This is a genomic window from Paucisalibacillus algeriensis (assembly GCF_000577245.1).
GTDB lineage: Bacteria > Bacillota > Bacilli > Bacillales > Amphibacillaceae > Ornithinibacillus.
Genome location: NZ_CBYO010000007.1, coordinates 1 through 115,343 on the forward strand (window position 1 = coordinate 1; position 115,343 = coordinate 115,343).

The following is a 115,343-nucleotide window of genomic DNA, read 5'->3' on the forward strand; positions in this document are numbered from 1 at the left end:
AAGCACGCTAGCTTTTAGAATTTCTTTTAAAATAGAAAAAACAGGGTTGTTTTTTCTTACATACTGGTTGTTTTGTTCAGTTTTCAAGGAGCAAATTCTTTGTCGTTGTTTTAGCGACAAGAAATATCTTACCACACTAGCAAACTTAAAGTCAATCATTTTTTGAAGTTTTTTTTAATAAGTTTTAACTAGTTATTGCGGCAGAAATATAATATACCATGAATAAGTACCTACCGCAACACTTAAATATATCCAATTTTATCCATTACTATCATTAGTCCTTTTACCAATTATGAAGATACAATAATTTTAATGTATCTATAAGAATGCAAATAGCACTATGAACCCCTAACACTTCTGAGAAATCTACGATACATCTTTAGAACTTTTACCATAAAGTTTGAGGAGGTATTATATAGAATAAACTAAAATACTTCCTCAATATCTTCTAAATATATATCTATTTATCTTGATTTAAATGAACCCTGTCCTAAGATCCCAAACATATGAACATCGATTCTATATTATCTTCCTACCCAAAAATCGCTCCATCCTAACAACCGCTTCCTGCAACTGCTCAATCGAAGTAGCGTAAGAACACCTAACATACCCTTCCCCACTCGCACCAAACGCACTTCCAGGGACTACGGCAACTTTCTCTTCCTTCAGCAAATTCTCAGCGAACTCCTCAGAAGTAAGTCCTGTTTTCTTAATAGAAGGAAATACATAAAAAGCTCCACCAGGCATATGACAATCTAAGCCAATTCGGTTTAGGGATTGAACCAACAGATTTCTTCTACGCCAATAGCTTTTCTGCATTTTATCGACTTGCTCAGAACCATTCCGTAGTGCTTCAACCGCACCAAGTTGTAGCATATGTGGAGCACACATGGTTGTATGTTGGTATATTTTCAACATGACACTCGTTAACTCTTTTGGGGCCGCAATAAATCCTAGTCGCCAGCCCGTCATCGCAAAACCTTTCGAAAACCCGTTGATTAATATTGTACGTTCGAACATTTTCGGAAGTGATGCAAAGCTGGTAAACTCTTGATCATATGTTAATTCCGCATAAATCTCATCAGAGACAACAATTAAATCATGCTCTTCCACTACTTTTGCAATGGCAGTAAGTTCTTCCTTATTCAGACATGTACCAGTTGGATTGTTTGGTGAACAGAGTAAAATTGCCTTTGTTCTTTTTGTGACAGCTGCTTCTATTAATTCTGGTGTTACTTTAAATCCATTTTCTGCATAAGTTGCAATTGGAATTGGAATACCACCTGCCATCGAAACAAGCGAAGAATAGGCGACAAAAGCAGGTTCTATAATCAAGACCTCATCACCCGGATTTAATAAAGTTCGAAACGTTAAATCTAATGCCTGACTTGCTCCCACTGTAACGATTACTTCATTCTCTGGTTGATAGGAGACATGAAATCTTCTGGTAAGATACGCACTTATCTCCTCACGTAATTCTAGCAATCCCGCATTTGCTGTATAGGAGGTATACCCGTCACTTAATGCCTCGATGGAACGGTCACGAATATTCCATGGCGTAATAAAATCTGGTTCTCCTACTCCTAGGGAAATCACTCCCTCCATGCTAGCAGCAAGGTCGAAGAATTTTCTAATTCCAGATGGTTGTAATTCAAAAGCCCTTGTTGATATGTACTTGTGATAATCTCTACTCATGGAGTAATCACCATTCGACGGTCGTCATCTTTGTCACCTTCCATAATCACGCCATCATGCTTGTACTTTTTCAACATGAAGTGCGTGGTTGTGGAAACAACACTATCTATAGTAGATAACTTTTCGGAAATAAATAGCGCGATATCTTTCATTGATTTCCCTTCAACTGATACCGATAAATCATAGGTCCCTGACATTAAATATAAGGATTTCACTTCCGGATAACGATAGATTCTTTCAGCCACTTCATCAAAACCAACGCCACGCTTAGGAGTAACCTTAACATCCACCATCGCTACAATTGCTTCCTTACCTTCTATTTTGCTCCAGTCAATAAGCGTTGGATAACTAACAATAATTCCTTCTTGCTCTAATTTCTTAATATGGTCCTTTACCTCTTCCTCGTCCAATTGAAGTTGTTCTCCAATAGACTTTGTGGAGACTTGATGATTTTCTTCCAGTACTTCTAGAATATCTAGTTGTTCTTGTAAAAGCTTCATTGTATTTTCACCTTTCGATTGGAAAATTAACCTTCAGAAAATAGTATAATCTATAATTACACCCTCAACCATCTTTTCTTTGATTTCATTTATATTTTCTAAAACATAACCCATTCGACAAAATGCGATAAAAACCGTGAAGTGACAGGCACCACTAAACTCCTTCTACCGCTTCATTAGATAGTCGGTATATTATTTGATACAATATTACAAGTTAAGACATATAATGTGAATTTAAACGGCGCCGTTTTTTTGGTGTTGTTTATTGTAGAGGAGAATGACGATGGAAGTAATTAGAGTAAAAGATTATGATGCAATGAGTAAGGAAGCAGCTTCTTTCTTAGTAGAAAGAATAAATCGCCTTAAGAATCCGATATTGGGATTAGCTACTGGTTCCACACCTGAAGGACTTTATAAATGCCTTATCGAAGAGTATAAACAAGGTAACGTGTCATTTAAAGATGTAAAATCATTTAATTTGGATGAGTATGTTGGCTTAGAAAAAAATGACCCAAATAGCTATTACTATTTTATGAAGGATAAACTATTTGACCATGTGGATATTTCACTAGACCATGTTCGTGTTCCAAATGGTGTTGCTACTGATTTACAACAAGAATGTGTGGATCATGAAGAAGCTATTAAGGCTGCGGGTGGAATTGATGTACAGTTATTGGGTATTGGTGCAAATGGTCATATTGGATTCAATGAGCCTGGAACACCATTTACTAGTAAGACACAGGTGGTTGATCTAGAGGAATCAACGATTCAAGCAAATTCTAGATTCTTTAACTCCATTGAAGAAGTGCCAACACAAGCAGTCTCCATGGGGATTGAAACCATTATGAATAGTAAAGAAATTTTGTTACTTGCATCTGGTGCAAGTAAGGCAGGTGCTCTTGCAAAGTTAATCAATGGTGATGTGACAGAAGACGTTCCAGCATCTGTCTTGAAAAATCATCCAAATGTAACCGTGATTGTGGATGAAGCAGCATTTGCTGTAGTAGATGGGAAATAAGATTTCATATTAGCGCTCCGGCTGAGGCCAGGGCGCTTTTTTTATGGAATGATATACAACTGAATTGGAAAGCTAATAAGAAACTCCGTATTATCCTATTAAATTTTGTCAACAACTATTTTGCCAAATTACGATTAACATTCCATTGCTCCTATGGTAAAAAACTCCTACGATAATAGTAAGGATTTATTATAAATACTACATGTTGAAAGGGGTTTATTTTTATGGCTGAAAAAAATGGTTTACGTGCTAAGACACAGCGATTTGGTAGTTACTTAAGTGGAATGGTTATGCCAAATATCGCTGCATTTATTGCTTGGGGACTAATTACAGCGCTATTTATTCCAGATGGCTGGTGGCCAAATGAAAGTATTGCAACATTAGTTGACCCAACGATTAAATATTTACTTCCACTTTTAATTGCGTTTACAGGTGGACGAATGGTTTATGATTTACGTGGTGGTGTTGTTGGTGCCACTGCTGCAATGGGGGTAATTGTTGGGGCAGATGTTCCTATGTTCTTAGGTGCCATGATCATCGGTCCATTAGCTGGTTATTTAATGAAGAAAGTCGATCAATTATTCCAGCATCGAGTTCGTCAAGGATTTGAAATGCTTTATAACAACTTCTCTGCAGGTATTCTTGCTGCTATTCTGGCAATCTTCGGTTTATGGGGAATCGGACCAATTGTAGCAGGATTAACAAACTTACTTGCATCAGGTGTAGAAGTAATTGTTGGTGCTGGTTTATTACCACTAGCAAACATTATTGTTGAACCTGCCAAGATTTTATTCTTAAACAATGCGATTAATCATGGTATTTTAACACCACTTGGTTTAGAGCAAGCAGCAGAAGCTGGTAAATCCATTCTATTCCTAGTGGAAGCAAACCCTGGTCCTGGATTAGGTATCTTGCTTGCCTTTACAATCTTTGGAAGAGGTGCATCAAGAGCATCTGCACCAGGTGCGGCAATTATTCAGTTCTTTGGTGGGATTCATGAAATTTACTTCCCATATGTATTAATGAAACCAGCATTAATTTTAGCAGCAATCGCTGGTGGTGTGAGTGGTGTATTCACATTCCAAATCTTTGACGCTGGACTTGTAGCAGCATCATCACCAGGAAGTATTATCGCGGTATTAGCCATGACTGCAAAAGGTAGTTACGTTGGTGTAATCCTAGGTGTGGTTGTTGCAGCAGCTGTTTCCTTCATTGTTTCTGCAATTATCTTAAAATCAAGTAAAGCAGATGAAAAGGACTTATCAGAAGCAACTGGTAAAATGGAAGAAATGAAAGGAAAGAAAAGCTCTGTATCCGGAGTGTTAGCGAACAATACAACAGAAGCAAAAGAATCTGAAGTACCTGTAAAAAAAGAAGAGGATGTTCAGAAAATCATCTTCGCCTGTGATGCCGGAATGGGATCCAGTGCAATGGGAGCTTCTTTACTAAAGAACAAATTCAAGAAGGCTGAGATTGATATCTTTGTTACGAATAAAGCAATCAATGAAATTCCAAGTGATGCCGATATCGTTATCACTCACAAAGACTTAACCGATCGTGCAAAAGCAAAAATCTCCTCAGCAGAGCATATTTCAGTTGAGAACTTCTTAAATAGTCCAAAATACGATGAGTTAGTGAATCGTTTTAAAAACTAAAATTAAATAATCATGCAAGGGGGGTGAACAGGTTTGAATTTTTCAAGTCGAGAGCGAGAAATTATCACGTTTCTATTAAATGCGGAGAAAGACACTACCGCTAAAGCAATAGCAACAGAGCTAGGCGTTAGTATCCGAACGGTCCACCGTGATCTAAAAAGTATTGAGGGATTGCTTTCTCATTACAACTTAGAGTTAAAGAAAAAATCAGGTGTTGGCCTGCATATTAGTGGGAATGATGTTGATAGGGTTGCTTTTCAGCAGGTCATTTCCAATGTGAATATAGTTGACTTTTCACCAGAAGAAAGACGGACCATTATTCTAGCGACACTACTAGAAATGAATGAACCAATCAAACTGTTCACCCTTGCAAATGAATTAAAAGTAACCGAAGCAACAATCAGTCTTGATTTAGACCAGTTAGAACAGGAAGTATCCCTGTTTAATCTAACGCTCATTCGAAAAAGAGGCTACGGTGTTGAAATAGTAGGAAATGAAACGGATAAACGAGCGGCATTAAGTAATTTAATTGCCAAATATGTTGATCCGTTTGAATTTGTTTCGTTAATAAAAGAGAATATCCAGAAAGAAACTACCCATCAATTAAATGCGATTTCTAGTCGATTATTGGATTTCATTAATCCTGAAAGACTGAACATAATTGAAAAGGTAGTAGAAGATGCACGCGATGAATTACCATATGAGCTTGCGGATAGTGCTCATATTGGCCTCGTTGTTCATCTTGCTCTAGCTATAGAAAGGCTGCAAAAAGGAGAGACAATTAAGTTTGACCAAACCTTTTTACAGCAAATTGAAACAACAAAAGAATATGCGATTGCAAAAAAGATGATAGAAAAACTGGAAGGTAAGTTGCAGCAATCAATCCCAGAGGATGAAATTGGCTACATCACCATGCATCTTATGGGAGCAAAAGTACGAGTGGATCAGGACTATTTATTAGAAGAATCTAGCATTGACATTGCATTTCAAGCAAGATCTTTAATTCACTACGTAAGTATCGGTGTTGGTGTTGACCTTACAAACAACTCAAGCTTATTACATGATTTAGTCGCTCATTTAAAACCGGCAATCTACCGGTTACAGCAACATATGCGGATTGTAAACCCATTGCTTAAAAATATAAAAAATGATTATCAGGATTTATTCCAGCTAATTCAGGAAGGTGTACAGGAAACATTTCCAGATATGGAGTTCCCAGATGACGAAATAGGCTACCTTGTCTTACATTTTGCTTCCACCCTATTACATGATAGAAAATCCGATTTGCGAGCTTTGGTCATTTGTTCGACTGGAATTGGAACGGCAAAAATGCTCTCGACAAAACTCATACAAAAGGTACCAGAAGTGAAACAAGTTGATAATCGATCATTTTTTGATTTGAAGCATTTAGATCTTGATACATATGACCTCATTGTTTCAACTATTCCGCTTAATGGGTTCGAAGGAAAATATATTCAGACCTCCCCCATGTTAACAAATGATGAAATTCATCGAATAAGGAAAATGGTTAATCAAAAGAAGCTTACCTTCCATTCGAAAACGAACAACTTGCCTTTTACCAGTGCAAATACGGATAAGCGAGATATGATGACGGATTTGGAAACATTAGCGAATTACTCGCAGGCAGTATTAGACCTATTACGCTCCCTACATATTCAGAAAATGAAAGACAACCAAACACTAGAATCTATTTTACAAGAGGCTGCGTCGAGATTAGAGCAGGAAGAAAGAATCATTAATCGAAATAATATTATTAAAAAGTTGCAAGAGAGGGAAAAGCTAAGTGGACTAGGAATTCCTGGCACAACTGCTGCGCTATATCATACTCGGTCAAAGGATATTATCAAGCCGACATTTAGTGTCTATACTCTAGCATATCCATTAACGATACAAGGAATGGATAATGAAAGCATGACAATCAACACTATTTTATTGATGCTTGCCCCAGAAAAGGCACAGCAAGAAGTACTAGAAGTATTTAGCTTTCTTAGTAGCCTACTAATTCAAGATGAGAATAGCCTCAAGCTATTTTCTTCAGGTGACCAAGAAAAAGTGAAGTCCTATTTAACAGAGGAATATCGAAAATTTCTTTTAGAAAAAAATCTATTATAAGAGGAGTGCATCATGGTATGGCAAACGAAATTTTAAGTGTAAATAATATAAAGTTAAATCAATCATTTAGTGGGAAAGAAGAGGCGATTCGTTTTACCGGTCAGATTCTTGTTGATAACGGACATGTAGAAGCACCGTACGTAAAGAAAATGCTAGAAAGAGAAAATTTGACATCCACCTTCATGGGAAATAACGTCGCAATCCCCCACGGTACAGAGGATGCACGGGATCTCGTTCTAAAAACAGGTCTATCGGTCGTAACGGTACCTTCTGGCGTGGACTTTGGAGATGGAAATATTGTTAAAGTATTAATTGGAATTGCTGGAAAAGGTGACGACCACTTAGAGGTACTTTCCAATATTGCAATTGTACTTTCCGAAGAGGAAAATATCCAAAAAATAGTGAATGCCAGCTCAGAAAAAGAAATCATTCGCATTTTCGATGAGGTGAACTAAATGTTAGCAGTTCATTTCGGAGCAGGTAATATTGGCCGAGGCTTTATCGGCCTCTTATTATCCCAAGCAAACTATGAAACCATATTTGTCGATGTAAACGCAGCTATTGTTGATGAAATAAATCATAAACGGGAGTACAATGTTGTGCTAGCAGCGGAAGATAGTCAAATTGTAACCGTTAAAAATGTGTCCGCCATTAACAGTGTCGCCAACCCTGAGAAAGTAGTTGAAGCAATCTCCAAAGCAGACTTGATCACAACTGCGGTTGGCCCAAATATTCTCGCGATCATATCTGAACTTATCGCAAAAGGATTAAGTGAAAGAGCAAAAACAAACAAGAAACCCTTAAACCTTATTGCATGTGAAAATATGGTCGGTGGTAGTACCCTATTAAAAGAAAAAATCTATGGTCACATTTCCAATGAGGAGCATTCAGTATTCGATGAGCTATACGCCTTTCCAAATGCTGCCGTTGACCGAATTGTACCGAACCAAGTAAATGAAGATCCTTTAGAAGTGTCAGTCGAACCTTACTTTGAATGGGTGGTAGAGGAACCAGCATTCAAAGGGAAACCACCTAAGATAGACGGCGTAACTTATGTACGAGACTTAAAGCCTTATATTGAACGAAAATTATTTACCGTTAATACAGGTCACGCAGTACCCGCTTATGTAGGTCACCAATTAGGCTACAAAACCATTTATGAAGCCATGCATGATCAAAAGGTACAAGAAATTATCAAAGGGGCATTAGCCGAATCCGGCGAAGCAGTCATCCAAACATATGGCTTTGATCGAGAAGAACATCAATCATACATCGAAAAAATTATTGACAGATTCCAGAATCCATATATCTCAGACGAGGTAACACGAGTTGCCCGCGGTCCAATCCGCAAACTCGGAGCCAACGACCGTTTAATTCGTCCTGCAAGCATGTATATGGAAGTAACAGGTGGAAAAGAGCCTATTTATTTAGCTAAGACAATCGTTGCAGCCCTTAAGTTTGAAAATGAACAGGATGCTGAAGCAGTAAAATTGCAGCAAGTGATTGCTGAGCAGGGTGTTGAAGCAACACTTAAAAAAGTTTCAGGACTAGATACAGATAGTCCTTTAGTAAAGGTGATTTTGAGGGAGATTGGTTAGAATGACGCTTGGCAATCGAAAAGTGTGCACATATAATTAATTGCATTTTACTGGCCCAATTTACTTCAATATAACCCCCTATTGATTGATAATTCGTCGTATGAATTACCAATCAATAGGGGTGTTTTAGTTCAGAAATCTAAATTTTCAATGAAACTGCATGAGCTATCTCTTATGCTTCAATACTTCGTTCTCCATTTCCGCGCTAATCATTCTGAAACTCGCGCGGCATGTACAGGTTGATGCGGGAGACTAGAGCTTTTGTGCACTTTAATGTATACCTCGTGCGATTCTATACACCCTCCAATTAATTAGCTAACGGAGGATCGTCATACAATGTGAAAAAGTAAAGTATTTTTCACTGGTCTTGAACCAACTCTGTGTTTCATCCCAGAAGTTAGCATCTTCTGTTTCTTCGTCTATCATCCATTGCCCCTAGCACATCATCATCTTTTTTGTTCTTACGTCTATCATCCATTGCTCCTAGCACATCACCATTTCTTCTGCCCTTACGTCTATCATCCATTTCTCCCAGCACATCATCATCTTTTCTGTTCTTACGTCTATCATCCATTGCTCCTAGCACATCATTATTTCTTCTTTTTCTACATCTATTAGACCTCACTCCTAGCACATCATTATCTCTTCTATTCTTACGTCTATCATCCATCGCTCCTAACACATCACCATTTCTTCTGTCCTTGTGCCTATCATCCATTTCTCCCAGCACATCATCATCTTTTCTGTTCTTACGTCTATCATCCATTTCTCCTAGCACATCATTATTTCTTCTATTTCTACATCTGTTATTTCTTGTTCCTAGCACGTCACCGCCATTGTTTCTTCTTGTCATGATACCTCTTCCTCCTTTTCTATTTGCTTTTACCATATTCAATTTCTTGTAATATGAAACGATATTCATCACGACTTTAACGTCTATTTATTGATGGTATCGCCGTAAGTACTGGAATCTAAAGCACAAATACTGCACCTTTCTCAACGAAGAATAATCACCGTCTGCATACTTCCTCAAGGATTTTGTTAATTTAATCTTGATAATAGTTAGAAAATTGTATATAATCAACCTAAGGAAAATTGTACTACAATATTGTAGTTAAACATATAATATTGTAAACGCTTACTTTTACAAGGGGATGAGGTTATGGATGGTACGACTACATTAGGCTTTATATCGATATTGCCGCCACTAATAGCGATTGTTCTAGCTTTTTGGACGAGGGACACCATTTTTTCCTTAGCAATTGCTTGTGTGGTTGGGATACTTCTAGCCGGGGAAGGATTACTAGGTTTTCCAAACCTAATGAAAGAAGCATTAGGAAATGAGAGTTTTTCTTGGATTTTTCTATTAGAGATCTTTATTGGTATTTTAATTGCATTCTTCCAACGGACGGGTGCAATTGAAAGTTTTGCTAATTTAGTTGGGAAAAAACAAACATCTAGGAAAAGTATTGGAATAACTGCATGGTTTATGGGGCTATTTGTATTTTTTAGTGATTATTTTAGTCCTGTATTTGTAGGGTCCACCATGAGGAAAGTGACAGACAAGGTAAAAATATCTCGTGAAAAGCTTGCCTATATTTGTGATTCAACTTCCGCACCGGTCAGTGTTATTGTACCAATTACGGGTTGGGCTGTATTTATATCAGGGCTTTTAATTGGAATGGGACCAATTCAGAACGAAACACAGGCACTGGAAGTATTTACAAAGTCTATCCCATTTAATTTCTATGCCATTCTATCTGTATTATTAGTTGGTCTATTGGCCGCTGGATTCGTAAAAGACTTCGGACCAATGAGAAAGGCAGAGGAACGAGCGTTGAAGGAAGGAAAGCTCATACGTGATGGCTCTACACCTTTAATTTCCAAAGAGTTGACAAATATTAAACCATATTTCCAAGATCGACTTTTAAGTATCAAATGGAATTTCATTCTACCTGTCATAGTCATTATCACCATCGCGGTTGGTACATACATTGGTCTTGGCTCCGCAAAAACGATGGAGGCATTTTTAGCTGCGGTTATTCTATTAGGAATTGCCATGCGAATTCAAGGTATTCCGTTCAAAGATATTATGGAAACAGCCATGAGTGGTATAAAAGGAATCATGCCAGCCGTTATGATTTTAGCTTTTGCGTATACCATTAATTTACTGAGTGAAAAGATGGGGACTGCTACTTATTTAATTGAAGCAACAGAATCCTGGTTAAATCCAGGATTACTTCCTGCAATCACCTTTTTATTAGCTGCTATCATATCCTTCTCTACTGGTTCGTCTTGGGGAACATTCGGGATTATGATACCAATTGCTGTACCAATTGCGATTGGTTTTGCAGGTGGCGATATTAACACCGTTGTACTAGCAACTATTGCTGCCGTTGCAGGTGGTGGAGTCTTTGGTGATCATTGTTCTCCTTTATCGGATACCACTATTTTAGCTTCTACTGGAGCTGCAGTTGACCATATTGATCATGTTCGCACGCAAATACCATACGCTATTATTGTTGGAATCATTGGATTAGCAATCTACTTAATGTTAGGTCTATTAGGATCATAGTTTAGGAGGATATAAGATGAAAATTATTGTACTAGGTGGTTCGGGTTTACAGGGGCGTGCGGCTTTACTAGATTTAGGCAAAAGTCCTCATGTTTCCGAGATAGTATGTGCAGATGTTTCGTTTGAGGGGATTAAAAGTTTTCAAGACTATTTAAATATGGATATCCTAACTCTGCGAAAAACTGATGCCAAATCAATGGAAGATCTGGTAGCGCTTTTTAGTGAAGATGCTGATGTAATCATTGACTTGCTACCAAAGGGATTTAATGAAACTACTGCACTCGCCGCAATCGAAGCCGGGGTGCCTCTCGTCAATTGTTCGTATGCAAGTGGACTATCCAATACCGTATACGAGATGGCATTAGAAAAAGGGGTAACCATCATGCCAGAAGCAGGGCTTGACCCTGGAATTGATTTAGTATTATGTGGCTATGGTGTTAGCCAGTTAGACCAAGTAGATGATTTATTTTCCTATTGTGGAGGTATTCCAGCTAGTGATGCAATTGATAATCCACTAAACTATAAAATTTCTTGGAATTTTGATAGTACCCTAATGTCTTACCAACGTCCGGCATTGATGCTACGGGATAAAGATATTATTGATATTGCTGGGGAACATCAACATGATGAGGAGTGGATTCATCCTATTTCAGTTAACGGAATTGAAGGACTTGAAACGATTCCAAATGGGAATGCGATAAATTTTGCTAAACAATTAGGTATTGAAAATCAAGTTCAAAATACAGAGCGAAGAACAATTCGTTGGCAGGGGCACGCTAACTTTTGGAGAAATATGGTTGGGTTAGGATTTTTAGAGAAGAAGGCTATAGAAGGACTTCCTGGAGAAGTAACACCATACCAGTTTATGTTAAAACATCTAGAACCTCGACTTCAATACAAGGATCATGAAAAAGACCTAGTTTTAATGAAAAATATTATTAGAGGGAAGAAAGATGGGAAAGACATTGAAATCGTTTATGAAATGATCGATGAACGCGACATTGAAACAGGATTATTTGCCATGAACCGCACGGTGGGCTATACAGCAAGTATCGTGGCGCAAATGATTGGTAATCAAACCATAACAAAAAAAGGAGTACTTTCTCCAACCACGGATATTCCGTATGAATTGTTTATTGAAGAAATAGGAAAAAGGGGAATTATAATAGAAGAAAAGAAACGTCAATTAAATAATTCCCCCGCTTGATGAAACTTTTTAACTCTAGATTTATACTCATCTATTGTTCCAGTAATATGTTTTGCTAATAAAGATGAAAATAAAGCTTGGTTTTTTTCGACAAGATAGTTCACTAACATCTGATGCTCCTCAGGGCCTCGGGTGTCTTTTTTTTGATAAAAATGATCGTATAGTGCTAAGTAAATATGTGTTTGATTAATCATTTTTTCGGTGTTGTATTTTAAAAATCGATTGTTACAACCTTGAATTAATATAGAGTGGAACCTTATATTTATATGAATATAAGCTAGAAAATCTTTTTGCTGATGGCTAGTTTGTTCAGCCTTAATCAGTGCTTGTAATTCGGCAATCTCTTCTGCCGTAATCCATGCCATAATATTCGCAGTTGCCAGTCCTTCTAATTGTTGACGATGAATGAATGCCTCCGCGATCTCATCTACCGATGGATTAACCACTTGAGCACCTTTATTCGGCAGTATCGTAATAAATCCTTCATCCTCCAATTTAGCAAAAGCTTGACGTATTGGTGTTCGGCTAATGGATAACGATTCAGAAATATCATTTTCCACTAGTTTTTGACCGGGAGCGAGCTTTTGTTCATATATAGCATGCTTAATTGTTTGGTATACATGTTCCTTCATCGATTGCCTAGTCATAAATAGCCCCTCTAAAGAAAAAATATATTACTATAATTATAGATGAAACTTAGATAGAAATCATTAGGTAAAATTTACGAAGAATGGAAACGATTACGGTAATAAGATTATGTTTATGCTATCCAAGCAAAAATCGAGCAATAATTCTCTAGTCGATTTATGTATACTGTGAGAACTGTAGAACAATTTCACTTGTCCCTGTAACTGTTCATTCTTCCACACTACAAAAAGAGTAGACAACATGATCTACTCTCCTTCTCAAACTATAATTTTAGGTTTTATAATTGCTATTGACGATTAAAAATAAAACCTCCTTATTCAATAACCTGATAACTTCCATCTTCATCATGCACTTCCTCCCCAGTAAGCGGAGGGTTAAACACACAAACTAGGCGAAGGTCCGCAGTAGTTGCTCTAAGAAAATGTCTATCATTCTCGTTCAATGCATAAACTGTTCCTGGTGCAATTTGATATACTTCTCCAGTTTTATCTCCATTCTCATCAGCCAATTCTACTTCGCCTTCCCCTTCTATGCAGTAACAAGCTTCCAAATGATTTTTATACCAAATGTATGTTTCAGTTCCCTGTTTTACAAGCGTATCTGTCATCGAATATCCCATTCCATCTGATTTAATTAATAATCTTCTACTATTCCATGTTTCACCATGTACATCATGTTTTGTGTTAAACACTTCAGCAAGTTTTTTTACGATCATAAGACTCATCCACCTTTTATAATTTTAAGTTAATTTTGATTATAGACAATTTTACAACTTTAATTTATAATCTGCAACAAGAACATCTTTTTTATAAAACATCATTTCAAATAGTGAAACGAGGAGGAGATTTAGTTGGGCACAAACGCAATACTGATAACAGAATTAGTTATTTACTTTGCACTAATTTTTGGGGTTGGGCTGTACTTTGGTCGGAAGAAACTTGATCACGCTGACTTCTTACTTGGAGGTAAAAAGCTTCCCGGTTGGGCACTTGCTTTTTCAGAACGGGCAACTGGTGAATCATCTTGGCTATTACTAGGGTTTACTGGATTTGTATTCGTAAGTGGACTATCTGCTATATGGGTAATTGCCGGAATGGGACTTGGAATTATATTTTCATGGGTGTTCTTAGCGCGAAAATTTATGGAAGAAACGGACAAACATAAAGTACTAACCCTCCCAGACTATTTAGCTGTTCGCTTTCCAAGACACGGGAACAGAATTCGTTATATGGCGACTCTTTTAATTCTCGTATTCTTCACCTTCTACTTAGGTGCTCAATTAGCCGGGGTAGGAAAAACATTGCTTACTACTTTCAACATGCCTCCAATAGTCGGGATTCTACTATGTGCTTCAGCTATAATTGTAACCGCTTTCGTAGGTGGGTTTGTATCTGTTGTTTGGACAGATATGGTACAAAGTGTTCTTATGTTATTAGCTTTAGGGATTATTCCAATTCTTGCATTTATTCAAATTAGCACAAATGATATTTCTATAACTAGCGCGCTTCAAGAAGCAGGTAACGGTGTTGACTCATGGACAGGTGGAGTTACAGGATTTGCTTTTGCCCTCCTATTTTTCAATAACTTCACTTGGTTCTTTGGATATTTAGGAGGACAACCACAACTAAGTTCACGCTTCATGGCATTAAAAAACAAAAAAGAGGTAAAAACAGCAAGTATTACAGCAATCATTTGGATTTTCATTGCGTTCTTTGGTGCATTTTTAATTGGAATTACCGGTATCGCATTATATAATGCATCCGATTTTACTGATGTGGAAACATTATTCCCTACTATGATTTTAGACTTAACTCCACCATGGATTGCCGGAATTCTATTGTCTGGTATCCTTGCCGCAATGATCACCACTGCCAACTCACAAATAATGGTTATTGTTAGCTCCGTTAGTGAGGACATCATGCACAAAGGTTTAAAAATGAAATTAAAAGAAAGAGATTGGGTACGCGTTTCACGTATTGTCGTTGTTGGTGCTGGGCTATTAGGATTAACCATCGCCTTAACTTCCGAATCACTTGTATATAGTGTTGTAAGCTGGGCATGGGCTGGAGTTGGCGCTACATTATCACCAGCCATTCTACTAACATTTTTCTGGAAAAAATACTCTGGTGCAGGGGTGCTTGCAACCATCATATCAGGTTTAGTTGGAACACTTATATGGATAAACTCACCACTAGAAGAGATTATTAGTTCACGCTTTACCACATTTTTTATCGCAGCAGTATTCGGGATTGCTTTCAGTTTAATATATCCTGAAGTTAAGAAATCACAAGCTGATAACGAATTAATAGAAAGTGTAAATTAAGAGGGAAGACAAGATGCATCTAGATAATGAATTAACAAAGTTAGATATCCTAGGGCTACATGAGGCATATAAAAAAAGAAGCTTATCACCAGTTGATGTGACAGAATATGTATTTGAAAAAATTAATCAAAACCGTGATTTGAATTCTTTTATTACATTATGTGAAGAGAAGGCAACTTTGGAAGCAGCAAAAGCTGAGAAAAAGTTCATGAGTGGTGAATATACCAGTATTTTACTTGGAGTCCCAATTGGGTTAAAAGATTTAATAAATTTAAAAGGTGTCAGGACGACAATGGCATCCGGTGTTTTCCAGGATTTTATTCCTAGAAAAGATGCTGTGGTGGTAAGTAATTTAAAGTCATCCGGTTCCATCATCATAGGTAAACAAAACTTACATGAACTTGCTTACGGGACTACTGGGGACGATTCCTTCTATGGCCCAACAAAAAACCCATTTCATCTACAAAAAATAGCCGGTGGATCAAGCAGCGGTTCCGCCGCTTCTGTTGCAGCAGGATTATGTTGGGGATCAGTTGGAACAGACACAAGTGGTTCTATCCGGATTCCGGCATCTCTATGTGGTGTAGTGGGAATGAAGCCGACTTTTGGCAAATTGAATTTATGTGGAATTTACCCACTTAGTTACTCTATGGATCATGTTGGACCAATGACAAGAACGGTAATGGATAATGCTATATTATTTGATGGGTTATCAGGAATACTTGACGCTGAGAAATCTTTGTACAAAAGGCTGTTAAAAAGTGCCAATTATGATCTTAGTAATGTAAGAATCGGCATCCCTCTAACCAATTTTTATAATGACCTTGACTCGGAAGTTGATACAAAATTAAAAAAGACCATCCAATTATTTAAGGATTTAGGTGCTCAAGTGTTAGAAATCCAGCTGGATATTCCAGATTTAGACGAATTAATGGCAATCAGCAGTGCCATTGATCAAACTGAATCATACTTAATTAACCAGGATATCATTCATGATAAGGCTAACCTATTGGGAAAAGAAACCAGAAAAAGAATTTTACGTGGCTCAGAATATAAAGCATATGAATTATTGGCTGCTGAGAAAGTGAAGAAGGAAATAACAGAAAAGTTTATGGAGGTGTTTCGTAATATTGATATCCTACTCACCCCTACTGTCCCATTCCTTGCTACAGATATTGGGGTCGAAAGGACTTCGGTTAATGGGAAACAATACCAGGTTCGCCAAGGATTAATGAAGTTTACATTTCTATCTAATTATATTGGTTTACCTTCGCTCACCTTGCCTTGTGGAAAATCTGATAGTGGATTACCGATTGGGGCTCAGTTAATCGGGGGATGGAATCAGGAGGATTTGATATATCAGATTGCATATACAGTTGAAAGAGCACTTTGAGGTATTGGGATAGTTTCACCTTATTGGCGGAACGTCCTAATACATCATTAACCCGCAATGTAGTAAGGACCTAACTTTTACAAAGGTGTTATTAATATCAGAATTGTTTGAGGTACCTAAAACAATCTCCTATATTTTCTCATCTTTTGCAATTGGAATAATCATCGTACCCTCATTTTTACCACCTGGTCTCAAATTTAAAGTATGACCAAATGTAGTATTTTCAAACGTTACAGTGTTGTTAGTTTCTATCTCTAGACCGTTTTCATTATAAAACGAAAACATACTTGGACCAAAGTAATAATTGTTACTTTCGTGGTAGCTAATATTTTCTTCAATCACATCGAGAAGCACATAATCGTATTCTTCATTAAAACTTTCATCAGACGATACTTTCTATTCTAGAGTTACTTATCGTCAAAGAACGTTCATCAACAGGATTAAAATCAATAGTTGGTATGACGTATCCTAGTAAAACAATTTCTTTCGTATGAACCCATATAAATTTGTTCTTGGGTATCGCTGATTCACTTGAAGATAGTTTCTTATCCCGCTCAAATTGATACATGATAACCGTCCCCATAGCTATTAATAATACCAAAAAATCTTCCTAACTCAACTTGCGAGCTAAGAAGATTAAATAACATTTATCTATTCCTCAATATTTACCAACACAACATCATCACCATCCTGAACAGCGGTGTATTTCCAAACATAATCATTTGTTTCTTCTTCGCCACTCTCATAGATAACTTTGATTTCTTCATTAGTAGTGACAATCCAATTTTCCCCATCTTCTTCAATATTGGTAATGGAGACACTGATAACTTCTTGTGTCACACCATTATCATTTAATCGTGCTACCAAATCCTGTTGCATATCATCCAAAGCACTTCCATCCTTAATATACGGTCGAACTTTATCATAGTCATTCGAATTAATAGCTTCTACTAATTGGTACACGTATTCCTCCGTAACTTGACTAATGAGATCAGTGCTAACAGTATCCGTCTTAGACACAGTAGTCACATTGGATTGGTGTAGTTCCTTAGAACCCTCTAATGTTTTGGTAGCTTCAAAGTCGTCACTATACCATACTTCTTCACATGCATTAATAAGCCATGTTTTATTTTCCTTATCATAGTTTAATTCTATATAACAATGGTCAATTCTTTCCTCTGTTTCTGCCTTTTCACCAGAATCGTAAAAGTCCGCAGTAAAATAAAACTTCGCTGGTACTGTAGCACTTGTTTCATCATTGAAATAGAAATTATTAAAATCTATTTCTACTGAATCTAATTGCCCTGAGAACAATTCTTCATAATCACGATAATAATCGAAGTTTGATGTAAAAATATCTCCCAATCGATCAGTAATATTCGTAAACAATGCCACATCATAGGCTGCATGCGCCTTTACATAGTCTTCACCATACAAAAGAATAGAATCTGAAACCGAAGTAGTGATCTGCTCTGGTACCGAATTCACTTCGATTGAATGATAAGATTCTTCTAGTTTAATAGTATCATAATTAATTGTTCCCCATTCCGTCTCAATGACAGGCTTTACTTCTGTTGTGCCATCTAGGCTAACCGGTCCAAATCCCTCTATATAGAAGTCTTCGTTAAATGGCACCTGCTGATCATTAACCTCTATATAAGCATTTGTAATTGGTATATTCGTATAGTTATCAAGCTGCAGAAAAACATAATCTGCTTCTAGATTTATGTCATGGACGGAATAACCATTCACAAGTGAAATACTATCTTTGCTATCAACTTCTGTATAATCACCTTTGAAATTACTATCTATGTCATACACTCCTGGAGCAAATGGCCCATATACAACCATCAATCCATCTTGTTCACTAGGCTTATATTCTTTTCCATTAAATGTAACCTCAACACCTTCAAATGGAAAATATAATTCTATATATTGTGGTTCTAGACTAATACGATAACTATCAAATACTCCTAGCCATTTTCCATTCTTCTCTATGTCAAGGAGGGAATTGTACTCATAAAATTCCTTCGTAGTTTTAAAATCCAAATCTATGTATCCATAATCCTTATTATCTAGTAATACAACAGCTTTAGCCTCTTCTTCTGTAATAGATTTGTTTTCAACCAATACCAGTTTTTGTAGTTTCTCATAATCATCTTCTACTAAAGCATCGATAAATCGCTCCATAGTTTTTTCTGGAGAGGTGTAGGACTTACCCCATACAAAGAAACCTGAAGCCAATACTACTACGGCTGCCACAATGCCATAAATCACTTTCTGTTTCGTGGTAAGCTTTTTTCTCTCTTTCTGCTTGACATCTGTCTCGCTTCGAACAACCGGACTGTCTTGCTCTAGCGATGCACCACAATGTTTACAAAACTTTTTTGCAGATTCAGCAAGTTCCCCACCACACTCTTTGCAATACTTAACCATTCTCTACTCCCTCGCTTCAGATAAGTTATTATAAATTTGTAATATTTCTTCCAAATTATAATGTAATAATAATTATTTGTTAAGCCTTTATACCTATTTTTTTCTATAGTGCATCTAATTACCTAAAAACATTTACTATAACTAAGCAAAAAATCCTAATATTCTATTTCAAAAAATACTATAATTGACTATAATTGACTATAATTGTCATTGTAAGAAAAAAGTATCAATTCAAATTACCTAATAGGAGGGTAGAAAAAATTATTATCGTGATTGTCATTCATGGGGCTGGAAATATTTCTTCATAAATTTAAATGTCTTTATATCTATTACATACTTTTTACCCCTGAAACCAATCCAATTAGGTGGATATTAATATCCAGAGAATATTTATATGAGGAGAATACACATGTTAACTTGTTCAAACTGTGGTACAAAACAGAATACAGGAAAGTTCTGTGAGGAATGTGGTGGTGCGTTACAAATAGAGCAAGCATCAGCCACAATTGCAACATCTAATCAAACAAATGAAGCTACTCAAGGATCTCAACAAAGTGCAGCATCAACTGCAGTAAACTCAGCGCAAAGCTCTAAACAAACTCAAGAAACTGTTGAAGCGATCAAAGGGGGATTATCCCATTATTGGTCCTATCTACTAGAACTAATTAAAAATCCAACAACTGCTTTCCAAACAGGTAATAGTAACTTTGTGAATGGGCTAGTAACTATAATCTTATTTACTATTACATACTCCCTAAGCTTATATTGGTTAGCTAATTCATTTTATAAACAAGCATTTGGTGGATTTTTGGAAGAATCACTTCCTTTCTTTGCGATAAATGCTAGATTAGTATTCGGTATCCTAATCATGTTTGCTATCACGCTTGGAAGTGTTTTTGCGGTTACCAAGCTTGCTAAGCACCAAGATGGGTTTAAAACAGTATTGGCACAATTTAGTGGGCTTGTTGCTCCACTATTAGCAGTAAACTTAATTGCTATTATTGGTGGTTTAACATCATCTGTTGAATTAACAATTTATCCTTTAGTCCTTTCTAATATTTTAGCCTTTGTCATTATTCCTGTTCTATTTGTCTATGAAAAGTCTGCTCAGGTAAATAGTAAGGGACAAAAGGTATATCATAGCTTCTTAGTATTGCTCATGATTACTGTAGTGACTTATATCATAAGTAGCTCATTACTATCAGGCACATTAGAAGAATTAGAAGAAATAATGTATTACTTGTAATGGTTATAGAGGCAGGGGTATAGGTTTTTTTACCTTCCCTGTCTTTTTTTGATTGATGCCATAGGGACAGGTTTTCCGCATATTATTAGCCAATACCAAATACATATGCTATAGTAGCACTGTAAAATAGTCGCCAAATAAAATAACTAAGCAAGGGAGCTGGGATTGACCAGCTGAGAAAGGGCTACAGCCTTTGACCTTTTGAACCTGTTAGGGTAATGCCTGCGTAGGGAGCATTAGTAAGATGAATTAGCTATAGCTTAATGGACTTTTTTCCACATGGATTGAAAACATTTTCAATTCTATCGGTAAAATTGGTTCATTGTATGTAGTTATTCATGATGTTACTTAAAGTCGCTCCGCTTAGGCTGGGCGGCTTTTTTGCGTACTTTATAGATGAGGAGGTTCTTAGATTGGTAGAACAAAAATGGAAATTAAGGGATGTTGTTTTAATGGCCGTTCTTGGCACAGTATTTGCAGCAGTTTACTTAGGTGTTTTCTATTTAGGATTAGGCTTACAAACCGCATTAACCCCTTTTGGATTTGCACCATTTGGATTTGAAATTATTTATGGAGTTTGGTTTATGGCCGCGACGATTGCAGCTTACATCATCCGCAAACCCGGGGCAGCACTGATTACAGAAGTATTGGCTGCGGTCATTGAACTAATGATGGGAAATGCTGGTGGAGTAACGCTTCTTCTAGCGGGATTTATACAAGGTCTGGGCGTAGAACTTGGCTTTGCCTTATTCCGTTATAAAAGGTTTAACTTGTTTTCTATGACAGTCGCTGGCATATGTGCTGCGGTCTTTATCTTTATCTATGAACTGTTTTATTTGCAGTACTACCTTTTATCACCTGTTTTACTGACAGGTCAGTTAATGATTCGATTCTTAAGTGCTTTTATCTTTGCAGGGTTAATTAGCAAGCTTACCTGTGATGGTCTAACCAAAACAGGTGTATTAAAAAGTTATTCTATCGGTAGAGGTCGGGTTGAAATAGAAGTACTTCAAGACTAAGAGGAGGAGAATTTTTCATGAATACTATTAGAGTGGTACTAGATTGGTTTCCAAATACGAACCATACTGGGTTTTACATTGCCTTAAAAAAAGGATATTTCCAAGAAGCTGGGTTGGATGTAGAAATTTCTGGTGATGTCCATGGTGTCCTTGAAACACATGGAGCTAACATTGTGGTAGCTCCACAGATTTCCATCTTAGAAAAGATTGCAGAAGGTAAAACATTGACCGCAATTGCAACACTGACACAGAAAAATGATTCTGGCATTGTCTCATTAAAGGAAAGTGGGATCACATCACCAAAAATGTTAGAAGGTAAACGCCTAACACATTGGGAGCCTGAATGGTTCCATGGCATCATTGGAAATGCAGTGAAAAAAGATGGAGGAGATTATAGTAAAGTCAACTTAGTTCCAATGGATGTCGGGGATATTGTTAATACACTAGGCCATACAGCAGATGCTACATGGGTGTATGAAAACTGGGAAAATGAAGAATTGATTGAGGCTGGGAAAGAAATTAACTATTTCAACCTAGCAGATATCGATCCATTATTTGATTTCTGTGCGCCATGCCTTGGAGCAACCCACCAATTATTGCAAGAAAGACCAGATGATGTAGAAAACTTCCTTGCATGTCTGGACCGCGGCTATATCGAAGCTGCCCACCACCCGGAAGAAGCCATTATGTTTGTCAAAGAATATATGCCAAACGTATCCGATGACCTATTAATTCGTAGCCAAAAACACTTGGCAGGAATTCTCCTAGATAAAACTGGCCACTGGGGATATATGGCGCCAGAACGATGGAATCCGATGGCAGATTGGATGATTGAACAGGGCTTATACGATAAACGCCGCTCCACAGAATTCACCAATAAATACCTGCCGACTCTTGTGAAAAAATGAGTAAACTGGCATTTCAATCCGTCACTTTCAGCTTTTCTGAAAGTGGCAAAAGCAACATGATTCAAGATTTATCCATAACGTTTGATTCGGAAAGCATCACCGTTATAACAGGTCCCTCCGGCTGCGGGAAAAGCACGTTTCTAAATCTTGCAGGCGGAATATACCCACAAAATGCTGGCGTTCTTCATAGCGGACACATATCGGTAAATGGTCAAAATTTGGCGGAACTTGCACCCGATCAACGAGCCCCGATGATTGGGGTAATGTTCCAAAATCCCGACCTACAATTTTGTATGGATACGGTAGAAAATGAGCTTCTTTTTTGCTTAGGAAATGTTCAAACACCTCCAGAGAAGATGCCCAAAATTATTCAGGATGCTTTAGAATTTTGTGGTATTACGCACTTAAAAGATCGTAAATTACAATCCCTATCCGGAGGAGAAAAACAAAAGGCAATGCTTGCTTGTCTGGTAGCATTAGACCCAGAGTGGTTGTTGCTGGATGAGCCATTTGCTAATGTGGATGAAGATTCTAGTGCTGAATTGGTTGCCAAGATTGAAGAACTTCATCAAAAAGGAAAAGGTATCTTAGTGGTGGACCACCGCTTGGAATATTGGCTTCCAGTCTGTGATGAGATTTGCTTTTTGGAATCTAATAATGATATGAACATAACAAGATATAAAATGGAAGCTATTTCAGATGAAATGCTAATGGAAAAGGGAATTCTTCCGCCAAGTATCCCATATAAACAAAAAGGAGATGAATCTATTGTTAAGCCAGTAAATCCTATACTAGAAATAAAGAATCTAACTGTATTCCGTGGTAAGCAGCAAATACTGAATACTATCAACTATACATTTGAACGTAGCAAAGTTTATGCGCTACTTGGTACTAGCGGAAGTGGCAAGAGCACTCTTTTTGGAGCAATTAATCGACTATATAACTATCAGGGTAAGATTCTATTAAACGGAAATGATGTTAAAAAGCGAGTAATCCGGAAGACAGGTGCAATCGGGTTTGTAACGCAGAATCCTCAGGACCAGTTTGTCGCGAGTACCGTGTTAGAGGAAATCACTATCGGTCTTCATCGTACAAAATCGCTTTCCGAGACTGAACCAATTTTAAGGGGAATCGGGTTATGGGGATACCGTAACTTCTCCCCCTATATGCTTAGCCAAGGCCAACAAAGAAGACTTGGTGTTGCTTCCCTTATGGCCTATGACTGCCAAGTATTGATTTGTGATGAACCGACCTATGCACAGGATTGGAAAAACACGACCGCTATCATGGATTCCTTGGTGGAAGAAATGATGGAACGTGGGATGACTTTGATATTCTCCACCCATGATCGAAAGCTTGCCAATGATTATGCGGATGTCATCTTAACGTTGAAGGAGGGTGAACTAATTGAATGCTCTAAACCCAGTCTGTAAGCTAATTGGCATATTCGTACCTACGCTAATTCTAGCAGCAGTACATCATCCAATTCTCAATATTTCCGTGTTTGTTATTTGTCTGTTGCTCCTACTGATGTCTCGTGTACGGGTCAAATTGCTTTTACTCTTATTCTTGCCAATTATATTAGCTTCCATCGGGATGTTTTTCACTGGCTACCATTTCCAGGTGGAATCTGGTGCTCCCGTTAATGCGGATAACTGGCAGATGACGGGTTCTGCGGTGTGGAATGGGTTGACGTTATCAAGCAGGGTTCTGGTTTATGCTGGTCTTGGTCTCCTTTTTGCTCTAACAACCAACAAAATTGACTTGATCCGTTCCTTACAGCAGCAACTTCATCTTCCATCCATATTCGCCTATGGAATCTTAGCAGCGTGGAATATATTCCCGAATCTCATGGAAGAATATCGAAAAACTAGATTGGCTTTTCGTGCCAGGGGTGTTTATACCAGCCCGGTCTCCCCTACTTTGCTGAAACCAATGCTAGTAAAAGCAGTGCTTTGGTCTAATGCTTTGTCCATTGCGATGGAATCTAAAGGGTTTAACGGGAGTGTGAAGCGTACGGAGTTTTATGTAATAAGGGTTGGGTGGAAAGATTTGTTGTTCCCGGTTGTTACGATTGGTGGGATGGTGGTGTTTGTTTTTTAAACTCCATGGGGACGGTACCTTATCTCATTGAGCTAAAGAACCGTCCCCATGGCTTTTTCTTTGGCATATTAGTTTTTAATAGTGAGCTGAAGAAGCTGTCCCTATCCCAATAACACTTAGCGTATCCCTAGCAATCATCAACTCTTCATTGGTTGGGATAATATATACATCTACTTTCGATTGATCACTACGGATTTTCCGTTCCTTTGGTATCCGATATACTTCACCATCCGATAGACATACATATCGATAGCTAATTTACAGTTTTCATCGCCTTTTTCCATGCGGTCAATGATTTCCCGAACATCATGACTCACACCAGAAATTCCATATAGTCCGCTAAATTTATTCAACATCGAGTTTACCTCATCGATAGTTTTCTGTCTATATTTGCGAAATGCAAATAAAAGAATTTATCTTTTCAATTTAATCATAGCATAATTCCATGTGGATAATTGTTACTGGTTTGTGACCAAGAAAGACAAACGAGCCAAGGTACCTGTCCCCGTGGATCGTCCTCATTACTAAAACTACTATTATCTGGTATAATGATTAGAAGTTAGTATCTAGTGCTAAAAAGGTGGAGAATATATTGTTGAATAGAGAAGATCTAATTGCACCCGAAAATTATAATATTGTCATGGAATTTGAGAAATACGCACAAGAACCCAATCGAATTGCGGTTATTTGGGAAGATGAGCATGGTGAAAGAAGAGAAATTACCTATAAAAGACTAATTGAAAATGCCAATAGAATTGGCAATATTTTTTTAGAAAAGGGGCTTAAAAAAGGCGATAAACTACTCGTTATGCTGCCTCGCCTAATTGGTACCTACGAGGTATACATTGCGGCGTTAAAAACCGGAATTATTATTATTCCTAGTTCGGAAATGTTTAGAACAAAGGATTTACAGTACAGAATTTCGCATGGTGAAGTAAAGGCCGTCGTATGCCATTCCGATTTTAGTGAAGAATTTACAGGGATTGAGCAATATGATGAGCTTGTGAAGTTTACCGTTGGTGACTCTATCATTGGATGGAATCATTTAGATAGTTTAAAAGAATCTGCATCAAACCAGTTGGAAATCATTCCAACTTCCAGGGATGATCTTGCATTTTTACCATATACATCGGGTACAACGAGTAATCCAAAGGCTGTGATGCACACGCATGCTTGGGGCTTTGCCCATATGAGTTCTGCTCCTGCGCATTGGCTAGGAATTAAGGATGGCGATACGGTTTGGGCAACGGCAGCACCAGGCTGGCAGAAATGGGTATGGAGTCCATTTTTATCCGTATTAGGATCAGGTGCTACCGGTTTTGTTTATAGTGGCAAATTTGACCCTAAAAAATATCTATCATTAATTGAAACAAATAAGATAAATGTATTTTGTTGTACACCGACGGAATATCGCCTCATGGCGAAACTAGATAATCTACATGATTATGATTTATCTGCAGTCCACAGTGCAGTTTCCGCTGGTGAGCCGTTAAACCGTGAAGTCATCGATCAATTTGAAAAGTATTTTAATATTACGGTTAGAGACGGCTACGGTCAAACGGAAAATACATTGTTATTAGGATTCTTAAAAGGAATGAAAGTAAAACCAGGCTCGATGGGGAAACCTACTCCAGGAAACAACGTGCAATTAATTGACGAGGACGGAAAGCCTGTAGAAGTTGGAACTGTTGGCGATATTGCAATCCCACTTGATACACCTGCATTATTTAAAGGATATTACAATGACGAGGACCGTACTATGAAGACACGTCGTGGTAATTTCTATATAACTGGTGACCAAGCTTCATTAGATGAAGAAGGCTACTTCTGGTTTGAAGGTAGAAATGACGATATTATCGTAAGTTCTGGCTATACGATTGGGCCATTTGAAGTAGAAGATGCGTTGGTCAAGCATCCGGCAGTAAAAGAATGTGCCGTTATTGCTAGCCCTGACGAGATTCGTGGCAATGTGGTGAAAGCATACATTATATTACAGGATCATGTGGTGGATGCAGGGGATGAATTAGTAAAAGAACTGCAAAACCATGTGAAACAATCGACGGCACCATATAAATACCCAAGGAAAATTGAGTTCACCGATGAACTACCAAAGACATCATCAGGCAAAATCCGTCGAGTTGAACTTAGACAGCGTGAAAAGGAAAAATAAAAATAAGAAAAACTTCCATCTATCGAGGTAAATTCCTCTGATGATGGAAGTTTTTCTTATTAAGAATTTAGCAATAATTCAGCGTCAGCGAGTCAATTACATCTTACATCCTTTTATCTACAAAGTTATAGATTTCTTCAATATTCCTGAGTACTGCACAACTCCCTGAATATATCCATAAAATTCGAAAACAATAATCTTATGGAACTGCCATTACAGTTTGCGAAAAACGGAGGGAAGATCATGGTTAAAGACTCACATGCACCAAAGGAAAAAGGTAATAAAGCCAAAAGACCTGATGAGCAAAGACGTAATAAAGGTAGGTCTAATGCTAGAAATACAGAAAGTTAATTTACCATAAGTGTGGGGCAGTCCTTAAAATTTGGGCTGCCCCGTCATTTCAATTTACTATCCCATGAATTACTGAAACGATTTCTTGAGCATCATTAATTACCCTGGAACTACGTTACTGTATCCTATCACTTTGAAAATACAACAAATATAGTATTTACCTTCCCCATATTTCCCTCAAAATAAAATAACTTTCCCTCCCCCATACACTTCACACCAACACAACAGCAAGAAGTGACACCACAACAGAAACAACTGTCATAGCAATAAGCGGTCTCATTGCCTTATTCTTCACTTCTATCAGGCTTACACTCAACCCTAGGCCAACCATAGCTGCCGTTAAAAGCCATGTAGTAAGTGTATATACCCCTTCTAAAGTTTGGTCTGTAACAGGGATAACGTCACCGAGGATGAAGCTTCCAAATATACTCATTGCGATAAATCCTAGTAAAAAGTATGGGAATGCAATTTTTGTTTTGTCTTCAGCACCCTTACCAGCCTGCTTGCGTTTCATAAAATAAATCAAGATAAAACATAATGGCACAAGCAAGAATACACGGCCTAGTTTTGCCAAGAGCGCCATTGCCAGCGCATCCTGTCCTGCTGGTGCCGCTGCTAAAGCAACGTGTGCAAGTTCATGCAAGCTCATTCCAGACCAGATTCCATAATCCACTGCAGTAATTGGCAAAATAGGACGTATCAAGGTGTAGATAATCGAGAATACCGTACCCATCAAAGCTATAATCCCAACACCAATTGCCGTGTCGTCATCATTGGCTTTCACAATTGGAGCAACAGCTGCAATCGCTGCAGCACCACAGATCCCTGTTCCGACACCTAATAATAAAGAGATATTGGCATCAGCTTTGATTACTTTAGCAATCCAAACCATCAATAAGATAGCAACAATAATAATTATGGCATCTTTTAATAAAAGGCCTAATCCGTCACTTAATACAATCCCAATATTCAAACGGAGACCGTACAAAATAATGGCTAATCGTAGTAACTTTTTAGCAGAAAATGTTATTCCAGCTCGGAGAAACTCTGGGTATCCGAAGATTTGTCGGTAAATGATAGCAATAATAATGGCACATCCTAGCTGACCAACGTATGTAAGTCCCGGGATGAGGGAAACGACATACCCAACTCCCGCTAATAAAAAGGTGAATAATACTCCACCTATCCATAGTAACTTTTTACTTTCCTCTGGTTCATGTTGCACTCTTTCCTGTCCAACTCCCAAACCGCTCACCTCCATTGTAAAAACCATATCATACTCAACTGTTTCAAGAAAGATGTTTTATAATAGTAAATAGAGCACATAAGAGCGCTAAACCTTACAAATGACATTTCTTCCCATTCCAAATACATATTTAAATCTCAGAGAGGCATAATGATGATAATTCTAAATAGTAAGGTGATGAATATGGGAGATAATTTCAAACCAGGTGAAGTAGTTTACATTATTATTCGAAATCCTCATGCACAAGATGTTGCGCAGGTTCAGCAGGCTGCAGTAGTTGAAAATCCGGATAATCCTTCAGAGCTAGCATTATTTGCACATGAAACGTATTTTCCATTCTCTGAGGAATTTGCCGTATTTAAATCGGAGGATGAAGCAGAGATGGCATACAAGGAAGCATTTGGCACACCAGAGGAGTTTGATGAATTTTATGGTTAAACCATTTGTACCTCAATTAGTTTATGTAGAACCTCGTGCCTTGGATTACCCACTAGGTAAAGAACTTGTACATAAATTTGAGAATATGGGGATTGAGATCAGAGAAACGACCTCTCATAATCAAATACGAAATCTACCTGGTGAAAATCATTTTCAAAAATATCGGATTGCAAAATCAACGCTTGTGGTAGGGGTTAGAAAAACATTAAAATTTGATACATCCAAGCCTTCAGCAGAATACGCAATACCCTTTGCAACGGGATGCATGGGTCACTGCCATTACTGTTATTTACAAACCACCATGGGAAGTAAGCCATATATTCGAACCTATGTGAATGTGGAAGAAATATTTGATGCTGCAGAAGAATATATGAAAGAACGCTCACCCGAGATAACAAGGTTTGAAGCATCATGTACATCCGATATTGTTGGAGTCGATCACCTCACCCACACCCTCAAGAAAGCCATTGAGTATTTTGGGAAAACAGAACATGGAAGATTGCGATTCGTAACCAAATTTGCCCATGTGGATCATCTACTAGATGCCGAACATAATGGGAGAACCCGTTTTCGTTTTAGTGTGAATGATGACTATATTATTAAGTATTTTGAGCCCGGAACCTCTAGATTGAATGAAAGAATCGAAGCTGCCGTAAAAATAGCAGAAGCTGGCTATCCATTAGGGTTTATCATCGCTCCTATTTATTTACATGAAGGCTGGAAAGAAGGCTACCGGGAGATGGTAGAAAAGCTAGAAGCAGCACTCCCCAGCTTTGCTAAGAAGGATTTAACCTTTGAAATGATTCAGCACCGCTTTACAAAACCTGCCAAGCGAGTAATTCAAGAAAATTACCCCATGACGAAATTAGAGCTTGATGAGTCTAAACGTAAATGGAAATGGGGCAAATACGGCATTGGAAAATATGTTTATACAGATGATGAGCAAGAAAGTATTAAGGATACTATCGGGGGATACATTGATAAGCATTTTCCAGAAGCTAAGATTGAGTATTTTACATAAAGCAGGGACAGAGGGTCAGATTTACTGTCCCAAGAGCTATGTAAGCCCCCCCAATCTATGGGACAAGAGTTCTGACCCCACGTCCCGCCCATTACCTAATACGATCGATGACACTTTTGGATATGCCGGTTATTCTCGCTAGTTGTCTTATGCTTATTCCTTCTATTTCTTTTAGTTGCAGGAGCACTATGTTACGCTTGTCCTTATTCATTTGTTGTATTGCACTGCTATTTGGGATTCCTATACGAGTAAGAAACTCACGGACATCATCATCTGAATACTTAACGTTTACATCGTCATCTAAACATATATCGTCATTGGGTTCTTGGATAAACTGAATGAAAGTTTTTATAGCTTTGTGGCTATCAGAGGAAAACATGCGAAGTACATGATGAACATCAACTAATTTAGGACGATTAATATATTCATGTATACTTGTCCATCTATAATCAAATACATTGGAAACAATTTTTGCCTTAAGAGGATTTTGATGAATGTAGCGAAGAACTGATTGGAAATATTTATATGTATCTACACTCTCACGTCTGTATCTCCCTTGAAAAAGGTGACCTACTCTATCATATTTAGCATTATACCAGTACACATAGCTAGCGCTAATTCTTTGGATAGCCTTAGAAATTGACTCCTCCTTTTCTTGTACTAATAAATGAATATGATTATCCATCAAACAGTAACAAAACAACCTAAATTTACTTACTTTCTTGTAACGCTCTAAAGTCTCCAGTAGTCGTAACCTATCCTCATCATCCTCAAAAATCGTTTGCCTATTAATACCACGTAATATCACATGATAAACCCCCGTATATCCCTCTCTTCTACGCTCCCTTGGCATACTACCACCTCACTTGCGGGACAGAGGGTCAGATTTCTTGTCCTGCCGTCTCCCATTATATCTACAAAATACAATACATACTGTTTTATGTCATATCATATTAATTTAATTTCTAGGAAATCTATGTACTCCAAAATAGAACTACCTATAAGACAATAATAAATTTCTCAAGTGAACGGTGCATGTTAAATACAATTTTGATAATATTTGAAATAATTGGGACAGTGCTTCTGACCCTTTGTCCCGGTAATCCTATTTCTTTTCATCCAGAACATCCAATATAATCTCAATATGCAAAGCCGCCCATGCTTTCTCTCTAAAATGGGAAAGGGTACTTAACGTTAATAGAATCAGGTAAATGGAGATAAACACCACCGCCCAAAGCATACTACCATCCCTGAATAAGTAGTCTTGTACCTTATTTGAAAATAAAAATAAAAGCCAAGGAATCGATGTAACATATAGAGGAATTATTCCCGAACCATTTTGTTCCTTTATCATCCGATAATAGGCTAATTTTAATGTTTCTTCGTCTAGGGTTTCATAGAAAGATTTAATATCAGATACTTCTTTTAACTTCTTATTTGTACTCGTGTTAGGTAGTTTTTGTAACTCGAGATAAAGTTTATGTGCATCCCCTCGGAATGGCATTATTATTTCCCCCCTTATAAATTGCTCTTTTATTATCAGTATTAGCAATAGAATGTGGAATTAGACACAAGGGGTCAGACTAACTGTCCCAATTCCTCAGGCAGTGGGACAAGCTTTCTGACCCCATGTCCCTACTGACCCCATGTCCCTATAAAAATACTTGACGGATTTGCTTTGATAGAATAGATTGAAGTTAATTGAATATAGAAAATTTAGGTTGATTTGACAATCTTTATGTCAAATCATGAAAAGGGAAGTCCGGTGTGAATCCGGCGCGGTCCCGCCACTGTAAATGGGAGTTTTCTATTTATTATCCACTGTCTACTGATGGGAAGGAAATGGAAAGCGATGATCATGAGCCAGGAGACCTGCCTATTTTTTTCACCATTAAACCTACGAGGATAGGGAGGTGTGTTGATACTGAAGGCTTTGGTTATTGGTTACTTTTAATAATACATAGCACAGCTTAAAGACGCACATGACATCTCTCAAGTAGAGATGTCTTTTTTATTGTTCACGACCAATCTACAAGGAGGAAAGAAAATGAGGAAGTCATATAAACTAGTAAACTATTTAATTGTCATTCTAATGCTTGCTGCACCATTTTTCACACTAGGAACCAAAGTAGCAGCGGAGGAAAATCAAACAAAAACAACTAATACTGAGCAACAGAATACAATTGAGCATTCTATCATTATTTCAGAGGAAACGAATGAGATTCCGCTTCCATTGATAGATTTAGAAATTGAGGAAGGCGATACGGTATTAGACGCATTAATTAAGGCAACCGAGGAAAATCACATTTGGCTATCCTACCGTGGTCAAGGCGCAGGAGCATATGTAGAAGGGATTGATGATGTATTTGAATTTGACCGCGGGTCTGGAAGTGGTTGGATGTACAAGGTAAATGGAGTTTTCCCTAACCGAGGAGCTGGGGTAATTAAATTGGTACCAGGTGACCGAGTAGAATGGCTTTATACAACAAATCTTGGTCAAGATATTGGTGCTGAACTAAATCCATTTCGTGAAAACTTAGAACCTACTATTCTTGTTAACGGTTTTACAGATGGGGATACTGTAAAAGAAAAACACCTCTCCTTCACCATAGATGCAACTAGTTATTTTGGTACGCCATTAGTACCAATCGTTAAAGTCAATGAGCTTGAAATTTTTCCAACAGAAGAAAACCACTATAATGTAGCGTTACATGAAGGAAACAACACGATTTCCATTTACGCTGAAGATAAAGAAGGACGTCATGTTTCCCAATCCTATACAATCCAGTATGAAAAAGTTAAGGAACCCGCCCCAACACCAGGTGATAAAAATGAGGAAACAGACTTCGATCATGTGCAACTCACTGCTGCAATAGAAAATACAAGTGCCTTTATTCTCGAAAATGGTGTGGATAGTGAATGGGAAGCAATTGGACTGGCAACATCGGGTAAAGTGATACCGGAAAATTATTTAAGCGTTTTCCATGAAAATGTAGAAAACCAGATTATTAGTGGCCTAGAAAATGGGCGTATTAAGATTACCGACATCCAACGTATTGCAATAGCAGCAGTTGCGATTTGCTTAGACCCGAGGAATATTGACGGCATGAACTTATTGGAATTAATTTATAACAGCCCCGAGCGTCGTGGTGGATTCGATACCATGACATTTCAAGGAAATAACGGTCCGATTTTCGCATTAATTGCACTCGATACAAAAAATTTTCCTGTACCAGAAGATGCCAAATGGACACGACAAGCGTTAATCGATGAATTATTACGTACTCAAAATGATGATGGAAGCTGGTCGCTGAACGAAATGTTTGATACTCCGAGTGTGGATATTACAGGGATGGCACTAACTGGGCTAAGCCCGTATAAGGATCAACCAGCCGTTCGTGAGGCATTAGACCGAGCAGTAAACTGGCTATCCAGTGTTCAAACAGACAACGGCGGGTTTGATGGTGGCGATTTTGTAGGTGGAATTACCAGTGAAGCAACATCACAGGTGATTATCGGATTATCTGCGTACGGTATTGACCCAACTTCTCAAGCATTTACCAAGAACGGAAATAACATTATCTCTCACCTACTAGCATTTCAAAATCCAGATGGTGGTTTCAAACACACGATGGATTACGATTATTCCGATGCAATGGCAACAGAACAGGCTTTACAAGCACTCGTAGCCTATAACAACTTTCATAACGGAAAAGGTAGCCTGTACCACTTTGGCGAATTAGAAGAGGAATTGCCGGATGATAATGGAGATAACCCCGGCGAGGAGGAAAAGCCTGGAAATCAGGAAGATGAACAAGGAAAAGACGAAGAACCTAAAGATCAGGATGAGCAAGAAAAAGATGAAAACCATGGTGATAAAACTGACGACCTTGAAAAAGGCGGAAATAATACAGATGAAAAGGAACAACAAGGTAATCCTGAAAACAACAAAAATGATCAAAAGGATAAAGATTCACTAAAGGATAACGGGAAAGAAAGAACTGTTACAGATCAGGTATCAAATGAAATCGGCAAGAAACTACCAGATACTTCATCCAATTTCTATAACTTCATCCTTATCGGTGTTATGACCATGTTAGTTGGTGGTCTCTTATTAATCCTCCACTTCAGACAACTGCATAAAAAAGTTTCTTAAGAAAGGATGGTTCCATGTCAAATTGGTTGAAGCGCCTGTCACTAATCGTTTCCATTTTCTTGATACTAATCGTTGTCGGTTGTAGTTCATCGATCAATATGCCTTTATCTAAGGAAGAAGCTAGTCAGTTAGCATCATCCCAAGAAGAAGGGGCTAATCTCTCAACAGCTTTAGAACAAGAAGAGGCACCATTAGCTGACGATACAACCCCTTCAAAAAAGAATGATAATCTCATAGAGTCTGAAGTAATGGCAGATGACGCTTCAAATAAAGATGCAGAGGAAAGTAACACCTCTATGAAGCAGCACAATGAACCTTCTAATAATAAGGCAGAAACAAAGTCAAAGAAGGAAACAACGAAAGAGCAGCAAGCAGAGTCAACTAACGAAGCAAAAAGTTCTGAGAAGAAAACAGATAAAAACACATCCACAAAGAAGGAAAATAAACAAGATAACACCAAAAAAGAAAGCAATACTTCTTCTGAGAATAATAAAAGTGAGTCAGAACCAAATAACACAGAGACTGAATCAAATCCATTAAATACCATCGTTTACTCCATTGTCATATCGGAGTCAACCAATGAAATCCCGCTACCACCGACCGAGATGGAAATAGAAGAAGGCGATACGGTATTACAAGCATTAATCAACATCACAAAAGAAAAACGTATTCAAATGGATTACCGTGGTGGCCAAGGGGCGACAGCATATGTAGAAGGTATTGCCAATGTCTATGAGTTTGACCGTGGACAAGGTAGTGGCTGGATGTATCGGGTGAATGGAATTTTTCCAGACCGCGGGGCAGGTGTCGTGCCTCTATTACCAGGGGACCGCGTCGAATGGCTGTATACAACCAATTTAGGTGTAGATTTAGGAGCAGACCTAAAGCCTTTTCGTAGATAATAAGATTTTTAGGCGTATTGGACATAATAGAGAGCTGATGAAGTCGAGCTGGCTTGAGTAAAAGTAACTTGGGCTAAAGTGAAAACCGCTGGGAAAACTGACGGAGTGGCGCTAGTTTTTTCCCCATCCCCACTCCCTTCTACACCAAATTGCCTACTTAATAGCTTCCTAGAAAGATGGTGATGTTAGTGGAAAATGGATTTCGTAGCTTCCATCCTTATGTACAGATTTGCTATTACCTATTTATTGGTTCTTTACTCATGTATTTTAATCATCCAATATTTTTAACTACTGCTCTTATATTACTAATCTTTGTCAACCTATCACATGATAGTGGGAAAGCATTAAAGAAATGGATTGTAATACTAATCCTTATGAGTTTGATTATCATCCTATTAAATCCTTTCTTAGTTTCGCGGGGAACAACTATATTGTTCTATTTTCGTGGTAAACAAGTAACACTCGAAGCAATCATCTACGGAATAACAATGGCGCTGTTTATCGTAAACATTCTCATGATGTTTGTTTCCTTTAATGTAATATTAAATGGTAACCGATTTTTATACATATTTTCAAAGTTTCTTCCCCGTACAGCATTTTTAATCATGATGTCCATTCGCTTTGTACCTCTGTTTAAAAGAAGGTTAGACGAAATTAGCGATGTCCATCACATACGGGGAATGAGTATGGCGGTAGGAAGCATTAAAAATAGGATGAAAAATGGCATGTTACGATTGCAAATAGTCTTAACATGGTCGTTAGAGGAAGCAGTCCATACTGCCGATTCCATGAAGGCAAGAGGATATGGCTTAGGAAAGAAAACATCCTATATTCCATACTACATGAAAAAACAAGATTGGGCCTGGCTTGTGACATTATGCCTCCTCTTTGCCCTTTGTATTGCTGGCGGTACATTAGGCTATGGAAAATTAATCATCTATCCGAAGCTCGGTACTCTGCATTTCTTTTTGATCGATTGGATCGTATTCGGATGTATGATGATACTATTTTCATTCCCGTTATGGGTAGAAGGGAGAGAAAGATTAAGATGGAAATTTTGAAGATAAAAGACTTGTCATTTCAATATCCCGACACAAAAGAGTATGCACTTCATCAATTATCCATTTCGATCCATAGCGGGGAGTTTGTAGTCATCTGTGGGCCAAGTGGCTGTGGTAAATCCACATTACTCCGATTGATAAAAAAAGAGCTCTCCCCCTTTGGCGAACTATCTGGCGACATCATGTATGCAGGAAAGTCTCTTCATGATTGGGAGGAGCGCCTATTAATAGAAGATATTGGCTTCGTCTTTCAAGACCCGGAAAACCAAATAATCATGGAAGATGTATTACAGGAAATTGTTTTCGGGCTCGAAAATCTGGGATATTCCAATTTAGAAATGAGAAAGCGTGTTGCTGAGCTTGTACATACATTTGGGTATGAACAATTATTGCAGAAGAAGGTTTCCGAATTATCTGGTGGGCAAAAACAAATTCTTAACTTGCTCTCCGTTCTATTATTAAAACCAAAAGTTCTTTTACTGGATGAACCAACATCCCAACTGGATCCCATCGCTGCAAAGGACTTACTACTAATTTTAGAACGAATAAATAAAGAACTGGGCATTACTATTTTACTGGTAGAGCATCGCTTGGAAGAATTATTTGATTTAGCAGACCGTGTCATCATGATGGATGAAGGTATGATTGCCTATCATGGTGAACCGAGAGAAGTAATACACGCTATTCACAAACAAGCAGATCAACGTTTCCAAATATATCTACCATCTGTTTCACGCCTGTATTTAGATACTGAGGATTCAGTCTTCATGGAAAAAATCCCACTGAATGTGAAGCAATGTAAAACATGGATTTCAACCATACTGTTCCATCAAACTACCTATGATACCGCTCCAGAACAGAGTGAGACAAATGATGTACCTCCCGTCATGGAGCTAAAGGATATATATTTCCAATTTGCTAAAGATTTACCAATGATACTCCGAGACCTTAGCATAACGATTCATAAGGGTGATTTTTATGCTATTGTTGGTGGAAATGGTTCAGGAAAGACCACTTTATTAAAGATCTGCTTACATTTATTGAAGCCTCAACGTGGCAAGGTTACCGTTTTCGGGCAAACGTATCACAAGAAAAAAGCAGTCGAACACCATAAAAAAGTTAGTTATGTACCACAGAATCCCGTTACTTTTTTCATTCACGATTCTATTGAGAAAGAAATGCTTCATATTGCAAAGGAGCAAGAGTGTAGTGAAGTAGAAGCCAAAATAACGGAGCGATTACAACAGTTAGGAATTGAACATATCAGAAAAAGACATCCCTATGACTGTTCAGGTGGAGAACTTCAAAAAGCTGCCCTCGCCTGTATGTTAATGGAAGACCCAGAGATTATACTAATTGATGAACCAACAAAAGGACTTGATCCAGTTTCTAAATATCAGTTGGCAGCCATTCTCAAACGATTGCACCAAGAAGGGATTACCATTGTCATGGTGACACATGATTTAGAGTTTGCTGCTCACCATGCAACGAAATGTGCGATGATGTTTAATGGTCAAATTACCGCAGAAGCAACACCAGAAAAACTATTTAAAGGAAATTACTTTTATACCACTACGATGAATCGTGTGACGCAAAACAGTCAATATCCGGAAGTGCTAACCTTGGAGGAGGCAAAATCTTTATGGAAAAAAACAGAGCAATTCTCTTCCTAACGGTTATTGTTTTATTTATACTATTGTTGTTTTCATTTATCCTATTTCCACTTCAACATTATCTAGTATTAAGCGTGGCCATCATAGGCATGATATCATTACTTTTCTTTAAACGCTTTGAAAGGAAGAAAGTAAAAGCAAGAGAAATCGTGATACTAGCAATGCTTGCAGCCATTGCAGCGATTGCTCGTGTGCCTTTTGCAGGTTTACCAAGTATCCAACCAACCTCTTTTGTTATCATAACAGTTGGCCTAGTCTTCGGAGCAGAATCAGGTTTCCTAGTTGGAGCTGTTGCAGCGATTGTTTCCAATATATTCTTAGGCCAAGGCCCCTGGACACCATGGCAAATGTTTGCCTGGGGAACCATGGGACTCAGTGCAGGATTATTGCGACCATTACTAGGAAAAATCTGGATCCAGTGTATTTTCGGTTTTGTCTGGGGATTTCTCTTCGGATGGATCATGAATCTATGGATCATCGTTAGTAACATGGAGAATTTTTCATGGGAAGTCTTCATTGGCGTTTATGCCTCAAGCTTCTCCCACGACCTATCACACGCAATTTGCAACGTCATCTTCATCGCACTTTTTAGTAAACGTTGGGTAAAGATACTTGATCGATTTAAAAGGAAGTATGGTTTGTTAGGAGGGTCAGTCGGGGACGAAGGGTCAGTCTAACCGTCCCACTTCCTACGTCTGTGGGACAGTTAGACTGACATGGTAAATCAAAAAACCAATATTAGTAACATAGTATCTCACTGGAACGAGGTACCAGCCCTTGAGGTACATACTAGGCTACTTAACTGAGAGGATGAAAGTCTATGAACTACGATGTTATCATTATTGGGGCTGGATCAATGGGGATGGCAGCAGGATATTATTTATCCAAAAAAAATAAGCAAGTCTTATTAATAGACGCCTATGATCCTCCCCATTCAGAAGGATCCCATCATGGAGAAACACGAATTATTCGTCATGCATATGGAGAAGGAGAAAACTATGTGCCCATGGCCTTACGTGCACAAGAGCTATGGTTAGAATTAGAGCAAGAAGCGAATAAAACGTTATTCCACCAAACTGGTGTACTAAACATTGGGACAGAGGACTCTCCTTTTATACAAAATGTCATAAAAAGTGCTGAAAAACACGCTCTTGCTATTGAACAATTATCAGCCGAAGAAATAAATGAACGTTGGAACGGATATGACTTACCCAATGACTTAATAGGGTGTTTTGAGCCAAATTCTGGTGTTCTTATGAGTGAAGCATGTATCCAGGCATTTCGCGACCTCGCACTTCAAAATGGTTCAACACTATTAACACATACGAAAGTAAAAAACATGACAATTCATCAAGGTGAAGTTATTGTTACGACAGACTCACAAACGATACAAGGCAAAGAACTAATCATAACTGCAGGGAAAGGTACCAACAACATCCTTTCTTTACTCGGAGTAGAACTCCCATTACAACCTACTCGTAAGACTTTTTCATGGTTTCATTCGGATGAAGATATATACAATAAAAATGCATTTCCAGCTTGGTCTTACGATGTAAATGATCGTATATATTATGGATTTCCAAGTATAGACGGGGCTGGGGTAAAAGTAGGAAGGCATGATGGCGGCCACCCAACCTCACCCGAGGAAAAACTAAGGGTATTTGGTACATATCCTGAAGACTCACAAGATGTTGCACATATAACAAAAAAAATTATGTCTAGTGAAATGCCACTAAAAGAAGGTAAAGTATGCACCTACACCAATTCTCCTGATGGTAATTTTATCATTGACAAACTAAAAGAATTTCCTAACGTTACCGTAGCTTGCGGATTCTCAGGTCATGGATTTAAATTTAGTACAGTTGTAGGAGAAATATTAAGCCAAATGATAATAGATAGAAAGAGTAAATTGGATATAAAACAATTCAGAGTGGATAGATTTAGATAGGAACAAGGGGTCAGAAACCTTGTCCCCTCCCCCTGTTCCGCAATTTAAATATAATGTTGAAATAAGGTATCAAGAGATGATTTTTTTGTCCCTTTTATTTATCCTTCTTCGATTATATATATAGATAAAGTAAAAATAGAAACAGATAGAGATTAGGTTCTAGCTCCTTCGAAAAATACACCATGTATCAAGTGATAGGCATCAAAACCCCAGTCCCCTCAAAATCAAATTAAAAATAAATTCCTTTTAATTATTAATTTTAAAAATAATTTTTAAAATCCTTGCTATAATATTCCGAACCTATTAAAATAATACCTAGAAAGCGGTTACAATTTAATGCACCTGCTTTCATAAGAGCACTATAAAAAAGGGGAGGAATTATAATGAAGAAAAGGAAGCTCACTTTAGCCTTGGGTACTGGTTTAATAGCTTTGGGCTTAGCTGCTTGTGGTGATGAGGACGAGGGCACTTCAAAATCCGGAGAATCAGGAGAGCTTTCAGGAGAAGTAACCATGTGGACAGCTTCACTTTCCGGTGAACCATTTGATAGTTACTTTGCAGATCTTGAGGCTGAATTTGAGGAAATGCATCCTGATGTAGATGTTATTATTGAAGACATTCCTCAAAATGAAATACAACAAAAAGTTCTTACTTCACTTACTGGTGACGATGTTCCAGATGTAGTTAACCTAGCTCCTCGTTACATGATCAATATTGCAGAGCAAGGTGGTTTACTTGATTTAAATGATCTAGTTAGTGACGATGTCAAAAATTCATTCTTAGAAGGTCCATTTCAAGCAGGACATTACGATGATGGATTATATGCACTTCCATGGTACTTAACAACTACTGTTGCCTGGTATAACAGTAACCACTTTGAACAAGCGGGTATCACCGAAACACCTACTAACACACAGGAAGTGTATGATACTGCAAAAGCAATCACAGATTCAACAGGAAAGCCATCCTTCTATCAAATCATAAATGCAGGTGACACTGTCATCCAAAAAATGATTACGCTTGCAAATGGTGAATCAATTGTCGAAGAAGGTAAAACCGTTTTAGCTAATAATGAGGATATCTTAGAATTCTTTACACTAACCCAAAAAATGTATGAAGAAGGTATCATGCCACAAGAAAACGCGGAAGGTTCTTTCTCTACAGCCCAAGAACTATTTATGGCTGAAAACCTATCACTTGTGGAAACAGGCGTAACTTTCTTAGGTCCAATTGAATCAGGTTCACCTGATGTATACGCTGCATCAAAAGCTGCACAGCCGTTAAATGATCCAAATGCACCGATGAATGTAGCTGTCATGAACTTCTCTATTCCATCAAAATCAGATAATCCAGATGCAGCAGTTGCTTTAGCTGAATTTGTTACAAATGCAGAAAACCAATTAGAATTCGCAAAAGTAGCAGGAACTGTACTTCCTTCTACAACTGAATCACTTGAAGATGATTATTTCACCAATCCTGGTGATTCTCCAAAAGCACTCGGAATGTTAGAAGCTGCAAAATCACTTGAACGTTCAAAAGAACTGATTCCAGCACTTGAGAATGTTTCTGAACTTCATGAAATTGTGAAGAATGCATACGTGAAAAACCTACAAGGGGACCTTACTCCTGAAGAGGCCCTACAAGAAATCACGGATAAATGGGATGCATCTTTTGAAGAAGCAGGTCTAACACCAACATTCTAATAAAAAACCTTAGAGACTAGCATTTTTTGCTAGTCTCTATAATTCAGGAGGAATACCAATGAATAGACAGCCATTCTCCATTATAAAACGAAAATGGACGAAAAACTTGACTCCCTGGGTATTTTTACTGCCATCCATCTTAATATTAGGGATATTCCTAGTTATCCCTATTGTGGAAGCATTTCGCTGGAGTTTCTTAGATTATAAAATTATTGCGGACACTAGTGACTTTGTGGGCCTAGCGAATTTCAGGGAGATATTTTCTGATGAAATATTTTGGAAAGCTCTAGGTAATACCATTTTATATGTTGTCATTGTACTTCCATTAAATATTCTCTTGCCATTATTCTTAGCCGTTCTTGTTAATCAAAAGATTAGGGCAGTTGGGGCCTTTAGAGTTTTATACTATTTACCGGTTATCACACCGATTGTCGTAGGTGCATTAATGTGGAAAATGCTCTATTCCCAAGAAGGAGCCATTTCTAATATCCTAGTTTCACTTGGAATACTAGATGAATCTATGAACTTCCTTACGAACTCAAGTACTGCAATTGTTGCAGTTGCCTTCATAACCGTGTGGAAAGGTCTTGGGTATTATATGGTCATGTATCTAGCAAACTTACAGTCTATTTCAAGTCAATTATATGAGTCCGCCAGTATTGATGGCGCAAACGTCTTTCATAAATTCACAAAAATCACCATGCCAATGATGGTACCTTCGATGACATTGGTATCGGTATTAACGATTATTAATGGATTGAAAGTCTTTGAAGAGATTGCATTAACAACAAACGGAGGACCTGCAGGAGCCACAACAACACTCGTTATGTATATTTATGATAAATTTATCGATTTAGATGTCTCCATTGCATCAGCAGCAGGTTTAGTCTTATTAGTATTAGCTATTGTTGGTTCTCTCTTACAAATGAAGCTATCTAGCAAACGTGAAGACGACTTGAAGGCTTAAAAGGAGCTGAAAAAAATTGAATTCAAAGACTAAAACACAGAAAATATTGGTATATCTAATGATGATCACTATTTGTGTCATCACAGTTGGACCATTTCTATATACACTTTTTATCGCGTTAAAATCTGCAACACAAGGAATTTATGATGGTTTATTACCAACTAATCCAACACTATCAAATTTCATTGATGCATTTCATAAAACTGATTTTCTATTGTACTTATGGAATACTGTAATCGTTACAGGCATTGCTGTAGTATTTAACTTATTATTTAGTAGCATGGCTGGCTATGCACTTGCACGAATCGAATTTAAAGGTAGAAGTATCGTATTAACACTGATAATCGCAACTATGACAGTTCCTTTCCAACTATATATGGCACCACTTTTCCAAATAGCCGGGGAATTGGGTCTGCGAAATACCCATGTTGGGTTAGCCATCTTACAAATTTCCACCGCCTTTGGTATATATTTCATGCGCCAAGCATTTTTGAATGTACCAAAGGAATTAGAGGAATCTGCATACCTTGACGGTGCAAATCGGTTTGTTGTCTGGTGGAAGGTGGCAATGCCACTCGTTAAACCAACCGTCATTTCACTTGCCATTTATACCTTCACATTTACATGGGGAGATTATTTATGGCCACTTATCAATACTACAGATAGTAGCATGTATACAATTTCGATTGGTTTAGCACAAATGTCACAGAATTTTGATGGTGGTAATATGAAATTAATTAGTGCCGCTTCTATCCTAACAACTATCCCAAGCTTATTAGTATTCATTTGGCTACAAAAATACTTCATTTCTGGCCAAACAGATGGTGCTGTAAAGGGGTAATATAGACTGGTAGATAAGTATTTTATACTCCCAGTATGACAAACTAGAAACAAGCGAACTCACTAAGTAAGGAGATAAACCATGAGAAACTTTATCGCATTCGATATAGGGGGCACGTTAATTAAATACGGCGTTCTTGATGAGAATGGAGGAATTATTTATAAAAGTGAAACCCTAACCGATGCCCACCTGGGTGGCAAAGAGGTTATTCGTAAGGTAAAAGAAATTGGTGACAATCTATTAGCGAATCATGACATAAGTGGAATTTGTATTAGTACAGCTGGCCAAGTAGATTCACGAAAAGGCACAATTCTATATGCTTCCTCCCTTATTCCTGAATATACAGGAATGCCTGTAAAACAAGAGTTAGAAGAGTACTTCCAATTACCAGTAGCAGTAGAAAATGACGTGAATTGTGTTGGTCTGGCAGAATCATGGATAGGAAAAGGGAAAAACACCAAAAGTATGTTTTGTCTAACAATTGGAACTGGCATAGGTGGAAGCTATGTTATAGATAACAAGCTACACACTGGCCATAGTTTCAGTGGCGGAGAAATTGGTTACATCCCAATGGAAGGAATTCAATTTCAAGACCTTGCTTCTACTCGGAATTTAATTAAAAATGTAGCAAAACGAAAAGGGATTTCAGAAGAAGAAATTAATGGAAAGAAGATATTTGAATTAGCAATTACAGGTGATGAAATTTGTATAGAAGAAATTAACCGCCTTGTATATTATCTATCAAAAGGTATCGCTATTATCGCATATATGATGAATCCAGAAATGATAGTTATCGGTGGAGGAATCACCTATCAAAAAGAGTACTTATATCCAATTATTTTGGAACAGCTAAAGAAAGATTTGCTCCCAACTATTTTAGAAAAAACAAAAATAGAAATCGCTAGCAATCTTAATAACGCAGGCATGATCGGGGCGTTAAGGCATTTTTTACTCGAAGAATCCATACAACCATTTAATCGAATAACAACAATGATTGAATCGAAAAAACATAAATTGACCAAAGGTGAAAAGAATATTGCCGATTACATCATCATGAATCTGAGCGATGTACCAAACCACACCATTTCTGAGTTGGCAAAAAAAATCAATGTATCCGAATCGATGATAACAAGATTCTGTCAAAAACTTGAAATTGGTTCTTACAGCAAGTTAAAACTAATGGCAAAAGAGGCTATTATAGGCACAAGGCTTCATGACAAGAATGAAGTAACAAGCTTAGTAAAAACGAGAGATGAATATCTTACTGTCCTAAGTAAAATAGATACCTTAAATCTTGCAACGAATTTATCAAAACTAGGGAGTTTGCTATCCACTTCAAATAGAATTGTACTATATGCTTCCGAAGAATTGGAGTATATTACGAAACAATTAAAATATAAGCTTATGGAGTTTAAAATACCAGTTGAGGTCTTTACCAATCAATTTCAAATGGAGAGTTCCATTCACCTGTTGGATGAACACTCCGTAGTAATCGGAATCAGCAGCTCAGGTTTTAATCAACATATAATGAGATTATTTGATACCGCTAAAAAGCTTGGTTCTATCCTTATTGGAATTACTAGTCAACAAGATTCACCTATTTCTGAATGCGCGGATATGTCTTTCTTCGTCCCTGCTACAGAAGATGGTAGAAAGGATTCTGCCATAGAGATTTCTATTCTTTATCTAGTGGATGTAATTTTGAACGAATTACAAACTGAAAGCACTAATGTAATTAACCTATGATAATTGGAAATATTCGAATAGGAGACAAAACAGATGCGTATTATTTATCTTCCAATCGATGAACGACCTTGTAACACAATATATGTTGAACGAATAGCAGCCTCTACCTCTGATGTAGAACTGCTCTTACCTCCAACTGAGTTACTTGGAAACAAAAAGTCCCCAGCTGATACCGAACAAATATGGGAATGGATTTTAGAACAGGCACCATTGTCCGAAGCTTTGATTTTAAGTATTGACTTGTTGGTCTATGGAGGACTACTCCCTTCTCGCCTTCACTACCTGCCAGAGGAGACAGGTTTAAAGTGGATGGATCGAATGCGTATGTTTCATAAAAAGTTCCCAAACATTCGTATCTATGCATCCAATCTTATCATGCGGACGCCAAAATATAGTTCAAGTGACGAGGAACCTGACTACTATGAAGATTGGGGTAGAGAGATTTTCCTTAATGCCTTCCTCCAAGATAAAGGGCGACATATTGAATTAACTGAAGATGAAAAAAGAGAACTACAGCACATCAAACAGAATCTACCAAAACAATTTGTAGATGACTATGAATCTAGAAGAAAATTTAATAGAAACATAAATCTACAAGTGTTAGAACTAATTAATGAAGGCGTTATTAGTTTTCTAGTTATACCACAGGATGATAGTGCTGAGTATGGTTATACAGCACAGGATCAAAATATAATCGTTAAAAAAAGAGAACAGTTGCGTCTATTTCATCAAGTGCACATCTATCCTGGTGCAGACGAAGTAGGGGCTACTTTACTTGCTAGAGTATACAACGATTTTCATCAAAAATATCCAAAAATTTTTCCTATATGGAGCAGCACTTTAGGTGCACAACTCATTCCAATGTATGAAGACAGACCATTTGGCGAAAGTCTAAAAGCACATATTCTAGCTAGTGGTTGTCACGTTGCAGATTCTGCTGAAACTGCAGATATTATTCTTGCCTACAATACACCAGGACGTGTTATGCAAGAAGCATGGTACCAAGGTAAAAAAGATGTGACCTATTCTAGTTTCAGAAATCTTCTACTTTTTGTAGAGCAAATGAAGAGCTACTTAGACCGGGGAAAACATGTCATTGTCGCAGACTCTGCATATGCAAATGGCGGTGATGGAAACCTCATTACCTTATTGGATGAAGCAGGAATACTAGAACAACTTACCTCCTATAAAGGATGGAATACGAACTGCAATACGTTAGGTTCCACCATCGCTCAAGGTGTTCTAGGTTTAGATGGTCTTGAACAACAAATGAAAGAAAACATCATCTACCACATACTCGATGACTATTTCTATCAATCCGAGATTCGAATGAAAATGGTTGATGATTTCTTACCGGAGCATAATTTAACTTATTTTGATTTAAAAGATAAAGCAGATATCGTGAACCAGGAACGCGATCGTCGTCTATTAATCTGTTTTGAAGAAACACTGAAAAATAGTTTTCAACAGGTGAAGTTTGAAAACCTAGGTAGCTACGCTCCTTGGAATCGAATGTTTGAGCTTGGCATTGACCTAAAAGTGAAATTCAACTAATGAAGACAGGAGACAATAGTATGAGTACTTCAGATTTTCTATCAACCATTCAAGGAAAGCTAATTGTATCATGTCAAGCACTTGAGGATGAGCCACTTCATGGTTCAAGCCTAATGGCAAAGATGGCTGAAGCAGCAAAAGTCGGCGGTGCAAAGGCAATTCGGTGTAATACAGTAAGTGATGCAGTAGCTATCAAGAAACAGACAGGACTGCCAATTATCGCGATTATAAAACGTGATTACACTGATTCAGATATCTATATTACTCCAACATTAAAGGAAGTAAAAGAATTACTTGCTATTAATCCTGAAGTGATAGCCTTGGATGCCACCAACCGAAGAAGACCGAATGATGAGGGTTTAAAGGATATTGTTCATTATATTCATGAAAATAGTGACACACTTGTCATGGGTGATATCGCTACGTTACAAGATGCAGCATATGCCAATGATTGTCAGGTCGACATCCTCTCCTCCACCCTCTCTGGGTATACAGAGGAAACAGCACAGAAACATGGTCCTGACTTTGAACTGGTAAAAGAGTTAACAAGAAAATATAACATTCCTATTATTGCTGAAGGAAAACTGAACACCCCAGATGATGCTAAGAGGATGCTAGATTTGGGAGCTTGGTCTGTCGTAGTAGGTGGTGCCATTACAAGACCACAATTAATTACAAAATCCTTCGTTTCCGCTATTAAAGGAAAGGAGATATTCTAATGAAACATAAAACTGCTGACGTCATTATTATTGGCGGAGGTCTCGGTGGCTGTATGGCAGCACTATCTGTAGCAAAAAGTGGATTTTCAGTTATTTTGACAGAAGAAACGGATTGGATAGGGGGCCAGTTAACTAGCCAAGGAGTTCCACCAGATGAACATCCATGGATTGAAGAATTTGGTTGTACTTCTACCTACCGTGAATTTAGAAATAGAATTAGAGCTTACTATAAATCAAATTATCCTTTAAGAGAAGAAGCAAAAAATGACGCTATTCTCAATCCAGGTAATGGCTGGGTAAGTCGACTTTCTCATGAACCAAAGGTGGCATTACAAGTGTTAGAAGATATGTTAGCACCCTATGTAAACAGTGGAAGTATCCAGCTTCTATTGAACTATCTGCCAACCGCAGCAGAGGCTTCAGAGGATATGGTTCGATCCGTGACAGTGAGCCATACATCAAAAAATGAACAAATTATACTCTGCGGAACCTATTTTTTAGATGCTACGGAATGTGGGGATTTACTTCCACTTGCTGGGGTAGAATATGTCATTGGTGCTGAATCTAGGAAAGAAACGAATGAACCTCATGCATTGGAAGAGGCTAACCCTGAAGATGTTCAATCCATTACTCATGTATTCGCTGTTGATTATATAGATGGTAAGGATTTTACTATTCCAAAGCCTAAGCAATATGACTATTGGAAGACTTATATCCCAAGCTTTTCCAACCGGCCATTAATTAGCTGGCATGCAGTGAATTCAGCTGATACATCCACATTGAAAGAATTTACGCTATTTCCAAACAATCAGAATATCCCTTCCCTCTTTACCTATCGAAGGGTACTGGATACAACCATATTAGAAAATCCTATTTACCCAGGTGATATCTCACTAATTAATTGGCCACAGAATGATTATTTTCTTGGTTCTATTATAGATGTATCTGCGGAAGAAAGAAAAAAGCATTTAGAAGGTGCGAAACAATTAAGCCTATCCCTATTATATTGGTTGCAAACGGAAGCACCGAGACTAGATGGAGGGAAAGGTTTTCCAGGTCTACGATTACGTGGTGATGTCCTAGGAACAGAAGATGGCTTTGCAAAGTATCCTTATATTCGTGAATCTCGGAGAATTAAAGCGGTACAAACCATTAAAGAACAAGACGTAAGTAAAGAAGCACGTGGAAAAGAAGGAATCCGAACATTTTCAGATAGTGTCGGTGTCGGAAGTTATCATCTCGATTTACACCATACAACTAAAACAAATCGAACCTTTTATATTCCAAGTTACCCTTATGAAATTCCACTTGGAGCGCTAATACCAATCCGAATGAAGAATTTATTACCAGCTTGTAAGAATATCGGAACAACCCAGATCACTAATGGCTGCTACCGATTACATCCAACAGAATGGAATATTGGTGAATCTGTCGGTTACCTTACCACGTACGCTTTGAAACATAATATTGAACCAAGGGAAGTGCGGAAAAATCCGGAACACCTTACCGCTTTCCGAGAGCTCCTGAAGGATAATGGAATTCAATTACATTGGCCAGATTCGATGAAACTTTAAAGAGAAAGGATTTGGAATTCGTGGCTCTTATTAAACATGTTTTTCCTAGTCAAATACTAGAACGGGATTTCGAATACTATATTCTCTCTAGCCATACACCTACAGAGGAAACATATTTGCTATACGTACAAGATGGTCAAGACTACCTTGAGCTTGGGTCGATTGAATATACCTTTCAACGATTAATAGAAGCTAAACCAGAAATCGCAAATAAGCTTATTTTGGTCCTGATTCATCCAGGAGATTCAATGGCAAGATGGAATGCTTATCATCATAAAGGAAAGGACTTTAAACAGTACATTTCGTTTATGACGAAGGAGTTTATACCTAGCGTGGAGGAAAAATTAGAAAGTAAGATAACCAAACGGGGGCTTCTTGGAGATTCATTAGCGGCAAATATTTCGCTAAATATAGCCGTGGAAAACCCAGCAAACTGGACCCATCTATTACTCCAATCCGCTGCGGTGTCACCTACCGATGTACAACAAATAGAAAACACAGAACAGCTTAATTGGAATGTTCATCAAACGGTTGGACTAAAAGAAGATGAGTTTGTTTCTTTAATCACGAATGAACCGCTATATATCTTGACTAGAAATCGAATGTTACACCAGAAACTCATAGAAAAAAATGCTCGAGTTCATTATGCCGAAAAAGATTCAAAACATGAGTGGGTATTTTGGGAGAATGAATTGGTGAATGTGCTGGATTATTTTGTAAGTAATTAGGAAGGTAACACGATGTGACTTCTTTTTTAAGATTGTAGGATAAATGGATGGTCACCATGATAGCGGCCTAAACTTAGCACTGGAATTTACGTTAAACGACCTTTAATGGTTCTAACTACTATGTGATCTTTGTATTAAAAAGTGAATGCAATCTATTTAGGAAGTGTAAACTAAACTGTTTTAGCAAGAGACAGTACGGATTTTACTTCGCAGTCTAGTTTACACTCCCGTAATAGAGTAATTCTCTCTCCGATTAGCCTAGCTTTAGTTCATCAATTTTTCCTCAAAAATAGTTCTCCACAGGAGTGTCCCCTCATGATGGAATACAACACCACGATCCTGGAAGCCCAAAAGCAATATGTCAAAAAAACAGCGTTCAACCTTAGGTATGAAGCTTGCTTACATAACCTCTCCTGCTTTACTGGAAGAAAAGTGGCAGTTATTGACCAGAATAAGAATGACCTATAACAATTAAAGCTTCCTCAATATTGATTTGTTCCTTAAGCGATGTTTTTTACCCCTTAACAACATTATAAATATTAATCAATATCATAATCACGATTACAATATTAAATATCCGCTCTATCCTCCTACTTGTGAGTTTTTGCACAAATATACTTCCGATTAATCCCCCTATACTTCCGCCAAGAATCATATACCATATAATCGATAAATCATAGGAACCAAATCCGGTTGTAGTACCAACTAGGATTAATGAAGACAATTGGGAGAAAAAGATAATATAGATAGAATTGATACTTGCTTGCTTAGCATCCATCGAAAAGAAAAATATGAGTAACGCCATGTTTAAAGGCCCACCGCCAATACCAAGAAAGGCTGCGATTAACCCTAGCAACACACCCGCCAATAAAATACCCAGTTTATTTTTCATTTGATAAGTAACCATATTCTTTTGAAACTTTATATAAATAAAAATAATTAAGAGTAAAATCGCAAGTACACTAGCTTGAATTTTACCAATTAGTTGTTCTAAGCCAATCTCTAGGACAAAAAAGTTAAAAATCCACTTCCCTATAAAACCTCCAAGAATAGATCCAAAAGCAATAATAAATCCGTTTTTCCTATCAATTGCAACCTTAGATATTCTCAATTTAATAAGGGACACGGTAGCCATGGCCAGCACAGTCGCTGCAGACAATACCCCTATGGTTGGCAAGTCATAATCATTAAAAAAATCAAGCAGAGGTTTAATAATAATTCCTCCGCCTAATCCTGCCATTGACCCTACTACAGATGCTAGTAATGCAATTAGTAAATATAATAGTATAATAGTAATCATCTCCGGTTGTGTAAAACTTGGGGACGGTTGGTATGTTTCTCTACTATGGAGCACACTAACTGTCCCCTTTAGGTGTCATCTTTAAAATCTAATAATACGTGAAGCTACTACTTGTATTACGACAGATTTGTTCCATTGGAGGCAACTACTTTCTTCATCCAGTCAAAACTATCTTTTTTGATACGTTCTAAGGTTCCATTTCCTTCATTATCTTTGTCTATATAAACGAAGCCATACCTTTTCTTCATCTCTCCAGTACCTGCACTCACAATATCAAATGGTCCCCAATACGTATAGCCCAGGACCTCCACCCCATCTTCGATAGCACCGGCCATTGCTTGGATATGATCTCTAATATAATCAATTCGGTATGGGTCTTGTATACGTTTTTCCCCATTTTCCACTACTACTTCATCTGCTGCTCCAAGACCATTCTCCACAATAAATAGCTTTTTACCATAACGGTCGTAAAGCTTATTAAGAACAACTCGTAGACCAAGTGGATCAATTTGCCAGCCCCATGGTGTATTTCCAAGGAATGGGTTATCGATTCCTTTTATTCCTCCTGTATGGCCAGTAGTCATCATTCCATCTTTAATGGTAGTACTCCGGTAATAGCTTAGAGATACATAATCATTGGTATAGGATGAAATTAGGTTCAGATCTTCTTCTAGTATTTCTAACTGAGAAAATGTATTTCCTAGAAGCTTTTCTGCGTAATATGGGTATGCTCCATTCATCATCACATCAGCAAAGAAATAAGAGCGTTGTTCCAATTCAAGAGTCCTAAAGACATCTCGAGGATCACATGAATTAGGATAGATTCCACTAAAGGAAAGCATACATCCGATTTGTGAATCCGCAATAATCTCATGGCCCATCTTGACAGCTATTGCATTAGCAACAAACATATGATGTGCTGCTTGATATCTCATCCGTAAACTTTCCGCTTCATTCTCAGCTTTATCTTCTCGGATTGCAGCTGCTGCATAAGGCATAGTGTGCACATTATTAATCTCGTTAAAAACAATCCAATATTTCACTTTATCTCGATAGCGGTTAAATACCGTGCGGCAGTACTTTTCGAATAAAGGTATCAATTCACGACTTTCCCAGCCGTTATATTTCTGACTTAGATAGAGTGGTGTATCAAAATGAGAAATCGTTACAAGTGGAGTCATCCCATTGTTGATAATTTCATCTAATAACTGATCATAGAATTTAAGCCCCTCTTCATTTGGCTCTTCTTCCATACCGGTTGGATAAATCCTTGTCCATGCTATTGAAGTTCTAAAAACATTGAAATTCAATTCTTTCATATAAGCCAAATCTTCTTTAAAACGATGATAAAAATCAACCGCTCCATGACTTGGATAATAGACATCCTCTTCTACCGTATCAGTTGGTGTAGAATGAACCCCATTCGGAAGTACATCGATAATGCTCAGGCCTTTTCCCTTTTCACGATAAGCACCCTCACATTGATTCGCTGCAACAGCTCCACCCCACAGAAAGTTTTTTGGAAATGTCATGTTAATTCTCCTCCAGATTCCATTAAAGTTTTTCGGATATGAATGGTTAAATAAACAATTTCTTGATGACTAATGGTAATGTTATATTTTTCTTTTATATAATCGGCAATTTTATCACTACAATTTTTTTCCTTTGGATAAAGAGTCGAAACTTGCGTATAGAGATGGTCATTGGGATCGTCATCCGTCATCAGATTATGGATGAGACGATGACTGAAGGATTGCAAATGAATAATAAAGCGATTAAAGGAAATCTTTCTCACATCGAAATCAATCTGGAATGTATCTTTAACTATTCCCAAAATAGAATTTACAAAATACGATATTTCATTATCATTTTTTTGATAAGCATTATCTTTTTGCGCATTGATAAAATGGATCGCAATATTTCCGATTTCTTCATCAGGAATGGAAACTCCTGTTTTTTCCTTCATTAATTCAGTAGCAAATGCCCCAATATCATACTCTCGAATATTGAATTGCCTAATAACTGCATTATATAGATTAGGAATTACAATTCCAGATTGAATCCGCTTCACCGTTTGGGCAATATGGTCTGTCAAAGATAGATAGATATATTCCATCAAATTCATTTCGTATTTATCTATGGCATAATCGATAATCATTTTTGCCATTTCAAAATATTCCACATCAATCTCATTTGCCAGTTGGATAATATTTCTGGAAACGTCACGATTCTTGAGCACGAATGTTTTTTCAATATCTTTATCCCCGATTTTATGACCAATAGCTTTATTGAAACCGATCCCTTTACCCATGAGTACTACTTCATAGCCTTCCTTATCTACAGCCAAAAGTAGCGAATTATTTAATACTTTTATAACTTGCATACCATATCATCTCGCATATATTAGAGTCATACCAATATCCTTTAAATCAGCTTTATTATTTTCTTTAGGTGTAATTTCTGCAAAATCACCCGAATTAATAACTACAATTGCAGTAGATGTGTCATACCCAGCTTTTTTAATATTTTTGATATCAAAGGCTAATAGTTTGTCCCCTTTTTCTACTCGTTGACCTTCTTCAATAAACTTTTCAAAATGTTTTCCTTGTAATTCAACCGTATTAATTCCCACATGAATCATAAGTTCCACATTATTATCTAGTTTTATACCAATTGCATGTAAGGACGGGAATATTAACGAAATAACTCCTGAATCAGGTGCATAAACAACACCCTCTGTAGGCTTCACATAGATTCCTTTTCCAATAGATTCAGATGAAAACACTTCATCATTAATATCCTTAATATTAAATACCTCCCCTTTTATAGGTACATTCAAAGCTAGGTCTCCAACCATCTCTTGCTCCTTATTAGCATTGGTTTCCTCGGTTGGGGATCCTTCCACTTCATCTTTATAGCCAAAGAAGTATGTTAGGACTGCGGCACCAACAAATGAAATTAATAATCCAATAATAAACAGGATAAATAGTCTCATACCTGGTTCTGCATAGACTGCTAATGTCAGGACACCCTGATTTGCAAAGGTCGTACCATACGTACCTGCCCATCCAATAACGCCTCCACCAATAGCTCCACTAATGACTGCGAAGAGCATTGGCTTTTTGTATCGTAAGTTAACCCCATATATTGCCGGTTCAGTAATACCAAATAACGCTGTAATACTCGCGGATAACGAAATTGTTTTTAAACCTTTGTCTTTTGTTTTTAAGAATACACCTAATGCAGCTCCTGCTTGAGAAAGGTTAGCAGCAGTTGTAAAGGCAAATAGTGTTGTTCTTCCAGTTGTCGCAATATCATTTAAACCAATAGGTACAATTGCACGATGCGCCCCAAAAATAACAAAAATACACCACATTCCACCAATGAAAGCGCCACTTAATGCCGGCGAAAAGTCTATTAAACCTTTGTAACCCGCACTGATAACATTTCCTATATATATTCCAATAGGACCGAATAATAATAGAGTTGCAGGAATCATAATTAACATGGAAAAAGCAGGAACTACAATTAGCTTAATAGCCTCTGGAATATATTTTCTTAGAAACTTTTCTACATAAGATAATATTAATACCGCAATGATGATAGGAATTACAGATGAAGTATAGGTTGCTTTAGTAACTGTAAACCCTAGTAAGGTTACTGCCTCTTCTGAAGCTAACATCGATACGATACTTGGATAAACCAACGTTCCTCCAATAATCATACCTACATAAGGATTCGCTTTAAAGGTTTTTGCACTCGTATAACCTAGAATAACCGGCATAAAATAGAAAATTGCATCTGATGCAGCAAATAAGATCTGATACGTATCTGTTGCTTTAAAATCATAGTCAAAATATGAAGCACTTACTAGTGCGATAACGGCTAGAATCCCTTTAATCATCCCTGAACCTGCTAATGCAGGAATAATTGGGGTAAAGATGCTTGCAAAAGTCTGTATGGCTCTATTAAATAGACTTCCATCGGATTGCTTAGATGGAGCTGGTGTGGTTTCATCATCTAACTCTCCAACGATATCAATGACAGCATCATAGACATCATTTACCTTGTTTCCTACCACAACTTGAAATTGCCCAATACTTTCAATAACAGAAATGACTTCATCCTTCTTTTCTATCGTTTCTTTATCTGCTTTTGTTTTATCTTTTAAGACAAAACGCAATCTTGTAACACAATGTGACAGAGAAGATATATTCTCTTTCCCGCCAACTAACTGAACAATCTCTTCAGCTAACTTTTGATAGCTCATAAAAATTCTCCCTTTTATTAGTAGATTTCAATTATATACTCGGCCAAGTATTTTCCCTATAAAAACAAAAAAAGACCAAACCAAATAGAAAGTCAAAGAGACCTCTATTTAATCTGATCTTGCCCGCTTTACCGGTAACACGTCATTTAATAGAATTATATAATTTTCATATCTACATAATAAAATAAAAGCGCTATCATGTCAACACCCCAAGTCCCAGACCCTACGTCCCAACTTATCTATTCAATTATTTTGAAAATTAATATACACTGACAATATAGTATTTTACCAAAGGGGGAAGTTGGCTTGTCAAAGATTGCAATTATTTCAGATATTCATGGTAACTTAACTGCATTAAAGGCGGTCCTTGAGGATATTGAAAAACGTGGTGTGGACCAGATATTTTGTTTGGGAGATTTGGTCGGGAAGGGTCCACGTGGTTCAGAGTGTATTGAACTTGTTCGAATGCATTGCGACAAAGTCATTTATGGAAATTGGGATGTGTTTATCCGCGATGAGATTGATAATGAAGCTATTAATTGGATTCAGAATCGGTTAACAGATGAGGATTATAACTATTTGTCCTCCTTGCCTTTTTATATTGATTTTGAATTAAACGGGAAACTATGTCGTTGTTTTCATGCATCTCCGAGGAGCGTTTACGAGCGAATTGCACCGGAGTATCATCCAACAGAAAAGTGTTTATCCCTTTTTGAAAATAGCGAAGAAACCGATTCACTTCACTCTACTCGAACACCAGATATGATATTTTATGGAGATATACACCTGACTTGGTTAAGAACTTATGAAATTGGAATCCTTTGTAATGTAGGAAGTGTTGGTTTAGATGTCGTGGACGCTACATATGTGATTCTTGATGGCTCACATGGGGCAAATTCGATTAACTTTGTCAGAGTTCCTTATGATAGGGAGACAGAGCTTAGGGAAGCTAAGGAACTGGGAATGGTTGGTTATGAGGGATATTATAAAGAAATTATGTATGATCAATTTATGTGAAGTAAAGGGACTGTTCTTATGCTTCATTATAGATAAAATTAAAAGCTCTCTTTAGAAACAGGTTGGCACTTAGATTTATGAGTACCTTCAAAATATAATAAAAAGAAGGTACAATAAACAGATTATACCTGCAAATTGTGCCTTCTTTCTTACAATACCCGATTATCCCCGGTACCTATATCTGTGCCAATCTATTCTCGAATTCTCGAGAACTTTCAACAAATAACCTGGCTAGTTTCTCTAATTCGTCCCATTCTTCTAACTGTAATAAGGAAGAATTAACTAAAGACCCCCCAACACCAACTGCAATCGATCCTACTTCAAAGAAACTCTTAATATTTTTTAGTGAGATTCCACCCGTTGGCATGATTGGTATATCATTTAAAGGTCCCTTAATGTCTTTAATAAACTGTGAGCCGAGTGTATTAGCGGGGAACACCTTGATAATATCTGCTCCCCATTCGTAACCTCGATAGATCTCAGTTGGAGTAAATGCACCAGGGATCATTATTTTACCTTCTTTTTTTGTATATTCGATGGTTTCCCTATCTAATATTGGTGCAAATATAAAATCTGCTCCAGCTGCAATTGCTTCCTTTGCCTGCTGTTGTTCAACAACTGTTCCGGCCCCAATAACTGCCTTATCTCCATAAAGTCCCTTTAACTCATAGATTTTCTCTAATGATTTTTCTGAGTCCATTGTTACTTCTATTCCAGTAACACCACCAGCAATGAGGGATTCTACAAGCCGATTTACTTTACTTGGCTCTACTCGTCTAACAACCGCAACAATACCCGATGAAATCAGTTTGTTTAATTTAGAATTACTCATTTTACCCCTCCTATAAAAATATTATTCTATCTAGTTACCCGAGTATTAGAGTGGTTTGGGTCAATTTCATCCCAGTATGGATAGCCTTCAAAATCTCCTTCCACAGATAAAGCACGAGCTCCTATTCTGTTTCCTAATCTAATAGAATCATAATAATTCCAGCCTCTTAATAACCCGGAGATAACACCTGCAGCGAAACCGTCTCCAGCACCTACCGTATCCACTATCTCTTTTACTGGAAATCCAGGTACATACCCATCTTCACTTTGGGTAGCAAAGTATGCACCTTTTGCCCCTAATTTAACCACAACCAGGCTTGTACCCTTTTCTAAATAGAATTGTGCGATTTTTTCAGGTTCACTCTCACCAGTTAGAAGTTTCCCTTCATCAATTCCAGGCATGACTATGTCACATTCCTTAGCTATATCATTTAAGACCTCTTGCGCCTCTTCCTCTGACCACAATTTCAATCGAATATTTGGGTCGAAAACAAGATACTGATTTTCATTTCTTTTCACTAGATTTACTACCCTTTTAATCGCTTCTTTACTTGTAGAACTTAGGGCAGCTGTAATGCCAGTAAGATGTACAAATTTAGCCTGTTGAAAATAGCTAGGAACTATATCTTCTGCACTTAACTTGCTAGCTGCAGAATTATGTCGATAATAATAAATATTTGGGTCCCTACCAACAGTTCTTTCCTTAAAGAAAACACCAGTAGAATAATTCTCATCAAACAAGACCTGGGATGTATCTACTCCCTCACCACGAATCACATTACGGATATATATCCCAAATTCATCTTTTCCTAATTTACTAACCCATCCAACCCGATGACCTAGTCTAGTTAATGCGACCGCGACATTAGATTCAGCACCACCAATCATCTTGTTAAAGCGATTTATATAGCGGAGTGGTCCATTGGAATCTGGGGAAAGCAAAACCATGCTTTCTCCTAAAGTAATAACATCCATCTTAACCCCTCGATCCTGAATTATTCATAAAAAGATCTGTCATAAATCTGCCATCCAATGTTGAGGTATCATTAATTCCTAGTAAATCACCAATCGTTCTTCCAGCATCACTCATAAAATATGGCCCTGAAACTTGGGAATCACGATGATATCCTGTCTTACTAGTTCTTCCAGAGGCAACAAATATCCCCCAATTAGAAGAATGTTCTGTTCTAGCACTAGGAATCTGTGGACCATGGTTTGCCCCCGGTGAAGAAACCTTTGCAACTACATCCTTCTTATTTGTTCCCCATACAAACCCTTGACTATATGCAAATATTACATCTCCCATTAAAGGTCCCCAGTAACCAATTATAGATGCGTCTTGTTTTTTCAGAGTTAGTGCGCTAACTTGCTTACCTTCATAACTCCAAGTAGTTATAGCACGGAATACTTCCTGTTGAACAGCTTCATAATCTTCTAATGCAACGATACCATTTGGTTCTCTACCTTGAAGATTGACATAAATCTCTAATCCGCCTCTTTCATCTTTCAAGTAGGCCTTTGACTTCTCAAGAACCGGAGTTCCATATTCATCTAATACACAAAGCCCGCATTCTTCTAATCGTAAATAAACATCACAAAAATACGTATTTGGAACATCACCATGGTCAGAAGCCAATATTAAAGTCGTATCATCATCTTTCTCCTTCATGATCTTACCAATGGTTTTATCTAATAAGATATAGCTTTTCCACATATTTTCTTCATAAAGAATGGAATCCTTTTCAGAATAAAATGGAGATGCTGGATCATATTGTCCTAAACTTGTATGATGTGTTTCATCATTTATACGAAATACAGTTGCAAACAAGTCAAATCCCTTTTCATTTAATAAACATAGTGCAGCATTTGCTAACCAAGTAGCTTGATAGTTTGCTTCTTCAAAACTAGTCTCATGGTACATTTCAGTTGGTGATGCTTTGACTGTCCACGATTGTATAAACGGACCATTTCTATCGACTAATTCCATAGCTAAAGTATTATCACTAGAAATCTTAGCTAAATCTAATATTTGTGTTTGTATGATATCTAGTTCTTCTTGTTCCCTATTATAATGAACTAGTTTAAAACGAACTGTTCCTTCTACAGCATCATCTACATCAATGGTAACCCAATCTGACCAGCTATTAACCTGTACAGGAATTACCGTGTCCTTGTCCAATATCAACTTAATCTCTTCATCATTTACTAGATTAATGGATACTTCTTTATCCTTACCATTTGTTAACTGAATAGTAAAAGTAAATTCATCGTTAACTTTGGTAATAGAAGAACGATTATTTTTTTCATGGTGTGCAACCGTAGCTATTGGTGGCCAGCCTAATGATTCCTTTACCTCTTTTAATGGCCATTTATCTAGGTTCGTACTAAATACTCTTGGGGATGCCAGTTCAAAAGGGGCTTTTTCCTTCCCACCATAAAATGGTGCAAAACTAAAATGATTCGTCTCATCCACAGAAATAGAATTCGGAAAATGTACCAAAGCACACTTCTTACCCTCAGCTTGTGTAAGTCCAATTAAATGGTCATTATTTTGTTGAGGTAATGATTGACCTTTCCACGAGTTACCAGGAGCCTGTCCTGTTAGAAAAGAAACCCAGTTCACATCTCCCCATGTAGATATATAAGGAAGCAGTTCCGTTGTTGCTCCCTTCTCCATCATGTCTGATATGTTTGGAAGGTACCCCTCTCTAGCAAATTTATATACTAATTCTGGTATTAAACCATCCACTCCAAATAAAACTACTTTTTGTTCTGCCACTTTTTCCACACTCCTATCATTTAAAGACTTCAATCTTATATTCTTCGATGACTTCCCGATTAACATCAACCCCGATGCCTGGCTTTTGTGGAACAGCTACTTTTCCATTTTCCATGTTAATCGCATGAAAGATTAAATCCTCTCTGAAAGGATGATCTGATTGGTCATATTCAAGATAAGGCTGATCCGCATTAAGTGATAAAGGTGCAGGTGGTAAGGTTGCGATATACTGCATTGATGCCGCTAGTCCAATACCAGAACCCCATACATGTGGGATAACCATTGTATTCCATGCTTGTGCCATAGCGGCAATTTTTTTACACTCCGTAAAGCCCCCGGATGAACAAAGATCCGGTTGCAGAATATCTACTGCCTTTTGAGAAATCCAATGACGATAACCTATTTTTCCAAATAGATTTTCTCCAGTAGCCACGTATGTACTAGTTAGATTTTTTATTTCTTTATAACCTTCTATATCCTCTGGAGCTAGGGGCTCTTCGAAGAAATGAATATTAGCATCTTCTAATTCTAAGAGTAATCTTCTAGCTTGCGAGGAATTATACGCACCATTCGCATCTAGCATTATTTTAGGTTCGTTCCCTACTGCTTCCCGAATGGTATAGATATACTCTAGGTCGGTTTCTACACCGAATCCAATTTTCAACTTAAATGCCTCAAAGCCATTTGAAAGGTGCTCATTTGCTTCTTCAATTCCTGCCTGTAGGTATTCTTTTCCTTCTTTTCGATAAAATCCTGTTGCATAAGGTGTAATTTCATCGCGAAAATTCCCACCAATTAACTTACTAATCGGCTTGTTTAAGGCTCTTCCAATTACATCCCATAGTGCAATATCGACACCACTGATGGCATTAACAGCTGCGCCTCCACCAAAAGGTCTGGTAGCATTGTACATTTCCTCCCACAGCACTTCTACATCAAATGGGTCCCGTCCTAATAACCGTGGTTTAAAGCAATGCTCTACGAAAGATGCTGCAATTTCAGGAGGTTGTAAACCATGACAAAGGGATTCTCCCCAACCTACAATCCCTTCATCGGTAACAATTTCAACAATCATAGTACTTCTGTTTTTTACCCATCCTTGTGAAAAAGCAAATGGTTCATCTAATGGTTTCCTTAAAACATGAGTGATAATATCTGTGATTTTCATGAAACGACTCCCCCATTTATGATTTTTGTGTCTTGTTTAAATGTGATTTTGAAATTAGCACCTTAATGATCGGTAATAAAATGGATAAAACTGCAAGTACAATAAACACAAGTGAGATAGGCTTAGTTAAAAAGATCATATAACTTCCATCACTTATTGCAAGCGCCTGTCTAAATGATGTTTCCGCTATCGGACCGAGTACAATCCCTAGCAACATTGGTGTAACTGGAAAACCAAATTTCGGTAAAAAGTAACCAATTAATCCGAACACTAACATGACCCTAACGTCAAACATTGTATTATTAACTCCAAATGCACCTATAAAACAAAGAATTAATAACATAGGCATTAATAAATTGGTAGGCACTAGCTTAATCTTGGCAAATACCTTTGTAGTAAAAGAACCTTGAATAAACATAAAAATGTTAACTAGTAGTAACCCAAGCATAATGGTGTACATCATATCCGCATAGTTAACAAATAATTGTGGTCCCGGTGCCAATCCTTGCATCATAAGTGCACCTAACATGACAGCTGTGACAGTATCACCTGGAATCCCTAATGTAAGTAAGGGAATAAGTGTTGCTCCAGTCACACCATTATTCCCTGACTCAGCAGCAGCAATCCCATCCAATGAGCCTTTACCAAATTCTTCTTTATTCTTTGATGCTCTTCTAGCCTCGTTATAACTTAGGAACGAAGCAATCGCAGGTCCTGTACCTGGTATCGCACCAATAATCGTTCCAATGAAACTTGACTTTAACATGGTCTTTTTGAATTTCTTAATCATTGTTCGATAAGACATCACTACCTTATCGATATTACTAATTTTTTCATCTTTATGGATATGAGCTGTTTGTGCTTTTTTAACAATCTCAGAAATGGCAAATAATCCAATTAGTGCAGGAATAAGATTAATACCACCCATCATATAACTATCACCAAAAGAAAAACGAGGTAAACCACTTATTGGATCTAAGCCGACAGTTGCAATCAGCATCCCAAGGAGACCCATAATGATCCCTTTTCTTAAATTATCTCCACTAACACTGATAATCATTGTTAAACCAAAAAAAGCTAATGCGAAAAACTCTGGTGGCCCAAAGTTTAATGCAAACTTCGACAACTGTGGTGCAATTAATAGTAATGCTAAAGCACTAAATAATCCCCCTACAACAGAAGCAAGCAATGCCATTCGTAAAGCATCTGCAGCTTTTCCTTTTTCAGCAAGTGCATAACCATCAATAACAGTAGCCGCAGAAGCCGGAGTTCCTGGTGTATTAATTAAAATTGCGGATGCAGAACCACCATAAGTTCCTGCACAATAAATCCCTAATAGAAATAACATAGCTGTTGTTGGTTCTAACCCATATGTAACAGGTAGCATAAGGGCAACTCCCATTGTTGCAGTCAACCCGGGTAATGATCCGAATATAAATCCTAATACCACCCCCAAAATCATAAACAGCAATGTTTGGAATTCAAATATTGATAAAAGACTATTTATTAATACATCTCCCATATTATTCCCCCCTTACTAAGGTAGATTGATATACATAATATCCTCAAAGATAAAATTAACTAGAAAAATAAAAGCTACCATTATCACATATAAATACCATTTTCGAACGGAGAGCACCCACATTATGACAAACATACAAATAATAGATGCTATAATAAAATGAAAATAATCAATAATAAAGGAATAGAAGACGGTTATTAGAAAGACGATAATACCGGCAACCGGTTTTCCTCCTTCTTCCGAATTTGTTTCCCCTTCTGTTTTTGTTTCCTTTATAAAAAAAGTACTAATAAAGGAAATCCCACTGATTATCAAAATAAGGATTGCCAGAATACTAGGGAAAAAGTCTGGTCCAAAACTACTATTAGAATTAGCATTTGTTTGGATTTGCGCAGGAATAAGTACTTTCCAAAGCAAGATACTCCCTACTAGAAAAAACAACCATATATAACGTTCCCTTTTTTGTTTAGTTATCATGTTATACCACCTACTTTTTTTCAGTATAGAAAGGGTGATAATTTCTATCACCCTTCAAGATAAATTATTACTTGGAAAGCCCCATTTTTTCTATTACTGCTCCATGCTCTTCATGCTGAGCTTGCAATCGCTCCATTACCTCATCCCCACTAATTTCTTGTGGTGTTAGATTAGCAGTTTCTAAGAATTCTTGGTATCCAGGACTTTTCATTGCTTCATCAACAATTTCCTCTAATTTAGCAACCACATCATCTGGAGTTTCTTTTGATACAAGCAAGAATTTCCAAACACTCATATCAATAGGGAAACCTTTTTCTTCAAAAGTAGGTACATCTGGTAAGTCTTCAAAACGTTCTGGAGAGAAAATTCCTAGAATTCTTAGGTCCCCTGATTCAACGTGCTGCATAATTCCACCTGGGTGTGCAGCAGCTGTGTCAACATGTCCACCAAGTAAAGCTGTTATTGCAGGATTTTGACCTTCATATGCTACACTTTCAGCTTCGATTCCGGCCTGGTGAAAAAATCCAACTTGTGCTAAATCTGGTAATCCACCAGCCCCAGAGTGTGCATAGGTGATTCTAGTATCTGTATCAGCAATTAAATCATCTAAGGTTTCCCAAGGAGAGTCTGCGTTTACTACTAATACTATAGGTTCGTAGGTTAGCCCTTTTATTGCGCTAAAGTCATCAATAGAATACTGCACTTCTGTTAGGTGTGGTTGAGTTGTGAATACTCCTACCGCATCAAATAAAATCGTATGGGCATCTGGTTGTTGTGTTGCAACTTCTGTAGTTGCAATCGTACCACCAGCACCCTCTCGGTTTACGACTACTACATTTTGATCGACAACATTACTCATTGCTTCTGCTAATGCTCTAGCCGTCTGATCACTACTTCCACCTGCAGACCACGGTACAACAATTTCAATTGTTTCTGATGGAAAATCTTCACCAGATAACTCCTTATCACCTGAAGCATTTGAACTACAACCTATCAATGAAATAATTAATACGAATAATATCGGTAAAAATATCTTATTCATTTGAAAACCTCCATTTTTTTATTAGCCTGAAATTAGTTAAGTCATGTCCCCAATAATCTAGCTTTCCATCTTGTACTATCCATCACCGCCTTAAAAGAATTGACGTTCCGTATTAAGGAACACCGTTCCAATGTATATGTAAAAAATAAGTTATCGGAGTTTCAACTACTTTATCTGTATAACTTACTGATATCGCTTTCATACAATAGTAAAAAAATTGCCCAAAAGCTCCGATATTTTTTGAGAATAATAGAGAACCTCTTGTTTCATCAACTCAAACTTCTCATCATTTAGACGCATGATTGGTGCCGAAACACTAACAGCAGCAATGATATTTCCTTTATAATCAATTATCGGTGCCGCTATACACTTTACACCTACCTCGTGTTCTTCATTATCAATGGCATAGCCCTTACTCTTAATTCGCCTTAATTCAATAAACAAATCCTCTTTAGTAATTAATGTATTCTCTGTAAACTTAACCATAGGCTTTTCCTTAATAATTCTTTCGACATCCCACTCAGGCAAGTGAGCTAAGAATACTTTACCTACCCCAGTGCAGTGCATGGAAGCTCTTTTCCCTACTCTAGAATACATTCGAATTGTCTCAGGACTCTCTACTTTATCGATATAAACTACCTCATTATATTCCATCACTACAAGGTGGACGGTCTCACTTGTTTTTGTAGAAAGTTCCTTTAGTAAAGGTGAAGCAAGTTTACGAACATCTAGGTTCTCGCTCACGATATCTCCCAATTCCAGGAACTTTAGACCTAACTGGTAGCGTTCTGTTACAGAATCTTTTTTTACATAATTACCCTGTGATAAAGACATAAGTAATCGATGTACAGTACTCTTTGATACGCCTAACATGACAGATAAGTCTGTCACCCCTATACCATTTGGGTTATCTTTTAACTTTTCAATTATTTCTAATGCCCTATCAACCGACTGAACTGTCAGCACATTTGACATTACCATCATATGTCCCCCGATATAATGTCACCAACACCTCCCATGGTAAGCGGATACATTTGTGACTATTGTTAATTAAATCTATAGTTTTGATATTAGCATTATTTATAGTAAGATAAAAATAAATAATAGTTATAAGGTATAACCAAAAATTATATAAATTTAAACTTCAATCAGTAGAGGTATTACTGCCCGTTACATGTGGGATAAATATTGCTTTTTGTTCATATTAGAACATACATGTCAAGTCAAATAAGGGGAGAAAAATATGAACATAGAAACATTACGTATGTTTTGTTTAGTAGTAGATTTGGGTAGTATTAGTCAGGCTGCTAAATTATCTTATGTATCTCAGCCTGCTGTAACCAAGCAAATAAGACAATTAGAAGAAACCTATAAAGCAACTTTATTTAATAGAGTAGAAGGACGGCTATTATTAAATGAAAATGGCAAATTACTCTATCCAATAGCAAAATCAATAGTTTCAGACTTTGAACGTTCCAAAGAAGCTGTGCTAGATAATATCAACCAGCTAGAATCACAACTAAAGATTGGTGCTAGCTTTACTATCGGGGAATACTTACTACCCAAGCTATTAGGTCAATATAAAAAGCATTACTCAGATACAAAAATCACACTTATAGTGGATAACACACCTAACGTACTAGAGTCATTATCTAATGATGTAATAGATTTAGCATTAGTAGAAGGAAACGTGGAAAATAAAAACTTTAATGTAGAAGCTTTTGAGGAAGATCAACTAATACTCATTCATCCTATGGAACATAAATGGTCGAATAGAAATGTAATCAATATCCAAGAACTTGCAGAAGAGAAAATGATTTGGAGAGAACCTACTTCAGGAACAAGACTTATCATAGAGAGCTTTTTAAAGGAATACGGGATTTTAGATAGCCTGGAAAATTATATGGAATTAGGTAGTACGCAAGCAATTAAAAGTGCTGTAGAGGCTGGTCTTGGAATTAGTATTGTCTCAAGGGTCGCGGTACAGAGGGATTTAGAACAAGGTGTCTTTAAAGAAATTGAAATTAAAGATGCTTATTTCAAGCGAAATCTATGGTTAGTCAGAAAGAAAAGTAGATTTAGTAGACAAAGTTTGGATACTTTTGTTGAATTAATAAAAAATGTTCCAGTTATCTAGGGGTTATACCTATTAGTTATGGCCTATGACAAATATTAAATATGCAGTTTCATTAAAATTTGATACTTTGAGAGTATAGATTTTTTTGGAGGCTATTTTATGGATATAATGATAGGTATTTTGCTACTCACTATTGGAATATTCGCTGGTGGATATGGAACAATAGTGGGTGCTGGTGGAGGGTTTATTTTTGTACCAGCACTTTTATTATTGCTTGACCTAGATCCGCAGATTGCAGCTGGTTCGGGATTAGTTATTGTATTAATAAACTCATTATCAGGTATGTATGGTTATGCAAAACAAAAACTAATTAATTACAAAGTAGGAATCAAAATAATCATTGGTGCAATTCCCGGTGCAGTAGTGGGGGTATGGCTACTTTCACAATTATCTTCTCAATCCAATATATTTTATTGGACTTTTGCAAGCTTATTACTTGCACTCGGAATCTTTCTTTTCTTCAAAAATTCATCATCTAATTCGGATATCAAGAAAAAAGAAGAATCATTTACTCTTAACGCGAAGTGGTTTATTCCCTTGGGGCTTATAATGGGAATAATCTCGAGTTTTTTAGGTATCGGAGGAGGATGGCTTTTAGTCCCTATTCTCATTTACATATTTAAATTAAAAACTCACCAAGCAGCAGCAACATCTATATTCTCCTTAGGTATATATTCATTTGTTGGCGTCTCTTCACATATTTTCCATCAGAATATAGATTGGGTAATTGTATTATGGGGAGGTTTAGGTGTCATAGTGGGTTCACAACTAGGAGTTTTTATCGCAAAGAGATTACCTGGTAAAGTAATAATAAAAATGCTTTCCATTCTATTATGTATTATAGGTTTTAGAATGTATTTTAGTTAAATGAATAAACTATCTTAGTGGGGACGGTTCTCTTGCTTCTTTTAGAGGTAATTTTTACTTTTCCTATTAATGAAATATGCTGTCCGTTAATATTGAGGGACCTATCCGAGACCGGCACAGCATTTATTGGAAAATCACAAAAGGGAGTATAGTTCACTTTTCCCTATACTTCCCATTATTCAAAAATATTTATTTAACAAACTCGTAGCATTCAATCTAATACGCCCATCCTGAAACATTTTCTAATAATGTTGGAATACTTCACTTCACAATAATGTCTAACCTGGATAAGAATCATCAGGTGATCGAAGCAAATCAAACTTAATGATTGAAGTTAAGTAGATTATGGAGAAGTTCAGTTCCATTTTGCTAACACTGGTTACTTTGATGGTGAAGCTGTAAAAAAATACCAAGCAGCGCACAAAAAGAAATACGCTAACTCGGTGAGATAAGTTATAACCTCTATTCTATTTTCTACAAAGTGTAATCCTTTAAAAATTGCCTGGACTTTGTCTCACTTCCAGTTGTTACCAACCGCTTACCAAACGTATATAATAAACAATTCTCGCCTCGGGATTTGATCCAATGCGTAATATGGCCCTACCTAAAAAATCAGTTACTCACATAGGTCTTAAACCCTTCCAACGCCTCATCTAATTCTTCGTCAGTCAAAAGTTTAAATTCACTTAATAGTTTACTTCCATACGCTAACTCTGCAACCTCTTCAATAGTCTCAGCCCTACGATAAGCATCATCTAAAGTACTCCCTACAGCTACCACACCATGGTTTGCCAAAAGTACGCCATTAGTTTGGTTCTTTTCTAAAGTTTCAACTGCGTACTTTGCTAATTTTTCTGAACCATATCGTGCATACGGTGCAACAGGAACCTCTCTACCGATATCAGCGATAGTATAATGTACCGGTGGAATTGGCATATGAGCACAAGCAAACATTGTAGCAAACTTTGAATGTGTATGAACTATCGCTTCCACATTTGGATTTCCATAATAAATATTCGAATGCATTGGTGTCTCAGAGGAAGGATTTCGTGCTCCTTCCACGATGTCACCACTTGTTAAATCTACAACTAATACATCCTCTTCAGTCATTTCATCATAAGGTAACGCAGACGGAGTAATATACATTAGGTTTCCATCTCTTACACTTACATTTCCTGAAGTTCCCACGGTTAAACCACTGTTATAACACTTCTTAGCAAAATGAACCACTTCTAATTTAAAAGTCATTTCCTATCCACCCTTTATTCTAATATAATTGCATTTTTAATTACTTTTCCTTCACGATGACTAATAATTGCCTCTTCAATAAAATCAAGAGAATACTCTTTGTTAACGAAAATCTCTTCATCAATTTTCCCTTGGCATATTAAATCAAAAGCAGCCTTAACATACTTTGGTGTTGTATGAAAAATACCCTTAAGTGTTAATTGGGAGTAGTGTAATAGCTTGGTATCAACGGTAATAGTTGTACCTGATTTAGGTCCACCAAACAAGTTGACAATGCCACCTTTTCTTGCCATGAGAATAGTATTTTCCCATACTTCGGGTAAACCAACTGCTTCAATAGCAACGTCTACACCTCTATTGTCCTCCGTAAGTTCCTTAACTGCTTCAACAACGTCATCTACTTCAGAAATATTTACAATCTCAGATGCCCCTAACTTCTGGGCAGTTTTTAATCTTTCAACATTCAAATCTGTAGCAATAACACGTGCACCCTTCAAATTGGCAAGTGTAATAAAAAACAAACCAATAGGACCCGCACCATTCACGACAACTGTATCTCCAAGTTTTATATTTGATTCTTCAATGCCATACACCGCACAGGCTAATGGCTCTGTTAAAGCAGCGCTTTTAAAACTTACATTATCTGGAATACGGAAAGTATTTTGACTGACTATTCGTTGTGGAATTAATTGATATTCTGAAAAAGCTCCCCAATTAATAATTAAATCCTCGCACATCGAATGTTGTTCCTGTTTACAGTAGTAACATTCTTGACAAGGTGCAGTATTATGGGCGACAACTCGATCGCCTGGTTTAAATTTATCTACTCCTTCTCCCACAGATTCTACTATTCCTGCAGCTTCATGCCCAAATGGAATTGGGGGTTCTAATAAAGGATAGCCTCTCACATAGGTTTTTACATCTGTTCCACAAGTTAGTGCTACCTTATTTCTGATTACAATCTCTCCTTTTCCAGGTCTAGGAACAGAAATTGTCTCTAATTTTATTTCTCCGGGTCCATAGAAGGATGCTCGCTTCATTAACTTTTTTTCTTCTAATGTTTGCATATCAAATTCTCCTCTGTAAATATTATTACAACCATCAAATATTTGTTGGGTTGTTGGTACAAGTATGTTTATAAAATACATTCAAAATTATCAAAAAGACATCCAGGATAGCTGATTTGTATCAAGTCTCTACCACCTGGAACAGCAATCTTTTACATAGCTTTTTTATTACTTACCTCTCCTTTTTCAAACTCTCTTTTTCTCTGTTTAGGAATAAAGAACATGATATAAGAAACAATCGTGATAATAACTACTACAGCTACAGCTATTGCTAATCCCGCTGTCCATCCATTAATAGATACAAATGGTAGCATGAATAACCAAGCTAATAAGAATGACCCCCCTGCAATACTTGAGACTAAAGAAGATCCCTCTGGCATTGCAAAATTTGCCGCTTCTGCTAGTGCAGTTTGTAATGGAGCAATGAATGTTGCAATCATGAGCATCGTGCCCATGAAGAAGGCACCAATAATAGCTCCTCTTATAATATTTCCTCTACTCCAGACAATCGCCCAAACTGCATAGAAAGGCAATACGCTTAAATCAGCAAAAGGTAATAACTCATTAACACCAACAAAACTTAAAACTACAGCTAATAGCAAAGTAATCGGTACTAATAAAAGACCTGTGGCAACTGCAGCAGGATGACCAACAACTGTTGCAGAATCCAAACCAATTAGTAATTCTCTCCCAGGAAATCTCTTATTTAAGAAATCCCTTGCAGCATCGGAAATTGGTAACAAACCTTCCATAAGTAAACGGATCATACGTGGGAAAATTAACATAACTGCTCCAAGTGAAATTGACGTAGTAAGTATTGATCCAATTCCCTCCTCAACATTCCCATTTATTATCATCGGGAAAAATGCCAATAGGCCAATTACTCCACCTAGGATAGTACCTATCATAATTGGTTCCCCCATCACACCAAACCGTTTCTGAATTGTATCTGGATCCGCATTTAATTTGTTTAACCCTGGAACTTTGTCAATTACTTTATCAAGAAACATTCCTATTGGTGCCCAAGCCAACGTCTGCATATGTGGTAATGAGATACCAGGCATTCCAAAGAATTCCTGGACTTTAGGAGCAGTATAGTCTGCAAGCTTCAGTGTGATTAACAATGTTAGTAAAGCTATTCCAATCGACAATATAAAATTGTCTGTTGCTGCATAAATAAATGCAGCTCCAAAAATAAATTGCCAGTAATTCCACATGTCAATATTTAATGTTTTAGTAAACTTTAAGGCAATTAATACTATATTCAGTAATATTCCCAATCCAAATATCCAAGGTACAATATTTGTAGCGGAGAATGCTGCTGCAGCTGCAGTTGGCCATCCAGTATCCATAATAGATAAATTAATATTCAAATTTTCTACCATGCTACTAATGGCTGGGCCTAATGTCTTGACCATTAAATCAATGACTAAGTTTATCCCGATAAATCCAATCCCAACCGTTAGACCTGCTCTTAGTGCTTTACCAACCTTGACCCTAAATATAAGGGCCATAATAAATATAATGATTGGCATCATTATCGTAGCTCCTAAATCAAGAATGAAATTAATAACATTCATAATAGCATCCATAGATATTTCCCCCAGTAAAATTTAATTTTTTAAGGTTGAAATGATCTGTTCTTTAACCTCATCAACACCCAATCCCGTTAAAAAAGGCAGCCCCTTTAAAATAGGAACTTCAGTGTCTATACTTACAGGTGTCGTGCTTACCACAAGAGTCGGTTTTACAGAATCAATTTCATATTTTAGGCTAGATGCACTACATTGATAAAAGTCAACTTCTAAACCTGCATTTCTTACAATATCTTTTATTTTTTCTAAAACTGCAGTGGATGTTGCTACTCCAGTTCCACACGCTACAATTATTTTCTTCTTAGTTGACATCTAAATTACACCCTTTCATATATGACTAATGATAAGATTGGTTAGTTCTTCTGATGTTTTAAGTAATTTGATTTCCTTCATAATTGATTCTTGTTGCAATAGCTCCATTAATTTAGATAGAGAAGCTAGATGATCTTCGGGTTCTTTTAAAGCAAGCACTAACACAATATTTGCTGGTACAACCTCTTTTGGATTTTCCATGCTTTGAAATGGAATCGGATTGTTAGAGTAGGTCACAACTATAGAGGACTTAAATATATGTTCACATTCTGTATGCGGTATTGCTATTCCATAATCCCCCAACATAATTCCAGTGGGATATTTCTCTTCTCTTTTACATATGGATTGAAAAAACGTTTCTTTTACGTATCCTTTTTTAAAAAGCAGCTTAGCTACAGATTCAAGAAAGTCCTGCCTATTGGTCCCTTCAAACTGAAAAGGAATGTAATTTTGAATGACAATAGTATTTTCCAAATAATAACACCTCCCAACCGTTTTTTTGTAAGCGTTAACATTTAACGGTATAAAACATCAAAATTATCAATCTATTTTGATTTGTTTTATTGTACCATTGTTGTATTGTTGGGTCAACCTAAGTTATTAAAAAATTCTTATAATAATTCTGTGTAAAATCTGCTTCGATCTCCACGAATTATTGAACGTAAAAAACCTATTGGACGCTTATTATTATCATAGTCAATCCGATCAAGTAATAACGCAGGGTAACCTGTTTTAACTTGTAAATACTTACTTTCATACTCACGAATAAGAACCGGTTCAAAAATTTCTTTTGATGAAGATACAACAATGTCATATTTATCTCTCATATGATCAAATAATGAACTTTTCTCAATATCCTCTTTTTTCAGAGTTGGAACTATCTTTTTTGGTAGATATGTTGTTTCGAATATTAAAGGTTCTTCATTTGCACACCGAACCCTTACCAGTTCTAATACCATTTCATCAGTGTCCAGTTCCAGGACTTTAGCTACACTCTTTTTTACCTTTTTCTCCTCAATACTAACAATGATATCAAAAGGATTCATTCCAAGTTCCTTCATTACTTTACTAAAACTATAAAATTTAGTTAATGGTTGTTCATACTTTGGTCTCGATACAAATGTCCCTTTACCTTGCTCTCGATATAGCATCCCCTCATGAACAAGGTCTTCAATCGCTCTTTGTACAGTATTACGGCTAATATTATATTCTTTTGTAAATACACTTTCCGAAGGAATTTTGTCACCGTAGTTCCACTTGCCGGACTCTATTTCCTCTTTAATTATTTCTTTTAATTGATGATACAGTGGTACAAAAGAATCATTAGAAAGGCTTTTCGACATAATATCCTCTTCTTTCATTTATATTATTCAAAATAATTATAACAAATTTCAGACTTCCTTTGAAATATGAGAACATTTCGAAGCCTTACCTTCTTGTCCTTATAAATTAATTCTCACTTATTCAATTTAGGAAGCAAAAGGAATCTTCATTAATATACTTTAAGAAAACTTGCAATATCATTAATTTAACAATGGAAATAAAATAACTTCGGTAGGTAAAACCTGAAAATATTGACTAATTGCATGCTTTATATGACTTATCACACCTTAGATGAATAACCGTAAGTAAATCAACGAGATAGCCTGGTCTTTCAGTCTATACAGGCTATTACCCAACGATATATATTCTATTATTTCAACATATAGTTCCAAATTCCTGCTTAAAATGATAAATTATTCTGTAGACTCCCAGAATTAACTACCATGTATCTAATTCAGAACCCACATAAGAAACAAAACTAGATTCTACTACAAAAATATTCAATATAAAATATTTAGTTACTATTCATTATACAGAATGAACAATATCTAAAAAGGAGTTTAATAAATGTACAAGTGCACCAACTGCGGTAAAACCATCAGCATCCCTTCCCACAATGCAATATGTCAGGATTGTCAATTTGCTACAAGTAAGCGGAAAGACTCTGACAGATATGGAGTGGGATTTTATGCTACACGTAATGAAAAGAAGCTACAGCAAGAAAAAGAAAAAAGAATGAAAGAGTTGTCAAATAAGTACAAAAGCACCTATACTCCAACATATCAGTATTGCCCAGTCTGTCATACAAAAGAATTAGAGCATCAGCCCTATTGTAGTAACTGCTCTTACTCGTTTCACAACAAACAAGCTCAATTTTGCCCAAACTGTAAAGGTATGAGAAAGAACAGATATTGCTCATGCGGATATTCGTTTGTTCATAACAAAGAAATCAGGTTGACCATTGAAATAATTTCTGTTAATAGAAAGAATACCTATGGAGTAAAGCCACTTGATCCTTTGTATGTTAACAAAGTAAGAAAATATGCTTCTTCCTCCTATGAAACGGTTGTATCTTTAAAGAACAGAACTTATCTGACTACACTCGAAAAATCGACTAATTCTTATAAGAACATTTTAAACGGCTATGTAATTGAAGTGGAAAAAGATAAGGTTGTAATAGGTATATCTGATGTACCTTCCGATTATCTTATACCTGAAATCAAGAAGCTTTTTGATGAAAGAAATAAAGCAAAAGAACAGAAAAAAATGGAAGAATCTATTAAACATCAAAAACTAATAGTTCAAAGAAGTAACTTAGATAAAATAGGAATAAGACACACATATTGTTGGTCTTGCCCTCAACATCGCTCTCTATCCACACTAACACATTTAATCTGTAATAGGTGTAATTGGTTGGTTTGTGATTGTAGTGCATGTGGGTGTAGTAAATGAGAGATTACATATTTTAAAGATTACTAGAGCCTTTATCTTCCATTTTCCATAAATATAATCTAATAATGAATTACCGTAAAACTTCAATGCTAATAGGCTCACTTTTCTTAAAGTTTGTTAGAAAATAAAGAGATTGCCAAACCAACTATTAAGCAAGTTGGTTTGGCAATCTTCTTTAGTTATTAATAGTTAATTATTAATTACTGAGGAAGTAACTATTAATATATCTTTCCTAAATTTAATAGAAGCTATTAAGCTCCGTTCTGTCCGCCATTTTGGTCGGGGCCATTGTCATTATCATCAATTGGGCATTCTTGGATCAATAGAACTAACAACTGATTCTTCAAGAAGATAAGTTTCAAAATCTTCTCGATTGTTGGTAAATCATTTGGTATAGAGCTGTTATCTGTAACAGCTGCTAATAATTCAGCTAAAGCATTTTCCATTGCTACTACAGGAGTAACTAATGGACATTCATCTACTGGTGGCTCTGGTGGAACATTTGTACATTGCCACGTATCAGAAGCACAACCACTTGCATCATTTGGACCTGCACTTCTTACGTGTACTGCTGCAAGAGTACCCTCTAGATCCTCTTCAGTAAATGTTCCTGTTGTCCGACAAACTTGTAGGGTTGCGGATTGACCAAATCCAAGTGGGGTACTTGGATCTGTACTGAAACGATATCTTAGAAAGTTCATAATACCTCCACAACCAGGGAATGGTCCACCTACGGTAAAATCCCAGTTAGCAGTTGTATCTGGACCCTCTACAAGCGTAACACCAAGGCCAATGTCTAAGTTAAAGTAAAAATCACTGATTGCTGATCCTGGAGTGGTGTTTGTTAGCGTAAAAGTAATACAGGTTCCACCATCTGATATGTTTGCTGTTACATTTGCTGAAATGGGAAATGGGTTCTGTTCATCAGTAAAGCCTGATGGAGTTGTAATACATACCATTTACTTTTTCCTCCTTATTAAAATAATCAGGATCTTTTTCATCCTGTTAGTTTCAAAATATGTAAATCTTTCATTTTGGTTTAGTTGATTGGCTCACTAAACTGCCTTTTTTCCAAAAAATAGATAAAGTAACTAGATTTTACGCGTCTATCAACTTCTCCATTATTTGCAATATCCTCAGATCGAGTACCGAACACTAATAAATCGGCAAGTTAATTTTTTTTGTTTTTTCTACTTATAGATTGATAACACGAAATGGTAAGGTGAATTATTTAAAAAAATGGTTTGAATCTAAATAAACTATTTTTTTTAGGCAAAATAATCTATTATTTTTAGGCAAAGGTATATGCAGAATCTAATAAGGGACATATGATGTAATGATAATGGAGTAGAGAGGGGAGGAATATAATATGAGCTTAATTCCCCATATAGGAGGGTTTGAAGAGGATGAGGAATCCTTTGATTACGAAAGACTTGGCAGATCCATTAGTTTACCAGAAAGTATGTCAATTCACGAGTCTATTGCTGGGATGGAGACTGCTTTAGCTAGCTTACTTCAGACCGAAGTAGATATCTTAAACAATCATTCGACGAAATGGTCAAAGGAAGAGATTTCAGCTTATACAAAGCATCTCGAAAAAATAATGAAGAAAATCATACTAAAGGAAATTGTCATGATTTTATTACTAGATAAAGAGGATAAACCTAAGAAAAAATGCAAAAAACATGATCATGATAACCATCCAAAATGCTGCAGAAATCACCATAAGCACAAGGATCACAAGTGTTGTGATTGCTTTTCTTGGTAAAGTAGAACCATATTCAACCATCAACTATCAACTAACACCAAATCCATTACTATATACGAACGATAGTAGTCTATATTCTACAATATAACACCCTATGGACGCGTCCCACTCAGAATTATTACTTTTTAAAAATGCTATTGGTAGAAAGGAGTGTACCTATTTTGGATTCTTCACACAAATGTACTAAAGGCAAGGGATGTATTAAAGATACATTAAAAGAAATATTAGAAGCTCAACAAAAAGTTCAATGGTCTCATGATGTTGCATGCGATGAAATTGATAAATTATTACATCCTGATCATGGAAAAAAGAACCTCAAAAATACAGTACCATTTATTCTTTATACAAAAGAGGGTTGCCCATTCAAAGCTGACGGTGTAACGACATTTGACTGTAAATGCTGTAATAGTGAAAAATTTAAATGTATCTCAACTTTTATATTTCGATTATCAGGTCTAAAAGAAGATTGTGCTATTCTTGAGTTATTAACCTTTAAACATGACCAAAAATGTAGTCCAAGTAGCCCATGTGATCAACTCGATTGTGAAAAAGTTGAAGATTTAATTCGTACAGGGATTTGCATCAAGATTGATCTAGACTGCTTATGTTCAATTTTTTGCTTACCAGCTGTTCATTTAGACCCAAGAAAAACTTAACATACAGTTAAATCACTTGGCTTTTTAGAGTAAGGTATAAAATAATTCACTTATGTTAGGTGCTAAAGTTTCATAAGTAGTCAATTGAACTTTCCGGGGACAATCGGAGGTTTTACGAGGAAGAAGGCACAATTAGTGGACATATCTGCTTATTGTGCCTTCTTATAGCTATATGAAACCGACTACTTCCTTCTATGAGCGGTGATATCTTTAAAGAACAGATATTATTTGAATACATTCGGATAAACTACTAATTCTTATAATTAAGATGCTAAATGGCTATGTGATTGCAGTGGAAAATGATAAGTTTGTAATAGGTATATCTGATTATCTTTTGCCTGAGAAAAAAATCAAAGAATCTATTAAACATCTAAAACTAATCGTTCAAAGATGTAAACTAGATAAAATAGGACTACGACACATATATTGTTGCTCTTGCCCCCAACATCGCTCTCCATCCACATTAATTCATTTAATCTGTAATCAGTGTAATGGGTTGGTTTGCGATTGTGTGCATGTGGGTGTAGCTAATGACACTTCACTGATGTTTCAAATAAAAATAGACGTGATTCTTATCATTATAAAATGATAAAGATATCACGCCTATCTTTATTTACTCTACCATTCTATCTAAAAGATGACGATTATGGCCAATACCAATACTGTGCTCCATATGGATATTCTATCCTGCTATCTATGTGGGTGTAGGTACTTCCATTATAAACTCCACTAAAGCCCGAAGACCTGGCTGCACTCCTAAGAGTTGTTAAGGAAACACCGGAAGATTTAATATCCGATGCAATTCCGTATGTGTGTTGACTGTTTGAAGAGCTACCTGGAATACTGTTATTGTGGGACACGCTTCTGAATCCAGAGTTGATTGTTATTGGCTTGTTTCCTATCTTAACACGTACTGCTTCTAGCTTATACATCATTCTACGTACATTTTCTTTAACCGTGGTCGATGAGACTCTCCCACCGCTAAAACCACTTCCATCCTTTGAATAAAATTCACTATAATTAAAATGTTTCGTTCCATTTGAACGTTCTAATTCATTTAGTTTTGCTTGTGTAGCTGGACCAACAATTCCATCAGGTGCTAATCCATATGCTCTTTGAAAACGGATTACAGCAGCTTTTGTCGCAGGACCAAACTGGCCATCGGTAGCAAGATAGGTCCTTGTAGGAGAATCGGCTACCCATCCAGCCACTCTAATTTGTAATTCCAGTACATCAGAACCACTGGAGCCTTCACTTAATGTACGAGTCCAATTATAGGCAGATGCTTCATCTGTACTTATAATGGACATGGCTAGTGTAAACATTAGCGTAAAACCAACAATAGTAATGAACTGTTTAAAAGCCTTTTTCATCTTACTTACCTCCTAAGATTATTTTTTTGTTAAATCTCGGAAGTCCATATTACATTACTAAACTATTATATTTTTTCATTACACCCCCTTACCATAATTGAATACATTGCATTATGTAATTCCGGGTGTCTATGAATAGGTTACCATGCAAAGGACAAGTAAGATATTCGTCAAAGGTGCTAAAAATACATAAGGACTTCTGCTTGATTGACAAGACCTGGGTAAGACTAGGGGACTAAATTTTTAGAGGAAATGGAACTAGTCTAGTTCAAAATTTTAAAAGGAAAAGTTGGACTATGGAGCACTTCTTAGTTTTTTCATTTTTTTGGCGAGTTTATTTTGAAGTGACAGGTAACAATTCGACAAATTCTTTGAAGCTGAAATACCCTTTATAGTCCTATTTCAAGGACAAACTACATATCTTTTATTTAAAAAGAGTATTCACTGATGTATACGATGGAGGTATTCAATGTACAAATGGACTGGTTTGCTAGTTATTTGTTTGTTCATTCTTAGTGGATGTATGGATTCAGCATCATTTAATGATGAAGATATTGCAGCAATAGTAAGGGGAGAAGAGATTACAATTGGTTACTTGCGTATGCTATATCCTGATGAAGAAATAGTTAGTATGATGGATGAGGTTGTTATAGCAAAGTTGGCTGAACAGGAAGTAAAAAAGATGAAAGTCGACGCATCCGAGCATATTAATAAAATTGTAGAATCATATGGTCAGTATCCTCAGGAAGAAACACAAGGGGCAGAAGCTGAATCGATTCGTGCATTTGCTGATGCACAGGCTAAGAAACTTGGAATGGATCCGAGCGATTACTATAAAAAGTATACCGAAATTTCTACTGAAATGGTTGGGTATATTAATGCTTATACTTCAGAGTTTTTGGGTGAATTAGGGGAAGATGAATTCGGTATAGAAGAATATGCCGAACATGCTAATCAGTTGTTGGAGGATTTAGTAGAGCAAAATCGAGATAGGATTGAGATAATGATTAAATAAATATAGGGAATTTGCGGGATAGTACCTTGGCTCATTATGCCAAGGTACCTAGCATAGTAAAAAGGTTATAATCATACAAAATGCCACTGTTTTCCAAAGACTTCCAACCCCAAATACCTGATAAGAAGGCGAAAATATTGGTAAATTTATAGAATCATATTCAAGGTAAAAATGGAAATAGAAAGGTGATTTTTGTAAAAAAACTGAAATAAAAAAATATTTTAATATTAGCGGTTGATGCAGCGCGATACACTACGCAATGATTTGTAATTATTATGGGACATAAAAGTCATTGCTTTTTAATATTGATGCAATCATGACAGGATTTGAAAGGGTTAAAAGTATATAAAGCTGAGCAGTTCCAATGCAAAACTTGTCTACCCGTGGTCCTTTATAAAAAACTTCCATCCTCAGGGGACTGCTCCTCTGGATGGAAGTTATATCTATTCCTTTTGTTTCTTCTCGTCCCTATATCCCTCTCCATCAAGTAGCTCTTTTAAAGTCGTTAAGAATCGGGGATGTTCCAAAAGTGACACCAGTCACCTAAAACTCAATGAGAGTATACAATCTCTCGTTTCATTAGCGATTCAAGTCCTAATCTAACTAGTTTAACAGCTTGTTTTCCATCCTCTCCAGTGACAAGAGGTTTAGTATTATTACGAATAGCATTTACAAATCCAATAGCTTCATTTACATACGCTTCTCTAAATAGATATGTCCAACTATGCATCGATTGGCTAGTTAGTTTCCCTTCCTTTGTTGCTGTAACAACACTATGTTTATTTTGTTGTCCTAACGTGATATTACCATGGGTTCCCAAAATTTCAACTCGCGCATCATACCCATATTGTACATATTGTGCTCCATCTATTGCACCGATCATGCCATTCTTAAGCGTTAAGTTCATAGAAACTGTATCATAATAATCTGGATATTGCTCTTTCACTTCAGGTGATCTAAAGTTTCCACCAATGGAGTAAATACTCTCAACCTCACTTCCAGTAAACCACCGAAGTGTATCTAAATCATGACTATTCACTTCACCAATTGGTCCATTGCTCTTAAGAATATCAAACATCCAAGGTTTTGGCTCACTAGGCCCTCTAGTCAAAGATTTCACAAGTACCACATCACCGATTTCTCCAGAGTCAACGATATCCTTTGCTTGCTGAAAGTTTTCGTCAAAACGTCTCATAAAACCAACCTGCAGTTTAATATTATTGTTATTAGCTGCTTCAATAATCTCATCACACTCGGCTTCATTCATAGCCAGTGGTTTTTCACAGAAGATATGCTTTTTAGCATTAGCAGCTGCTAATGCAATTTCTTTATGACTAACAGTTGGTGTAACGATAATCACTGCATCAATTTCTGGATTTTCAAGTGCCTCTTTATAATCTGTATAAAGGTACTTTACATTCAATTCATCATGAGCAGCTTTTAAAGATTCATCATATGGGTCACATAAAGCAATTAATCTTGCATTCGAAACTCTTGATGCATAGTTGCGCCCATGAATCATCCCTGCTCTTCCAGTTCCTATCAAACATATATTCACAGTACTCATGCAGCCTCACCTGCATTAGCAGCATTTTGTGGTTTTGCCTTATCAATTGGCTTTTTCCACAACGTTACAAGCACTCCACTGATAATAACACCAATCGCTAAAGCTAGTACATACATTAGAACATTTTGAACTGCCCCAGGAATAAAAAATACAAAGAAACCACCATGTGGTACTGCGATTCCAGAACCAAACAACATAGATAATCCACCTGATATAGATGCACCTACAGTAACAGAGGCTAGAACACGAATTGGATCGGCTACTGCAAATGGGATAGCGCCCTCTGAGATAAATGAGAACCCAAGGATCCATGCAGATTTTCCTGCCTCTCTTTGTTCTCTTGTATAACGGTTTTTACCAATAATTGTTGAAGAAAACGCCATTGCTAATGGTGGAACCATTCCGGAGACCATGACAGCTGCCATCACATTACTTACATCACCTTGTGATAGGTTTGTTAATGATGCAACTCCAAAGAAATATGCTGCTTTACCAATAGGACCTGCTAAATCAATTGCCATCATTCCACCCAGAATCAAACCTAGTAGCACAGAATTAATACCTGTTAATCCGTTTAACCAATTCGTTAGCCCATCATTTAATGCTGTAATAGGGCCTCCGAGAACATAAATAAAAATTAGACCAGTAATAAGTACGGAAAACAAAGGTAAGATTAATACTGGTAATAATCCCGAAAAATTTTGCGGAAGACGGATATACTTTTTCAGTACATTTATTGTATAACCAGCTAGAAAACCACCTAATAACGCTCCCAAGAAGCCAGCATTCATTTGAGAAGCTAATAGACCTGCAACCATACCAGGGACTAGACCGGGTCTACTTGCAATAGAAAAGGCAACATATCCACCTAAAGCTGGCCACATAAGAGTCATTGCTAGATCTCCAAGTTTTTTTAAGGAAGAAGCCATTTCGCCCTCTGCATTTATTCCACCAAATGCAAAGGCTAGTGCAATTAGTAAACCTCCAGCCACAACAAATGGAATCATATAAGAAACACCTGTCATTAAATGACTGTATACTTTTTGAAAGCCACTTTTATTAGAGGTCGTTTTGACATCATTTACATCGTCTTCTTCACCTTCACTTTTATATATTGGGGAAGTAAGCGACTTTTCTATTAATTTTTTGCCATTTTGAATGGCTTCGTTTACGTCAACCTCGACAAGTTTTTTTCCAGTAAATCTATCTTTATTTACTGATGTGCTAGCAGCAATTACTACTGCGTCTGCTTGTTGAATTTCTTCCGCCGATAAAATATTCTCCGCACCAATTGAACCTTGTGTTTCAACTTTAATTTCATATCCCATTTCTTTTGCTGCCACTTCTAAAGCTTCAGCAGCCATGTATGTATGGGCAATACCAGTTGAACAAGATGTGATAGCAACGATTTTCTTCATATTATTCATCTCCTTTTAATACTTCATATATTTCATCCTTTGTTACCGCTTTCATTAATGAATCACGAATATCTTGATGAATGAGTTTTCTAGATAGTTGACTAAGAATTTTCAAATGCTCATTATTAGAGTTTTCTGGAACTGCTATTAAGAAAATGAGATGTACGGGCTTCCCATCCATAGAATCGTATGAAATGCCGGATTTACTTTTTCCAAAAGCAATACTTGGTTTTGTAACAACATTTGATTTTCCATGTGGAATTGCAACTCCATATCCGATACCTGTTGTAAATTCAGCCTCCCTTTTCATGACTGCTTCTAAATATAGCTCTTCATCTTCTAAAATTTTACTTTTTTGCATTAGGTCTGCTAGTTCTCTTATTGCAGTTTCTTTCTCATTGCTTTTCAAGTCGAAACATATTAGTTCTTCCGTAAGTACTTCCTGAATTCCCATTTCCCTTCCCCCATTTTTTACTGTATTGAGCTGAAAGATAATACTATTGACTCTTATTTCATATATGCTGCTTCCTCTCAAATACTAATTGCATTGAAAGGATTAGTAACCAATAATTTATGAATGGTTTCTTTATTTATTCCATATTGGTATAGCTTTGGAACAAACATCTTCAGTAGGTAATCTATGCCGATTTCACCACCATAGGAACCAATTCTAGCCCTTGTAGTGTCCAGACTTAATAATATGGAATTAGAAAACCCATTTTCCAACATGTGATAAATTAATTGCACCTCTGTATCATCATCATGATACTTGAAACGTCCAATTGTATCGTATTCTAAATAAACCCCAGTTTGGGCAATTTCTTGATGAAGCGAATAATCATGATGTGTACGATCCAAATGGCATAATATAATTTTTTCTGCTGGTATATTTCTATCTAATAAAAAGTTAATAATTTCTAACGGGTTTGACCCTTTTTCGACATGAACCATAATTGTTGCATTCGTTCTAAGTGATGCCTCTACTGCAGCTTCAAACTTGTATTCATATTCTTTTGAAATGCCTTCCTTATCTACTGCTGTTTTAATAAGACCAGCCTTATTATGAATTTTTTCTTCAGGGAAAGTTATTTGATTTCCTACATACATCCCATGGAGAATCTCTGAAACAAATACTTCTGCCAAACGTTCACTAGATACTTCCTCTATCCAATGATCTGGCCAGTAAAACATGGATTTATGGAACCCAGTAGAAGCAACAATATGAACATTTGCTATCTCCGCAACCGAAACTAGTTCCTTAGTCATCCTCCCAGCCCCAATAGGCTGTGCATCAACAATAGCTGTGTGAGCAGGTAATTTGTCTAACTCCTTAACCGTTAGGGAAAAGTCATCAATACATAGATTTTTGTCAAAAATAGTTGCCTGTCCCTTTTCTAACATGATGTGTTCATGTGGTTGGAAATGCTTTACTTCATTTTGTTGCACAAACCCTCGAACAGTTTGAATTTGTAATGTGTCCATTAACTTCCACTCACTAGATATTTTGCTTCTGAAACTTTTTCGACCAGTAATTTAGCATATTCGGTTATCTTGTTGGTATCAAACTCTGGTCCACCAGCTTTTTTGAGATTACTTCCAATCCCTACTGCAAAAGCACCTGCCTGAATCCATTCATCTATGTTATTTTCATCAACACCACCAGTTGGCATAATGTTAATTTGAGGGATAGGTCCCTTAACATCTTTGATATACTTTGATCCAGTAAGACTTGCAGGAAATAGCTTAACAATGTCACATCCCGCTGATAAAGCTTTGACCATCTCCGTTAATGTCATCGTCCCTGGCATTATTAACGTTTTATATTTATGACAAGCAAGAATGATGTCCTCATCCAAATGTGGAGAAACAATAAAATCTGCACCTGCATGAATTGCATTTACAGCAGATGTGCTATCTAGTACTGTTCCCATCCCAACATTTACATTTGAACTACCAAGTTCTTCTTTTATCCTTTGTAGTACTTGAAAAGCATTGGGAACAGTCAACGTTACTTCGATATTTTTTATTCCACCTAGAAATGCTGCTCTTGCCACTTTAACCACTTCTTCTTCAGTTCCTCTTAAAACAGCTACAATACTATCATCTTGGATTGATTTTAAAACTTGCTCTTTTTGTGCCACACCATTCAACTCCTCACATCTGATTTAACACTATTAAAATAGTCCAGAACATTTTTAGTAGAATCTAAAGTCATTCGTTGTATTGCTTCTTTACTTGAAGCTGCATTATGTGGTGTCAAAACAGCATTTTCTAATTCGAGCAAAGGTGAATTAGTTGGTGGCTCTACAGAAAACACATCAAGTCCAGCACCTCGTATTTTTCCTTCTTTTAAAATACGATACAAATCATCCTCATTAATGATTCCACCCCTGGCAGTATTAACAATGATTGCTTCTTCTTTCATTTTGCTCATTAATGAATAGTCTAATAGATTTCTAGTTTCCGATATTAAAGGAACATGAACGGCAATGAAATCACTTCTGCTAACAACTTCTTCTAGCTCTGCATACGTTATATCATACTGTTCAGCTATATCCTGATTTTGGAAGACATCATAGACTAAAATGTTCATTTTAAACCCTTTTGCACGTTCAGCGACAGACCTTCCTATTGCCCCAAATCCAATAATTCCTAGAGTTTTTCCAAACACCTCTACTCCAACATGCTTGGACCATTTACCTTCTTTTACATTCTGAGCAGATGCAGCGATGTTTCTAGCAACAGAAAGCATGAGTCCAAAAGTATAATCCGCAACTGCTTCATTATTTACAGATGGCGTATTAGTTACAATAACTCCTCTTTTTTCTGCATATTCTTTAGGGATGTTATCTATCCCTGTACCGTATTTAGAAATTACTTTTAAATTTTGCGCTTGGTCAATAATCTTCTCTGTTAGTTCATCGGTGCCAACTATTAATGCATCAACATCTTGAATAAGCGAAATCATTCTCTCCTCTGACAGAGGCCCAACTTCCCGAACAACTTCAAATCCTTCTTTCTCTAAATTGTTTAGAATATCTCTATTAAACATTCCATACGATCTCGGAGTTATTAATATTTTTTTCATACCCGTTCTCCTCTCTCGTAGTAGGTATTAACGATGCCCTAACGCTTGTTTCTAACATGAACGGTAAAACGATTTAGATCTCCTCTATACTTTGCAATAGAATATTCAAAACTGGTGTCATCATCCAAATAGGCCACTGTTTTCGTTACTTGTATCGCATCAAAAGGATTTATATTTAGAATTTCTGCTTCTTCTTTAGAAGCATTAAATGCCTCAATAATACGTTTTGCATGACTTATTTTAAAATTGTATTTTTCCTCCAGGGTTCGATACAGGGAATCACTTTCCAAATTTATATTTTCTAATCCAGGTGCCATTTCAGCAGGGATATAAGTTGTTACTAATACATAAGGTTCTCCTTCAACTGACCGTAAACGAATAAATTTAATTAACTGATCGACTTTTCGTTCAAAAATAGCATCAAATTCTGGATTACTACTAATAAGTTCTGTTTCCATCAATCTTGTTGTATAGTTTAATCCTTTACTTTCCATTTCATCTTGGAAGTTACTGAGGCTTTCTAGAAATGTTTGCTCTATTTTCTTTTCTGCAACAAAAGTTCCCCTACCATGCTCTCTTTTTAATATCCCTTCTGTTACAAGTTCATTTAATGCTTGCCTTACTGGTGTTCTACTAATACCGTAAATATTAATTAACTCTCTTTCAGGTGGAATCATATCACCTGCCTTATATACACCATTCTTGATATCCCTTTTAATGACTTCTATCAATTGATAATAGAGTGGAAGTGGAACATCTTTATTCAATTTTATTTCAACTAAATCTTTTTCTCTCAATTCCAGAACACCTTTCTAATTAGAAAAACATTGACCACTATAGGGTTGTTATTATGGTTAACTGCTTTTAAGTTGTTTATTCAAAGCTAATAACTGCTTTTAAGCCTTTTGAACTTCTGGCATAATTAATTGCATCTTCAAATTGTGAAATTGAAAAATGCTTGCTGACTAACTTGTTAACGTCTAATATTCCAGAAGAAATAAATTTCATTGTTTCGCGAAAATGACTGTTATTTGCTTTCGTCGTACCAGTTAAAGTAATTTGTTTATAGTGAAGTAGGTTACCATTGATACGTATATACTCACTACCCTTTGGAAGTCCACCAAAAAAGTTAACTTTACCGTATACACCAGCTAACTCAACAGCTTGTTCTTGCGCACTAGGTGAAGATACTGCAACAATGCATACATCAACCCCTTTACCATTTGTATGTTCTTGAATGGTACTCTCAAGGTGAGCAGATTCAACAGTGATAAATGAATCATCCAACTCCTTACAAATCTCCAGACGATGTGTAGAACGGTTACTAATGATGACTTTTGATGCACCTGCTAATTTAGCTAGTAAAGCATGCATCACGCCTATAGGCCCAGCACCAATCACAAGCACTACGTCACCAGGTTTAACTTCTGTTACGGACAAGCCATTATACACACAAGAAAGAGGTTCATTAATTGACGCTTCCTCAAAGGATACATGGGTAGGAATTTCTACCAGATTTCCATTTCTGATAAATGCTTCTGGGATCCTTACATACTCAGCAAATCCACCATCAAGTTGAACTCCTAGAGCAGTATAATCTTGACACATATGAAAGTCTCCTGCTACACAGAAATCACAAACACCACAGCCAACGTTTGGGGAAACTGCTACACGCATTCCATCTTGATAATAACTAACATTTTTCCCTACCTCTACGATAACTCCGCTGATTTCATGCCCAAGAATTCTTGGTGAACTCTCAGATATCGTTTGATGCCCATTTTTAATAATTCGTAAATCTGTTCCACAAATACCTACACTTTTTACTTGTAATAAAATTTCATTTTCATTAATATCTGGTTTAATTACTTCTTCTAACCTAACATCTTCTTTTCCATACATAACAGCTGCTTGCATAACATTCTCTCCTCTCTGTAATACTGAACTACATTTAGACTTAATTAACCTTAGCAGTTCTACTATCTGAAGCTATTTTTTCAATATTTTCAAAGTGCTTGGAGATGTCTACTTGAAATACCTCTGCAATTACTTGTGTCCACCCATGAATGAAATAAATCCAACCATCTTCGACAATTAGATTTTTCTGTTCCCTTTGTTCCATTGCTTGATGCATGAAATCTAGTTCACCCCGATAGTTTAATTCCCAAACTAGACTTTGCTCCGGAAATTCACATTGATTTGTCAATGGAGATCCAGGACGGTCCTTACCTAATCCAGTAGCATTCACAACTAATGAATATGGTTTTAATTTTTCCAAAATCTTATCATTTTCACTTGGATTAGGACATAAATGATATTCAAAATTAACAGGGGTATCTATTTTGCTTAATAATTCTTTAGCTGATTTCAGTCTACCCTCACTTCGGTTGCTAATTATTATTTTGGAAGGTAGATTATCCCCATGCTTCTTATCTGTTAGATATGAACTTATGGCAAGAGCGCTTCCACCAGCACCCATAATAAATACTTCGCCACCTTTTTTCCAAAAATCTGTTGGAATAAATGCTTCCATTGCTAATCCACTTGTAATTGGATCTTTTGCATGAGCTTCAAGTCGTCCATCCTTCTTTGAGATAGAGGAAACTTCATGGAGCATCTTTGCATATGGATCAATATAATCAAAGCTTTCTTCCACTGCATGGAATAAATCGATTTTATGGGTAGTAACTAATGCGCCCATTGATAGTGGGTCTTCTTTTATAAATTCAACATATCGTTGGTAGACTTCTGGCTCTGCATGGATATCAATATCAATACCTTGAATGACAGCATCATCCAATCCTAATTCTTCTGCCCAAAGTGGGAAAAGTTTCATTATGGATGATTGGGTAGTAGTAACACCGATAAAGTACATAGTAGGTTTTACTGCACTTGGTGGTAATTTCATTATCAGAACTCCCTTTTGATGTTAATTTAGTTATTATGAAATAATCTTTTACGATTATCGATTATTTTTCCATTTTGGATTATCAACAATTTCCACTTTGCCACTATTATCGACAATTAATTTCCTGAACCCTTTTTCCTCAATCGTACCGTAGTCATGACCAGCATCTGCCCTAAATACAAAGAAGGTTACTAGTGGTTCATCCCCTATATTGACACTTCGGTGCGCATATCTTCCCGGAGCATATACTGCTTTACCAGGAGTAAATTCTTCAGCTGCCCAATCTCCCTCTGGATTTTCCATTAAAAGATACCCTTCTCCACTTAAGCAGTAGTACACTTCTGCAGTATCTATGACATTATGAAAATGTCCTTTCGTCATAAAAAATTCATTTCCTACTTTACCAGGATAAACAATACTAGTTCCAAAAAGTAAATTATTATCCTCATTTGGTAGCTCAAGCTCATAAAATTCATAAGCAAGTGTATCCTCTTTTTCTAGAATACTTTCTAATGCTTCATTATCAGCATACATACCTTTCATCTTAGAAAGATTTCTTTTGGTCGATTCAATATCATCAGATAGACCATTTTTTAGATCAAATAATAAACTAAAAGGTTTTACTAATTGTTCAATATTCAACAAACTCACTCCTAATAAAGTAGATTTTCAAAAACAGTTAATGATGTAATGATGTAATTACCAATATTATTACACTCGATTGCAAGCGTTGTCAATCTAAATATTTTAAAAGTTTATATTTTATTAAATATTTTTTCGGTACTAATAATCTTGATTAATTAATAGATTATAAACAGGAAGACTGGGCAACCGGCAAAAACTTAAATCTGCTATCGCTCTACGGTACCCTAAACTCACACGAGATGGTTGGCTTCCGCACAAGACTAAATCTATTGCGTGATTTTACGGATTCTCCCATAATTTCATGTCACTAATCATTCATCTCTCACTCAAATACCACCCCACCATCCAGTTCACTAAATCAATCCAAGGAACCTATCCCTATCGCTCTTTTTTTGTTAAAATTAGTGTATGTTCTAGTAATCTATGAAGGATGGTATCCTATGGCGATTCTTTTTGGTCTTTGTGCGGTTAGTTGTTTTCTTTATGTTTTTTCACTTATTTATGTTAGTGGGAATATTGATTTTGGGATTATCATTATTACGGTGATGGGGATTGTCTTTTTATTATTAGCTATTTTTCATAAACGTTTTTTTTCATTTCTCCGGAAGAAAAGGTGGTTACGATACATGGTCACAGGGGTACTAGTGATATCTGTCATTACTATCATGTTTTTCGAAATACTTATGTATCAGGCACAAGAGGATTCACTTCCCAGTGGCGATGTTCCAATTCTAGTACTTGGTGCTGGTTTAATAAACGGGGAACCATCTCCTACTTTAAAAAGACGATTAAATAAAGCTTATGATATATATCAACAGAATCCAACTACCATTGTGACATCTGGAGGGGTGGACTACAATGAGGAAATATCCGAAGGCGAAGCGATGAAAAGGTACTTAGTCTCTCTTGGGGTAGAACCAACTGATATTTTAGTAGAAGATAAGTCAACGAGTACCCATGAGAATTTTCTTTTTTCGAAAGAATTACTTGCACCTTCTGAGCTGAAGCCTGAAATCATTGTTATCACGAATGATTTTCATATGTTTCGGGCCAAAATGATTGGTGGCCGAGTTGGATTTACGGTGTATGCAGCACCTTCTGAAACACCAAAACATATTCTTGTTCAAGCTCACATTCGTGAATACTTTGCTATCATTAATACCTATTTATTTCAGAGATAGTGGTATAAGGGGCAGGGAATTGTTTCCTACCAAAATGCCCTATCTAAATTCGGGGAGTATAAATTCACTACTAACATCGCCATAGGTTTACAACTTATAATCGTGATAAGACGTACTCTTCCTATACCAATTGGTTATACGAGAGCGTACCGCTTTGACTAAAAAATGGGTACAATCAAATTAGTAATTTGATTGTACCCATTATAGTGAACATACCCTGGATAAATTTATCCATTATTCGTTAATTCTTTCCCATATTAGGCTCTTTTAGAACACCAAATATGTTCAACACCTCTTTGTTTAGCCCACCTGCTCTCCAGATAGAGATGTCTTTATACCCATTACTCACTAACTTTTCAGTCCAAAGTTTTAGTGTTGTTGCATCAGCATACCATACTTCAACATCTTGACCTTCCTCTTGATATATAAAAGAAAGAGCTCCACTTTCTTCGTGTCTTATTGGTTCAATATGGAAATGGCGAATGACTTCACTTATTTGTTCATAGGTCATACTTTCCACATGGCCGTCCTGCCAACTGAAACCTCCTGTTGATAATGCAATATCTATATTCCCAGCGTGATTAGGAAATCGCTTCATCAAACTATCTAAAAATACATAATCTGCTTTTGGACCAGGCCCACTATGATATCCATACAGATTGTAAGCCATCACAACAAACTGTAACTTTTCCGGTAATGGATAAGATTCAACGGGAAAGCCAGGTTCAAGAATGATTCGTAGGTAGAGACTAACTTCCTCCAAAGCAACTTGCAGCTCCTGTGCAAAAAGAATAAATTCATCTTCTAATCCAGCTGGTATATTTTCATAATCAATTTCAATACCTTCAATTGGATAATCTTCCACAAATTCTATGATTTCATCCACATGATCCTCTCTAGTAGACGGCGAATGAAGTATGTCTTTCAGTATTTCTGGATCCTTTTGAATGATCGATCCATCATCTTTAAACAAATCATTCACAATTGTAATATACACATTACTTCCATCAAAGTGTGGATTCCCTACTACATCATCAATCAATTGCCTTGAATCCTCCACCTGATATAGTCTACCAATCTCATCAAAATAAGTTGCGAATAATAGAATGTTATCTATATCTTTTAAAGCCTCGGTTGCTTCTTCAATGCCCTTTTCAGATGCCCAATCAACTAACCATAAAGATGTGCCGATATCCACTTTTGCAGTTTCTACTACGGTTGGCTGCTCCGTTTTATTATTAGTATTAGTACAGGCTGTTAATACTATAAATGCGACAGCTAGTACCATTATCCTTTGACGTCGACGAAAGAACATTCTCTAGTCCCCCTAGTTGATTAAAATACTTCAATAAAAAAATCAATAATATTGGAACCCATCTTTGAAATCGATTGTAAAAAAGATTCCATTTGGGACTCTTGAACCGTATACAAAACTTTATCAGGTGATTGAATCACTATATTTTCAAAGATAGAATCATAGATAGTATCCACATCCTGTTCATGAGATCTTTTTCTAGGAATATTAGAACCACCTAGCGCTAACTGATAAGTAGATGAAGTTATAGGTAACGCTACTTCTATTAAATCCTCCTGGTCAACCTTAAGATGCAATGTACCGTTATCTAATGTCATGCTCATGTGACGATTATTCAGTAATGTACTAGGATAAGCTTCCTCATCGATACGAGATCCTTGTTGTGTATCGAAGTAATCATACTGGGTTGCTTTATTAAAGGCATAGTCCTCACCACTCCAGTTTAACTCATCTAGTTGCTGTTCAAAAATTAACTTCGGCTCTTTTTGATATATTTTTTCGTATACATGTAGTTTATTTCTCTCTATTGTAATGTAAATTTGTTGCTGATCATCTTTACCTTGTAAGGAAACAGACTGTTTGCCCATTACACCGCCCTTTAGATCAAAACTCGCTGTAAATTCCGAAGGTAGGTCGTCAACAAGTGTTGCCTTCACTTCTTTTCCCGGTTCTGTCGTCAATATCATTTTCTGCTGATTAAACTCTCCAACTCCGTCCTTGACTAACCACTTGCTGGCAATAGATTCATCACCCTTTTCAAAATCCATCGACCATTTCGAATCGTTCTGTATTTTCATTAATAAATGGTTTACAGGCCAATTAGGAGATACCTGAAGTCTATTCAAATTATACAGGTTCTCATCTTCAGCAATACTATTGTATGCATTCAAATCACGGTTGAAATGAAGTGAAAAGTATTTCTTTATCATCTTGTCATTAACCGATTCTACAGTAGTGTGCATATTATTGTATAGTGAATTTGCATGCATAATCGCGTAGGCCTTAGGCATGCTAGATAAACTCTTAGTATAGATTTCATCCATTAGCTCATAGTCTGTTGTGATACGTTGCTGCATTTCAAGACTGGTTTCCTTTGGAATCATATATTCATCTCTTAGAAAATCCATCAAATAATGGTTGTAATATTCTATGGTAGTTTTATCAGGAACATCATTTTCCTCAATTTCCCCTAGGTATTGGCCTTTACCATTAAATATATTGATGTATGTTAACCGATAACCGTTTGACCCAAGTTCCCAATATCCACTATCCACCATGTCTTCTAAATGTCTTGGCTTCAAAAACTTGGTATCGCTTGTATTCATCTTGTCTGCATACGTAAACATGGTAGCTTTATAATTCAAAGCCTCCAATACCTTTTGTGAAAAGATACTTGAATCTGTTCTCCCATCTTCAAATGACAAAAATAATGCTTTTTCAGGTAAGGGAATGCCCTTTTCGTAGAAATCAATAATCTGTTGTTGAGAAATAGTTTCGAATCCTTGCTCTTTAAGTACCCCTAATTGTTTCTCTAACTCGTCCTTGCCAATATATTTTGGGGACCCATTTCGATCCACCCCAAAATAGGAGAGAGCTATAAAACCATTTTTGTTGTTCATCTCTTCGGGCGAAAGAGCAGTATACCTTTCAGTTATAAACACTGCCTGTATCATTATATAAGTCAAGAACACAAGAACTGCAATTTGACAAACAACAGCTATATGTTTTTTTCTTTTTTTCTTTTTATAGTTAAACGTTGCTTTTTTTGAATAAGGTGGCATTATGAGCCTCCTCCGTCCAATTTGTTTTGATTTACTTTCCACATTCTTTTTCGTTTTTTTGCTTGTTTCTTCTCTTTTTCTAGTACATCTTGCGGCGTTTCACGGGTACCCCAAGTTGATTTCCAAAATGTCACCCACGCAACAGGCATTTGCCATAATAGAATAAATTCATAATAGAGTACGAATATAAACCCAAAAAACCATAATTTACTTTTACGGAAAAAAAGATGCGCAAAACTCATCAATAGTGCCATTAAGAGTAGGCCTACTATGAAGGTTGTAGGAAAAATCCCATGTACAAGTGGTATAAACAGAAGGTTATAAACCACTACTATTGGTGCAGCAATAGGCACAATTAAACCGATTATAAAAAATACCATCATAAAAGGTTCTTTCTTCCAAATAAAGGTCAATGCACGTAACGATTCTCGTAACCATGATCGTTTCCATCGCATCTGCTGTTTTAAAAATAGTTTAAAACTTGATGGTACAATGGTAGAACAAACTGCTTTATCTTGATACCCTGTCCTGTGCGTTTTTAGTATATAATTGGTCATACTTCGGTCATCACCAAAAGTAGCAGGGTGTCCTAAAAATTGCTGATTCAACCATGCTTCCGCATTATCCAAAACCAAGCCTTTTCGGTAACAGGAAAGCGGCCCGGAAAGACATGTCACACAATCAAATGTTGACTCAGCAGCCTTCATTATTCGAAAAGCAATGTAATATCGGACGGTTTGTAATTTCGTCAACATATTAGTAAACTTGTTTTCCACTTCTGTACGCCCTGCAACACCACCCATTTTAGGATCTTGGAATGGCTGAACAATATTTCGAATTGCATTTGGTTCTAGAAAGCTATCAGAATCCACGAACACGACTAAATCATGTTTTGCCATCTTTACGCCGGCAACCAACGCTTCACGTTTCCCTCCATTTTCCGACATTTTATGAAACATAAGTCTTTCTCTTGTATTAAATCTTTCCCCATCCTTATTAATCCTATCTATTATCTCCTTCACTTTAAGGGCGGTTTTATCTGTGGAACAATCATCAACAATGATGACTTCCAATTTGTCTATTGGATAAGTTTGATCGATACAACTAAGGATTGTCCGCTGAATCCACTCCTCCTCATTAAATACAGGAATTATAATTGAAACACCTGGTTCATAATTCATATTCACTGGAACATTCCTGTAGAGTAGGCCAAATACATATCTACTTAGTAGAAAGGCCGCTGCTATTAAACTGTAAAAATATAAAAGTTTATTAAACTTAAAATATATAACACTTTCTGCCCTCATTAAGAGGACTAATAGCATGATGACAAGTAATAACAAACTCGCCATAAATACAGATAATCCCCAACGCCTTTTTTTCATGTAACTTTCCAAGGACTGTTCAAATTCCATTGCACAAAAATATTGGATCTCTCCATCTATTTCTTGACTAAAATGGCGAACAATCTTTGCCCGTAGAGATACTTTAAATTCATACCCTTCAGGCATTGCTCCAGCTGGAAGGTTAAAGGATAACTTAACCATCTGTTTTATCTTCAAATCAGATGCAAATGCCTTATTTGGCAATTGAACTAGAATGCCTGTATTGGAAATATCAGCACTCGTTACCCTATTCACTTTTTTTATAGAGGGAATGCTCATCTTAACAGGAAAAGAAGCAATGTAGCGCTTTCCATAAAGTCTTGCTTTATACACACTATCGGGATTTACCGCCTCATCCAACTGAACATGTAGTCCTCTTCGGTCAAATTTTGTCCTTACAAGTTCAGGATCAGGAATGTTGGACAAAATTCTACGGTCTGCTTTTGTGTTCGTAATAATTTCTTTAATTGACATATGCTCACAGCTAAACTATCAGCTTCCTCCTACTCTATAATCACTTATCATCTCTGAAATTTTCCTAAAAACATATCCTTGTTGCTGTAGATGTTCAATAATTTTTGGCAATAGTTGTACGGTGTGTGATTCATCCAGAATATGCATATTAATAATACTGCCTGGGCCTGTCTTTTCTATTACACGATTAAATACTTCTTCTTCTGTAAGAGATAAATTCCAATCTAGTGATGCAACATCGTAAAGAACAATATATTCAACACCAGTAGCTGTGATAACATTTGCAGTTTCATCATCCATAATGCCTTGAGCAGGTCTAAACATATTGAGTGGCTTTTCTTGTAATGCATAAGATAATATCTCATCATTCTTTACAAGATCTTCTTGAAGTTCTTCGGGATTCATTGAAACGACAACCTTGTGGTTATAGGAATGACTAGCCACTTCATGGCCTTGTTCTACTATTAATCTAGCTAATTGCGGATTTTTTTCTACGCCATTACCAATTAAGAAAAAGGTCGATTGAATTTGGTAATCATTTAGAATATCTAACACGGCTGAAATGGTTTCATCGCTTGCCCAATCATCAAACGTTAGCGCTATTTCCTTTTTGGTGGTAGAGAACTTCTCAATAATGACTGGTTCTGTATCTTCATACGCCCGATTAACTACGAGATTATTTGTATTTATTGTGTCTTCAACTAAATAATTACCTAATTTTACTTCTTCTAAGGTTGTTAGCGTATATCCAGATGCAACTGCATCTTCATAAATCAATTCAATTGCACGGATTACCTCGGGATTCGTATAGGTGTTTAGTTGAATGATTGCCCCTCTAGTGGAAAAACGTTTTATATAAGTAGCAATTTCCTCCGCACTCTGCATTTGACTATCTCTTGGGTTGATCGTGTTGGATACGACACGCATTCCTAGTTGTGCTGAGGCCTCCTCAAGAGAAAGAGAGGAATCACCTGAACGACTTCGTACATATTCCGGCACTATATCTAAGTGTTCTTGGAATACTTTATTCGCTAAGTATAGTTCCACATAGGCACTCTCATAATCCAGCTTGTCAGGCAAGACATGATTCAATGTATTATTCTGAATCATGTGTCCCCTATCCAAAATTTCACTCGCAAGTTCCGGTTCCTCTGCTACCCTCATGCCTGGTAAAAAGAAAGTTGCTTTTATACCAAAACGATCTAACTCGTTTAGTAAATCGATCATGGTTTCCTTATCAGCCATTCCATTAAATGTTAAGGCCATCTTTTTTTCTGTCGTATAAATCTGATTCATGGCTTGTTTAGATGCAACTTCTTTAGCTGGTATCGTAATTTCTGGTGTAACCGATGTCGTTTGATGTGCTTCCTTTTCACCTATACACCCTGACAAAACCACAATAAGTAAACCTATAACAATAAGTTTCAATTGCTTCATTCACACTTCCTCTTTCTCACAACTGTTGATTTGAAACGGCCATTAATAAAAACAATTAATTTTATTAAATTTCGTTAGAATACGCAATAGTTTTTTTAGTCTCGTTCCACAAAAGTATTATACATTTACAATCTTTACAATTTCTCTACATATAATCCTAGAGCTTAGTAAAGTAGAAGACAATTAAATATGATAAAGGCCGATACTTCCTAAATTCAGAAAGTATCGGCCTTTATATTTTGCTATAAAAATTTATCTTTACTATGACTTTGCAAATCAGCAAATTTTAGAGATTTCTTATGTGACTGGTAGATTCACTATTTCTTTTGTAGAGTGTGGATTTAAAACTTACTTACTATTTCATCCCAAAACCCAATACATCATAAGTATGTGCATTGCGGTACCAACTAGTTGTTATACAATTTGATGCTGCTTTCCAAAAAGGCGGGGCATTACTCCTCCCACTCATATCTGATATCTAGGATCATTTGGTTTCGGTGGTATGCTTATTATTTGACTCATGTAGATTGCTCCAATTTCATTGGATTGCAGTAAGTATTTTATATCTTTTCCTTTTAATTTCATTGCAACACCGTTATATGCCTCTTTGTACCGATTTAAAATGACATATTCAATTTGATTTTTATAAAGGTAATTCACTACATCTTGCTGAAATTGACGATGACTTTCTTCAACCAACTGTCTTGCCTTCTCTATTGTCAGATTCGGTAATAACTTGACTTGAATTACTGCTGGCCTTGTTTTAAATTGAACAATAATTTGTACGTTTTCCTCACTATCAAGATCTATTTTAGGATCTATAAATATAGATGAATTCATAATAAGTTCCTTTCCATTTAGATAACCTAATATTTACTATACTTTCATATTTATTACAGTACTTGCTCCCATATGTATGAAAGATTATTCCATCCTCCTATTTACCACCTACTAGGAAGGACATGATAGCATCATCATGTCCTCCAATTCCCATCTATTTACTCATTTTCATGTTCTGGATTAATAACTTCCTCCGTATCGTTAGTCTGGTTCTCGGTCTCCAATAGGGAAGTATCTTCTGAATCTATCAAAGCCTCATCGTTATTACAATCAATTGGAATTTCTATCATCTCATCAATATAACGGTTAAAACCGGTCAAAGGAACTTGAATCTCATTTAAGCCCTCAGAAATTGCTGTGGATATAGCTTTAGAGAAAGTCTCACCCGGTAATAAATGATGATGAGTTTCCTGTAACTGAATTGGTATTTCTATTTCATAGCGATTCATGATACTAACATTGACTTGGGCTTGTCCATTCTCACAAGAAACTAGTGTGGATGAAACGGAAATAAGGTCATCTGTAACAGCATTTACCATATTCCCTTTAGCCTCAATTCCACTAACGAACCATGCAGATGTTCCTGTTTTGGAAAGGAAAGATAAAAGGTAACACATCGCCAAAACACCTATCACAAGCAATATCCTTTTTCCTTTTATCATCTACTCACCCACCTGTTATTCTTAGTACTCTGCACCATTATCCGTTTGTTTTGCATTTATCTTTAACCCTGCATCATATTTAGCACCTTGGTATTCGTTCCCAGCACTTTCGTCCAACTTAATGCCAACCATAATATCAATATATTGCCCTTCTTCCAGTTGCCAGAAAGAATCATCGTCTCCTTCACCAAGCTGGATCTCCCCAGAATCTGCCACTGCTTCTGATAATACCTTTCCAACAACTTCCACTCCTTCTGGAAGGTTTGCCGATGTAACAGAACGTTCATTGGTAGTACCGTTAAATAAGTTTTCAAGGGCAATTTTTGCATCTTCATAAACATCCTGCCCCGGTGTTACTGTATATTTCATCGCCATGTACCCGATAGCATATTTTTCAAGAGAAGCTTTATCTACCTTATGGGTATAAGTTGCCTTTAAAATAGTATCCATATCACCTGTATTAGAGATGCTAACCCAATTTCCATATTGAAGCTGTGATGGTGCAAATTTCACACCAGAAAATAATGTTTCTTCTATATCTGCACCATTATTGATTTCTAACGTACCATTTTCCATATCCCCTTGTGCATTTGTTTCTGATGTAAACCACGAGTAGGTTCCCATACTAGCTGTTGCAACAATCATTCCCACAATAGCTGATCCTAACAATAAATTCTTCGTCTTCTTCATCCTTAATTCCTCCCTTTTTTAAGTGCTAGATTTTCTTGAATGATATCTTTTCCTTGTATGTTCCCAAAGAGTCAAACCAAAATAGCCTATGAGTGGTAGAAAGACAAACAGAATAAGCCCGATTGGACTACCAACAAATTTTGTTATAAGCCCACCATTTTTTATATGAAGTACTTTTTTCCCCACAACGTTTTCAGAAGAGACAACATGATCATCATTCACATTATTGTTATCTCCTTTTGTTACAAATCCAGGATTCCCATTTTGCTGGATAACCTCCACCACTCGGTGTGTAACAAATTTATCGTTGCTCTCGCGGAATGTGATAACATCTCCTTCTTTGACAGATGAGGAGGCAACTTTTTTAACAATAATCAAATCACCTGTTTCAAAGCTCGGATTCATACTATTCGATAGCACGGTAAATGGCTGATAACCAAAAATGGATGGGGGTGCATCTGGATGCCTTATTAATTGGATGGCAAGGAATAAAATAAATAGGAGTAATACGATGAATAAAATACGGAAAGTATTTGCTAGAGCTTTTTTTAGGTTAGCCATTTTTCATCCCCCTTCCTAGTATTAAGCTGGGGAATTCGTACACATGTGACATGTGCACGAATCCTCCTACTTTAATCATTTATTGGCTCAAGACCTAGTGCCTGTAAGAACTCATTTAATCCTTTTTTCCCTAACTTTTCCATTGGACGTTTATTTATATTAGGTTCAACTTCTAGGAAGTTCTTTTCAACAAAACGGATATCAACCTCATCCACTATGCCATCTTTATTAAGATCTGTATGAACGTCATTTTTTCCGTACTTGGCAACAACACGCATGACATCCAAAATATCAATGACTCCATCGCCGTTTACATCACCGGCTAAGTTCATCGGTGGTCTTATCCGTAACATTTCACCAAAGATTTCTCCATCTTTTTCTTTGCCAATTTTAGTTTTGACCGTACTGGTTAGATGGCCAGGAATTTCAAAGAAAATCTCATATTCTTCTTCTGTAACAGGTAATCCTTTAATTTCAAATTGTGCACGATCATCAAAGGTACCTTTGTAGGTTTTTCCGTCTGGGCCTTTTGCATAAACCTTCACCCCGAATCCCTCATAGTCTGCTCTAATAGGGAAGCCATCTGGATGCATAAAAGCCTCAGCAGAAAAACTTCCATTTACTACCGAGTGTTTCGATATAAAACGGTACTTATCATGAGCAAACACTGGGATGTTGTTCTCTGAATCATCACCCGACTGTTGATAAGTAAATTGTTCAATCGCATCGAAACGTAACTGAGCCTTATCTCCATAATAGGTATCACTAATTACTTCAAAGGTAACATCGATAAATGGAATGTTTCCGCTAAACCCATTAGTCTCCTCTTCATTTAGTGAAGCACCGACATGTACTACCTTTGTCCAAATATCCTCATCAAATGTTGGCTTATCAAGTGTTACATTTAAGTTATTTTCTTCCGCAAAATCAACAAATTCTTCATTTAACTGTACATCTTTAAATTGATAGGTTTCCTTATCATATCCTAAGTCAAATTCGCCTGATATAAGCTCCTCCACATTGTTCAAATTCAACGTAAATGTGAGACTATCTCCTAATTTGACTTCCTCTTCTTCATAAGTGGCTTCCCCATAGGCTGTTCCCTTTTTAATAAATGTATATTGGATTCGCTCTCCAGCATTGGTTGCTAAATCAATTGGATCTAGCCCTAAATTTAATGGTCCATCTTCAATTTCTTCCGGTAATACACCAAACTTCATTTCTCCATCTGCCGAAACTGGCAGCAAACCAGGGAAAGGTGAATTTTGGTAATAGGCTACGACATTCGCAGATTGATCGTAATCTACCCCATTTTCATTTAAAACATCGATGGTTGAATCATATACATTGGTGTGAACCCACAATGCATGGTACCCGTCTTCGTCTGTATACATCGATTCATCCACTTCGATAATACCAGGCTCAATATCATTAAAGACTATTTCTGCTGGTGTGTTATCAACAACAACAAATTGTTGAACCGTATAGTTGTTTCCATCTTTGTCTGTTCCAACCATCTTAAGATTATAGTTACCCTCAGGAAGTTTCGTTATTTCTTTATCAATTGGATTAGCTGGATCGCCAGTAAACAGATTCACATTCCCCATAAATGCTTGGATTATATACATGCTTCTATCCGGAATTATACTGGTTGCATTCATCGACCCTACATATCCAATAGGTTCATCCGTTTCGCTATCGGTTACAATAACATCTATCGTTTCCATTGGACTTTTAATTCTGAATTCCATGCCTATAAATGGTCTTAGGAACGAGTGAAATGTCCATTCATTAGGTACAGCATGTCTATCTAGATTCATAAAATCAATTCCCTTTTCCGTCACACGGATTGCAAAAGGAATTTGATAGGTTTCTTCTGGGTTATGTTCATTGATTACCCGAAGATACCCTTCATAGTATCCTTGCTCCGCATCACTAGGGACAATCAACATTGGCTCCAAATCAACTTTTTGCTCTGCTGGTAATGTAACCCGTTGCTCCACGTTCAGTTCTACACCATTTTCCGATGCATCTTGGCGATTATCCAATGCTTGCAAAAATGCAACATCGAGTTGATACGTTTGTTCTTCCTCCGAACGGTTTCCAATCGTGATTCCCTTCGTTACCTCAATGGATTCGCCCTCTTCAAAATAATGGCTTCCGAATACTAAAGAACCTTTCTCCAGATCAAGAACAACTATTTCTTCGCCCTCTACCATATCCGTTTGATCCTTTACTTTGATATAAGTAGTGGCATGTACCGCATCATACGCATTGATACGACCTGCACCAACCTCATAAACAGAATAATCTTCTTGTAAGTCAACAGAAGTATTCATTAATGCCGCTTTTACATCAAAAGGCGAATACGCTGGGTTTTCCTGTAAAATCAAGGCTACAACACCAGCTACATGTGGTGCAGCCATAGATGTTCCTTGCATTCTGTTATATGCTACATCATACGACTCATTTTCATGGTCATTGATGTACCCAGGAACTGTTGAATAGATGGCAACCCCAGGTGCAACAACATCTGGTTTCATATCATAAGTCCCTTCTACAGGTCCCCTTGAACTGAAATCAGCCAAATGGTCGCCGACTGTTTGGGTATTTCCAAGCTCACCAAAAGTAAACTGTGCACCATTTTCAACTGCTGCTTTCAATGCCTCTCCATCTTCATTAGACAAACGAAACGATGGAATATATGCTGTATTTTCACCGACATAATGCGGAATTTGACCTTCTTCATTGTTATACACAATAACAGCAACGGCACCAGCATCTTTTGCATTTCTTATTTTTTCATCAAATGCAAGCTCACCACGTTCAATAAGTGCGATTTTACCTGTCACATCCACATTAGCAAAATCATTCACTGACCCTAGTCCTACATAAACAACTTCAAAAGATTGATGTTGATAGTTTGCTAGATTATCTGTAAAGTGTTTCGCTAGTAGTTGTACATCATTAAAAGTCGCCCCATCTGCTGTAGCAGTAAATGTAGGGATAGTTTGTGATACATCACTTGCCCCTACCGTAATTGGCAGTGCCGCGGAACCAGGCGATCCAACAGTTTTTTCCCCTGGACCAGCATTTCCAGCTGCAACCACCGTAACAACATTTGAAAGCATAGCATTATTAACCGCAACAGATGTAGGAGATAGTGGGTCATTGACATTCATTCCTAAGGAGAGATTAATAACGTCCATTCCGTCTTTTACTGCCTTATCAATACCAGCTAATACCCAATCTGTTTGCCCACTACCATATGGACCTAGCACACGATAACTATATAAATCAACCCCTGGTGCAACACCTTTCACCGCAGAATCCACAGGATTATCCTTTTGTCCGGCAATCGTCCCCGATACATGTGTTCCGTGTGAGGTGTAATAACTATTTCCATAGTAATCAAACTCTGGTTGATTAGAAGACTCCCAATCTCGATACGTCGTTTCCATTGGGTCGGCATCATTTTCTACATAATCCCAGCCCAGTACGGTGTCTGGATCAACATTACTAGCATCTTCCCCTTCCGTATTTCGATATCCTTCATAGACATTTGTTAAATCAGGGTGATTATAATCAATGCCTGTATCAATGACACCTACCTTGATACCATCGCCCTTAACACCTTCTTCATGAAGTCGGTCTACCCCAATCTGTGGAATGCTATCGATCATTTTTGGTTTTATTTTTTCACCATTCATTTCAGGGAACGTTAGCTGAACGGTTTCATTTTTCCAAATACGCTTAACAACCCCTGTCTGCAATAGCTCGGCAACCTTATCCCCCGGTATTGTCATGGCAACACCGTTAAAGGCATCACGGTATTCTTGCGTTATGATTGTTTCCTCTTGATTGGCTGATTTAACATTCTTCCATTTTGAAATTGCTTGTTTAAATTCCTTATGGGATGCGTCCACTAGTTTAGTTGCATCAGCTAGTGTAACAGCGGAGCGCTTTTTCAGAGCTTTTGCTTTTGCAACGGCAACCTTTGCCGGATCCTGTTTAAATTCAACAATGATATCTACAGGATCTGTGCTTTCAAGGTTAATTTCCGGATGGATAGTAAATCCAGAAGTTGTCTCCAATTGATTCAAGGCACTACGCTCTTCGTTTGTCAGATTCCCCAACACTTCCTCCACACTGGAAGTTCCCTTTTTGGCTAGAATCAATCCTTGAGGAAGCATGGTACTAAGAATTAAGACAATTGACAATATCATGGTTAGTAATCTCATTCTTCGTTTTCTTTTCATCATAGACCCCTTTCTAATTCCTCATCTAAGCCTAATATTGGTGTTAATCCTCACTCTCCTTTTTAGCCGGTAATTAGATGAATTATTAAGAACTATCATATAGGCAAAAATATCAACCTGTAAATTGGGGTTATTAATCTGTTTTTTGAATATTCAGTATGGTAATTTAGTCATACCATTTTACACTAATCATCCGGGTGGATAATAAATTGATAGACAAAACAGGATGAAAGTACTAATAATTAGCTCCCCAAATTAAAGCACTTTTGAGTTATAATTTATAAAAGTCAGAAAATAAAACAGGAATTGCAGTTATTTTTGTAGGATTTTCATTCTAATCGATTTAGAAGCAATCACAGGAAAGGAGAAATAATCAATGTATGAGGGAAAAGTCATCAAGTTTTATCGTGAACTGGCTGGTATTACACAAGAACAGTTAGGACATGGAATTTGTTCCACAACCCATATTAGTAAAATTGAGCGGGGTCTAACGGAATACTCTTCTGAAATCACAGATATGTTAGCAAAGAAGTTAGACATTAACATAGAAAAAGAAGTCCGTAAATTAACGGAGATTAAAGAAAAGCTTGATATGTGGCATGAAATGATTATTTCTTTTAATATGCAGGCAGCAGCAGACCTACAAAAGGAATTAGCAAGCAATCAGTTAATAGAGATATCAGATTATAAAACGCTCTATTATTTACTTTCGTTAAAATATAGCTTGAAACAAGGAAACCTGACCAATATTTCTAAACAACTCAAGAAACTTCCAAAGAACCAAAACAACTTACCTCCATACGAACAAAATTTGTATAAGCATGTCATGGGCATCTATCAGATGATAATGGAAAACCATCCAGAATCCATTCAAATTTTAAAAAAGATTGATTTTGACAAGTATACCAATGCACTTGTTTTTTATGATTTGGCCACTGCCTATCATTATAATAATTCACCCGTTCTCGCCTATTATTACGCAGAGAAGGCATTACAATTATACAAGCAAAAAAATTATTTTCTTGGGATTATTGATGCAGAAAATTTGATGATTATTCAAATTGAGTCTAATCAATACCGAGATTTTAAAGAAACGAAAGAGAAGTATCAAACCTTGCTGAATTTATGTGACCTTTGCCATTCTCCTGATAGAAAGGCAAAGCTTCTGCACAACTTTGCCTATGAAAATCTAAGAAGGCAGAAATATGTCGAAGCTTTAAGGCTGTATGAACAATCTATGGCATTAAAAGAAAAGGAAACAGGCATTTACCTCCTTTCATTAGAGGGATATATACGTACAGGTTGGGAAGGAAATTTATTATCACAAGAAGAGCTACTAAAACATGTACATGACGGACTCTTGATCGCCAAAAAAGTCCAGGATAATATTTACACCATTGTGCTAACCATTCATAAATATTCCATCCTTCAGCGTGAAGAACAGTACTATAAATATATAGCCACAAAAGCACTGCCCTATTTCAGAGAACATGGCCATCTCATAGTCGCTGAACGCTATGAGAAAGAACTATTCCACTACTACACTAGGGTAAACGAAATTGATAGAGCGTTGCAAACAGCGGGGTATGTTTTTGAGCGTATTGGAAAGTAGATAGTTGGCTAGTGTTCAGGCTCTTTTGCCAAGAAAGATTTCATTATAGTTGCAAGGGGAATGCTATAATTAAGCGAGAAATCACAAATGTCTCGCGGCAGGAACTACCTGTCGCGAGAATTCTACTCTGCAAAGGGTTACTACATGACTCTCTCCAGAGTGAAAATTATCGCACGGCTTTAATTAGTTTCGTATACCCTTAATCTTGGGTACGCTACTACTAGGGATTCCTGCCTGCCTGTCTATACCACACGCCATAAAAGCCAACTCAAGTGAAAAACAAAAAGCCGTGGAATGTGTCCCCATCTCCCGCTTCTCTTGTTTCAAAACACCAAATAGTTTTTCCCATCTACTAAAACAATCCAAAGATTTTCCTTTTTTTCTCTATCTGTTCCGGTTCATGACTATTTACATGCTGACCATCAATTAATAGCTGAGCATTCTCCATAAACATGTAAAACGTATCATTTCCATGCTTATTCTTTAATATTTTTATTGCTTCCTGCATAACAAAACCTCTTGTGCTAGTATTATGTGCATCCGAAGCAATAAAATGAGTAAGATTATAGTCTACCAGTAGATGGGTTAACTTCTGAATGTTTTTCCCGAATTTCCCCACTAAGCTTGCTGCCGTTATTTGAGTAAGCGATCCTTTTTGCACGAAATCAAATAAAATCGAAGGATGCTCAGCAATTTGACGGTTACGCTCGGGATGGACAATAATCGGTGAATATCCTGCAACTTGAATATCAAATAGCATTTTCTCCGCGTAGCGAGGTACTTCTGCAGATGGAAATTCAACAAATACATATTTCGTATCATTCAAGGTTGCAATTACACCGGATTCAAGCTCGTTGATCATGTCAATATTTACTCGAGTTTCTTGACCAGTTAAAACAGTAAGTGGAATCTTTGCTTCTTGAAGTCTTTCATTTAATTGAGCGACATAGGTTAAGATGTTCTGTTTTTCATTTATATAACGGCCATTTTGATGATGTGGGGTTGCAATCATGGTATGAATCCCTTGTTTCACTGCCGCTTGCGCCATAGCAAGACTTTCTGTCATCGTTTTTGCACCATCATCTATTCCTGGCAATATGTGGCTGTGTATATCGATCATCTGACTCTCACATCCTAGTTATATATGTTAGATAAATCTACTATAATAAATTCATATTATACAAAATTATTTTTATGTATGGGTGATGATTATGAGTGAAAACCCGCACAAGACTTGGGTAATCCAGCGCGGGTTTTCATTCTGTTCGGGACAGATTCCCTGCCCTAAGGGGATTTAACAATCGATTATGGCTGCAGAGAAAAAGGTGGCACGACATTTAAGTAAAGTCACGCCACCTTTTCCTATTTTCTCGAGAGCTGGCAGAATCTCACAAGGTTTAATCCAATTACCGCGTTAAATAGGTACTCCCTCGCGACTTTCAGTAGTGCTCGCCCGATTGTAACTATGTCTTGCTCGGTTTCCTAGAATTTTCGCGTGACCATAACTATTTCTAGTGCGTTTTCCAAAACTATTGCACGCCCAACTTAAATCACATTTAAAGGAAATCAAAAAAACTCCCCGAGCAAATCACCTTTCTTGGAAGTGTATGATTCTGGTCAAACTTGACCAAATCCTGGTAGAGTGACAGACACCCCAAAACGATGTATAATCTTATACAATATTAATCTGTATTGTTGGAGGAATTAGTTTGGACCATATAGTAGATTTAGTTCAGTCGCAGGTGATTGCTTCGGTTAAGAATAAGGAGCATTTAGAATCAGCAGCAAAATCACATTCCAATATTATTTTTTTGTTGACTGGTGACTTAATGACTACACAGCAATACTTGAATGTATTGAAGGAGAATAATAAAACAACGTTTGTCCATGTTGATTTTATTGATGGGCTATCCAATACGAAAAGTGCCATTAAATTTATAGCCGAGGTATGGCAACCGAAGGGAATCATTACAACAAAGAGTAATCTCATTAAATTTGCCAAAGAAGAAGGATTAATGGCGATTCAACGGATTTTCTTAATTGATAAGAATGCTATGAAAAAGGGAATTGAGATTGCCCATTCCTGTAGGCCGGATGCCATTGAAGTTCTTCCAGGAATAATGCCAAACATCATTGATAGTTTAACAAAACTAACCCACCTGCCAATAATTGCAGGAGGGCTAGTAAGTACTAAAAAGCAAATTAATGATGGTTTAAAAGCAGGAGCATTAGCTATTTCTTCTGGAGACCCAAAGCTTTGGAATCTAGATCTCTAGTTATCGCTGGCAATTCTTTAATACTATTTAATATATAATGTGGTTGATCATCGGCATGCTCAAGCATGCTTTTTTCTGTGATGCCTGTTAATACTAGAACAGAATTTATTCCATAGTCATTTCCCATACGGATATCAGTCTCGAGCCGATCGCCAACCATATAACAGTTACTTGCTGGTAATGACAAAATGTCCTCAACGATAAATTTTGCTGCTAATGGAGAAGGCTTACCAAGGATAAGTTCCACTTTTTCCCCAGTTGCTCCTTCCATCGCACCAATCATGGCACCACAGTCCGGAATTTGTCCACCTTCTACTGGACAGGTTCTATCTGGATTAGTTGCGACTACAATTGCACCATTTTTCCAGGCTTGGAAAGCACGATTCAACTTATCATAGTTGAATTCCCGATCCCAACCTAGTACCACATAGCTGACATCTGTTTCATCATCAGAAATATTAATCCCCATACTCATCAGTTCATCATAGAGTGGTTGTTCGCCAATCACCATGACTTTTTCACCTTTACTTAACTTAGACGCTAAATACCTTGCCGCAAGAAAGTTAGAGTTTACTACATTTTCCCGCTCGACTTCAATTCCAAGTCCAGTTAATTTTTCAACATATGCGGTAATCGTTTCAATGGATTTATTCGTTAAGAAAACAATCTTATCTCCGCGATTTTTAAGCTCCTGTATGGCTTCCTTTGCCCCATCTATTAACTTATTATCCAAATAAACCGTTCCATCTAAATCAAAAATAAACCCCTTTTGCATCATAATCCTCCTTATGTGGGACAGGGGGTCAGGTTTACTGTCCCAAAGATATGGCTCACTTGGAGGGACAGGGTTCCTGTCCCTCCGTCCCACGCGGGACACCTTTCCTGTCCCTATGTCCCTATGATTTATTTCCCCCAGATAGTTTATTCGCAAGGGCCTGTAGAACAAGGACCATAACTACTAGAATGACTGACATTGCGGCAGCAGAGTAATACTCTGCTCTCATCACATTTTGGAAGATTGCTAAACTCATTGGGGCCCATTCTGCAGGGGCCATTAAAATTGAAATACTTGTTTCTTTTATTACTGTTACAAAGACTAGAATTGAGCCTGCTGCAATCCCTGGTAACATTAACGGACCAATTACTGTGATAGCTGCCGTTAACGTGGAAGCCCCAAGATTAACTGCCGCTTCCTCTATATCTTGTTTAATTGCCTTCATCGTACCTACTGTAGAACGGACCATATACGGTAACCTACGAATACTATAGGCAATAATTAAAATAAACGCTGTGCCTGTTAATTGTAGAGGGGCGGTGTTAAACGTTTGGATTAACGCAATACCAAAGGCAATCCCTGGTACAATTAATGGAACAGTTGTCATAAAGTCCAATGTTGTAGAACGCTGACGGACAACGAAATAAGAAACGAATGTCGCGATGATCACACTTAGGATTAATGCCCCAGCTGCTAATATTAAGCTGTTCTGGATATTCCCTAGAGAAGACGTGAAAATCGTTCGATAATGTTCTAGTGTATAGCCACTAGGTAGTGGGTCTTTCCCCCATGTTGTCGCGATAGATTGTAAGAATACCGTTGCCATCGCAAGGATTGGAATTAATACGACAAATCCAGAGAAAATAGATATTGGAATAGTCAGTGCTTTATTTTCACTTAACTTAATTTTCTTCGGTTTACCCGATAGCGTGTCATAGTTTTTCCCTTTTAATAGGTAGTTTTGCAGCCAGTAAATAACTCCAGCAACCGCAATCATAATAACAGTTAGAATGGCAGCACCACCCCAGTTAAAGAATCCTGCGATTTCACGATAGGCATCAACCACGATTAAATTCAGATCACTTGGCGCCAAAATGATAGGAGTACCAAAGTCAGAAAAACTTACTGCAAAAATAACCAGAGCAGTAGACAACATACCTGGTATTGCTAATGGGAAGGTGACTGTAATAAATGTCAACCAACCCTTAGACCCCATATTTCTTGATGCTTCCTCCAGTGAGACATCACTGATTTTGAATGCCGCAACCATTGGCCATAACGCATAAGGGAAGAAGAAGAAAATCTGCACAATAGCGATTCCTGTCATGGAATACGGATCCAGTAACATTCCTTCCCCACCTAATTTTTCATAAATATACGTTACCCACCCAGCACGACCAAACATAATAATGAATGCATAAGCAGAGATAAACGTCGGGATTACCAATGGAATAGTACATAATGCACTAATCGTTCTTTTAAATGGCATTTTTGTACGGGCAATCCCATACGCTATCGGAATACAGATCACAAGTACCCATAATGAAACAATGAAAGAAAGCTTCAAACTATTAAGCAAGCCCTCAAAATAACTACCATAGGCAAATATCGATTTAAAGTTATCTAACGTTGCATTTTTAAACTGGTCAATCGTAATCTGCATTTGTTCCCAACTGATAAAGGAACCAAATACATTAATAGGTTCATTCGTGAAACTAACTAGAAATACCGAAACCAATGGGATAATTAGAAATAATAGAAAGAATGCATAGACAAGTAGTTTAACTAACCCAATCCCGGTAAAATTTCGTTTGAATCTGTTCATATGATTAACACCCTTTCAGGTGATACGCCTAATCTAATCGTGGAGCCATTTTTCTTAATACTGTCACCTGATTCATAGGTAGTATCCACTACTAATTGGTGTTCGCCAACTTTCACATCATATCGAACCGTTGACCCAAGATAGGTAGCAAATTGAATTACTCCTTCAAAGGCATTACCATTATCATCAGAACCTTCACTTAATACATTAATATTTTCCGGACGGATAATAACTTGAATGTCTTTCTTATCTGTTTTGGTAACCGATTGAATCTTTTGATTGCCAATTTGAACAGTAGTCAGACCATTTTCACTAGCAACGACCTTACCAGGTAGAATATTGGATGTACCAACAAAGTCTGCAATAAATGAGGATTTGGGATTACTATATAAATCGGTTGGTGTCCCGATTTGTAGAATCTCCCCATCCTTCATTACCGCGATCCTATCCGCCATGCTCATGGCTTCTTCCTGATCATGGGTAACAAAAATCGTAGTAATTTTCATATCCTGCTGAATTCGTCGAATTGTGTTACGCATTGTATGACGAAGCTTCAAGTCTAGATTGGATAATGGTTCATCCATTAGTAATACTTCTGGTTCCATCACAAGTGCTCTCGCTAACGCAACACGCTGTTGCTGTCCCCCAGATAGCTCACTAGTTAGCTTCTTCGCATGGTCTGTCAATTCTACGTACTCCAGAATATCCATAACCTTTTTCTCAACTTCTTTTGGGTATTTCACAAGCTTACTATTTAGCATCCTTGTATAAACCCCAATTTTCTTGAACAAATTAGCCTTACGCAATTCCTTTATATTTAGACTGTAAGCGACATTATCAAAGACATTCATATGAGGAAACAGGGCATAGCTTTGGAATACCATCCCACAATTCCTCTCATTTGGTGCTAATTTCGCAACATCTTTATTACCAATCTTAATTGTTCCACTTGTAGGACTTTCAAAACCAGCTATACATCTCATAGTAGTTGTTTTTCCACAACCAGATGGACCAAGGAGGGCAAAGAATTCGCCCTCTTTAATGTCCAAATCAATGTTTTGAAGTACAGTTACTCCTGAAAATTCCTTCCTTAGTTGCTCGACTACAACTGACCCCATATTATCAACTTCCTTTAGTTAATTTTACTTTTCCACTCATTACGAATACGATCATAGTTTTCATTTACCCAATCAATATCTAAGTCCACTGCATTTTCCTTTATTGAATCGATATTTAATGGTGTTTGAGACTCTACTTCAGGATTGATTGGAATGTGTTGCCAGTTTGCTAGAATTTGTTGTGCTTCTTCGCTTAACATAAAGTCCATAAACTTCTTACCACCCTCAGGGTTTGGACCACCCTCAACAAGTGATGCTGGATTTACTAGAATAGGTGTTTTATCTGGCACAATAAAGTCAACAGTTTCCCCTTTTGTTTGATGCTCGTAAGCCATGAAGTCAAAGCCAATGGCAATATGTGCTTCCCCCATTGCTACCGCTTTTGTTGGCGCTGAACCTGAGTCAGGAATGGAGTTTGCATGCGAAGCTAGCTTTTGGAAAAATTCCCAACCTTCTTCCTCTCCATGCTGCATCATGTAGCTAAGTACCATTAAAGTTGCCGTACCTGATGCCGCTGGGTTAGGGAATTGAATTTTGCCTTCCCACTTTGGATCTAGTAAATCTTCCCAAGTTTTAGGTGCTTCTTCTTCTGAAACTAACTCTGTGTTATAAGAAAAACCAAGCACGAATAATTCTGTACCAACATAATACCCATCTTGATGTTTCATCTTAATACCATTTTCTACAACTTCCCAATCTTCTGCACTCTCGGGTATGTAAGACGTAATAATTCCTTTGTCAACTGCAGATTCAAATGGAAGAATTCCTCCACCACCATACCATACATCTGCTTTTGGATTGCCTTTTTCAGCCATCATTTGGTTTACCAATACGTTTGTCCCAGCGTACTGAACATTAACCTTTTGTCCATATAATTCTTCATATTTTGCTGCAAGCTCCTTGGTTAAATCTGGAGTTTCAGGTGAATATAGCGTAATTGGGTCACCAGATGCACCCTCTCCATCTCCGGATGATTCACCTGCACATGCAGCTAGAAATCCTACTAAAAATACTAAAGATAACAATGTTAATGAAATCCTCTTCATGAGTTTTCCCCCTTTATATGTTCCGATTACCCTTCAGAAAAGAAGAAAAGAGAATGAAAAATAAGCCCTATTCATAGGGGTTTCATTTCATCCTCTTCTCTTCTATTCTCCGAGAGATATTCGATTAAGTATAATATTAGCAAACGTTTACATTTTTGTAAATAGAAAATTTACAAAAAATTTACTTGACACACAAATAGTCAATGTTTGGGACGGAGGGACAGGTTTGTTGTCCCTAACAGAGTTGGGACAACAAACCTGTCCCTCCGTCTCCGATAATAATACATTTTACCTATAGACGAAATTAACTATTGATTGCATACTAAATAGTAATTTCATATTCTGGTAGGAGCCTAAGAGAAGATGCCATGAATATCCCCCTATTTCCATAGGGGATATTTCGGCATCTTCTCTTTTTTCTCTGGAATAACAAAGGAGGGATCATAATTAGTATTGACCTGACCTCTTTAGAATTCACTTACGTAAATACCATTTTAAGGAGGAATTAATTTGAAAAAGAAGATTCTTTGGTTTTTACCAATTCTAGCTGTGACCATTCTTTGTATTAGCCTATTTAATATAAAGTCTGCCACAGCAAGTGAAGAGATTTTAGTAGATGAGAACTTTGAACAAGGAGTATTACCAGATGGCTGGGAAATCATTGAAGGAAATGCCAGAGTTCAAGATGGAGCCCTGGAACTAACGTCACCCAGCACTTCTAATCCTTCAAGAGTTATATTTCCAACACCAGATGGATTAGGAGACTATACCTTTGAAGCTGATGTAACCTTTAAAACAGCTGTAAATGATGCACGCTGGGCTTCTTTAATGTACCGTATTCAAGGTGAGGACTATCCGTATTACCAATTTGCAGTTCGAAAAGGAACGTCTGCTTTAAATGGTTTAGAATTTGCCATCCGTACAGCAAGCAATACATGGAGCGTCCCAATGAAGACTTTCTACCCCGAGGACTTCGGATACAATGAAACATATCGATTAAAAGTTATTGCCAAAGGAGAACGTGTTCAGCAATTTGTCAATGGTCAACTTGTGATTGATACCGATCTTGCTGATACGTATCTAGATGGGGATTTAGGCTTCCAGGTTTCTGGTGCCACGGTGGAATTCGACAATGTATTAGTGACAACTAGAACAAATGACTTACCACCACTAGAAGATTCCAATGCGTTTTTACCAATAGAACCTGAAACTAATATGATTAATGCACCAACTATTATATCTAGTTCCATTCCGGGTGATTTTGAATTACAACAAGGCGTATCTTCCGTCTTACTTCAGACTGAATTAAATGAAAGCGGTAACATATATGTCGGAGAGTCACTTTTAAATGATGCTTTATCTGCAACGAGAGGTAAAGTCATTCCAATTATTCAAGTGGAAGAAGAAGAGGCAGTGGATGGCATTATTAATGCCTTGGAAAATGCTTCCCTAAAGGATGTTCATATCCTATCTTCTAATCTTGATATACTCACGCAAATTAAAGATGCTTATCCAGCAGCACGTGGTGCAATACTATATAACAACAATCATTTAAATAAACATGATCTAAAGCAATTAGTAGAAGATGCCAATAGAAATAGTTCCTTTACCATCGTTCTACCAGAAAATCTGGTATCGGTTGATACGGTACATTACTTCCATGCACGTGCTATATCCGTTTGGGGTATTGGTGAAAATACTCACTCCCTCATACATGCTGGGGTAGACGGGATAGTTACTGGAAATCCAACTGAGGTAGTAGCTGCCTTTGGACAATATCCTGAAAACACTATTGTTCAAAGACCTCTTGTTGTAGCACATCGCGGTGTTCCATCTCTTGCACCAGAAAATACAATGACCGGGTATCATTTATCCTATGAATTAGGCGCCGATTTAATTGAGACTGATGTTCAACTTACAAAGGATGGATATTTAGTTGTCATGCATGATTATACAGTTAACCGTACTACGAATGGTACAGGTGCTGTCGCTGATTTAACATTAGAAGAAATTCGTGCACTGGATGCTGGTATCAAATTTGGAGAGGAATTTGTCGGTGAAAAGGTACCAACATTCCGTGAGTTTTTAGAAGGCTTTAAGGATAAAGATGTCGTATTACTAGTCGAATTGAAAGCAACAGGTATTGAAGAACAAGTATTAGAGGAAATCATGGAAGTAGGCGTTGAGGAGCAAGTTGTCCTACAAAGCTTTAACATGGAAAGCGTAAAAAAATACCGTGAAATTGCACCTCAGATCAGTGTAGGATATCTATATTCTGCTTCTGTCCCTGGTTCATCCGAGCAACGAATTAAAGATGCTGAACAAATGTTAAACTATGCTACAACCATTGGTGCACGTCTGAATGCAAGTTACGGAAGTCTGTCCGAAGAGTCGATTACGTATATGAGACAGCGTGGTTTACTTAATATGCACTGGACTTTCCGTAGCCAAGAACCTTTTGAAGACCTACTGAAGAAAGGGCTTATCGGACCAATCACAGACTATACACAATGGCTAACGGATGGTCCAACCTTAATTGATACGCCAATCAAAAAGAGAAATCTAAAGGTTGGAAAATCAGCAACCATTCAAGCAAAAACCTTTGTAAACTATCGGGTTGATAAATCCGAAAATATCGAAACAACACTGTTCGTTTCTGGAAATCAAGAAAGTGTTGATGTAAATGGAAATACCATAACAGCAATAGCGCCAGGAGAAGCTAATGTGTTTGCTGTCCATACATTTACCATGCTAAATTCACAATGGAATTTAGTTTCTGAACCAATTAAGGTCATGGTAAGCGAATAAAGTAATAGAGACGGGTTAATTCTCCCGTCTCTATTTTTTGGTACCTTATTGAGTGTGCTCCATCTGCCTTGGATTCGTTAGAATTAACTTTTTTTGCGAGGGCTGGACCTTTACTCATGCGAATTCTAGGAATTCCCACGTGAGTTAGCAGATTCCAATTCACCAGAACTAAATCCTACTTCATTCAACGCCGATTCAAGCTCCTTCTTATAAAGTTCACTTGTGGTTTCATCCCATTCCAAATAATCCTTCATATAGCTTATAACATTATCTTTGTAAACTTTTACAATTTCAATATCAAATAGGATCGCACTTATTCTACGATTGAAGAAGTCAATTGGTGTTGCTGCTAGTTCATGTTCTAAAGCATATTGAAGTTTAGCATATAAAGTTAGAGGCAGACTATACTTTTCCGCTACTGCAGAGCTCTCTTTAATTATGTTGAACAGGACATTAACATTCGATCCGTATCTAGATGCTAAATGTTCCGCTTCAGATTCTGTTAAACCAACCATTATTCCTTCTCGGGTTTGTTCTTTAATAAATTGCTTAAATTGACCTGATCCACCTACATCTCCTCCTGAAATTTTAAGATGTTTTGTTTCACAAGTAGAGAATAGTTTTTGTTCCTCCGCTTTAAACTTTTCCGCTAACAAATCAACTATTTTCTCCGCCATTTTACGGTATCCAGTTAATTTACCACCGGCAATTGTTATTAAACCAGAATTGGACTCCCAAATTTCATCTTTGCGTGAAATTTCGGATGGATCTTTTCCTTCTTCCCAAATTAATGGTCGTACACCAGCCCAGTTGGATTCTACATCTTCCCTCGTAACTTCTACATCTGGGAACATAAAATGGATAGATTCTAGTAAATAATCACAATCCTCTACGGTCATTCTCGGATGGATAGGATCATCACTATAGAATGTATCGGTGGTACCGACATAAGCCTTCCCATCACGAGGGATAGCAAAAACCATACGACCATCTGGTGTGTCAAAATAGACAGCTTGTTTTAAAGGGAACTTCGATTGGTCGATGACGATGTGCACCCCTTTTGTTAACTTTAACATTTTTCCTTTTTTCGAATGATCTTTTTCACGAATGGTATCCACCCATGGACCTGTTGCATTCACAATCTTTTTGGCATGTATTTCATACTCTTCACCTGTTAATTGATCTTTCACAACAACTC

The 115,343-nt window shown here is 37.0% G+C and carries 99 protein-coding genes and 2 riboswitches (1 of these 101 running past the window's edge); of the genes, 42 read left to right on the plus strand and 57 right to left on the minus strand.

Going from position 1 to position 115,343, the window contains the following annotated elements:
- Positions 1 to 519: 519 nt before the first annotated feature.
- Together TY11_RS04700 and TY11_RS04705 are read right to left on the minus strand one after the other, a co-directional pair.
- Positions 520 to 1,695 (minus strand): aminotransferase, encoded by a 1,176-nt coding sequence (locus tag TY11_RS04700; protein ID WP_042143465.1) that lies wholly within the window; start codon positions 1,693 to 1,695, stop codon positions 520 to 522.
- Complete coding sequence (locus TY11_RS04705) at positions 1,692 to 2,195, minus strand: Lrp/AsnC family transcriptional regulator (protein ID WP_042143468.1); 504 nt, start codon at positions 2,193 to 2,195, stop codon at positions 1,692 to 1,694. The genes TY11_RS04700 and TY11_RS04705 overlap by 4 nt, the downstream gene beginning before the upstream one ends.
- Before the next feature lie 283 nt (positions 2,196 to 2,478).
- On the opposite strand from TY11_RS04705, the gene nagB reads away from it, so the two are divergent.
- The 5 genes from nagB to TY11_RS04730 all read left to right on the plus strand — a co-directional run bounded on the left by nagB (position 2,479) and on the right by TY11_RS04730 (position 8,599).
- The gene (nagB, locus tag TY11_RS04710) at positions 2,479 to 3,213 is read left to right on the plus strand and encodes a glucosamine-6-phosphate deaminase (RefSeq protein ID WP_042143470.1); all 735 of its coding nucleotides are present in this window, start codon (positions 2,479 to 2,481) and stop codon (positions 3,211 to 3,213) included.
- Between the two features lie 224 nt (positions 3,214 to 3,437).
- Complete coding sequence (locus tag TY11_RS04715) at positions 3,438 to 4,868, plus strand: PTS mannitol transporter subunit IIBC (protein ID WP_042143472.1); 1,431 nt, start codon at positions 3,438 to 3,440, stop codon at positions 4,866 to 4,868.
- A 33-nt stretch (positions 4,869 to 4,901) separates the two neighbouring features.
- Positions 4,902 to 7,001 (plus strand): BglG family transcription antiterminator, encoded by a 2,100-nt coding sequence (locus TY11_RS04720; protein ID WP_042143475.1) that lies wholly within the window; start codon positions 4,902 to 4,904, stop codon positions 6,999 to 7,001.
- Between the two features lie 17 nt (positions 7,002 to 7,018).
- Complete coding sequence (locus TY11_RS04725) at positions 7,019 to 7,456, plus strand: PTS mannitol transporter subunit IIA (RefSeq protein WP_042143477.1); 438 nt, start codon at positions 7,019 to 7,021, stop codon at positions 7,454 to 7,456.
- Positions 7,457 to 8,599, plus strand: a complete 1,143-nt coding sequence (locus TY11_RS04730; RefSeq protein WP_042143479.1) for a mannitol-1-phosphate 5-dehydrogenase — start codon at positions 7,457 to 7,459, stop codon at positions 8,597 to 8,599.
- Positions 8,600 to 8,996: 397 nt separating this feature from the next.
- Here the strand turns inward: TY11_RS04730 and TY11_RS04735 are convergent, their stop codons facing one another.
- A complete protein-coding gene (locus TY11_RS04735) occupies positions 8,997 to 9,452 on the minus strand; it encodes a hypothetical protein (protein WP_052345729.1) in 456 nt (151 codons plus the stop codon).
- A gap of 309 nt (positions 9,453 to 9,761) precedes the next feature.
- Between TY11_RS04735 and TY11_RS04740 the strand changes: the two genes are divergently transcribed.
- A complete protein-coding gene (locus TY11_RS04740) occupies positions 9,762 to 11,174 on the plus strand; it encodes a Na+/H+ antiporter NhaC family protein (protein ID WP_042143481.1) in 1,413 nt (470 codons plus the stop codon).
- Positions 11,175 to 11,190: 16 nt separating this feature from the next.
- The gene (locus tag TY11_RS04745; protein ID WP_042143482.1) at positions 11,191 to 12,381 is read left to right on the plus strand and encodes a saccharopine dehydrogenase family protein; all 1,191 of its coding nucleotides are present in this window, start codon (positions 11,191 to 11,193) and stop codon (positions 12,379 to 12,381) included.
- On the opposite strand, the gene TY11_RS04750 is transcribed toward TY11_RS04745, so the two are convergent.
- Positions 12,357 to 13,028, minus strand: a complete 672-nt coding sequence (locus tag TY11_RS04750; RefSeq protein WP_052345730.1) for a GntR family transcriptional regulator — start codon at positions 13,026 to 13,028, stop codon at positions 12,357 to 12,359. The two genes, TY11_RS04745 and TY11_RS04750, sit on opposite strands and share 25 nt — an antisense overlap.
- A 314-nt stretch (positions 13,029 to 13,342) precedes the next feature.
- A complete protein-coding gene (locus TY11_RS04755) occupies positions 13,343 to 13,744 on the minus strand; it encodes an ectoine synthase (protein ID WP_042143484.1) in 402 nt (133 codons plus the stop codon).
- A 135-nt stretch (positions 13,745 to 13,879) separates the two neighbouring features.
- Here TY11_RS04755 and TY11_RS04760 point away from each other — a divergent pair, with 135 nt between their 5' ends.
- Together TY11_RS04760 and TY11_RS04765 are read left to right on the plus strand one after the other, a co-directional pair.
- Entirely contained in the window at positions 13,880 to 15,352 is a 1,473-nt protein-coding gene (locus tag TY11_RS04760; protein ID WP_042143487.1) for a sodium/proline symporter, read from the plus strand.
- 13 nt (positions 15,353 to 15,365) lie between these two features.
- Complete coding sequence (locus TY11_RS04765) at positions 15,366 to 16,745, plus strand: amidase (protein ID WP_042143489.1); 1,380 nt, start codon at positions 15,366 to 15,368, stop codon at positions 16,743 to 16,745.
- A 129-nt stretch (positions 16,746 to 16,874) separates the two neighbouring features.
- Here TY11_RS04765 and TY11_RS04770 read toward each other — a convergent pair whose 3' ends face one another.
- From TY11_RS04770 to TY11_RS04780, 3 genes are read right to left on the minus strand one after another with little or no spacing between them, the layout of a single operon-like run.
- On the minus strand, positions 16,875 to 17,087 hold the full coding sequence (locus TY11_RS04770; protein WP_155982668.1) for a hypothetical protein: 213 nt from the start codon (positions 17,085 to 17,087) through the stop codon (positions 16,875 to 16,877).
- Positions 17,088 to 17,127: 40 nt separating this feature from the next.
- Positions 17,128 to 17,346: a hypothetical protein gene (locus TY11_RS04775; protein ID WP_042143493.1), complete on the minus strand. Its 219-nt coding sequence runs from the start codon at positions 17,344 to 17,346 to the stop codon at positions 17,128 to 17,130.
- A 50-nt stretch (positions 17,347 to 17,396) separates the two neighbouring features.
- Entirely contained in the window at positions 17,397 to 19,181 is a 1,785-nt protein-coding gene (locus TY11_RS04780; RefSeq protein WP_042143495.1) for a zinc ribbon domain-containing protein, read from the minus strand.
- Between the two features lie 409 nt (positions 19,182 to 19,590).
- Here TY11_RS04780 and TY11_RS04785 point away from each other — a divergent pair, with 409 nt between their 5' ends.
- From TY11_RS04785 to TY11_RS04805, 5 genes are all read left to right on the plus strand, one after another.
- Positions 19,591 to 20,427 (plus strand): DUF6574 domain-containing protein, encoded by an 837-nt coding sequence (locus TY11_RS04785; RefSeq protein ID WP_042143497.1) that lies wholly within the window; start codon positions 19,591 to 19,593, stop codon positions 20,425 to 20,427.
- Positions 20,428 to 20,569: 142 nt separating this feature from the next.
- A riboswitch (TPP riboswitch) is annotated at positions 20,570 to 20,677 on the plus strand.
- Between the two features lie 163 nt (positions 20,678 to 20,840).
- Complete coding sequence (locus tag TY11_RS04790; protein WP_155982669.1) at positions 20,841 to 21,446, plus strand: ECF transporter S component; 606 nt, start codon at positions 20,841 to 20,843, stop codon at positions 21,444 to 21,446.
- 17 nt (positions 21,447 to 21,463) lie between these two features.
- Positions 21,464 to 22,354 (plus strand): ABC transporter substrate-binding protein, encoded by an 891-nt coding sequence (locus TY11_RS04795; RefSeq protein WP_042143499.1) that lies wholly within the window; start codon positions 21,464 to 21,466, stop codon positions 22,352 to 22,354.
- A 56-nt stretch (positions 22,355 to 22,410) separates the two neighbouring features.
- Positions 22,411 to 23,787: an ABC transporter ATP-binding protein gene (locus TY11_RS04800; protein WP_197025056.1), complete on the plus strand. Its 1,377-nt coding sequence runs from the start codon at positions 22,411 to 22,413 to the stop codon at positions 23,785 to 23,787.
- On the plus strand, positions 23,762 to 24,457 hold the full coding sequence (locus TY11_RS04805; RefSeq protein ID WP_042143505.1) for an energy-coupling factor transporter transmembrane component T family protein: 696 nt from the start codon (positions 23,762 to 23,764) through the stop codon (positions 24,455 to 24,457). Before TY11_RS04800 ends, TY11_RS04805 begins: the two co-directional genes overlap by 26 nt.
- Positions 24,458 to 24,627: 170 nt before the next feature.
- Here TY11_RS04805 and TY11_RS04810 read toward each other — a convergent pair whose 3' ends face one another.
- On the minus strand, positions 24,628 to 24,813 hold the full coding sequence (locus TY11_RS04810) for a hypothetical protein (RefSeq protein ID WP_042143506.1): 186 nt from the start codon (positions 24,811 to 24,813) through the stop codon (positions 24,628 to 24,630).
- Between the two features lie 239 nt (positions 24,814 to 25,052).
- On the opposite strand from TY11_RS04810, the gene mbcS reads away from it, so the two are divergent.
- Positions 25,053 to 26,627: an acyl-CoA synthetase MbcS gene (gene mbcS, locus TY11_RS04815; protein WP_042144169.1), complete on the plus strand. Its 1,575-nt coding sequence runs from the start codon at positions 25,053 to 25,055 to the stop codon at positions 26,625 to 26,627.
- Between the two features lie 562 nt (positions 26,628 to 27,189).
- Here the strand turns inward: mbcS and TY11_RS04820 are convergent.
- Positions 27,190 to 28,224, minus strand: coding sequence for a YeiH family protein (locus TY11_RS04820; protein ID WP_231495777.1), 1,035 nt, complete (start codon positions 28,222 to 28,224; stop codon positions 27,190 to 27,192).
- A 153-nt stretch (positions 28,225 to 28,377) separates the two neighbouring features.
- Here TY11_RS04820 and TY11_RS04825 point away from each other — a divergent pair, with 153 nt between their 5' ends.
- Positions 28,378 to 28,662: a transcriptional regulator SplA domain-containing protein gene (locus tag TY11_RS04825; RefSeq protein ID WP_231495778.1), complete on the plus strand. Its 285-nt coding sequence runs from the start codon at positions 28,378 to 28,380 to the stop codon at positions 28,660 to 28,662.
- Entirely contained in the window at positions 28,655 to 29,683 is a 1,029-nt protein-coding gene (gene splB / locus TY11_RS04830; protein WP_042144175.1) for a spore photoproduct lyase, read from the plus strand. The genes TY11_RS04825 and splB overlap by 8 nt, the downstream gene beginning before the upstream one ends.
- 91 nt (positions 29,684 to 29,774) lie before the next feature.
- Here splB and TY11_RS04835 read toward each other — a convergent pair whose 3' ends face one another.
- Together TY11_RS04835 and TY11_RS04840 are read right to left on the minus strand one after the other, a co-directional pair.
- Positions 29,775 to 30,536, minus strand: a complete 762-nt coding sequence (locus TY11_RS04835; protein ID WP_042143509.1) for a transposase — start codon at positions 30,534 to 30,536, stop codon at positions 29,775 to 29,777.
- Positions 30,537 to 30,788: 252 nt separating this feature from the next.
- Positions 30,789 to 31,187, minus strand: coding sequence for a hypothetical protein (locus TY11_RS04840; RefSeq protein WP_042143512.1), 399 nt, complete (start codon positions 31,185 to 31,187; stop codon positions 30,789 to 30,791).
- 197 nt (positions 31,188 to 31,384) lie between these two features.
- Positions 31,385 to 31,577, plus strand: a riboswitch (cobalamin riboswitch).
- Between the two features lie 153 nt (positions 31,578 to 31,730).
- Between TY11_RS04840 and TY11_RS19785 the strand changes: the two genes are divergently transcribed.
- From TY11_RS19785 to TY11_RS04915, 14 genes are all read left to right on the plus strand, one after another.
- Positions 31,731 to 33,839 carry a DUF4430 domain-containing protein gene (locus TY11_RS19785; RefSeq protein ID WP_052345731.1) on the plus strand — a complete coding sequence of 703 codons (2,109 nt, stop codon included), beginning with the start codon at positions 31,731 to 31,733 and terminating at the stop codon, positions 33,837 to 33,839.
- A gap of 14 nt (positions 33,840 to 33,853) precedes the next feature.
- Positions 33,854 to 34,741: a DUF4430 domain-containing protein gene (locus TY11_RS19790; RefSeq protein WP_052345732.1), complete on the plus strand. Its 888-nt coding sequence runs from the start codon at positions 33,854 to 33,856 to the stop codon at positions 34,739 to 34,741.
- Positions 34,742 to 34,929: 188 nt separating this feature from the next.
- Positions 34,930 to 35,802 (plus strand): energy-coupling factor transporter transmembrane component T, encoded by an 873-nt coding sequence (locus TY11_RS04860; protein ID WP_042143518.1) that lies wholly within the window; start codon positions 34,930 to 34,932, stop codon positions 35,800 to 35,802.
- A complete protein-coding gene (locus tag TY11_RS04865; RefSeq protein WP_042143520.1) occupies positions 35,790 to 37,475 on the plus strand; it encodes an ABC transporter ATP-binding protein in 1,686 nt (561 codons plus the stop codon). The genes TY11_RS04860 and TY11_RS04865 overlap by 13 nt, the downstream gene beginning before the upstream one ends.
- Positions 37,445 to 38,152 carry an ECF transporter S component gene (locus TY11_RS04870; RefSeq protein WP_042143522.1) on the plus strand — a complete coding sequence of 236 codons (708 nt, stop codon included), beginning with the start codon at positions 37,445 to 37,447 and terminating at the stop codon, positions 38,150 to 38,152. The genes TY11_RS04865 and TY11_RS04870 overlap by 31 nt, the downstream gene beginning before the upstream one ends.
- 143 nt (positions 38,153 to 38,295) lie before the next feature.
- The gene (gene solA / locus TY11_RS04875) at positions 38,296 to 39,423 is read left to right on the plus strand and encodes an N-methyl-L-tryptophan oxidase (protein WP_042143524.1); all 1,128 of its coding nucleotides are present in this window, start codon (positions 38,296 to 38,298) and stop codon (positions 39,421 to 39,423) included.
- Positions 39,424 to 39,806: 383 nt separating this feature from the next.
- On the plus strand, positions 39,807 to 41,126 hold the full coding sequence (locus tag TY11_RS04880) for an ABC transporter substrate-binding protein (protein ID WP_042143526.1): 1,320 nt from the start codon (positions 39,807 to 39,809) through the stop codon (positions 41,124 to 41,126).
- Positions 41,127 to 41,184: 58 nt separating this feature from the next.
- Complete coding sequence (locus TY11_RS04885) at positions 41,185 to 42,093, plus strand: carbohydrate ABC transporter permease (RefSeq protein ID WP_042143530.1); 909 nt, start codon at positions 41,185 to 41,187, stop codon at positions 42,091 to 42,093.
- Between the two features lie 16 nt (positions 42,094 to 42,109).
- A complete protein-coding gene (locus tag TY11_RS04890; RefSeq protein ID WP_052345734.1) occupies positions 42,110 to 42,934 on the plus strand; it encodes a carbohydrate ABC transporter permease in 825 nt (274 codons plus the stop codon).
- 81 nt (positions 42,935 to 43,015) lie between these two features.
- The gene (locus TY11_RS20040; RefSeq protein ID WP_081755830.1) at positions 43,016 to 44,680 is read left to right on the plus strand and encodes an ROK family protein; all 1,665 of its coding nucleotides are present in this window, start codon (positions 43,016 to 43,018) and stop codon (positions 44,678 to 44,680) included.
- Between the two features lie 33 nt (positions 44,681 to 44,713).
- Positions 44,714 to 46,234 (plus strand): DUF4127 family protein, encoded by a 1,521-nt coding sequence (locus TY11_RS04900; RefSeq protein ID WP_042143532.1) that lies wholly within the window; start codon positions 44,714 to 44,716, stop codon positions 46,232 to 46,234.
- A gap of 20 nt (positions 46,235 to 46,254) precedes the next feature.
- Positions 46,255 to 46,953 carry an N-acetylmannosamine-6-phosphate 2-epimerase gene (locus TY11_RS04905; RefSeq protein WP_042143534.1) on the plus strand — a complete coding sequence of 233 codons (699 nt, stop codon included), beginning with the start codon at positions 46,255 to 46,257 and terminating at the stop codon, positions 46,951 to 46,953.
- A complete protein-coding gene (locus TY11_RS04910) occupies positions 46,953 to 48,527 on the plus strand; it encodes an FAD-dependent oxidoreductase (RefSeq protein ID WP_042143536.1) in 1,575 nt (524 codons plus the stop codon). Before TY11_RS04905 ends, TY11_RS04910 begins: the two co-directional genes overlap by 1 nt.
- 20 nt (positions 48,528 to 48,547) lie before the next feature.
- On the plus strand, positions 48,548 to 49,255 hold the full coding sequence (locus TY11_RS04915; protein WP_197025057.1) for an alpha/beta hydrolase: 708 nt from the start codon (positions 48,548 to 48,550) through the stop codon (positions 49,253 to 49,255).
- A gap of 514 nt (positions 49,256 to 49,769) precedes the next feature.
- Here the strand turns inward: TY11_RS04915 and TY11_RS04920 are convergent.
- From TY11_RS04920 to TY11_RS04935, 4 genes are all read right to left on the minus strand, one after another.
- The gene (locus tag TY11_RS04920; RefSeq protein ID WP_231495779.1) at positions 49,770 to 50,609 is read right to left on the minus strand and encodes a sulfite exporter TauE/SafE family protein; all 840 of its coding nucleotides are present in this window, start codon (positions 50,607 to 50,609) and stop codon (positions 49,770 to 49,772) included.
- A gap of 62 nt (positions 50,610 to 50,671) precedes the next feature.
- Positions 50,672 to 52,087: a glycoside hydrolase family 1 protein gene (locus tag TY11_RS04925; protein WP_042143541.1), complete on the minus strand. Its 1,416-nt coding sequence runs from the start codon at positions 52,085 to 52,087 to the stop codon at positions 50,672 to 50,674.
- A complete protein-coding gene (locus tag TY11_RS04930) occupies positions 52,084 to 52,938 on the minus strand; it encodes a PRD domain-containing protein (protein ID WP_042143544.1) in 855 nt (284 codons plus the stop codon). The genes TY11_RS04925 and TY11_RS04930 overlap by 4 nt, the downstream gene beginning before the upstream one ends.
- A 6-nt stretch (positions 52,939 to 52,944) precedes the next feature.
- Positions 52,945 to 54,825: a beta-glucoside-specific PTS transporter subunit IIABC gene (locus TY11_RS04935; protein WP_042143545.1), complete on the minus strand. Its 1,881-nt coding sequence runs from the start codon at positions 54,823 to 54,825 to the stop codon at positions 52,945 to 52,947.
- 306 nt (positions 54,826 to 55,131) lie between these two features.
- On the opposite strand from TY11_RS04935, the gene TY11_RS04940 reads away from it, so the two are divergent.
- The gene (locus TY11_RS04940) at positions 55,132 to 55,842 is read left to right on the plus strand and encodes a metallophosphoesterase family protein (protein ID WP_042143547.1); all 711 of its coding nucleotides are present in this window, start codon (positions 55,132 to 55,134) and stop codon (positions 55,840 to 55,842) included.
- Positions 55,843 to 56,017: 175 nt separating this feature from the next.
- On the opposite strand, the gene TY11_RS04945 is transcribed toward TY11_RS04940, so the two are convergent.
- The 8 genes from TY11_RS04945 to TY11_RS04980 all read right to left on the minus strand — a co-directional run bounded on the left by TY11_RS04945 (position 56,018) and on the right by TY11_RS04980 (position 64,642).
- Positions 56,018 to 56,674, minus strand: a complete 657-nt coding sequence (locus tag TY11_RS04945) for a bifunctional 4-hydroxy-2-oxoglutarate aldolase/2-dehydro-3-deoxy-phosphogluconate aldolase (RefSeq protein WP_042143548.1) — start codon at positions 56,672 to 56,674, stop codon at positions 56,018 to 56,020.
- 26 nt (positions 56,675 to 56,700) lie between these two features.
- Positions 56,701 to 57,648 (minus strand): sugar kinase, encoded by a 948-nt coding sequence (locus TY11_RS04950; protein ID WP_042143555.1) that lies wholly within the window; start codon positions 57,646 to 57,648, stop codon positions 56,701 to 56,703.
- A 1-nt stretch (position 57,649) separates the two neighbouring features.
- Positions 57,650 to 59,452 carry an alkaline phosphatase family protein gene (locus tag TY11_RS04955; protein ID WP_042143557.1) on the minus strand — a complete coding sequence of 601 codons (1,803 nt, stop codon included), beginning with the start codon at positions 59,450 to 59,452 and terminating at the stop codon, positions 57,650 to 57,652.
- A 16-nt stretch (positions 59,453 to 59,468) separates the two neighbouring features.
- Positions 59,469 to 60,620, minus strand: a complete 1,152-nt coding sequence (locus TY11_RS04960; protein ID WP_042143559.1) for a mandelate racemase/muconate lactonizing enzyme family protein — start codon at positions 60,618 to 60,620, stop codon at positions 59,469 to 59,471.
- A 16-nt stretch (positions 60,621 to 60,636) separates the two neighbouring features.
- Positions 60,637 to 62,142 (minus strand): tripartite tricarboxylate transporter permease, encoded by a 1,506-nt coding sequence (locus tag TY11_RS04965; RefSeq protein ID WP_042143561.1) that lies wholly within the window; start codon positions 62,140 to 62,142, stop codon positions 60,637 to 60,639.
- Between the two features lie 15 nt (positions 62,143 to 62,157).
- Positions 62,158 to 62,619, minus strand: coding sequence for a tripartite tricarboxylate transporter TctB family protein (locus tag TY11_RS04970; protein WP_042143564.1), 462 nt, complete (start codon positions 62,617 to 62,619; stop codon positions 62,158 to 62,160).
- Positions 62,620 to 62,686: 67 nt separating this feature from the next.
- Entirely contained in the window at positions 62,687 to 63,661 is a 975-nt protein-coding gene (locus TY11_RS04975) for a tripartite tricarboxylate transporter substrate binding protein (RefSeq protein ID WP_052345735.1), read from the minus strand.
- A gap of 198 nt (positions 63,662 to 63,859) precedes the next feature.
- Positions 63,860 to 64,642 carry an IclR family transcriptional regulator gene (locus TY11_RS04980; RefSeq protein ID WP_231495780.1) on the minus strand — a complete coding sequence of 261 codons (783 nt, stop codon included), beginning with the start codon at positions 64,640 to 64,642 and terminating at the stop codon, positions 63,860 to 63,862.
- A gap of 262 nt (positions 64,643 to 64,904) precedes the next feature.
- On the opposite strand from TY11_RS04980, the gene TY11_RS04985 reads away from it, so the two are divergent.
- Together TY11_RS04985 and TY11_RS04990 are read left to right on the plus strand one after the other, a co-directional pair.
- A complete protein-coding gene (locus tag TY11_RS04985; RefSeq protein WP_042143566.1) occupies positions 64,905 to 65,798 on the plus strand; it encodes a LysR family transcriptional regulator in 894 nt (297 codons plus the stop codon).
- 99 nt (positions 65,799 to 65,897) lie between these two features.
- Positions 65,898 to 66,665 carry a sulfite exporter TauE/SafE family protein gene (locus tag TY11_RS04990; protein WP_042143569.1) on the plus strand — a complete coding sequence of 256 codons (768 nt, stop codon included), beginning with the start codon at positions 65,898 to 65,900 and terminating at the stop codon, positions 66,663 to 66,665.
- 612 nt (positions 66,666 to 67,277) lie between these two features.
- On the opposite strand, the gene TY11_RS04995 is transcribed toward TY11_RS04990, so the two are convergent.
- The 6 genes from TY11_RS04995 to TY11_RS05020 form a co-directional block, all read right to left on the minus strand.
- Entirely contained in the window at positions 67,278 to 67,913 is a 636-nt protein-coding gene (locus TY11_RS04995; RefSeq protein WP_042143570.1) for a class II aldolase/adducin family protein, read from the minus strand.
- Between the two features lie 14 nt (positions 67,914 to 67,927).
- Positions 67,928 to 68,980 (minus strand): zinc-binding dehydrogenase, encoded by a 1,053-nt coding sequence (locus tag TY11_RS05000; RefSeq protein WP_231495781.1) that lies wholly within the window; start codon positions 68,978 to 68,980, stop codon positions 67,928 to 67,930.
- Between the two features lie 152 nt (positions 68,981 to 69,132).
- Positions 69,133 to 70,572, minus strand: a complete 1,440-nt coding sequence (locus tag TY11_RS05005) for a PTS galactitol transporter subunit IIC (RefSeq protein ID WP_197025058.1) — start codon at positions 70,570 to 70,572, stop codon at positions 69,133 to 69,135.
- A 21-nt stretch (positions 70,573 to 70,593) separates the two neighbouring features.
- Entirely contained in the window at positions 70,594 to 70,887 is a 294-nt protein-coding gene (locus TY11_RS05010) for a PTS sugar transporter subunit IIB (protein ID WP_042143573.1), read from the minus strand.
- 15 nt (positions 70,888 to 70,902) lie between these two features.
- Positions 70,903 to 71,361: a PTS sugar transporter subunit IIA gene (locus tag TY11_RS05015; RefSeq protein WP_052345736.1), complete on the minus strand. Its 459-nt coding sequence runs from the start codon at positions 71,359 to 71,361 to the stop codon at positions 70,903 to 70,905.
- Positions 71,362 to 71,498: 137 nt separating this feature from the next.
- Positions 71,499 to 72,230 carry a GntR family transcriptional regulator gene (locus TY11_RS05020; RefSeq protein WP_042143579.1) on the minus strand — a complete coding sequence of 244 codons (732 nt, stop codon included), beginning with the start codon at positions 72,228 to 72,230 and terminating at the stop codon, positions 71,499 to 71,501.
- Positions 72,231 to 72,777: 547 nt separating this feature from the next.
- On the opposite strand from TY11_RS05020, the gene TY11_RS05025 reads away from it, so the two are divergent.
- Positions 72,778 to 73,662, plus strand: a complete 885-nt coding sequence (locus tag TY11_RS05025) for a hypothetical protein (RefSeq protein ID WP_042143581.1) — start codon at positions 72,778 to 72,780, stop codon at positions 73,660 to 73,662.
- Between the two features lie 251 nt (positions 73,663 to 73,913).
- Here the strand turns inward: TY11_RS05025 and TY11_RS05030 are convergent, their stop codons facing one another.
- Entirely contained in the window at positions 73,914 to 74,621 is a 708-nt protein-coding gene (locus tag TY11_RS05030; RefSeq protein ID WP_042143583.1) for a hypothetical protein, read from the minus strand.
- A gap of 410 nt (positions 74,622 to 75,031) precedes the next feature.
- Between TY11_RS05030 and TY11_RS05035 the strand changes: the two genes are divergently transcribed.
- The gene (locus tag TY11_RS05035; RefSeq protein WP_042143585.1) at positions 75,032 to 75,430 is read left to right on the plus strand and encodes a hypothetical protein; all 399 of its coding nucleotides are present in this window, start codon (positions 75,032 to 75,034) and stop codon (positions 75,428 to 75,430) included.
- A gap of 161 nt (positions 75,431 to 75,591) precedes the next feature.
- Positions 75,592 to 76,086 (plus strand): CotY/CotZ family spore coat protein, encoded by a 495-nt coding sequence (locus tag TY11_RS05040; protein ID WP_052345737.1) that lies wholly within the window; start codon positions 75,592 to 75,594, stop codon positions 76,084 to 76,086.
- A 644-nt stretch (positions 76,087 to 76,730) separates the two neighbouring features.
- Here the strand turns inward: TY11_RS05040 and TY11_RS21030 are convergent.
- Entirely contained in the window at positions 76,731 to 77,459 is a 729-nt protein-coding gene (locus TY11_RS21030) for a D-Ala-D-Ala carboxypeptidase family metallohydrolase (RefSeq protein ID WP_052345738.1), read from the minus strand.
- A 469-nt stretch (positions 77,460 to 77,928) separates the two neighbouring features.
- On the opposite strand from TY11_RS21030, the gene TY11_RS05050 reads away from it, so the two are divergent.
- Entirely contained in the window at positions 77,929 to 78,474 is a 546-nt protein-coding gene (locus TY11_RS05050) for a hypothetical protein (protein WP_042143588.1), read from the plus strand.
- A 550-nt stretch (positions 78,475 to 79,024) separates the two neighbouring features.
- On the opposite strand, the gene TY11_RS05055 is transcribed toward TY11_RS05050, so the two are convergent.
- From TY11_RS05055 to TY11_RS05100, 10 genes are all read right to left on the minus strand, one after another.
- Positions 79,025 to 80,041 carry a Gfo/Idh/MocA family oxidoreductase gene (locus TY11_RS05055; RefSeq protein WP_042143590.1) on the minus strand — a complete coding sequence of 339 codons (1,017 nt, stop codon included), beginning with the start codon at positions 80,039 to 80,041 and terminating at the stop codon, positions 79,025 to 79,027.
- The gene (locus TY11_RS05060) at positions 80,038 to 81,459 is read right to left on the minus strand and encodes a PTS fructose transporter subunit IIC (RefSeq protein ID WP_042143593.1); all 1,422 of its coding nucleotides are present in this window, start codon (positions 81,457 to 81,459) and stop codon (positions 80,038 to 80,040) included. Before TY11_RS05060 ends, TY11_RS05055 begins: the two co-directional genes overlap by 4 nt.
- Before the next feature lies 1 nt (position 81,460).
- On the minus strand, positions 81,461 to 81,913 hold the full coding sequence (locus tag TY11_RS05065) for a PTS sugar transporter subunit IIA (protein ID WP_042143595.1): 453 nt from the start codon (positions 81,911 to 81,913) through the stop codon (positions 81,461 to 81,463).
- Positions 81,914 to 81,990: 77 nt separating this feature from the next.
- The gene (locus TY11_RS05070; protein ID WP_042143596.1) at positions 81,991 to 82,941 is read right to left on the minus strand and encodes a phosphotriesterase family protein; all 951 of its coding nucleotides are present in this window, start codon (positions 82,939 to 82,941) and stop codon (positions 81,991 to 81,993) included.
- A complete protein-coding gene (locus tag TY11_RS05075; RefSeq protein WP_042143597.1) occupies positions 82,941 to 83,600 on the minus strand; it encodes a bifunctional 4-hydroxy-2-oxoglutarate aldolase/2-dehydro-3-deoxy-phosphogluconate aldolase in 660 nt (219 codons plus the stop codon). Before TY11_RS05075 ends, TY11_RS05070 begins: the two co-directional genes overlap by 1 nt.
- Positions 83,601 to 83,605: 5 nt before the next feature.
- The gene (locus tag TY11_RS05080) at positions 83,606 to 84,547 is read right to left on the minus strand and encodes a phosphoglycerate dehydrogenase (RefSeq protein ID WP_042143598.1); all 942 of its coding nucleotides are present in this window, start codon (positions 84,545 to 84,547) and stop codon (positions 83,606 to 83,608) included.
- A gap of 38 nt (positions 84,548 to 84,585) precedes the next feature.
- Positions 84,586 to 85,344 (minus strand): GntR family transcriptional regulator, encoded by a 759-nt coding sequence (locus TY11_RS05085; protein ID WP_052345739.1) that lies wholly within the window; start codon positions 85,342 to 85,344, stop codon positions 84,586 to 84,588.
- A 76-nt stretch (positions 85,345 to 85,420) separates the two neighbouring features.
- Positions 85,421 to 86,464: a zinc-dependent dehydrogenase gene (locus TY11_RS05090; RefSeq protein ID WP_042143599.1), complete on the minus strand. Its 1,044-nt coding sequence runs from the start codon at positions 86,462 to 86,464 to the stop codon at positions 85,421 to 85,423.
- Positions 86,465 to 86,504: 40 nt separating this feature from the next.
- Positions 86,505 to 87,455 (minus strand): shikimate dehydrogenase family protein, encoded by a 951-nt coding sequence (locus TY11_RS05095; protein ID WP_042143600.1) that lies wholly within the window; start codon positions 87,453 to 87,455, stop codon positions 86,505 to 86,507.
- A 54-nt stretch (positions 87,456 to 87,509) separates the two neighbouring features.
- The gene (locus tag TY11_RS05100) at positions 87,510 to 88,097 is read right to left on the minus strand and encodes a glucose-6-phosphate isomerase (RefSeq protein ID WP_042143602.1); all 588 of its coding nucleotides are present in this window, start codon (positions 88,095 to 88,097) and stop codon (positions 87,510 to 87,512) included.
- Between the two features lie 443 nt (positions 88,098 to 88,540).
- Here TY11_RS05100 and TY11_RS05105 point away from each other — a divergent pair, with 443 nt between their 5' ends.
- Positions 88,541 to 89,281 carry a YdcF family protein gene (locus TY11_RS05105; protein WP_052345740.1) on the plus strand — a complete coding sequence of 247 codons (741 nt, stop codon included), beginning with the start codon at positions 88,541 to 88,543 and terminating at the stop codon, positions 89,279 to 89,281.
- Between the two features lie 241 nt (positions 89,282 to 89,522).
- On the opposite strand, the gene TY11_RS05110 is transcribed toward TY11_RS05105, so the two are convergent.
- From TY11_RS05110 to TY11_RS05150, 9 genes are all read right to left on the minus strand, one after another.
- Positions 89,523 to 90,596, minus strand: a complete 1,074-nt coding sequence (locus TY11_RS05110) for a glycosyl hydrolase family 18 protein (RefSeq protein WP_052345741.1) — start codon at positions 90,594 to 90,596, stop codon at positions 89,523 to 89,525.
- A gap of 20 nt (positions 90,597 to 90,616) precedes the next feature.
- Positions 90,617 to 92,377 carry a polysaccharide deacetylase family protein gene (locus tag TY11_RS20815; protein WP_042143604.1) on the minus strand — a complete coding sequence of 587 codons (1,761 nt, stop codon included), beginning with the start codon at positions 92,375 to 92,377 and terminating at the stop codon, positions 90,617 to 90,619.
- Positions 92,377 to 94,236, minus strand: a complete 1,860-nt coding sequence (locus TY11_RS05120) for a glycosyltransferase family 2 protein (protein WP_042143605.1) — start codon at positions 94,234 to 94,236, stop codon at positions 92,377 to 92,379. The genes TY11_RS20815 and TY11_RS05120 overlap by 1 nt, the downstream gene beginning before the upstream one ends.
- Before the next feature lie 18 nt (positions 94,237 to 94,254).
- Complete coding sequence (locus TY11_RS05125) at positions 94,255 to 95,673, minus strand: polysaccharide deacetylase family protein (protein WP_052345742.1); 1,419 nt, start codon at positions 95,671 to 95,673, stop codon at positions 94,255 to 94,257.
- Between the two features lie 465 nt (positions 95,674 to 96,138).
- A complete protein-coding gene (locus tag TY11_RS05130; RefSeq protein WP_052345743.1) occupies positions 96,139 to 96,513 on the minus strand; it encodes a protease inhibitor I9 family protein in 375 nt (124 codons plus the stop codon).
- Between the two features lie 158 nt (positions 96,514 to 96,671).
- Positions 96,672 to 97,175, minus strand: coding sequence for a hypothetical protein (locus TY11_RS05135; RefSeq protein WP_042143606.1), 504 nt, complete (start codon positions 97,173 to 97,175; stop codon positions 96,672 to 96,674).
- 21 nt (positions 97,176 to 97,196) lie between these two features.
- Positions 97,197 to 97,865 carry a hypothetical protein gene (locus tag TY11_RS05140; RefSeq protein WP_042143608.1) on the minus strand — a complete coding sequence of 223 codons (669 nt, stop codon included), beginning with the start codon at positions 97,863 to 97,865 and terminating at the stop codon, positions 97,197 to 97,199.
- Between the two features lie 18 nt (positions 97,866 to 97,883).
- Positions 97,884 to 98,426 (minus strand): signal peptidase I, encoded by a 543-nt coding sequence (locus tag TY11_RS05145; RefSeq protein WP_042143611.1) that lies wholly within the window; start codon positions 98,424 to 98,426, stop codon positions 97,884 to 97,886.
- Between the two features lie 71 nt (positions 98,427 to 98,497).
- Complete coding sequence (locus TY11_RS05150) at positions 98,498 to 102,685, minus strand: S8 family serine peptidase (protein ID WP_042143613.1); 4,188 nt, start codon at positions 102,683 to 102,685, stop codon at positions 98,498 to 98,500.
- A gap of 376 nt (positions 102,686 to 103,061) precedes the next feature.
- Between TY11_RS05150 and TY11_RS05155 the strand changes: the two genes are divergently transcribed.
- Positions 103,062 to 104,297: a helix-turn-helix domain-containing protein gene (locus TY11_RS05155; RefSeq protein WP_042143615.1), complete on the plus strand. Its 1,236-nt coding sequence runs from the start codon at positions 103,062 to 103,064 to the stop codon at positions 104,295 to 104,297.
- A 352-nt stretch (positions 104,298 to 104,649) separates the two neighbouring features.
- On the opposite strand, the gene TY11_RS05165 is transcribed toward TY11_RS05155, so the two are convergent.
- The gene (locus tag TY11_RS05165; protein ID WP_042143620.1) at positions 104,650 to 105,417 is read right to left on the minus strand and encodes a tyrosine-protein phosphatase; all 768 of its coding nucleotides are present in this window, start codon (positions 105,415 to 105,417) and stop codon (positions 104,650 to 104,652) included.
- A gap of 589 nt (positions 105,418 to 106,006) precedes the next feature.
- Here TY11_RS05165 and TY11_RS05170 point away from each other — a divergent pair.
- On the plus strand, positions 106,007 to 106,573 hold the full coding sequence (locus tag TY11_RS05170) for a glycerol-3-phosphate responsive antiterminator (RefSeq protein WP_042143623.1): 567 nt from the start codon (positions 106,007 to 106,009) through the stop codon (positions 106,571 to 106,573).
- Here TY11_RS05170 and TY11_RS05175 read toward each other — a convergent pair.
- The 4 genes from TY11_RS05175 to TY11_RS05190 form a co-directional block, all read right to left on the minus strand.
- Entirely contained in the window at positions 106,530 to 107,348 is an 819-nt protein-coding gene (locus tag TY11_RS05175; protein WP_042143625.1) for an HAD-IIA family hydrolase, read from the minus strand. The genes TY11_RS05170 and TY11_RS05175 overlap by 44 nt on opposite strands.
- A 121-nt stretch (positions 107,349 to 107,469) precedes the next feature.
- Positions 107,470 to 109,173: an ABC transporter permease gene (locus tag TY11_RS05180; protein WP_042143627.1), complete on the minus strand. Its 1,704-nt coding sequence runs from the start codon at positions 109,171 to 109,173 to the stop codon at positions 107,470 to 107,472.
- Positions 109,170 to 110,291, minus strand: a complete 1,122-nt coding sequence (locus tag TY11_RS05185; protein WP_042143628.1) for an ABC transporter ATP-binding protein — start codon at positions 110,289 to 110,291, stop codon at positions 109,170 to 109,172. Before TY11_RS05185 ends, TY11_RS05180 begins: the two co-directional genes overlap by 4 nt.
- A gap of 14 nt (positions 110,292 to 110,305) precedes the next feature.
- Entirely contained in the window at positions 110,306 to 111,337 is a 1,032-nt protein-coding gene (locus TY11_RS05190) for an ABC transporter substrate-binding protein (protein ID WP_042143630.1), read from the minus strand.
- Between the two features lie 510 nt (positions 111,338 to 111,847).
- Here TY11_RS05190 and TY11_RS05195 point away from each other — a divergent pair.
- Positions 111,848 to 114,145, plus strand: a complete 2,298-nt coding sequence (locus TY11_RS05195; protein ID WP_042143632.1) for a glycerophosphodiester phosphodiesterase family protein — start codon at positions 111,848 to 111,850, stop codon at positions 114,143 to 114,145.
- Positions 114,146 to 114,270: 125 nt separating this feature from the next.
- On the opposite strand, the gene TY11_RS05200 is transcribed toward TY11_RS05195, so the two are convergent.
- Positions 114,271 to 115,343 carry the 3' portion of a glycerol-3-phosphate dehydrogenase/oxidase gene (locus TY11_RS05200; protein ID WP_042143634.1) on the minus strand. Its footprint extends 616 nt past the window's final position, so only the last 1,073 of its 1,689 coding nucleotides appear in the window; its start codon lies beyond the right edge, outside the window; its stop codon occupies positions 114,271 to 114,273.

Coding starts and splice junctions, on each gene's coding strand:
- TY11_RS05135 (WP_042143606.1), bottom strand. CDS start 97,175: ATGATAAAAGGAAAAAGGATATTGCTTGTGATAGGTGTTTTGGCGATG.
- TY11_RS04705 (WP_042143468.1), bottom strand. CDS start 2,195: ATGAAGCTTTTACAAGAACAACTAGATATTCTAGAAGTACTGGAAGAA.
- TY11_RS04950 (WP_042143555.1), bottom strand. CDS start 57,648: ATGGATGTTATTACTTTAGGAGAAAGCATGGTTTTGCTTTCCCCAGAT.
- TY11_RS05095 (WP_042143600.1), bottom strand. CDS start 87,455: ATGAAATTACCACCAAGTGCAGTAAAACCTACTATGTACTTTATCGGT.
- TY11_RS04880 (WP_042143526.1), top strand. CDS start 39,807: ATGAAGAAAAGGAAGCTCACTTTAGCCTTGGGTACTGGTTTAATAGCT.
- TY11_RS04965 (WP_042143561.1), bottom strand. CDS start 62,142: ATGGGAGATGTATTAATAAATAGTCTTTTATCAATATTTGAATTCCAA.
- TY11_RS19785 (WP_052345731.1), top strand. CDS start 31,731: ATGAGGAAGTCATATAAACTAGTAAACTATTTAATTGTCATTCTAATG.
- TY11_RS05030 (WP_042143583.1), bottom strand. CDS start 74,621: ATGGTATGTATTACAACTCCATCAGGCTTTACTGATGAACAGAACCCA.
- TY11_RS05180 (WP_042143627.1), bottom strand. CDS start 109,173: ATGAACAGATTCAAACGAAATTTTACCGGGATTGGGTTAGTTAAACTA.
- TY11_RS04840 (WP_042143512.1), bottom strand. CDS start 31,187: ATGCCATTCCGAGGGGATGCACATAAACTTTATCTCGAGTTACAAAAA.
- TY11_RS05110 (WP_052345741.1), bottom strand. CDS start 90,596: ATGTTCTTTCGTCGACGTCAAAGGATAATGGTACTAGCTGTCGCATTT.
- TY11_RS04870 (WP_042143522.1), top strand. CDS start 37,445: ATGGAAAAAAACAGAGCAATTCTCTTCCTAACGGTTATTGTTTTATTT.
- TY11_RS04800 (WP_197025056.1), top strand. CDS start 22,411: ATGATTCAAGATTTATCCATAACGTTTGATTCGGAAAGCATCACCGTT.
- TY11_RS04730 (WP_042143479.1), top strand. CDS start 7,457: ATGTTAGCAGTTCATTTCGGAGCAGGTAATATTGGCCGAGGCTTTATC.
- TY11_RS20040 (WP_081755830.1), top strand. CDS start 43,016: ATGAGAAACTTTATCGCATTCGATATAGGGGGCACGTTAATTAAATAC.
- TY11_RS05050 (WP_042143588.1), top strand. CDS start 77,929: ATGTACAAATGGACTGGTTTGCTAGTTATTTGTTTGTTCATTCTTAGT.
- TY11_RS05130 (WP_052345743.1), bottom strand. CDS start 96,513: ATGAATTCATCTATATTTATAGATCCTAAAATAGATCTTGATAGTGAG.
- TY11_RS04885 (WP_042143530.1), top strand. CDS start 41,185: ATGAATAGACAGCCATTCTCCATTATAAAACGAAAATGGACGAAAAAC.
- TY11_RS04905 (WP_042143534.1), top strand. CDS start 46,255: ATGAGTACTTCAGATTTTCTATCAACCATTCAAGGAAAGCTAATTGTA.
- TY11_RS21030 (WP_052345738.1), bottom strand. CDS start 77,459: ATGAAAAAGGCTTTTAAACAGTTCATTACTATTGTTGGTTTTACGCTA.
- TY11_RS04960 (WP_042143559.1), bottom strand. CDS start 60,620: ATGAAAATCACAGATATTATCACTCATGTTTTAAGGAAACCATTAGAT.
- nagB (WP_042143470.1), top strand. CDS start 2,479: ATGGAAGTAATTAGAGTAAAAGATTATGATGCAATGAGTAAGGAAGCA.
- TY11_RS04835 (WP_042143509.1), bottom strand. CDS start 30,536: ATGCCAAGGGAGCGTAGAAGAGAGGGATATACGGGGGTTTATCATGTG.
- TY11_RS04715 (WP_042143472.1), top strand. CDS start 3,438: ATGGCTGAAAAAAATGGTTTACGTGCTAAGACACAGCGATTTGGTAGT.
- TY11_RS04975 (WP_052345735.1), bottom strand. CDS start 63,661: ATGAATAAGATATTTTTACCGATATTATTCGTATTAATTATTTCATTG.
- TY11_RS05005 (WP_197025058.1), bottom strand. CDS start 70,572: ATGGATGCTATTATGAATGTTATTAATTTCATTCTTGATTTAGGAGCT.
- solA (WP_042143524.1), top strand. CDS start 38,296: ATGAACTACGATGTTATCATTATTGGGGCTGGATCAATGGGGATGGCA.
- splB (WP_042144175.1), top strand. CDS start 28,655: ATGGTTAAACCATTTGTACCTCAATTAGTTTATGTAGAACCTCGTGCC.
- TY11_RS04725 (WP_042143477.1), top strand. CDS start 7,019: ATGGCAAACGAAATTTTAAGTGTAAATAATATAAAGTTAAATCAATCA.
- TY11_RS04945 (WP_042143548.1), bottom strand. CDS start 56,674: ATGAGTAATTCTAAATTAAACAAACTGATTTCATCGGGTATTGTTGCG.
- TY11_RS05000 (WP_231495781.1), bottom strand. CDS start 68,980: ATGCAAACATTAGAAGAAAAAAAGTTAATGAAGCGAGCATCCTTCTAT.
- TY11_RS04745 (WP_042143482.1), top strand. CDS start 11,191: ATGAAAATTATTGTACTAGGTGGTTCGGGTTTACAGGGGCGTGCGGCT.
- TY11_RS04810 (WP_042143506.1), bottom strand. CDS start 24,813: ATGTTGAATAAATTTAGCGGACTATATGGAATTTCTGGTGTGAGTCAT.
- TY11_RS04935 (WP_042143545.1), bottom strand. CDS start 54,825: ATGAGCTATCAAAAGTTAGCTGAAGAGATTGTTCAGTTAGTTGGCGGG.
- TY11_RS20815 (WP_042143604.1), bottom strand. CDS start 92,377: ATGCCACCTTATTCAAAAAAAGCAACGTTTAACTATAAAAAGAAAAAA.
- TY11_RS05080 (WP_042143598.1), bottom strand. CDS start 84,547: ATGAAAAAAATATTAATAACTCCGAGATCGTATGGAATGTTTAATAGA.
- TY11_RS19790 (WP_052345732.1), top strand. CDS start 33,854: ATGTCAAATTGGTTGAAGCGCCTGTCACTAATCGTTTCCATTTTCTTG.
- TY11_RS05125 (WP_052345742.1), bottom strand. CDS start 95,673: ATGAAGCAATTGAAACTTATTGTTATAGGTTTACTTATTGTGGTTTTG.
- TY11_RS04700 (WP_042143465.1), bottom strand. CDS start 1,695: ATGAGTAGAGATTATCACAAGTACATATCAACAAGGGCTTTTGAATTA.
- TY11_RS05175 (WP_042143625.1), bottom strand. CDS start 107,348: ATGCAAAAGGGGTTTATTTTTGATTTAGATGGAACGGTTTATTTGGAT.
- TY11_RS04740 (WP_042143481.1), top strand. CDS start 9,762: ATGGATGGTACGACTACATTAGGCTTTATATCGATATTGCCGCCACTA.
- TY11_RS04995 (WP_042143570.1), bottom strand. CDS start 67,913: ATGACTTTTAAATTAGAAGTGGTTCATTTTGCTAAGAAGTGTTATAAC.
- TY11_RS05185 (WP_042143628.1), bottom strand. CDS start 110,291: ATGGGGTCAGTTGTAGTCGAGCAACTAAGGAAGGAATTTTCAGGAGTA.
- TY11_RS04925 (WP_042143541.1), bottom strand. CDS start 52,087: ATGACATTTCCAAAAAACTTTCTGTGGGGTGGAGCTGTTGCAGCGAAT.
- TY11_RS04735 (WP_052345729.1), bottom strand. CDS start 9,452: ATGACAAGAAGAAACAATGGCGGTGACGTGCTAGGAACAAGAAATAAC.
- TY11_RS04910 (WP_042143536.1), top strand. CDS start 46,953: ATGAAACATAAAACTGCTGACGTCATTATTATTGGCGGAGGTCTCGGT.
- TY11_RS05060 (WP_042143593.1), bottom strand. CDS start 81,459: ATGAAGAAAATCGTTGCTATCACATCTTGTTCAACTGGTATTGCCCAT.
- TY11_RS05155 (WP_042143615.1), top strand. CDS start 103,062: ATGTATGAGGGAAAAGTCATCAAGTTTTATCGTGAACTGGCTGGTATT.
- TY11_RS05035 (WP_042143585.1), top strand. CDS start 75,032: ATGAGCTTAATTCCCCATATAGGAGGGTTTGAAGAGGATGAGGAATCC.
- TY11_RS04865 (WP_042143520.1), top strand. CDS start 35,790: ATGGAAATTTTGAAGATAAAAGACTTGTCATTTCAATATCCCGACACA.
- TY11_RS05070 (WP_042143596.1), bottom strand. CDS start 82,941: ATGGACACATTACAAATTCAAACTGTTCGAGGGTTTGTGCAACAAAAT.
- TY11_RS04825 (WP_231495778.1), top strand. CDS start 28,378: ATGATAATTCTAAATAGTAAGGTGATGAATATGGGAGATAATTTCAAA.
- TY11_RS05120 (WP_042143605.1), bottom strand. CDS start 94,236: ATGTCAATTAAAGAAATTATTACGAACACAAAAGCAGACCGTAGAATT.
- TY11_RS05055 (WP_042143590.1), bottom strand. CDS start 80,041: ATGAGTACTGTGAATATATGTTTGATAGGAACTGGAAGAGCAGGGATG.
- TY11_RS05150 (WP_042143613.1), bottom strand. CDS start 102,685: ATGAAAAGAAAACGAAGAATGAGATTACTAACCATGATATTGTCAATT.
- TY11_RS05090 (WP_042143599.1), bottom strand. CDS start 86,464: ATGCAAGCAGCTGTTATGTATGGAAAAGAAGATGTTAGGTTAGAAGAA.
- TY11_RS04990 (WP_042143569.1), top strand. CDS start 65,898: ATGGATATAATGATAGGTATTTTGCTACTCACTATTGGAATATTCGCT.
- TY11_RS04930 (WP_042143544.1), bottom strand. CDS start 52,938: ATGCAAGTTATAAAAGTATTAAATAATTCGCTACTTTTGGCTGTAGAT.
- TY11_RS04900 (WP_042143532.1), top strand. CDS start 44,714: ATGCGTATTATTTATCTTCCAATCGATGAACGACCTTGTAACACAATA.
- TY11_RS05065 (WP_042143595.1), bottom strand. CDS start 81,913: ATGGGAATTCAGGAAGTACTTACGGAAGAACTAATATGTTTCGACTTG.
- TY11_RS04970 (WP_042143564.1), bottom strand. CDS start 62,619: ATGATAACTAAACAAAAAAGGGAACGTTATATATGGTTGTTTTTTCTA.
- TY11_RS05105 (WP_052345740.1), top strand. CDS start 88,541: ATGGCGATTCTTTTTGGTCTTTGTGCGGTTAGTTGTTTTCTTTATGTT.
- TY11_RS04980 (WP_231495780.1), bottom strand. CDS start 64,642: ATGGTAATGTCAAATGTGCTGACAGTTCAGTCGGTTGATAGGGCATTA.
- TY11_RS05190 (WP_042143630.1), bottom strand. CDS start 111,337: ATGAAGAGGATTTCATTAACATTGTTATCTTTAGTATTTTTAGTAGGA.
- TY11_RS05145 (WP_042143611.1), bottom strand. CDS start 98,426: ATGGCTAACCTAAAAAAAGCTCTAGCAAATACTTTCCGTATTTTATTC.
- TY11_RS04750 (WP_052345730.1), bottom strand. CDS start 13,028: ATGACTAGGCAATCGATGAAGGAACATGTATACCAAACAATTAAGCAT.
- TY11_RS05140 (WP_042143608.1), bottom strand. CDS start 97,865: ATGAAGAAGACGAAGAATTTATTGTTAGGATCAGCTATTGTGGGAATG.
- TY11_RS05025 (WP_042143581.1), top strand. CDS start 72,778: ATGTACAAGTGCACCAACTGCGGTAAAACCATCAGCATCCCTTCCCAC.
- TY11_RS04985 (WP_042143566.1), top strand. CDS start 64,905: ATGAACATAGAAACATTACGTATGTTTTGTTTAGTAGTAGATTTGGGT.
- TY11_RS04780 (WP_042143495.1), bottom strand. CDS start 19,181: ATGGTTAAGTATTGCAAAGAGTGTGGTGGGGAACTTGCTGAATCTGCA.
- TY11_RS05010 (WP_042143573.1), bottom strand. CDS start 70,887: ATGTCAACTAAGAAGAAAATAATTGTAGCGTGTGGAACTGGAGTAGCA.
- TY11_RS04765 (WP_042143489.1), top strand. CDS start 15,366: ATGCATCTAGATAATGAATTAACAAAGTTAGATATCCTAGGGCTACAT.
- TY11_RS04785 (WP_042143497.1), top strand. CDS start 19,591: ATGTTAACTTGTTCAAACTGTGGTACAAAACAGAATACAGGAAAGTTC.
- TY11_RS05165 (WP_042143620.1), bottom strand. CDS start 105,417: ATGATCGATATACACAGCCACATATTGCCAGGAATAGATGATGGTGCA.
- TY11_RS04795 (WP_042143499.1), top strand. CDS start 21,464: ATGAATACTATTAGAGTGGTACTAGATTGGTTTCCAAATACGAACCAT.
- TY11_RS04755 (WP_042143484.1), bottom strand. CDS start 13,744: ATGATCGTAAAAAAACTTGCTGAAGTGTTTAACACAAAACATGATGTA.
- TY11_RS05020 (WP_042143579.1), bottom strand. CDS start 72,230: ATGTCGAAAAGCCTTTCTAATGATTCTTTTGTACCACTGTATCATCAA.